At 39.7% G+C, this 115,343-nt stretch carries 95 protein-coding genes and 2 pseudogenes (2 of these 97 only partly in view); 47 read left to right on the top strand and 50 right to left on the bottom strand.

Annotation, left to right across the window (positions count from 1 at the left end; genetic code table 11):
- The 3 genes from ATE92_RS13100 to ATE92_RS13090 all read left to right on the top strand — a co-directional run.
- Positions 1-264, top strand: partial view of a hypothetical protein gene (locus ATE92_RS13100; protein WP_100804141.1) — the 3' end only. It extends 348 nt beyond the left edge of the window; only the last 264 of its 612 coding nucleotides appear in the window; the start codon falls outside the window, past its left edge; its stop codon occupies positions 262-264.
- Between the two features lie 4 nt (positions 265-268).
- Entirely contained in the window at positions 269-1,120 is an 852-nt protein-coding gene (locus ATE92_RS13095) for a hypothetical protein (protein ID WP_100804140.1), read from the top strand.
- Between the two features lie 74 nt (positions 1,121-1,194).
- Complete coding sequence (locus tag ATE92_RS13090) at positions 1,195-2,160, top strand: hypothetical protein (protein WP_100804139.1); 966 nt, start codon at positions 1,195-1,197, stop codon at positions 2,158-2,160.
- On the opposite strand, the gene ribB is transcribed toward ATE92_RS13090, so the two are convergent.
- The 8 genes from ribB to nhaC all read right to left on the bottom strand — a co-directional run bounded on the left by ribB (position 2,157) and on the right by nhaC (position 11,246).
- Positions 2,157-3,284 carry a 3,4-dihydroxy-2-butanone-4-phosphate synthase gene (ribB, locus tag ATE92_RS13085; RefSeq protein ID WP_232729163.1) on the bottom strand — a complete coding sequence of 376 codons (1,128 nt, stop codon included), beginning with the start codon at positions 3,282-3,284 and terminating at the stop codon, positions 2,157-2,159. The genes ATE92_RS13090 and ribB overlap by 4 nt on opposite strands.
- A gap of 72 nt (positions 3,285-3,356) precedes the next feature.
- Entirely contained in the window at positions 3,357-4,787 is a 1,431-nt protein-coding gene (locus tag ATE92_RS13080; protein WP_100804137.1) for an LptF/LptG family permease, read from the bottom strand.
- A gap of 8 nt (positions 4,788-4,795) precedes the next feature.
- Positions 4,796-5,437 (bottom strand): outer membrane lipoprotein carrier protein LolA, encoded by a 642-nt coding sequence (locus ATE92_RS13075; protein ID WP_100804136.1) that lies wholly within the window; start codon positions 5,435-5,437, stop codon positions 4,796-4,798.
- Position 5,438: 1 nt separating this feature from the next.
- Entirely contained in the window at positions 5,439-7,823 is a 2,385-nt protein-coding gene (locus tag ATE92_RS13070; RefSeq protein ID WP_100804135.1) for a DNA translocase FtsK, read from the bottom strand.
- A 203-nt stretch (positions 7,824-8,026) separates the two neighbouring features.
- Positions 8,027-8,386: a diacylglycerol kinase family protein gene (locus tag ATE92_RS13065; RefSeq protein WP_100804134.1), complete on the bottom strand. Its 360-nt coding sequence runs from the start codon at positions 8,384-8,386 to the stop codon at positions 8,027-8,029.
- Positions 8,386-8,886 (bottom strand): thiol peroxidase, encoded by a 501-nt coding sequence (gene tpx, locus ATE92_RS13060; protein ID WP_100804133.1) that lies wholly within the window; start codon positions 8,884-8,886, stop codon positions 8,386-8,388. Before tpx ends, ATE92_RS13065 begins: the two co-directional genes overlap by 1 nt.
- Before the next feature lie 131 nt (positions 8,887-9,017).
- Positions 9,018-9,662, bottom strand: coding sequence for a peroxiredoxin (locus tag ATE92_RS13055; protein WP_100804132.1), 645 nt, complete (start codon positions 9,660-9,662; stop codon positions 9,018-9,020).
- A gap of 108 nt (positions 9,663-9,770) precedes the next feature.
- Entirely contained in the window at positions 9,771-11,246 is a 1,476-nt protein-coding gene (gene nhaC / locus ATE92_RS13050) for a Na+/H+ antiporter NhaC (protein WP_100804442.1), read from the bottom strand.
- Positions 11,247-11,454: 208 nt separating this feature from the next.
- Between nhaC and ATE92_RS13045 the strand changes: the two genes are divergently transcribed.
- The 5 genes from ATE92_RS13045 to ATE92_RS13025 all read left to right on the top strand — a co-directional run bounded on the left by ATE92_RS13045 (position 11,455) and on the right by ATE92_RS13025 (position 19,975).
- Positions 11,455-13,464, top strand: coding sequence for a tetratricopeptide repeat protein (locus ATE92_RS13045; protein ID WP_100804131.1), 2,010 nt, complete (start codon positions 11,455-11,457; stop codon positions 13,462-13,464).
- A gap of 78 nt (positions 13,465-13,542) precedes the next feature.
- Positions 13,543-14,175, top strand: coding sequence for a response regulator transcription factor (locus ATE92_RS13040; protein WP_100804130.1), 633 nt, complete (start codon positions 13,543-13,545; stop codon positions 14,173-14,175).
- 195 nt (positions 14,176-14,370) lie between these two features.
- On the top strand, positions 14,371-16,152 hold the full coding sequence (locus ATE92_RS13035) for a thiol-activated cytolysin family protein (RefSeq protein WP_100804129.1): 1,782 nt from the start codon (positions 14,371-14,373) through the stop codon (positions 16,150-16,152).
- A 195-nt stretch (positions 16,153-16,347) separates the two neighbouring features.
- Positions 16,348-16,761 (top strand): hypothetical protein, encoded by a 414-nt coding sequence (locus tag ATE92_RS13030; protein WP_157809639.1) that lies wholly within the window; start codon positions 16,348-16,350, stop codon positions 16,759-16,761.
- Positions 16,762-16,918: 157 nt separating this feature from the next.
- Positions 16,919-19,975: a tail fiber domain-containing protein gene (locus tag ATE92_RS13025; RefSeq protein WP_100804127.1), complete on the top strand. Its 3,057-nt coding sequence runs from the start codon at positions 16,919-16,921 to the stop codon at positions 19,973-19,975.
- Here ATE92_RS13025 and ATE92_RS13020 read toward each other — a convergent pair whose 3' ends face one another.
- Positions 19,976-21,190, bottom strand: coding sequence for an aminotransferase class I/II-fold pyridoxal phosphate-dependent enzyme (locus tag ATE92_RS13020; RefSeq protein ID WP_100804126.1), 1,215 nt, complete (start codon positions 21,188-21,190; stop codon positions 19,976-19,978). It abuts the gene before it with no gap.
- A gap of 157 nt (positions 21,191-21,347) precedes the next feature.
- Between ATE92_RS13020 and ATE92_RS13015 the strand changes: the two genes are divergently transcribed.
- A complete protein-coding gene (locus tag ATE92_RS13015; protein ID WP_100804125.1) occupies positions 21,348-21,806 on the top strand; it encodes an Lrp/AsnC family transcriptional regulator in 459 nt (152 codons plus the stop codon).
- A 114-nt stretch (positions 21,807-21,920) separates the two neighbouring features.
- A complete protein-coding gene (gene lpdA, locus ATE92_RS13010) occupies positions 21,921-23,321 on the top strand; it encodes a dihydrolipoyl dehydrogenase (RefSeq protein WP_100804124.1) in 1,401 nt (466 codons plus the stop codon).
- A gap of 101 nt (positions 23,322-23,422) precedes the next feature.
- Here the strand turns inward: lpdA and ATE92_RS13005 are convergent, their stop codons facing one another.
- Both ATE92_RS13005 and ATE92_RS13000 read right to left on the bottom strand, forming a co-directional pair.
- Entirely contained in the window at positions 23,423-24,619 is a 1,197-nt protein-coding gene (locus tag ATE92_RS13005) for a hypothetical protein (RefSeq protein WP_157809638.1), read from the bottom strand.
- 29 nt (positions 24,620-24,648) lie between these two features.
- Positions 24,649-25,857, bottom strand: a complete 1,209-nt coding sequence (locus ATE92_RS13000) for a hypothetical protein (RefSeq protein WP_157809637.1) — start codon at positions 25,855-25,857, stop codon at positions 24,649-24,651.
- Positions 25,858-26,070: 213 nt separating this feature from the next.
- Here ATE92_RS13000 and ATE92_RS12995 point away from each other — a divergent pair, with 213 nt between their 5' ends.
- The 20 genes and pseudogenes from ATE92_RS12995 (at position 26,071) to ATE92_RS12895 (ending at position 50,380) form a co-directional block, all read left to right on the top strand.
- Positions 26,071-26,613 carry an NADPH-dependent FMN reductase gene (locus ATE92_RS12995; protein ID WP_100804121.1) on the top strand — a complete coding sequence of 181 codons (543 nt, stop codon included), beginning with the start codon at positions 26,071-26,073 and terminating at the stop codon, positions 26,611-26,613.
- 2 nt (positions 26,614-26,615) lie between these two features.
- The gene (locus ATE92_RS12990; protein ID WP_100804120.1) at positions 26,616-27,917 is read left to right on the top strand and encodes an anthranilate synthase component I family protein; all 1,302 of its coding nucleotides are present in this window, start codon (positions 26,616-26,618) and stop codon (positions 27,915-27,917) included.
- 79 nt (positions 27,918-27,996) lie between these two features.
- Positions 27,997-29,307 (top strand): tRNA lysidine(34) synthetase TilS, encoded by a 1,311-nt coding sequence (tilS, locus tag ATE92_RS12985; protein WP_100804119.1) that lies wholly within the window; start codon positions 27,997-27,999, stop codon positions 29,305-29,307.
- A 7-nt stretch (positions 29,308-29,314) separates the two neighbouring features.
- Positions 29,315-31,306 (top strand): thioredoxin family protein, encoded by a 1,992-nt coding sequence (locus ATE92_RS12980; protein WP_100804118.1) that lies wholly within the window; start codon positions 29,315-29,317, stop codon positions 31,304-31,306.
- Between the two features lie 324 nt (positions 31,307-31,630).
- Positions 31,631-32,611, top strand: coding sequence for a 6-phosphofructokinase (pfkA, locus tag ATE92_RS12975; RefSeq protein WP_100804117.1), 981 nt, complete (start codon positions 31,631-31,633; stop codon positions 32,609-32,611).
- Positions 32,612-32,624: 13 nt separating this feature from the next.
- Positions 32,625-33,623, top strand: a complete 999-nt coding sequence (gene gap, locus ATE92_RS12970; RefSeq protein WP_100804116.1) for a type I glyceraldehyde-3-phosphate dehydrogenase — start codon at positions 32,625-32,627, stop codon at positions 33,621-33,623.
- Between the two features lie 3 nt (positions 33,624-33,626).
- Complete coding sequence (locus tag ATE92_RS12965) at positions 33,627-34,484, top strand: N-acetylglucosamine kinase (protein ID WP_100804115.1); 858 nt, start codon at positions 33,627-33,629, stop codon at positions 34,482-34,484.
- A complete protein-coding gene (pgi, locus tag ATE92_RS12960) occupies positions 34,484-36,043 on the top strand; it encodes a glucose-6-phosphate isomerase (protein WP_100804114.1) in 1,560 nt (519 codons plus the stop codon). Before ATE92_RS12965 ends, pgi begins: the two co-directional genes overlap by 1 nt.
- A 224-nt stretch (positions 36,044-36,267) precedes the next feature.
- Positions 36,268-38,730 (top strand): S8 family serine peptidase, encoded by a 2,463-nt coding sequence (locus ATE92_RS12955; protein ID WP_100804113.1) that lies wholly within the window; start codon positions 36,268-36,270, stop codon positions 38,728-38,730.
- 89 nt (positions 38,731-38,819) lie between these two features.
- On the top strand, positions 38,820-39,170 hold the full coding sequence (locus ATE92_RS12950; RefSeq protein WP_100804112.1) for a hypothetical protein: 351 nt from the start codon (positions 38,820-38,822) through the stop codon (positions 39,168-39,170).
- A 654-nt stretch (positions 39,171-39,824) separates the two neighbouring features.
- Positions 39,825-40,622 (top strand): sensor histidine kinase, encoded by a 798-nt coding sequence (locus tag ATE92_RS12940; protein WP_100804110.1) that lies wholly within the window; start codon positions 39,825-39,827, stop codon positions 40,620-40,622.
- A gap of 2 nt (positions 40,623-40,624) precedes the next feature.
- A complete protein-coding gene (locus ATE92_RS12935; protein ID WP_100804109.1) occupies positions 40,625-41,296 on the top strand; it encodes a response regulator transcription factor in 672 nt (223 codons plus the stop codon).
- A gap of 88 nt (positions 41,297-41,384) precedes the next feature.
- Complete coding sequence (locus ATE92_RS12930; protein WP_100804108.1) at positions 41,385-42,926, top strand: YifB family Mg chelatase-like AAA ATPase; 1,542 nt, start codon at positions 41,385-41,387, stop codon at positions 42,924-42,926.
- 129 nt (positions 42,927-43,055) lie between these two features.
- The gene (locus tag ATE92_RS12925) at positions 43,056-43,610 is read left to right on the top strand and encodes a transposase (protein ID WP_100804107.1); all 555 of its coding nucleotides are present in this window, start codon (positions 43,056-43,058) and stop codon (positions 43,608-43,610) included.
- Positions 43,611-43,662: 52 nt separating this feature from the next.
- Positions 43,663-43,752: pseudogene (locus ATE92_RS14275) on the top strand (ATP-binding protein); the annotation flags it as partial.
- 178 nt (positions 43,753-43,930) lie between these two features.
- A complete protein-coding gene (locus ATE92_RS12915; RefSeq protein WP_369819719.1) occupies positions 43,931-46,777 on the top strand; it encodes a M16 family metallopeptidase in 2,847 nt (948 codons plus the stop codon).
- An 82-nt stretch (positions 46,778-46,859) separates the two neighbouring features.
- Positions 46,860-48,086, top strand: a complete 1,227-nt coding sequence (locus ATE92_RS12910; protein WP_100804105.1) for an Nramp family divalent metal transporter — start codon at positions 46,860-46,862, stop codon at positions 48,084-48,086.
- Positions 48,083-48,817, top strand: a complete 735-nt coding sequence (locus ATE92_RS12905) for a LamB/YcsF family protein (RefSeq protein WP_157809636.1) — start codon at positions 48,083-48,085, stop codon at positions 48,815-48,817. The genes ATE92_RS12910 and ATE92_RS12905 overlap by 4 nt, the downstream gene beginning before the upstream one ends.
- Positions 48,814-49,542: a 5-oxoprolinase subunit PxpB gene (pxpB, locus tag ATE92_RS12900; protein WP_100804103.1), complete on the top strand. Its 729-nt coding sequence runs from the start codon at positions 48,814-48,816 to the stop codon at positions 49,540-49,542. Before ATE92_RS12905 ends, pxpB begins: the two co-directional genes overlap by 4 nt.
- Positions 49,535-50,380, top strand: coding sequence for a biotin-dependent carboxyltransferase family protein (locus ATE92_RS12895; protein ID WP_100804102.1), 846 nt, complete (start codon positions 49,535-49,537; stop codon positions 50,378-50,380). Before pxpB ends, ATE92_RS12895 begins: the two co-directional genes overlap by 8 nt.
- A gap of 9 nt (positions 50,381-50,389) precedes the next feature.
- Here ATE92_RS12895 and ATE92_RS12890 read toward each other — a convergent pair whose 3' ends face one another.
- On the bottom strand, positions 50,390-51,208 hold the full coding sequence (locus tag ATE92_RS12890; RefSeq protein ID WP_100804101.1) for a peptidoglycan-binding protein: 819 nt from the start codon (positions 51,206-51,208) through the stop codon (positions 50,390-50,392).
- Positions 51,209-51,470: 262 nt separating this feature from the next.
- Between ATE92_RS12890 and ATE92_RS12885 the strand changes: the two genes are divergently transcribed.
- The 3 genes from ATE92_RS12885 (at position 51,471) to ATE92_RS12870 (ending at position 53,938) form a co-directional block, all read left to right on the top strand.
- Entirely contained in the window at positions 51,471-51,818 is a 348-nt protein-coding gene (locus ATE92_RS12885; RefSeq protein WP_100804100.1) for a hypothetical protein, read from the top strand.
- Between the two features lie 691 nt (positions 51,819-52,509).
- Complete coding sequence (locus ATE92_RS12875) at positions 52,510-53,298, top strand: sensor histidine kinase (protein WP_100804098.1); 789 nt, start codon at positions 52,510-52,512, stop codon at positions 53,296-53,298.
- A complete protein-coding gene (locus tag ATE92_RS12870) occupies positions 53,276-53,938 on the top strand; it encodes a response regulator transcription factor (protein ID WP_100804097.1) in 663 nt (220 codons plus the stop codon). The genes ATE92_RS12875 and ATE92_RS12870 overlap by 23 nt, the downstream gene beginning before the upstream one ends.
- Here ATE92_RS12870 and ATE92_RS12865 read toward each other — a convergent pair.
- The gene (locus tag ATE92_RS12865; protein ID WP_100804096.1) at positions 53,935-54,627 is read right to left on the bottom strand and encodes an RluA family pseudouridine synthase; all 693 of its coding nucleotides are present in this window, start codon (positions 54,625-54,627) and stop codon (positions 53,935-53,937) included. The two genes, ATE92_RS12870 and ATE92_RS12865, sit on opposite strands and share 4 nt — an antisense overlap.
- 40 nt (positions 54,628-54,667) lie before the next feature.
- Complete coding sequence (gene panB, locus ATE92_RS12860) at positions 54,668-55,486, bottom strand: 3-methyl-2-oxobutanoate hydroxymethyltransferase (RefSeq protein ID WP_100804095.1); 819 nt, start codon at positions 55,484-55,486, stop codon at positions 54,668-54,670.
- A gap of 65 nt (positions 55,487-55,551) precedes the next feature.
- Between panB and ATE92_RS12855 the strand changes: the two genes are divergently transcribed.
- On the top strand, positions 55,552-56,010 hold the full coding sequence (locus tag ATE92_RS12855) for a nuclear transport factor 2 family protein (RefSeq protein WP_100804094.1): 459 nt from the start codon (positions 55,552-55,554) through the stop codon (positions 56,008-56,010).
- Here the strand turns inward: ATE92_RS12855 and ATE92_RS12850 are convergent, their stop codons facing one another.
- Positions 56,011-56,535, bottom strand: coding sequence for a hypothetical protein (locus ATE92_RS12850; RefSeq protein ID WP_100804093.1), 525 nt, complete (start codon positions 56,533-56,535; stop codon positions 56,011-56,013).
- A gap of 189 nt (positions 56,536-56,724) precedes the next feature.
- Positions 56,725-58,149, bottom strand: a complete 1,425-nt coding sequence (locus ATE92_RS12845; RefSeq protein ID WP_100804092.1) for an L-serine ammonia-lyase — start codon at positions 58,147-58,149, stop codon at positions 56,725-56,727.
- A gap of 117 nt (positions 58,150-58,266) precedes the next feature.
- Here ATE92_RS12845 and ATE92_RS12840 point away from each other — a divergent pair, with 117 nt between their 5' ends.
- Positions 58,267-59,034: an SOS response-associated peptidase gene (locus ATE92_RS12840; RefSeq protein WP_100804091.1), complete on the top strand. Its 768-nt coding sequence runs from the start codon at positions 58,267-58,269 to the stop codon at positions 59,032-59,034.
- A gap of 26 nt (positions 59,035-59,060) precedes the next feature.
- Here the strand turns inward: ATE92_RS12840 and dinB are convergent, their stop codons facing one another.
- From dinB to ATE92_RS12825, 3 genes are all read right to left on the bottom strand, one after another.
- Entirely contained in the window at positions 59,061-60,278 is a 1,218-nt protein-coding gene (gene dinB / locus ATE92_RS12835) for a DNA polymerase IV (RefSeq protein WP_100804090.1), read from the bottom strand.
- 128 nt (positions 60,279-60,406) lie between these two features.
- Positions 60,407-60,700 (bottom strand): GIY-YIG nuclease family protein, encoded by a 294-nt coding sequence (locus ATE92_RS12830; protein WP_100804089.1) that lies wholly within the window; start codon positions 60,698-60,700, stop codon positions 60,407-60,409.
- Positions 60,701-61,010: 310 nt separating this feature from the next.
- Positions 61,011-64,022: a DNA polymerase III subunit alpha gene (locus ATE92_RS12825; protein ID WP_100804088.1), complete on the bottom strand. Its 3,012-nt coding sequence runs from the start codon at positions 64,020-64,022 to the stop codon at positions 61,011-61,013.
- Between the two features lie 306 nt (positions 64,023-64,328).
- Between ATE92_RS12825 and dnaK the strand changes: the two are divergent.
- Positions 64,329-66,235: pseudogene (dnaK, locus tag ATE92_RS12820) on the top strand (molecular chaperone DnaK).
- Between the two features lie 203 nt (positions 66,236-66,438).
- On the opposite strand, the gene ATE92_RS12815 reads toward dnaK, so the two are convergent.
- Positions 66,439-67,017: a nuclear transport factor 2 family protein gene (locus ATE92_RS12815; protein ID WP_100804087.1), complete on the bottom strand. Its 579-nt coding sequence runs from the start codon at positions 67,015-67,017 to the stop codon at positions 66,439-66,441.
- Positions 67,018-67,415: 398 nt separating this feature from the next.
- On the opposite strand from ATE92_RS12815, the gene ATE92_RS12810 reads away from it, so the two are divergent.
- Positions 67,416-68,069, top strand: a complete 654-nt coding sequence (locus ATE92_RS12810; protein WP_100804086.1) for a putative metal-binding motif-containing protein — start codon at positions 67,416-67,418, stop codon at positions 68,067-68,069.
- A 76-nt stretch (positions 68,070-68,145) separates the two neighbouring features.
- Here ATE92_RS12810 and ATE92_RS12805 read toward each other — a convergent pair whose 3' ends face one another.
- From ATE92_RS12805 to ATE92_RS12745, 12 genes are all read right to left on the bottom strand, one after another.
- Positions 68,146-68,940 carry a CPBP family intramembrane glutamic endopeptidase gene (locus ATE92_RS12805; protein ID WP_100804085.1) on the bottom strand — a complete coding sequence of 265 codons (795 nt, stop codon included), beginning with the start codon at positions 68,938-68,940 and terminating at the stop codon, positions 68,146-68,148.
- Positions 68,941-69,170: 230 nt separating this feature from the next.
- Positions 69,171-71,105, bottom strand: coding sequence for an alpha/beta fold hydrolase (locus ATE92_RS12800; protein ID WP_100804084.1), 1,935 nt, complete (start codon positions 71,103-71,105; stop codon positions 69,171-69,173).
- A gap of 400 nt (positions 71,106-71,505) precedes the next feature.
- A complete protein-coding gene (locus tag ATE92_RS12795) occupies positions 71,506-71,997 on the bottom strand; it encodes an SgcJ/EcaC family oxidoreductase (protein WP_100804083.1) in 492 nt (163 codons plus the stop codon).
- A gap of 377 nt (positions 71,998-72,374) precedes the next feature.
- Positions 72,375-73,313, bottom strand: coding sequence for a DPP IV N-terminal domain-containing protein (locus tag ATE92_RS12790; protein WP_232729160.1), 939 nt, complete (start codon positions 73,311-73,313; stop codon positions 72,375-72,377).
- Positions 73,314-73,420: 107 nt separating this feature from the next.
- Entirely contained in the window at positions 73,421-74,278 is an 858-nt protein-coding gene (locus ATE92_RS12785; protein WP_100804082.1) for an amidohydrolase family protein, read from the bottom strand.
- Between the two features lie 29 nt (positions 74,279-74,307).
- Positions 74,308-74,766 (bottom strand): DUF4440 domain-containing protein, encoded by a 459-nt coding sequence (locus ATE92_RS12780; protein WP_100804081.1) that lies wholly within the window; start codon positions 74,764-74,766, stop codon positions 74,308-74,310.
- A 328-nt stretch (positions 74,767-75,094) separates the two neighbouring features.
- The gene (locus tag ATE92_RS12775; RefSeq protein WP_232729159.1) at positions 75,095-75,523 is read right to left on the bottom strand and encodes an aspartyl/asparaginyl beta-hydroxylase domain-containing protein; all 429 of its coding nucleotides are present in this window, start codon (positions 75,521-75,523) and stop codon (positions 75,095-75,097) included.
- Between the two features lie 112 nt (positions 75,524-75,635).
- Positions 75,636-76,154 carry a DUF4440 domain-containing protein gene (locus tag ATE92_RS12770; RefSeq protein WP_100804080.1) on the bottom strand — a complete coding sequence of 173 codons (519 nt, stop codon included), beginning with the start codon at positions 76,152-76,154 and terminating at the stop codon, positions 75,636-75,638.
- A gap of 24 nt (positions 76,155-76,178) precedes the next feature.
- On the bottom strand, positions 76,179-77,723 hold the full coding sequence (locus ATE92_RS12765; RefSeq protein ID WP_100804079.1) for a T9SS type A sorting domain-containing protein: 1,545 nt from the start codon (positions 77,721-77,723) through the stop codon (positions 76,179-76,181).
- 25 nt (positions 77,724-77,748) lie between these two features.
- Positions 77,749-79,410, bottom strand: a complete 1,662-nt coding sequence (locus tag ATE92_RS12760) for a T9SS type A sorting domain-containing protein (RefSeq protein ID WP_100804078.1) — start codon at positions 79,408-79,410, stop codon at positions 77,749-77,751.
- 798 nt (positions 79,411-80,208) lie between these two features.
- Positions 80,209-80,919 carry a leucine-rich repeat domain-containing protein gene (locus tag ATE92_RS12750; protein WP_100804076.1) on the bottom strand — a complete coding sequence of 237 codons (711 nt, stop codon included), beginning with the start codon at positions 80,917-80,919 and terminating at the stop codon, positions 80,209-80,211.
- Positions 80,920-81,012: 93 nt separating this feature from the next.
- Positions 81,013-81,660, bottom strand: coding sequence for an alpha/beta hydrolase (locus ATE92_RS12745; protein WP_100804075.1), 648 nt, complete (start codon positions 81,658-81,660; stop codon positions 81,013-81,015).
- 42 nt (positions 81,661-81,702) lie between these two features.
- Between ATE92_RS12745 and ATE92_RS12740 the strand changes: the two genes are divergently transcribed.
- From ATE92_RS12740 to menD, 3 genes are read left to right on the top strand one after another with little or no spacing between them, the layout of a single operon-like run.
- Positions 81,703-82,119, top strand: coding sequence for a PaaI family thioesterase (locus ATE92_RS12740; protein ID WP_100804074.1), 417 nt, complete (start codon positions 81,703-81,705; stop codon positions 82,117-82,119).
- Positions 82,120-82,124: 5 nt separating this feature from the next.
- Positions 82,125-83,192, top strand: a complete 1,068-nt coding sequence (locus ATE92_RS12735; protein WP_100804073.1) for an isochorismate synthase — start codon at positions 82,125-82,127, stop codon at positions 83,190-83,192.
- A 31-nt stretch (positions 83,193-83,223) separates the two neighbouring features.
- Positions 83,224-84,888 (top strand): 2-succinyl-5-enolpyruvyl-6-hydroxy-3-cyclohexene-1-carboxylic-acid synthase, encoded by a 1,665-nt coding sequence (gene menD, locus ATE92_RS12730; protein WP_100804072.1) that lies wholly within the window; start codon positions 83,224-83,226, stop codon positions 84,886-84,888.
- A gap of 1 nt (position 84,889) precedes the next feature.
- Here menD and ATE92_RS12725 read toward each other — a convergent pair whose 3' ends face one another.
- Positions 84,890-85,303 carry a hypothetical protein gene (locus ATE92_RS12725; protein ID WP_100804071.1) on the bottom strand — a complete coding sequence of 138 codons (414 nt, stop codon included), beginning with the start codon at positions 85,301-85,303 and terminating at the stop codon, positions 84,890-84,892.
- 85 nt (positions 85,304-85,388) lie between these two features.
- Between ATE92_RS12725 and ATE92_RS12720 the strand changes: the two genes are divergently transcribed.
- Positions 85,389-86,219 carry a S1 RNA-binding domain-containing protein gene (locus tag ATE92_RS12720; RefSeq protein WP_100804070.1) on the top strand — a complete coding sequence of 277 codons (831 nt, stop codon included), beginning with the start codon at positions 85,389-85,391 and terminating at the stop codon, positions 86,217-86,219.
- A gap of 8 nt (positions 86,220-86,227) precedes the next feature.
- Here the strand turns inward: ATE92_RS12720 and ATE92_RS12715 are convergent, their stop codons facing one another.
- The 5 genes from ATE92_RS12715 to ATE92_RS12695 all read right to left on the bottom strand — a co-directional run bounded on the left by ATE92_RS12715 (position 86,228) and on the right by ATE92_RS12695 (position 89,131).
- Positions 86,228-86,833 carry a MarR family winged helix-turn-helix transcriptional regulator gene (locus tag ATE92_RS12715; protein WP_100804069.1) on the bottom strand — a complete coding sequence of 202 codons (606 nt, stop codon included), beginning with the start codon at positions 86,831-86,833 and terminating at the stop codon, positions 86,228-86,230.
- 66 nt (positions 86,834-86,899) lie between these two features.
- Positions 86,900-87,160 (bottom strand): DUF2024 family protein, encoded by a 261-nt coding sequence (locus ATE92_RS12710; RefSeq protein ID WP_100804068.1) that lies wholly within the window; start codon positions 87,158-87,160, stop codon positions 86,900-86,902.
- Positions 87,160-87,393 carry a thioredoxin family protein gene (locus tag ATE92_RS12705; RefSeq protein ID WP_100804067.1) on the bottom strand — a complete coding sequence of 78 codons (234 nt, stop codon included), beginning with the start codon at positions 87,391-87,393 and terminating at the stop codon, positions 87,160-87,162. Before ATE92_RS12705 ends, ATE92_RS12710 begins: the two co-directional genes overlap by 1 nt.
- 122 nt (positions 87,394-87,515) lie before the next feature.
- Positions 87,516-87,965 carry a hypothetical protein gene (locus ATE92_RS12700; protein WP_100804066.1) on the bottom strand — a complete coding sequence of 150 codons (450 nt, stop codon included), beginning with the start codon at positions 87,963-87,965 and terminating at the stop codon, positions 87,516-87,518.
- A gap of 44 nt (positions 87,966-88,009) precedes the next feature.
- The gene (locus ATE92_RS12695) at positions 88,010-89,131 is read right to left on the bottom strand and encodes an aminopeptidase C (RefSeq protein WP_100804065.1); all 1,122 of its coding nucleotides are present in this window, start codon (positions 89,129-89,131) and stop codon (positions 88,010-88,012) included.
- A gap of 138 nt (positions 89,132-89,269) precedes the next feature.
- Here ATE92_RS12695 and ATE92_RS12690 point away from each other — a divergent pair, with 138 nt between their 5' ends.
- Positions 89,270-90,109: a 1,4-dihydroxy-2-naphthoyl-CoA synthase gene (locus ATE92_RS12690; protein ID WP_100804064.1), complete on the top strand. Its 840-nt coding sequence runs from the start codon at positions 89,270-89,272 to the stop codon at positions 90,107-90,109.
- Between the two features lie 226 nt (positions 90,110-90,335).
- Here the strand turns inward: ATE92_RS12690 and ATE92_RS12685 are convergent, their stop codons facing one another.
- The 9 genes from ATE92_RS12685 to ATE92_RS12640 all read right to left on the bottom strand — a co-directional run bounded on the left by ATE92_RS12685 (position 90,336) and on the right by ATE92_RS12640 (position 105,981).
- Entirely contained in the window at positions 90,336-90,974 is a 639-nt protein-coding gene (locus tag ATE92_RS12685; RefSeq protein WP_100804063.1) for an SDR family oxidoreductase, read from the bottom strand.
- A 205-nt stretch (positions 90,975-91,179) separates the two neighbouring features.
- Positions 91,180-92,850 (bottom strand): asparagine synthase B, encoded by a 1,671-nt coding sequence (asnB, locus tag ATE92_RS12680; protein ID WP_100804062.1) that lies wholly within the window; start codon positions 92,848-92,850, stop codon positions 91,180-91,182.
- A gap of 241 nt (positions 92,851-93,091) precedes the next feature.
- On the bottom strand, positions 93,092-95,506 hold the full coding sequence (locus tag ATE92_RS12675) for a thiamine pyrophosphate-dependent enzyme (protein ID WP_100804061.1): 2,415 nt from the start codon (positions 95,504-95,506) through the stop codon (positions 93,092-93,094).
- A 302-nt stretch (positions 95,507-95,808) separates the two neighbouring features.
- Positions 95,809-98,571, bottom strand: a complete 2,763-nt coding sequence (locus ATE92_RS12670) for a metalloprotease (protein ID WP_100804060.1) — start codon at positions 98,569-98,571, stop codon at positions 95,809-95,811.
- A gap of 88 nt (positions 98,572-98,659) precedes the next feature.
- On the bottom strand, positions 98,660-99,349 hold the full coding sequence (locus ATE92_RS12665; RefSeq protein WP_100804059.1) for a TIGR00730 family Rossman fold protein: 690 nt from the start codon (positions 99,347-99,349) through the stop codon (positions 98,660-98,662).
- 98 nt (positions 99,350-99,447) lie between these two features.
- Positions 99,448-102,300 carry an excinuclease ABC subunit UvrA gene (gene uvrA, locus ATE92_RS12660; RefSeq protein WP_100804058.1) on the bottom strand — a complete coding sequence of 951 codons (2,853 nt, stop codon included), beginning with the start codon at positions 102,298-102,300 and terminating at the stop codon, positions 99,448-99,450.
- A 99-nt stretch (positions 102,301-102,399) separates the two neighbouring features.
- On the bottom strand, positions 102,400-103,413 hold the full coding sequence (locus ATE92_RS12655) for a hypothetical protein (RefSeq protein WP_157809635.1): 1,014 nt from the start codon (positions 103,411-103,413) through the stop codon (positions 102,400-102,402).
- A gap of 283 nt (positions 103,414-103,696) precedes the next feature.
- A complete protein-coding gene (gene ggt, locus ATE92_RS12645; protein ID WP_100804055.1) occupies positions 103,697-105,400 on the bottom strand; it encodes a gamma-glutamyltransferase in 1,704 nt (567 codons plus the stop codon).
- A complete protein-coding gene (locus ATE92_RS12640; RefSeq protein ID WP_100804054.1) occupies positions 105,397-105,981 on the bottom strand; it encodes an ACP phosphodiesterase in 585 nt (194 codons plus the stop codon). Before ATE92_RS12640 ends, ggt begins: the two co-directional genes overlap by 4 nt.
- Positions 105,982-106,053: 72 nt before the next feature.
- Here ATE92_RS12640 and glmM point away from each other — a divergent pair, with 72 nt between their 5' ends.
- Positions 106,054-107,442, top strand: coding sequence for a phosphoglucosamine mutase (gene glmM / locus ATE92_RS12635; protein WP_100804053.1), 1,389 nt, complete (start codon positions 106,054-106,056; stop codon positions 107,440-107,442).
- On the opposite strand, the gene ATE92_RS12630 is transcribed toward glmM, so the two are convergent.
- Positions 107,443-108,333: a lysophospholipid acyltransferase family protein gene (locus ATE92_RS12630; protein ID WP_100804052.1), complete on the bottom strand. Its 891-nt coding sequence runs from the start codon at positions 108,331-108,333 to the stop codon at positions 107,443-107,445.
- 67 nt (positions 108,334-108,400) lie between these two features.
- On the opposite strand from ATE92_RS12630, the gene ATE92_RS12625 reads away from it, so the two are divergent.
- Both ATE92_RS12625 and ATE92_RS12620 read left to right on the top strand, forming a co-directional pair.
- Complete coding sequence (locus ATE92_RS12625) at positions 108,401-109,051, top strand: rhomboid family intramembrane serine protease (protein ID WP_100804051.1); 651 nt, start codon at positions 108,401-108,403, stop codon at positions 109,049-109,051.
- 11 nt (positions 109,052-109,062) lie between these two features.
- A complete protein-coding gene (locus tag ATE92_RS12620) occupies positions 109,063-109,743 on the top strand; it encodes an SIMPL domain-containing protein (RefSeq protein WP_100804050.1) in 681 nt (226 codons plus the stop codon).
- Here the strand turns inward: ATE92_RS12620 and ATE92_RS12615 are convergent, their stop codons facing one another.
- Positions 109,744-110,856, bottom strand: coding sequence for a TlpA disulfide reductase family protein (locus tag ATE92_RS12615; RefSeq protein ID WP_100804049.1), 1,113 nt, complete (start codon positions 110,854-110,856; stop codon positions 109,744-109,746).
- 140 nt (positions 110,857-110,996) lie between these two features.
- On the opposite strand from ATE92_RS12615, the gene ATE92_RS12610 reads away from it, so the two are divergent.
- Complete coding sequence (locus ATE92_RS12610; RefSeq protein WP_100804048.1) at positions 110,997-113,369, top strand: GAF domain-containing protein; 2,373 nt, start codon at positions 110,997-110,999, stop codon at positions 113,367-113,369.
- Here the strand turns inward: ATE92_RS12610 and ATE92_RS12605 are convergent.
- A complete protein-coding gene (locus ATE92_RS12605) occupies positions 113,366-114,595 on the bottom strand; it encodes a Pycsar system effector family protein (RefSeq protein ID WP_100804047.1) in 1,230 nt (409 codons plus the stop codon). The two genes, ATE92_RS12610 and ATE92_RS12605, sit on opposite strands and share 4 nt — an antisense overlap.
- A 148-nt stretch (positions 114,596-114,743) precedes the next feature.
- Here ATE92_RS12605 and ATE92_RS12600 point away from each other — a divergent pair, with 148 nt between their 5' ends.
- On the top strand, positions 114,744-115,343 hold the 5' portion of the coding sequence (locus ATE92_RS12600) for a metallophosphoesterase (protein ID WP_100804046.1). Its footprint extends 3,111 nt past the window's final position; only the first 600 of its 3,711 coding nucleotides appear in the window; its start codon is at positions 114,744-114,746; its stop codon lies off the right edge, out of view.

Here is a 115,343-nt window from a genome sequence, read left to right as displayed (position 1 = left end):
GAAAAAGGGGCTAGTGGGGTTGGTCCTTACCGTATGTCTAGCAAAATGGACTACGATTCTAAAGACGAGTGGGGCTCCACAAAAACCGTAGTAATTGATGGCATAAAAGCTAAAAAAAGCTATGTAAAAACAAGTGGGATGTACAGTCTTTCTATGTTTTATAACCATCGTTTTGCAATAGATATCGAAGCACATAATTTTTCAGAAGATAAATTGGCTGAAATAGTAAAAGAACTCAATTTGAGTGAACTGAAAAAATTCTAAAAAGATGAAACACTTTGTATTTTTATTTGTAATACTGCTATGTTTAAGTTGTAATGAAAAAACAAACTCTCAAACCAATGAAGCAACTTCTAATTCCAATGTTACTGAAACTTCAAAAATAACTGAAACGAAAGAAACTAGTGATACCAATGACCAAGACGACTGGTATTGGCAAAATACCCAAATGAGTGAGAACAACACATTTGAAAGTTGGGAACAGGGTGCTGTCGATTTGGTCATGTTGTACCGATACGGGAACAATCAAAACACGCCGAAAACCCTTGAAGTGGGAAGTATTGATGAAAATGGTAAAATAACCATCAATCTACCGGAGAATATCCAGACCGAAACCAAATTGGGAAATTTACAGAACTTAGTGTTTTACGATATTCAGGATATATCCAAATTCATTTATACCATTCCGGAAGCAGGATATTTTGGAAAGACCACGATAAATGTAATGAAAGATGGAGCTACAATTGGGACGCTAACCTTAGGTAATTCGGTTCGGGTTACGTACAACCTTACCAACCAGAGTACATTAAGCATGGGAGATGAAGGATATATTATCTCCTGGATCTATCTGGATAGCGCAGCGCGAATGCAAGGAACCGAAATAACCAACAATACAGTTCGTAGGGATGGAACAAAGCCTATTGAAACCGAAAATACCGTAGCGTATGACCTCGAATATAAACCCGGCTGGAACCTTGTTAAAACTGAAGTAATTGGAAAATATGACTTAAAACATGAACGTGGTCTTAATGCATCTTGGTTTAAAAAACATGAACATACTGTGATTTCAGAAATACCGAAGGACGCCAATTATTTCTTTAGAAAACAGAATGATTATTAATGAGGTTATTTTAAAATCTTATATTTATTATCATATTGAATGGCATAATTTAGAAACGTAAAACCACTAAATATATGAAAAGCATAAGTCTCCATTTATTTTTATTATCGATCTCTATAGCTGTGTTTTCAAGTTGTAAAAGCGATAAAAAGGCTGAACAATTTGAAGAAGCTGCAAGCGCGCTGGAAGAAGGTGTAAAAGAGCCTTCAAATGTTATTGATATTATCACACGCAGTATGGAGTTTCAAAGTGTAGATACCATCACGTCCGGTTGGAATACCTTTAAATACCAAAATCTATCAAACGAAACTCATTTTTTCTTAATGGATAAATATCCGGAAGGAAAAAACGTCACACATACCCTGGAGGAAGTGGCTCCTGTATTTGAAGAAGGGATGAAGCTTATTAACGAAGGGAAAAGCGAAGAGGGTTTTGCTGCATTTGGAAAGTTGCCAAAATGGTTTGGAGACATAGTTTTTTCAGGAGGCTCCGGACTCATTGGCCCAAAAAATACAGCGGTTACAACCATTCATTTAGAACCCGGCTATTATATTATGGAGTGTTATGTGAAAATGCCAAATGGCATGTTTCATACCTCTATGGGAATGGCTAAACCCATTATTGTAACTACTGAGGATAGCGGAAATACACCACCGGAGCCTACAATTAACATTACCGTTTCAAATGAAAATGGAATTGTTTACGACAAAGCAATTACCAAAGGAAAACACGTGTTCTCAGTTTTTTATAAAGAACAAAAACATCACGAAAATTTTATGCAGCACGATGTAAATTTAGTGAGATTGGAAGCGAATGCAAGTGTTGAGGAGCTCGAAAAATGGATGGATTGGTCAGACCCAAAAGGCTTAATAACACCCGTTCCTCAGGGTACAACTTTTTTAGGCGGAGTAAATGATATGCCGGCCGGGAGAACAGGTTATTTTTATGCCGATTTAAATCCCGGCAGATATGCATTCATCTCAGAAGTGCCTAATTCACGAATAAAAGGTCTTTTAAAAGAATTTGAAGTAAAAGATTAGTAAGCGACGTATTCCATAATCTCCAATCCGTAGCCAATCATTCCCACACGCTTGGTTTGCTCGCTGTTAGAAATGAGTCGAATTTTATGAATTCCGAGATCATGTAAAATTTGTGCTCCAATGCCAAAATCCTTGTTGTCCATTACAATTCGGGGTGCTTTTACAACCTCACCTTCGGTTTGAGATTCTTTGAGTTCTTTGAGACGTTTTAGTAAGTTCAAAGACTGACTCTGTTGATTGATAAAAACAATGGCGCCTTTCCCGTCCTCATTGATCACATTGAACATATCGTCCAATTTCTGTTCGGCATTGTTGGTGAGCGTTCCCAGAATGTCACCGTTTACGAGAGTGGCATTTACACGCACCAAAACGGGTTCGTTTTCCTTCCAGGTTCCTTTCGTTAAGGCAATATGTACCTGATCGTTGGTCGTTTGTTTGTAGGCTCTTAAGCGATAATTTCCAAACCTGGTATTTATATTGAAATCTTCTTCTTTTTTAATCAAGGAATCATGTTCCATTCGATAGGCAACCAGATCCTCGATAGAGATTATTTTTAAATCGAATTTCTTGGCAACCTTCATCAGTTGCGGCAATCTTGCCATGGTGCCGTCCTCGTTTAAGATTTCTACTAAAATTCCTGCAGGTTGCAATCCGGCCAACCGCGCCAGGTCGATTGTCGCTTCGGTATGTCCGGTACGGCGTAATACGCCCCCTGTTTTAGCTTTTAGCGGAAAAATATGTCCGGGTCTGCCCAAATCGCTTGGTTTGGTAGTGGGGTCAACCAGGGCTTGAATGGTTTTGGCTCTGTCGTGCACCGAAATACCCGTAGTACAACCATAACCAATTAAATCTACCGAAACCGTAAACTGAGTGTGATGTAAAACAGTATTGTTTTCAACCATCATATTCAAATCTAAGGCATTGCAGCGTTCTTCGGTAAGGGGTGCGCAAATCAAACCGCGGCCATTGGTTGCCATAAAGTTAATCATCTCGGGGGTCACACGTTCGGCGGCTGCAATAAAGTCACCCTCATTTTCGCGATTTTCATCGTCTACAACAATAATAATCTTACCATTCTTGATGTCTTCAATGGCTTCGGAAATAGTATTCAGTTGAATCGACATATTTTTTTCAGTAGTAATCATAGCAATATTTGAAAGTGCAAAGATATTGAAAACTAAACTCTTTGTCGATTGCTATTCCTTCTTTTTAAACAAACCGGTAATTCGTTGTAAGAATGTATCAATATCAAAAATTCCTTGATCGGTTGTGGCGCGATAGGTTAGCCAGATGCTTAGCGGTAACATAATTACCGTGCTTAACCAACTGGCGATAAACGGATGCATGGTTCCATCTTCGGCACTGTTTTTTGCAAAAATACCTATAAAGTGATAGGTTAAAAATAACAAGATCGCAACAACCATAGGAAGTCCCATTCCTCCTTTTCTAATAATCGCTCCCAGAGGTGCACCTACAAAAAAGAGGATGATACAGGCCAACGCCAACACATACTTTTCGTGCAGCGCAATCTCATGTTTATTAAGACGCTTGGTCTTAATTTGGAATTCGGTTTTTTTAGCCTTTACAGTTTGAAGCGTCCCTCGAACATTAGTGAGAGCCAAATCGAGAATTTCACTCTGTTGCTTTTCATTATAGAAATCTACAATAGTGGTAAACGGCCGGATAGTATCAGGTTTCACGGGTTGTGATATACCAAATTTTGTCGCTCCGGTACGAATATGCATATTTTCTGAAAAGACTGCAATATCTTTGGTATAGCTGTTGGAAAGGGAATCAATTTCTACAAACAACTCACTTATTTTGTACATATTGTGGTTGTTCACTTCGTTTTCCTTGTCTATATCGGTGTCGTTAAATTTGGTTAGGTCAATATTGATGGTATAGGTTTCAAAATAGCTCTTTGCAAATGGCTTTCGCATTTGTTTTTTAGGATCTTTTACCTGTACGTCGTCGTAATAATAACCATCGTTCAAAATCAAGGAAAGCGTATTACTGCCTTCTTCACTCGCAAGCTCGCCATTATCGGCAATAATGACTGTGTAGTTGCCATTGGGACGCATGCTGTTCTTTTTATGAATCACAATGTCATTGAGGAATTGATCGCGGTCTCCGCTTTTCTTTGATACTTTTATATTGAAATCGTCTCCTATCTGACTGAATTGCCCTTCCGATATAACCATCGACGGACTCACTTGGGCAATATTCCTACGAAGATTCTGCCATTTGTATTCCGAATAGGGAATCACATCGTTCGCAAAGAAAAAGGCAACTGCTGCCAATACCAAAATAAAGACAGTGAGACTTCGCATAGCGCGTTGCAACGAGATTCCGGTAGATTTCATGGCGGCGAATTCATACTTTTCAGAAAAGCTTCCAAATACCATTAATGACGTAACTAGAATCGTAAGCGGTAGTACCAATGGAATTAGTCTGGGAGATACATACCACAAAAATTTAAGTACTATCCATACATCCAGATCTTTTCCTGCAAGTTCACTTATATACAACCAAATAGTTTGCAATACGAAAATGAACATTAAAATAATGAAGACGCTAAAAAACGTCTTCAAATAGGTGACCAGTATGTAGCGATCTAAAATTTTCAAACCATTTGCTAGTCAAGCTTATTGATGTAGTAACCATCTTGCTTGAACTTCGCTTCATCAAAGGTAAAAAGAGTTTTGGACAAAGGCTGATTGGTTTTAAAAGAATTTACTGTAAGGGTGTATTTTGTTCCCTTAGCGTCTGTCTGAATTAATTTGTAGATGTGTTTCGTCTGTACATCAATCCCCAAAAGCACATCCTTCATTTCGGCTTTCGAATCGATAGGAATTAATTTAACGTACTGAATTTTTCTGCCCTTTACATTCTGAACGATGTCCATTTTGTAGGTATAGCCCTTTTCATAAAAGGTCAACAATTTTGAAGGCGTCACGTCTTTATCATCCTGCGGATTGTAAGTAGAAATAGTCACTTCTTCGTCTTCAGGGACAATCGTGTAAATATTCTTTCCGTCGAACATACGGGTAGTACCCATCATATTCAATACGTATTTATTCCCTGAAAGGGTAACATCTCCACGTGTATCCTGATTTACCTTTTCTTGGGTGTTGCTCAGGTTGTATTTAAAATCAATAAGAATATTATCGTAGCTTTTTGCTTTCGCTGAAACTTCGTTCAACAGCGTTTTTGCCTCCTGTGCAGAAGCAAATGACATTGTGAAAAGTGTAATGACTAATACGGCTAACTTTTTCATTTTAATAAGTATTACTTTCGTTTTCTAATAGTTGGTTTAATGCGTCGATGGTTGGAACGAGTACCTGTCTGGCTTTACTACCTTCAAATGGACCAACAATACCTGCGGCCTCTAATTGGTCGATAATTCGTCCGGCGCGGTTGTAGCCCAGTTTCAGCTTCCTTTGCAACAGGGAGGCGGAACCTTGTTGTGCAATTACAAGCACTTCGGCAGCTTCGCGAAACATTTTATCACGTTCCTCAATACTAATATCAAGATTTGTGCCACCTTCTTCTCCTTCGTATTCCGGTAAGAGATGTGCATCGGGATATGCTTTTTGAGACCCTATAAATTCGGTAATATCTGCTACTTCAGGAGTGTCTACAAAAGCGCATTGAAGTCGCGTAAGATCGTTTCCTTGTGTAAATAACATATCTCCACGTCCAATTAACTGGTCGGCCCCCGAACTATCCAAAATAGTACGGGAATCTATCTTACTGGTTACTCTAAAAGCAACTCGGGCAGGGAAATTCGCCTTAATGATACCCGTAATTACATTTACCGAAGGACGTTGTGTCGCAATAATCAAGTGAATTCCAATAGCACGAGCTAACTGCGCAAGACGTGCAATGGGTGTTTCCACCTCTTTTCCGGCAGTCATAATCAAATCGGCAAACTCATCTACTACCAAAACAATATAAGGTAAATAACGATGTCCTTCATGCGGATTCAATTTACGCGCCTTGAATTTGGTGTTGTATTCTTTTATATTCCGCACCATCGCCTCTTTTAGCAAGTCGTAACGGGCGTCCATTTCCATACACAACGAATTAAGGGTATAAACCACCTTGGTAGTGTCTGTAATAATGGCTTCTTCGGTGTCCGGTAGTTTTGCCAGGTAATGCCGTTCGATTTTATTGAAAAGGGTTAATTCTACCTTTTTGGGATCTACCAACACAAATTTTACTTCGGCGGGATGCTTTTTATAAAGGAGCGAGGTGAGAATGGCATTGAGTCCCACCGATTTCCCCTGTCCTGTTGCTCCGGCCATTAGCAGGTGAGGCATTTTTGCAAGATCCACTACAAATGTTTCGTTACTAATGGTTTTACCAAGTGCCAGCGGTAATTCCATTTCGGCATTTTGAAATTTAGGCGAAGCAATCACCGAACGCATAGAAACTATTTTTGGAGTTTTGTTGGGAACTTCAATCCCTATGGTCCCACGTCCCGGAATAGGAGCTATGATACGAATTCCCAAGGCCGAAAGTGATAGGGCAATATCGTCTTCCAGATTTTTAATTTTTGAAATTCTAATTCCTGCTTCAGGAACAATTTCATACAAGGTTACAGTAGGTCCAACCGTAGCTTTGATATTGGCGATTCCAATTTTGTAATTGCTGAGCGTATTTACAATTCGGTTTTTATTTTCTTCCAGTTCCTCCTGATTAATCGTAATTCCTTTGCCTCCTGTATAGTCCTTAAGCAATTCGATGGTTGGAAACTTAAAGTTACTGAGTTCTAAGGTGGGGTCGAATTCGCCAAAATCTTCGACTAATTTTTTACTGAGATTTGCTTCGACGGTCTCTTCTTCGGGGGCTTGAGCAATCTCCATTTCAACGTCAGATTCTTCTCTATTTGCTACTACCGGGGTAGTTGTTTTTAATGTAGGTTCTTCCGGTTCTTCCTCTTCTTCGGAAGTGGTTATCTCTAATTTTGAGTCGGGGACTAGGGCTTCGACAACGTCCTTTTCATAGTCTGTTTGCGCAATCGTTTCTTCTGAAGGTATTCCTGAAGAAAAGTCGGTTGCAATTTCCTTCTTTGTTTTTTTAAGAGCTGAAGTTACATGCTCGGGAGTCACCTTCAGTCGAACTACCAGATAGATAATCGCCAAAAATGTCATGAGTAGAATTGTACCTATAAGTCCCAGATAATCCTGTAAAAGGTCATTTGTTTCAAAACCAATGGTTCCGCTTAATAAGGTAGTTTTTTCCTTAAAAAATCCGAAAAAAACAGCAATCCAAATCATTAATAAAATTCCCCAGAACCAAAAGCGTTTGAGTTGTTTCTTGGCATAATCGAAAAAATAGTAAACTCCGGTAAGTGCAATAAGAAAAGCCGGGATAAAGGCTGCAATCCCGAAACCATCGTAGACAAAAAAGTTTCCAACGTGGGCGCCAAACTTGTTCAGCCAGTTTTTTGCTTCAGCTTCGCGATCTACTACGAGACCTATTTCACTTTGGTCGGTCTGCCAAGTGAAAAAATAGGATACGATAGAAAATAACAAAGCCAAGCCCAGTAAGAATAGAAAGCTACCCAATAAAATTTTTTGTTGCTTGGATAGCGTAAAAGAGATTTTTTTACGAGGTGTTGCAGGTTTTTTAGATGTAGCGGTTTTCTTTTTCGCCATGTAAGGTTGGGTTGACTTTGAGCAAAAATACAAATATCAAACGTTCCATACTACATAAAATTTTCTAAATGGTGAGAATCCTTTCAGCTCAACAGATTGTACATTACTAGCAGTTTATTATCACGTTTCCATTGTATTGACCTTTGCTTATTACTCACTGCTTAGGGAGCTGAAGACTGAGATTAAATACACAGAGTGGCGCATTAAAACTTAGGAATATAAATAATACATGCAATCACAACTGCGGCAACTGCGGCAAAAAAGACGGCTCCGGCAGCGACATCTTTTATATATCCAATCTTATTGTGAAAGTCGGGGTGTACAAAATCGGCCATCTCTTCGGCGGCAGTATTAAGTCCTTCCACACTCATAACCAGCCCAATTGCTAAAATCTGAAACATCCACTCAATCTCTGAAATTTCAAAGTAAAAACCGGCAATAGTTACCCCCACTACAATAAAGGCCTGTACTTGGATACTGGGTTCATTTTTAAGCAGCATCCATGCTCCTTTAGTTGCGTACCCAAATCCTTTAAGGCGTTTGCCTAAATAAGTATTCCACATTATTTCAATGCATTTAGCGCAGCTTCATAATCCGGTTCCTGGGCAATATCGGGAACCAGCTGCGAATAGATCACGGTATTGTTTTCATCGAGTACTAATACGGCTCTGGCCAATAAACCGGTAAAAGCACTTTTCACAATCAAAACGCCATAGTCATTTCCGAAATCTTCATTTTTGAAATCGGACAGCATTTCTACGTTTTCAAGCCCTTCGGCAGCACAAAATTGGGACTGTGCAAAGGGTAAATCTTTTGAAATACACAGTACTTTGGTGTTTTGTAGTTGAGAACTTTTCTCATTAAATTTCCGCAAAGCAGCAGCACAAACACCTGTTCCCACACTTGGGAAAATGTTTACTATTTTTCGGGCTTTGTCGTAATCGTGCAACGACTTTTCAGATAAATTAGTTGCCGTAAGTGTAAAGTTAGGGGCTGTCGAGTCTACTGCGGGTAAATTCCCGTTTGTAGCAGCCGGATTTCCGTCGAGCGTGATAGATGCCATATAAATCTAAATTTATTTCAAAGATAAAAATAGACATTCTTACTTAGTATTTTTCAGAATTGTACATAAAAAAACCCTTCCGGAATGGAAAGGGTTTTAAATTGAAACCAACCGTAATTTAAAAATTAAACTTAGTTTAATTGTTGTGTTAAATATTCTGCAACACCTTTTCTATCGGCATTCATGGCAGTAGCTCCTTCTTGCCAGTTGGCCGGACATACTTCCCCATTTTGCTGCACGTGGGTGTAAGCATCGATAAGACGTAAAAATTCGGACACGTTTCTGCCCAATGGCATGTGATTAATACTCTCGTGGAAAACGGTTCCTTCTTCGTCGATAAGATATGTAGCGCGATACGTTACATTATCTCCATCCACCAAAACGTTTCCGGTTTCTTCATCGTAACGTTCGTTGGTAATGTCGAGAATATCCAGTTGTGATGCCAGATTACGATTGCTGTCCGCAAGAAGCGGATAGGTAATTCCTTCGATTCCTCCATGATTTTTTGGGGTGTTTAACCAAGCGAAATGCACTTCGGCAGTGTCGCAAGAAGCGCCAATTACCAGCGTATTTCTTTTTTCGAACTCACCTATAGCCGCCTGAAAAGCATGTAATTCGGTTGGACAAACAAAGGTAAAGTCTTTTGGATACCAGAAAAGAATTACTTTTTTTCCTTCGGTTTTTGCTTTTGAAAGAATATTTATTTTTTGTGTAATTCCGGATCTATCGGTTGCGTTTACTTCAAGATTCGGGAACTTTTTTCCTACTAATGCCATTGATTTTATTTTGAATTTTAGTACTTATTTTGAGGCTGCAAAAGTACAAATTCAAAAGCCGAATAAAAAGTGAATGACACTTAAAGTTTTGTGAATATTTGCTGCAATTTAGCGAGGTAAATTTCCTCCTGAAAGTTGTTTTATTTTAATTCTGAATGCGGCAAAAAGCAAGGTCATAAACGGACTTAACCAGTTGAAAACCGCGTAAAAGAAATACTCTGCTACCCCAACTCCTAACACCGTGCTTTGATAAGCTCCACAGGTATTCCACGGAATTAATACCGAAGTTACCGTACCACTATCCTCTAACGTTCTTGAAAGATTTTCCGGGGCTAAACCTCGATCGTCGTATGCTTTTTTAAACATTTTTCCCGGAATTACAATGGCTAAGTATTGGTCGCTTGCAATGACGTTAAGTCCTAAGCAACTTACCACAGTACTCGCGAAGAGTCCAAATACTGATGAAGCCATTTTCAATAATTGATCGGTAATTCTTGCCAAGGCACCAATTCCGTCCATTACACCTCCAAACACCATAGCACAGATTATAATAAGAATAGTCCATAGCATTCCAAGCATACCTCCGGAAGAGAACAAATCATTCAGTTTTTCATTGTCCGTTTCAATCGCAGTATCTGTAAAAACTGCTTGAACAATTGTTCCAATGTTAGAATCTGAAATTTGCGCTAAAACGTCCCCTTGAAAAATTACAGCAAAAATCGCAGCTGAAACAACTCCGACAGATAAGGCGATAAGAGGCTTTGTTTTTGTTACAATTAGTACGATTACAATTGCAGGAACCACAAATAACCAAGGCGTGGTGTTGAAGGTGGAATCAATTGTTGTGAGCAGGCCGGATATATCTGCGTCCCCTGTAACGTCTACTGTAAAACTTAAAATTGCAAAAACAATAATTGTGATTAAAATAGTGGGTACAGTGGTCAATGCCATATAACGAATGTGGGTAAACAAATCGGTGCCTGCCATCGCCGGTGCAAGATTCGTTGTATCACTAAGGGGGGACATTTTATCCCCAAAGTAAGCTCCGGAAATTACAGCCCCTGCTATCATACCTGAATTTATTCCCAATGCAGAACCTATTCCAACCAATGCAATTCCAACGGTAGCGGAAGTTGTCCAGGAGCTTCCCGTGGCCACAGAAATAATTGCTGCAATAACTACTGATGCCGGGAGGAATATTTCCGGACTAAGCACTTGTAAACCATAGTACACCATTGCAGGGATTACCCCACTTATTAGCCAAGTACCTGCCAAAGCCCCAACGAGTAATAAAATTATGATAGGGACTAAAATACTTCTCCAGTTTTCCCAAACTTCTTCGGCCATTGTAGTGATCGATGTCTTATTGAAAAAACCAACAACAGCAGCTACTACTGCACCCATTAATAAAATAATTTGATTACTGTATTCGCCCATCCATTCCCCATCGGCAAAGAATATATTATAAGCCAAGAGACCCATTAAAATAACGACGGGAATTAAAGCTTCCCAAATATTGAGCTCTTTGTTCTCTACTATATGTTCGTCTTGAGGTCCTCCTGGTTTAATATCTTGACTTTGCATGGTTGGATTTTTTAGAATTGTAATGTTACGATTTTGTAAAAAGGTATGCAAGTACTTCAATGCAATAGCGGTTCTGCTATTAGTAAATAGCAATTCTTGCGAAGCGCATTAGGTTGTAAAGAACTTATCTCCTTATGGAATAAATAATGAAGGGTACATTCAAATTTGTATTAAGTTTTGTACTTTCATATTAGAAAATCAAGTAATTATGTCTATCAAGAGCTCCTTTTTTGGAATTTGTTGTTTGGTTTGCTTTAGTGTGTCTGCACAACAATCGAAGATAGATAGCTTAGAAATTGTTATAGCAAAAAATAATAGTGATTTAGAAACCGTAAATGCAATAAACCTTATCGCCGTCGAGTGGATTAGAAAGGATGTAAATAAAGCTAAAACATATTTATGGCGGGCTAAAACAATTATAAAGACGTTCCCCAATGATGAAGCGTTAAGCAGTACCTATTCAAATTTGGTAAGTCTGTATAAAAATACTGCTCAATTGGATAGTTCTGAATTTTACCTGAACCGACTAAGAGTTCTTTCAGAAAATCCAAAGTATAGGGTTAATTCTAAAATACAAGCGAACTACGCATCCACGGCCGGATTGTATTATAAAAAGAGTGGAAAATATAAAGAAGCCTTAGTCTTTTTTAAAAGATCTTACGACGTAGCTATTGCCAAGGGTGATCTTCTCTCTGCCTCCGGGCAGGCAATTAATATTGGAAATTGTTATTTGGGGATGTCCGATTATAATGAGGGTCTCAAATATTACATTATTGCATTAAACGGATTTGAGAAACTTGATAATAAGGCGGGGCAGTCCTTTTGTTTTAATAATATCTCGGAATGTTATACCGAATTAAAACGATATAGTGAAGCACTTGTCTATCTCAACAAATCGATTAAACTTAAGAAAGAACTTGGTGATAAGCGAGGTTTAGCTAATGCAGAACAGAATTTGGGAAATGTGTATAAGGGACTTAAAGAGTATGACAAAGCACTAGCTCATTATAACACGGCACTTACTATAAATACTGAAATGGAAGTGTTTACCGAAGTTACTGACAACTATTTTGCAATAGGACAATTGTACGCCGAAATGGGGCGATCACAAGAGGCAATTTCAAATCTTGAAAAAAGCAAAGCAGTTGCAATAAAAATTGATGATAGCGTTCAGATTATTTCTGCCGAGCTTGAAATATTGGCCATCAAAAAAAGTAGCGAACAACAAATTGTATCCGAAAATGATGCTATCCTCAATCTTAAATCATTACAGGAAGCGGGGAGAAAAAATCAAGAAGCAGCAGGATATAAAAATATGGCCGAATATTACACTAATCGCAAGCAATACGATAAAGCTCTGGAATACACAAACTTATATCACGCCCTAACCGACAGCATTAAAAACTATGCAATTCAAGCGCAGTTTAAAAGCATTGAGGAACAGTACAACAAAACAAATAATGAAAAACAAATTGAATTGCTTCAAAAAGATAAGCTACTAATCGATGAGAAATTAAAACAACAGCGATTTCTTGTGATTTTATCGGGGGTGATATTTCTTTTTACCGGAATTGGTATTTGGATGTTTATTAATAGAAATAAATTACGCCAAAAAATGAAAGAGGTGGAACTGCGAAATCAAATAGCGGCCGATTTACATGATGAAGTAGGCAGTTCTCTCAGCAGTATTTTTATGTTAAGCAAAATGGCAGCGAATACTACTCCCAAAAATCAGCAAACTATTCTATCTAAAGTAAGTGACAACGCACATGAGACCATGGATAAAATGAATGATATTGTTTGGATGCTAAAGCCTTCCGAAAATTATGGAATTGGATTAAAAGAACGAATGGAGCGGTTTATGCATGACCTTTGCACAATTCGTAATATTTATTATTCATTTCAAGCGAATGAATTAGGGAATCTCAGACTTACCCCTACACAAAGTAAAAACGTCTATTTAATTTTTAAAGAAGCTGTTAATAATGCCATTAAGTATTCTAATACAAAATCGCTCGACGTTACAATAGAAATTACAAACAAAAAGCTAAACATGGTTATTTGTGATGAAGGATCCGGTTTCGATTTAAAAACTATTGAAAAAGGAAATGGACTAAACAATATGACTAGCAGGGCAATCGAATTGCAAGGAAAATTATTGATAGATACATCACCCCACATGGGTACCCGAGTAGCATTAAGTTTTCCGATGGGTTAAGAATCTCGAGTCCCCCACATTGGGTATTTTATATTTTAAAAAGAAGGAATACTATTGTAGTTAATTCAAGATTGACTTATGAACGTATGCATTTTTGAAGACAACAAGCACTTACGCGAAAGCCTTCAACTACTATTAGAGACTACTGAAGGTTTTGATTGTGTGGGCGCTTTTGCAAATTGCAATCAACTCGTAGAGAGATTAGAGGAAATAGATTGTGATATCTGCTTAATGGACATTCAGATGCCCGGTATCTCGGGTATTGACGCCACAAAAATTATAAAAGAACACTTTCCTCAAATTCACGTATTGATTCAGACTGTATTTTCAGATGACGATTCCATTTTCCGAGCCATTTGCGCCGGTGCTTCAGGATATATTTTAAAGTCAAGCGATCCTTTGCAATATATAGAGGCGCTTAAAGATGCTGAGAGTGGCGGTGCTCCCATGTCTCCAACTATTGCGCGCCGAATGTTGCAACTCTTTAAATTGAATTTTCTTCCCTTTTCACAAATTGAATACAATCTAACCGATAAAGAAAAAATGGTTTTACAGCAATTAACACTTGGTAAAAGTTATAAAATGATTGCAGACGAGTTGACGGTTTCAATAGAAACGGTTAAAACTCATATGAAAAACATCTACACCAAATTACATGTACATTCCAGTACCGAAGCCGTAGCTAAAGCTATTCAGGAAAAATTGGTTTAAACAGATGTATTTGTTGTCACCTCCATCTTAGCATTACAATTTCTTCCCCTATTTTCGGTATTGCGCTGTTGTATAATATGTTACAATTTTACCACATTAGAAAACTGTTTATTAACCAAACATAAAACGGTTTTTTCATGAAACTCTCCAAATTAATTAGATGCATTAATTATTAATAATCTAATACTTACTATCATGGCAAAAAAACTTTTAAGTCAATCGGTAAAAGTTGGCACTCTTCGAAAACAAAAAACTGAAAAGGATGCTAAAAATGTAGCACAAAAATCCAAAACAGTAGCAAAAAAGGTTATCGCTAAGAAACCGGCTATTTCAGTTTCAAAAGCATCGAATCTTTCGAAATTGGGCATTTCTAAAAAGGTTCGTCCGGCAGTGAAATTTAATTTTTCCATTCCCAAAAAAACCATCCTGCAAAGTACAACCGTAGGTTTACGCGGAGGCGGGCAAATTAAAATGGAATATGCTCGAAAATTGAATGACTTTGGCAAAATTGTTCCTATCTCCGGAACCGCTAAAAAGGAAGCAACTTCAAATTGGACCTGTCAAATTCAACAATGGGACGCCGAAATTGTAAATAAAGATACCGCTATTTTAAATCCGCAATTCACTAAAATTTATGTAGGTGGCGTTTACGATTTTAAAAGTATTGCAAATGGGGAATACAACACAGTCCCTTTTGCGCGTAAACCCATTACAATTGTATCCGATAATAATCATGCCAAAAAGGCTCAGGTATTAATTAATGATCCTTCTTCGGGCAATGTACAAGCCGGGGTGTTGGAATTAATAGGTGGCGCCAAGCCGGGAGGTTCAAGAACCGTAGGGACTAAATTCGAAATGCTCTCGGAAGAAGACTTTTTTATGAGAACCGGAGGTAGTGGATATTATTTAGGATTCGGCGGAAGTCATAATTTCAGTTTTACCGATGAAAAAAAATCGCATAAATATGTGGTAGAAATTTTTCAAGCATACTACACTATTTTTGTGGATAGCTCTGTACATGAGCCTAGTGATTTCTTTTTTCTGAAAGGAGAATCTAACAATCCTAAAGCGATCGATAAGAGTGAAATAGATCCAAATTGGGTGTATGTAGACAGTATTACCTATGGCCGAATGCTTTATATCGTCTATGAGTCCGATTATTCACTTTCAGCACATGGTATTGATGTCGATGCGTATGCTAATTTCGGATTTGCAGGAGGAGAAGCTTCATTGAATGAAAAGCAAAAAAGTATTCTTAAAACTACCAAGGTCACTGTAGGTGCTATAGGAGGTAATCCTATATACTCAAGTCTTTTGGTGAATGCAGGCTCTTTTAAAGAACTTCAAAAAAGGATAGACGACTATTTTAAGCAAACCAACGATGAGGTTAAAATAGCCTTTACATTGGCAACATTGGATCAGGCAACTGTAGGCACAAGGATGATAACTAAGTATACCTCCAGACAATGTGCTCCAAGAGCTTCTAAATATCGAATAGTTTGGGATATGGTAGTTAATTCAGTAAATGATGATGCGGGAAGCGCTTCCGAAATAAAAGCATTCGTACGGATAATTGCCTTTGACGGTAAAGGAAAATCTATTATGGACGTTAACAAAAAGAATAAAGCAATTGCCAATTGGGAAAATATACCCAAGGCACTTCGATCTACAGTACCAAAACCTTGGACATTTACGGAAGGAAGTTCTCAAAACCCTCTGGAATTAAAAGAAGGAGAGCCATGGAGTGTCAATAAACAGATCGACTTTAATGTACCGTTAAATGATCCAAATGCAAAAATAGGTATTCGTGTGGATGTTGTGGAATTTGATGATTTTGACGATGATAATTTTCAGGATAACCTGTGGGAGAGCAAAATTAATGATCTCTCCGACCTAACTTCGGTTAATTTAGTTTCACGACATGAAGGCAGTAGGGTTACGTTTATGTTTCGGGTAATCCCAATATTTGAAGGATAGTAATTTTTAATTTCCTTAGAAAGGTATAAGAGCCGATTATTTGGGGATAACCGGCTTTTATATTTTTTTGAGCACTACTATGCATATCTCTTATGAACGATTTTGCTGGTTGAATTATTTGTAAGAATTTTATTCGGAATTAATAACTTTTCAATCCGGAATTGATCAAAAGCACTAACAACTAACAAAGAAAGAATGATACTAATTTATATCGTTATCTTACTTCTGGCTTCTTTGCCAACCTTCATTACGCTGTTTCGGATTAATAAATATCGTAGTATCAGAAGAAATGGCATCAATACAAAGGCCAGAATTACACAGATTAGCATGCAAAACTTCTTCAGGGGACAACACTTACTCAAACTAAGCCTGGAATATAAAGATTACAAAAGCGGACTATTGGTATATGGAGAGGCAATTTCAGCAAACAGTAAACATCAGGTAGGTGATTTGGTAGATATCGCCTATAAGCCGAATACATCCAAAATCTATATTAAGGGAGAAGAAAAAAACTACCGCCCAATGCTGGTGTTTGCGATTATCCTCTTAATTTTTATGGTTTTTGCTGTCTATAAAATTGATGAGATGGTAATCAATGGTTATGTATAACCAAGTAACATTTGCTCTGTCTCACTAGCAATTTCTCTGTATTTGTTATTCAAAATAATTTCTCTCCCCCGTTTTCGGTATTGTATTATTAGTGAGATGATTGCAACTTTGTTTCAGTATTTACCGAGACTTAACCTACTTTTTAAATATTACGATTATGAAAAAGATACTAAGTATTTTAGGTTTTTGTATTCTATACAGTGTAAGTTTTTCTCAAGTAGGGATAGGCACCGTTACACCGGATGCTTCTTCAGTTTTGGATATTTCGGCATCGAATAAAGGAATTTTAATGCCGCAAGTTTCTCTGGGAGATGTAGCAGATACAATGATCGACGGTACAAATACAGCAGCCACAGGTTTACTAATTTATAATACTAATGCCACCACCACGGGGGGCAGTGGGGTTGGATTTTATTATTTTAACGGTACAACATGGGAACGTCTTAGTACTTCTCTTACGGCTACAGACGACATTGATTGGTATGAGGAAGGGACAACAGTTGCGCCTAATAATATCACCGATGATATGTACACAATGGGAAATGTTGCCATAGGGAAAAACACTGCAGATTGGTCTTTGGACGTATTATCCACCGATGGGGGACGAGGTGTTTCCGTATTGATTGATGGAGCTGCAAATGTGGCTAGCTATGGATTGATGTCAGAAATCACTAATACCGGCGATGGTGACCAAAGAGGAATGAATGCTGTGCTTAGTGGATCAGGAAATGGTACTCATACCGGATCCTATGTCACATTAAATGGCAATGGAAGTGGTGAAACAAGAGGTTTTGTAGCTTCCATAGGAGGAAATGCCACTGGAATTCAAAGAGGAACTTATACTAATAATGCCAATACGGGAGATGGGGATCATTTTGGCGGATTGAATGTCCTTAGTGGCAACGGTGCAGGAAATCGGTATGGGCTCTACAATTGGCTAACCGGAAATGGAGACGGGACACAGGCGGGAATATACAATGTGCTATCAGGAACCGGTACCACGGTCCATTATGGAGTAAGAAGTGACCTAATCGGAGCCGGAGATGCACCACAAGTGGGAAGTAGAAATATTATTACAAATACCGGTTTGGGAACGCATTGGGGAGTATACAATTCGTTAGGAGGCACTGGAGACGGAGTGCAATATGGAACGCAAAATTTTATTTCCAACACGGGTAATGGGAATCATTATGGCGATGACAATACCTTTTCAGGTAGTGGCTCGGGCTACCATACCGGAATGATAAATAGATTTTCGAATGGAAGCGGTAATTTAACAGGTGCCTGGAATGAGTTTACAGGAACCGTGGGAGATGGAAATCAATTAGGAGTATTCAATAGTTATTTTGCGGGCGGAAATGGAATCTTGGCAGGTTCTTATACCGATATACGAAATACTGTAAATGGGACGGGGGCTCAATACGGTGTGTATTTCTCCAATGCTAGTCCCGGAGGCGGCAGTCATTACGGTGTGTCAAATAGACTTTCAGGAACCGGAGTGGGAACGCAATACGGACTTGAAAACATAATAAGCAACTCCGGTGACGGGATTCATTTGGGGGTAGATAACACCTTTTCAGGATCAGGAGCCGGTTATCATACCGGAATGATAAATCGATTTTCCAATGGAAGCGGTAACTTAACGGGTGCATGGAATGAATTTTCGGGCAGTATTGGTAATGGAAATCAATTGGGGGCATTCAATATTTATTTTGCCGGAGGAAATGGAACCTTAGCAGGAGCTTATACAGATATTAGAAATAGCGTAACTGGGACAGGACCTCAATATGGTTCTTATTCGATAAATGCCAGTCCCGGAGCTGGAAACCATTTTGGAATATCAAATAGATTATTGGGTACAGGTACAGGAATACAATATGGCGTTGAAAATATTATTTCCAATTCAGCCAATAACAGTCATTGGGGTGTACATAATACATTTTCAGGAACCGGTTCGGGGTCGCATACAGGAATGTATAGCAACTTTGCCGAAGGTACAGGTAATTTAACCGGAGCATGGAACGAATTTTCAGGAAATATAGGCAATGGAAACCAAATAGGAGCTTATAACAATTATTTGATTGGAGGCAATGGAGTTTTAGCCGGGGTTTATTCTATAATTCAAGGTACCGTAAATGGAACAGGGCCACAATATGGGTCTTATTTAACCAATGATAGTCCCGGAGGAGGAATTCACTATGGAACCTATAACTCTTTGGCTGGTGCTGGCAATGGAGCCCATTATGGTACTTATAACTCATTAACTGGAAGCGGTTCGGGAACGCATACCGGTTATAATGCCTCACTGGTGGGAAGTGGAAGTGGTGAAACACGCGGTTTTGTAGCTTCACTAGGTGGGATTGCGACTGGTGTTCAACAAGGTGTGTATGTTAATATTAACAATAGTGGAAATAGTATTCATCATGGAATTAGAAATATATTGAATGGCTCCGGAACGGGATCCCATTTTGGTGTGCAGAATGACTTGGTGGCAAATGGTAATGGAAGCCAGTATGGTGTTTATAACATTTTAAGCGGTTCTGGAACAGGTTTTAAATCCGGTTGTTATAATCACATTTCTGCCGCTACCGGTGGTGTTCATTACGGAGTGTATTCAAATGTGCAAAAAGCAGGCAGTTTTGCCGGGTTTTTTGTTGGGGATGTTTATACATCCGGAAATATGGGAATTGAAATTGCTCCTAGCTACGATCTACATATTAAACAATCAGTAGTTACTGCTGCCGGAGAAGGGGGCATTGCTTTGGAAAATTCAACAACATCAGATATTTGGAAGATGTACCATTCCGGGGCATTTCTGTCTTTTGCAGAAAATGGAATACGAAGAGCATACATAACTAATGGTTCGGGGGCTTATGTTGCCACATCGGATAGAAGGCTTAAAAAGCATATTATTCCAATAAAAGATGTTCTTTCAAATTTGAGAAAACTCACAGTTTATAATTACTTATATTCAGATCAAAGTGATACTGCAAAAGAAACAATTGGTTTTATGGCACAGGATGTAAAACCGTTATTTCCCGAATTAGTTGAAACAGATGAAAATGGTTATTTAGGCTTAAATTATTCAGGATTTGGGATTATTGCCGTAAAAGCTATACAAGAACAACAACAACAAATTGAAGACTTGCAAGCTAAATTGGAGTCACAACAAAGAGAAATTGATGCTATTAAAGCCCTTTTACAAAGACAATAATTAGTTTTTTACAGCTTCTAAAATACCTAATTGGATCATACAGTCATGCATCATTTCGTAAGTACGCTCAATATCGTTGTCCAATCCTATAGAGAAACGTATCAAGCCGTCGGTAAGCCCCATCTCTGCCTGTTCTTCTTCAGGTATTTCTGAAGAAGTTGAGGTGCCAGGAGCACTGAACAAGGTTTTGTAAAACCCTAAACTCACAGCCAGATAGCCCAGGTTTTGTTTTTGCATCAGTTCCATCAGTTCGTTTGCCTTGTCTAAGCTTCCTACATCCAAAGTAAGCATGCCTCCAAAGCCGTATTCTTCGTTCATCATTCGTTTGTACAATTCGTGACCCGGATGCGATTTTAAACCCGGATAGACCGTTTTTAATCCGGCTGCTTCAAACTTTTCGGCGAGATATAAGGCATTGTAACTGTGTTGCTTCATTCGTATATGCAACGTTCGCATATTTTTCAGAATAGAGGCGGCACGTAAACTGTCCATAGAGGCTCCAAGTAACATGCAGGCACCGTCGTTTACATTTCGTAAGGAATCTATTAACTCCTGACTCCCACATACAACACCTCCCATGGTGTCACTGCTTCCGTTGATAAATTTGGTCAAACTATGTAAGACTACATCCGCTCCCAATTTAGCTGGAGATATTGTCAAAGGGGAAAAGGTGTTATCCACCAATAATTGCAAACCATGCTTTTTGGCAATTTTTGCTAATCCTTCAATATCTGCAATCTCCAACAAGGGATTACTTACACACTCACAAAAGATAATCTTGGTTGTTTCGGTAATGGCAGCTTCAACCGCTTCCAGTTTGGTAATATCAACAAAGGAGGTTGCAAGCGCCATTCTGGGCGCAAAATTCTTTAAAAAAGCATAGGTTCCTCCGTAAATTGTACGGCTTGAGATTATATGATCGCCGGCTTCACAGAATTGAAGGATAGCTGGCGTTATTGCGCCCATACCGCTCGCAGTTACATTGGCAGTTTCGGTCCCCTCCATGGCTGCCAGTGCTTCCCCCAAATACAAATTTGAGGGAGTAGTATGACGGGAATATAAATAACAGCCTTCGGCATTTCCTTCAAAGGTATCGAACATGGTTTTTGCCGAAAGAAAAGTATATGTAGAAGAATCTGAAATTGAAGGATTCACGCCTCCAAATTCGCCAAAATATTGTAAGTCCTGAATGTTATCTGCGGGTTTGAATTTCATGGTAAAGGTTTAATGTGTATGGTAAAACTAAGACTATTCAGTTAAAAAATCAATCAGTTTGCTGTTTGACAGAAAATAAAACTATAAAAGCCAAAAAATATAGTTTTAAAGTATCACATAACGGATTAATTAAATATATTTCGGAAAAATATTCAGAATGAAATTAGATGTAATTGATACATTACTACTGAAACATTTGCAAGAGGACTGTAAGCAAACTAACAAAGAGCTTTCTCATAAGCTTAATCTTTCGGTTACCGCGGTATATGAACGTATCAAAAAACTTGAACGAAGTGGAGTCATTAGAAAATATGTAACCCTAGTGGACAGAGAGAAAGTCAATTTGGGTTTTTCTGTTTTTTGTCAGATAAAGCTTGCGCAACATTCCAAAGAATATCTAACCAAATTTGAAGCTGAAGTTATTCAGTTGGATGAGGTACTTGAATGCTTTCATGTGAGTGGGGAGTACGATTATTTATTAAAAGTAATAGTAACCGATATGACACATTTTCGGAACTTTATGGTTACCAAACTCACCACCTTACAGCACATTGGAAGCACCCAAAGTTCGTTTACAATCAGTGAGGTAAAAAACACCACTGCAATGTCACTCTAATAAGTCGATTTTCATATGGAACTCACCTTGTCCAACCGCAAAACATTTGTACTTTTGCAACTTCAAACGCCAAAGTAAAACTGAGGTGTCTTCGTTCAATTTAAAACACATTTTATGAGTACTTATGATGTTGCAATAATAGGTTCAGGTCCGGGAGGATATGTAGCAGCTATTCGCTGTGCACAACTTGGAATGAAAACCGCACTCATTGAAAAATATAATACTTTAGGTGGCACTTGCTTAAATGTAGGTTGTATCCCAAGTAAGGCTCTGTTGGATTCTTCACACCATTATGAGGATGCCATGAAGCATTTTGAAGAACACGGAATTGAAATTCCCGGAGAAGTGAAGCTTAATTTTAAAAAAATGATTGAGCGGAAACAATCGGTTGTAGATCAAACTACAAAAGGGATTGAATTCTTAATGAATAAAAACAAAGTGGATGTTTTTACAGGAACAGGCGCTTTTAAAGACGCAACTCATATTGAGATTACAGGAAAGAAAACCGAAACAATTGAGGCGAAAAATACAATTATTGCCACAGGAAGCAAGCCTTCAACACTCCCTTTTATAAAAATTGACAAGGAACGAATCATTACATCAACCGAGGCTTTAACCCTAAAAGAAGTTCCCAAACATTTAATTGTAATCGGCGGAGGAGTAATTGGATTGGAATTAGGTCAGGTGTATCGCAGACTGGGCGCTGAAGTTTCAGTGGTTGAATATATGGATCGTATTATCCCAACCATGGACAGTGCTCAAAGCAAGGAGCTTACCAAAGTGATGAAAAAGCAAGGCGTTAAGTTTTATCTTTCTCATAAGGTTTCGGCTGTTGCCAGAAAGAAAAATGAAATCACAGTCACAGCAACCGATAAGAAAGATACCGAGGTTACCTTTACGGGAGATTATTGTTTGGTTTCAGTGGGTCGCCGACCTTTTACCGACGGATTGAAAGCTGAAAAAGCAGGAGTGAAAATTACCGAACGCGGAATGATTGATGTAAACGATCATTTACAAACCAATATTAAGAATATCTACGCAATAGGTGATGTTATTCGAGGCGCTATGTTGGCACATAAGGCCGAAGAGGAAGGTGTTTTTGTTGCAGAAACGATTGCCGGTCAGAAACCACATATTGACTATAATTTAATTCCCGGGGTGGTATACACCTGGCCTGAAGTTGCTTCAGTTGGAAAAACCGAAGAACAATTGCAGGAAGCCGGCGTTGCTTACAAAGCAGGTATGTTTCCAATGAGAGCCCTGGGACGTTCCAGAGCCAGTGGGGATACCGATGGCTTTGTAAAAATCTTGGCAGATAAAACCACCGATGAGGTATTGGGAGTACACATGGTAGGAGCAAGGGTAGCCGATTTAATAGCCGAAGCCGTTACTGCTATGGAATTCAGGGCAAGTGCCGAAGACATCGCTCGAATGAGTCATGCACATCCTACTTATGCGGAAGCTGTAAAGGAAGCGGCTTTAGCTGCAACTGCAGACAGAGCGTTGCATATTTAAGTTATATAAATTTTGCATAGAATAAAAAACCATCCGCAAAAACGGATGGCTTTTTTTTGTCACCGGTCAAGACTGCAGGGGGGACCGGTGATACTTCTAATTTATTCTATTACCGTTACTTTCCAACTTCTGTTTACGGGGTCTATTAAACCTGAAGTGATGTTTGACAATCTAATTGTCACTATATTGGCCGAATTCACATAACAACTCCATTGTAAACCCGTTTCGATGGCTCCGGAAGGAGCGCACTCACACACGCTTCCTGTAGTTGCACCCGGGACGGGAAGAGTAAGTTCGCTTGTAACTCCATTTAATATCAATGGAAAGTTTAAAGTTACTGTGTTGGTCAATCCTTTTAGTAGAATTGTTCTTTTGGTGTTTGGTGTAAAGTAAAGGTGTGTTCCATCAAACTCAAAGGCTCCGTTTTCGGGCGTCGTAAGATTGCTGCCTGCCTTGAATTTCATTGGAGCCGAATTCCCGCCGGCAGAACCTGCTTTTAGGTGTAAGACAGCAGTTGGATTATCAATTCCAATGCCAACTTTTCCTGTAGCTTTTATGGTAAGTTCATTACCATTCTGACTTTCGGAAGTATTCCCACTTGCCGTTGTCGAAAGCGTAAATTTTGTAGGAAGGTTTCCGCTACTATGCGATCCATCGGCAAGAGAACTAATTTGAGCTACCTTTCCAGAGGCTCCACCACCGGTCCATACTTTTCCTGTAATTTCACCAATGGGATTATTATTATTTAAGAATGCGCCCGATGCAAATGTTCCATTTTTAGTGTAATAAATTAGATTGGGTGCGTTTGGGGGCGACGCACTCACAACTTGAATATCATTGTCACCGGGGAGTTTAATTTCAAGACTAGCAACAGGATTGTCGGTTCCCATTCCAATTCTTCCGTTGTCAAGGACTACGACCGAAACACCATTAGCATTCGCCTGATTGGCGTATGACAAATCTTTCAATTCACCGTTATAACTATCAAGCCAATCACCACCATAAGGGATCCATTTTTTAGGAGAATTGTCCCAATAGTGAAGTCCTTTTTTTAAGTTTCCAAGCGGAGATGCTAAAAAGATAAGCATTCCATCCTGCTCGGCTCCGGGGTCAACATCGGATAAATCGGTTACTCGGGGAATTAATATTCCATCTGTATTTAAAGGATTTGCCTGACTTGAAGCCTGTATGTCGAGGATACTTCCGGGAGTTGGATTATTAACCCCAACTTGTGCATGACTAATTAAACCGGTAGTAACCGACATTAATATTATCGATAGGAGAGTATGAGTTTTCATAACTAAATTTTTAGGGGCTTGTAGTAGATTTATTCAATAACCGATACTTTCCAACTTTTATTAGCAGGATTAACGGACGCGGTGCTGACGTTGGTTAGTCGAACAGTCACGGTATTGGCGCCACTTACATAGCAACTCCATTGTAAATTTGATTCAATTGAACTATTGGGGGCGCACGAACAAGAACTACCTACGGCTGCTCCTGCAACGGTCATGGTCAATTCGGATGTTCCTCGACTCCCAATATTTGGAAAATCAAGGTTTCCGGTATTTGTTAGCCCCTTCAATAATAATTTTCGTGATGTACCGGGTGTAAAATAAAGATTGGTACCGTCGTATTCTATGGCTCCTGTTTCAGCAGTTGACAGATTTGGTCCTGAAGATAATTTTAAGGGGGCTGTATTAGCTATAGAAGTTCCGGCTTTAATTTCCAGAACAGCAGATGGATTATTTAATCCAATACCCATATTTCCTTTACTGCTAATTACCATTTCGGGATCATATTCGTTAATATTAGTACTTCCGGGTCCGGTAACATTAAATTCTATTTTTGTGGGATAACTCCCTGCGGAATGATTCCCGTCCGACTTAATCTGAATATTGGCAACGTCACCCGATTTTCCCGTACCGGTCCAAACCTTACCGGTGATATATCCAATAGGTTCGTCGTTGTTCATAAATTGTGGGGAGGCGAAGGAGCCATTAGTAGTATAAAATACTAATTGAGGTGCATCCGGGGGCGATGCACTGGAAATTTGAATATCGTTATCTCCGGCCAATTTTAGCTCTAAGCTTTCCTCCAAATTACTTGTTCCCATTCCTATTTGACCCGAATCCAGTATCACAACATCTACACCTCCATCGGAAGCTTGTTGTGCATAGATGAGGTTACTGTTGAAGTCACCACGGGATTGGGGCACATTTCCATCGGACCATTCGCCATTGTATGCAATCCATTTTTTAGGAGTATCGTCCCAATAATGAAATCCTTTTTTGTAAGTTCCGGTTGCAGTAGTTAGAAAAACTAACATACCATCTTGACTGCTTCCCGGATTAACCGAAGGAAAGGCATTGATTCTTGGTATTAAAATTCCGTCTTTATTAGAAGGGGATGCGGGGTTCGATGCCGGGATATCCAACATGCTTTTAGGAGAGGAAGTTCCTATTCCAACTTGTGCAATTGCGGGGGCATATATACACAGTAATACTGCAAAAATTGCATAAGTAATATTTTTCATAAGTAGCGATAATTTGGGGTTATCTTGGGTCAATATTACTTCGGAATTCGATTCCCTCCAAATGTAAACGCCTCAATTTCAAAACTATTCGTTGAGATGAATTCTTTGTTCGACGAACGACACAAAATATGTAGGAATTAACTTTATAATTAAGATAAATTAGTAGGAAAATGCGACAAAACTGATTTGTTTTTAATTGAATATCTTTGAAAAATGAAACAAATCTTAGCCTTTGCAGGAAGTAATAGCAGCACCTCAATTAATCATGAATTTGTATCCTTTGCAGCTTCAAAAATTGACGGTCATAAAGTAAAATTAATACGTTTAACCGATTTTGACATCCCTCTTTTTAGTGAAGATTTAGAGAAAAAGGAAGGATATTCTGTAGCGCTAAGAATGCTCAATAATGAGATTAAAGAGGCAGATGCCTTACTAATTTCTGTAAATGAACACAACCGGAATGTTTCTGCATTTTTCAAAAACATTCTCGATTGGCTTTCACGATTGGAATACAAGTTTTTAGAAGGTAAAAAAGTTTTGCTTATGAGCACTTCTAATGGGGCGAGAGGTGGCATTGCCGCTTTAGAATACAGCAAACTTGTAGTCCCTCGTTTCAACGGGGAAATTGTTGACAGTTTTGCATTTCCTTCTTTTTCTGAAAACTTTTCGGTAGAGAAAAAGGAAATTTCCAATGAGCTATTGTATCTGGGGTTTATGGATGTCCTCCAAAATTTTCTGCATCAAATTGAAAAATAAGCATGCGTACGCATAAGAAATACCCTGTCACACTTACTGAAAACTTCAAGTCCAAATTGCTCCATTGGGCACAGCAGTTTGAAGAAGTGGTTTGGCTGGATTCCAATGAGCACACACAGGCACATTCCAAGTACAAAGCAATCCTTGCCGTGGATGCACTAACTTCGATAAAAACAGATGCCCACAACGCATTTTCTAAACTTGAAGAATATCAAACCCTATCCAAAGACTGGTTGTTCGGCTATTTAACCTACGATCTTAAAAACGATATTGAAGCGCTGTCTTCCAAAAACAGTGACTTTCTGGATTTTCCCGATCTGTATTTTTTTCAACCAAAAAAGATCTTTTTATTTTCTGAACACGAAGCTGAAATCCGATATCTAAATATGGTAGACGATGAAATTGCGACCGATTGGGAAACAATATCAGCAATAGACGAATCATCTAATCATAGTAGTGAAACTCAAAATCCGGAAATTAAAATTAGTTTACGTACCTCCAAAGATTCGTATTTCGAGAAAGTGCATAGAATGTTATCGCATATCGAACGCGGGGATATTTATGAAGCCAATTTTTGTCAGGAATTTTTTTCTGAAGGGGCAGTTCTAAATCCTGTTAAAAGCTATTTACACCTTAATGAAATTTCAAAAGCCCCTTTTGCTACCTTCTTTAAACTACAGGATCACTATTTGCTTTCCGCCTCTCCCGAACGTTATTTACAACGAATAGGAAAAAAGGTGATTTCTCAACCCATTAAAGGAACTGCCAAACGAATGATAGATGCAGATGCCGATACAAAAATGATAGAAGCATTGATGGAAGATCCTAAGGAACGCAGCGAAAATATTATGATAACCGATTTGGTGCGTAACGACCTTTCTAAAATTGCCGAAAAAGGAAGTGTTACTGTAGAAGAATTGTGTAAAGTATATACTTTCGAGCAGGTACATCAATTAATTTCTACCATTTCCTGCCGTGTTGCTCCTTCAATATCAAATATCGAGATTATTAAAAACACCTTTCCAATGGGGAGTATGACAGGAGCTCCGAAGATTTCGGCGATGAAAATTATTGAAGCTTTAGAAGACGCCAAACGCGGTTTGTACAGTGGAGCAGTCGGCTATTTTGCCCCGAATGGAGACTTCGATTTTAATGTAATTATTCGCAGCATCTTGTACAACGCAGCAAACAACTATGTAAGTTTTTCGGTGGGAGGGGCGATCACGGCAAAGTCGATTCCCGAAAACGAATACGAAGAATGTTTATTGAAGGCAAAAGCCATGCGGGAAGTTCTTGAAAACTAAACTTATGTATTATAAAATTCTCTTCACACACATTGTGGCTTCTTTGTGTAACTTTGTGAAAAACCTTTAAGCACTCTTTGTGATTCAAAAATTTCGGAAACATATTGACAAAAACCATACACTTCTGAAGGGTAAAAAAATCCTTGTTGCCTGCAGTGGGGGATTGGACAGTGTGGTGCTTACACATTTATTGAAACTTTCAGATTACGATATATCTTTAGCGCATTGTAATTTTTCGCTTCGCGGAAAGGAAAGCGACGAGGACGAACAATTTGTAGTGCATTTGGCCGATAAGTTTTCAATTCCGGTTTTTACCGAAACATTTGACACTAAAAAATACGGTTCCGAAAATAAGCTTTCCACTCAAATGGCGGCTCGCGAACTACGCTATCGCTGGTTTGATGAAATTAAGAGAGATTTTAAACTCGACTATATTGTAACAGCACATCACGCCGATGACGACCTAGAAACTTTTTTAATTAACATCTCACGAGGCACCGGCTTACGAGGATTAACGGGAATTCCGGCAGTCAACGAGTCTGTTGTGCGTCCGTTGCTTCCCTTTTCCAGAAATGAAATTCTGAAGCATGCAAAAGAGAATCACTTACACTGGCGTGAAGACAGTAGTAATAAAAAGTCAGATTATTGGCGCAATGCCTTGCGGCTGGAGGTAATCCCGAAGTATAAGGAGGCGAGCAACAACTTGTTGCAAAGTTTTCAGAAAACGCAAGAACATCTTCAGGAGAGTCAGTTATTAATCGACGACTATATGGCGTTAATTTATAATTTGGTCGTTACCGAAATGTCCGATGGATATCGAATTGACAGCAAAAGACTTCAGGAATTGCCAAACACCAATGCTGTGTTATACGAACTGCTTGTTGGCTTCGGATTTACGGCCTGGGAGGATATTTCGGAATTGGTGAAGGCACAAAGCGGGAAACAAATTGTTTCAAAAACGCATCGGTTATTAAAGGACAGAGACACGCTTTTACTCACTCAAATCACTTCCGAAGCAAAAAAAACAGAATATTTTATTGAGGAAAATGATGAAGAAATTGACAATCCAATTCATATTACATTAAAATCCACCAAAAAGATAGGAAATAGTACCCCCACTGAGGTATACGTGGATAAAGACAAAATAAGCTTTCCATTACAACTTCGAAAATGGCGTGAAGGCGATGTATTTCAACCCTTTGGTATGCAAGGAAAAAAGAAATTGAGTAAGTTTTTTAAAGATGAAAAGTTATCTTTGGTGGCGAAAGAAAAAATTTGGTTGCTATGTACAAATCACAAAATTGTTTGGATAGTTGGAATGCGTTTGGACGATAGATTTAAAGTAACCCCGGATACAAAGCATATTTTAAAAATAACAAACACTCCCTAAATTAATTATGAAGAAACTAACCTTACTTTTTGTTTTAATGAGTTTGTGCTGTGCCACAATAACGGCACAGGAATTTTTAGATCCGGTGGAATGGGATGTGAAGGTGGAACAAGAATCCGGAGATCTTTACAATATCATCATTACCGCTCAACTAGAGGATAAATGGCATTTATACAGTCAGGTGGAAGCCGATGTTGAATTAGGTCCTATTCCTACCGAATTCACCTATAATGCATCTCCTGAAACGTTCCAATTGGTTGGAAAAACAAAGGAGCCTGATGTGAAACCTTTTTGGGACCCTGTATTTGAAGCCGAAATTGTCTTTTTTGAAAAGAAGGCGGTTTTTATTCAAGCCATTAAAGTAATAAACCCCGACAAGCTGAAGATAAACGTCGAGGTGTATTATTCGGTATGCGACGATGAAAAATGTTTACCTCCCGAGACGAAAACCTTTGAACTAGGTCTGGACGATGGCAAAGCGACAGTAACATCGGCCGAACTTACCGAAGCCGACCTTGAAAAAACAGCGGCATTATCTGTAGATATTAAAGGAAAAGAAACCTTCGAACCCGTGGAAGAAGATTCTGAAAAAGGATTTTTGACCATCTTTTTACTGGGCTTTGTGGGCGGACTAATTGCGTTGTTAACACCATGTGTGTTCCCAATGATTCCTCTCACAGTATCCTTCTTTACCAAAAGTGCTAAAAACAGACAAAACGGTTTGGCCAACGCCATACTCTATGGCCTGTTTATATTTATAATTTATGTGTTGTTAAGTCTACCGTTCCATTTATTGGACTCGGTCGACCCCGAAATTTTAAATAATATTTCGACCAATGTTACGCTCAACATCATATTCTTTATCATTTTTATTGTCTTTGCATTTTCTTTCTTCGGCTTTTACGAAATAACCTTACCGAGTTCATGGAGTTCGAAAATGGACAATAAGGCGACGAGCGTTGGCGGATTTATTGGAATCTTTTTTATGGCCTTGACCTTGGCGATAGTATCTTTTTCATGTACAGGTCCAATCTTAGGATCTCTATTGGGAGGTTCACTTTCCAGCGATGGAGGAGCCATGCAGCTTACCATGGGAATGGGAGGCTTTGGTTTGGCGTTGGCATTGCCTTTTGCATTATTCGCTATGTTCCCGAATTGGTTGAACAATCTACCAAAAAGCGGCGGCTGGCTAAACACGGTTAAGGTAGTACTTGGTTTTATAGAATTAGGACTTGCCTTTAAATTCCTTTCGAACGCCGACTTGGTAGAGCATTGGGGTTTGTTGAAACGTGAAATATTTATAGCCATCTGGATTCTATGTGCCTTAGGAATGGCGCTGTATTTATTCGGAGTAATTCGCTTTCCGCACGACGGACCTAAAAAGAAGCGTCCGGGATTAGGAAATATCTTTGTAGGGACATTGAGTTTTGCCTTTATGTTGTATTTAATACCCGGGTTGACAAATTCCAGTTATGCGAATTTGAAACTGTTAAGCGGATTCCCGCCACCTTTATTTTACAGCCTGTACGACAAGGGCACTGAAGCTCCGTTAGGATTGGAAGCTTACAAGGATTTCGAAACTGGAGTTGCTGCCGCGAAAGCTTCGGGGAAACCTATCATGATCGATTTTACCGGTTGGGCATGTGTGAATTGTCGAAAAATGGAAGAGCAGGTGTGGAGTCGTGAAGATATATTCGATGTGATAAACAAAGAGTATGTATTAATTTCATTGTATGTCGATGATCGAAAAGAATTGGAGGAAGAAGAAAAATTCAGTTACCTCAAACCGAAGGGTGGCGTTAAGAAGATAAAGACGATAGGTGATAAGTGGGCTACCTTTCAAACCGTAAATTTTAAGAACAATTCGCAACCCTATTATGTGTTGATGGATTCAGATTTTAATCTGCTGAATAAACCAACCGCATATACTCCTAATGCCGACGAATACCTGTATTGGTTAAAGGAAGGTCTTCGACATTTTAACGAAGCAAAAAAATAAACAACGTATCACCATTTATATCCCTAAATACGTTAGAAAAGCTATAAAAAAAAGCGTCCGGACTTTCGTTCGGACGCTATAACAAACCTAACTTAGTAAATTTTAAAAAGTATATTAAAATAACCTCTTAAATGCTGTATCAAAAAGATTTTCTATCCCCACAAAAAATATTTTGACACTGATTCACTAATTCAATCTCAAAGATAAATTTCAAAGGCACACCAATCCATACGTACTAACACGTATTTTGTCGAGAATATTAAAGCAGATAGAGTTCAATTAAATTAAAAATACCATTTACCTTTATGGTCAAGCTTTGCCAGTATGAAAATTAAGAAAGTAGCAGTACTTACAAGTGGCGGGGATTCTCCCGGTATGAACGCCGGCCTGCGAGCAGTAGTAAGGGCATGCGCATATCACAACTTGAAATGTGTAGGTGTTTTTAGAGGTTTTGAAGGACTTATAGAAGGTGATTTCAAAGATTTGGATGCGCGTTCGGTTAAGAATATCATCAACCGAGGCGGTACCTTTTTAAAATCGGCAAGATCGAAAGGCTTCTTCACAAAAGAAGGAAGACAGCAGGCGTTCAATAATTTAAAGAAATTTGAAGTAGACGCTCTGGTTGTAATTGGGGGTGACGGAACTTTTGCAGGAGCATCGGTCTTCAACAAGGAACACGATTTTCCAATTGTTGGATTACCCGGAACAATAGACAACGACATTAACGGAACCGATTATACCATCGGCTATGATACAGCTTTGAATACGGTAGTTGAAGCCATCGATAAAATTCGTGATACGGCCAATTCTCACAACCGATTGTTTTTAGTTGAAGTAATGGGTAGGAATGCAGGAGATATCGCTTTAAACGCCGGAATAGGGGCAGGAGCCGAAGAGATTCTAATTCCTGAAGAGAATTTAGGGAAAGACAGATTGTTAGAATCCCTGAAACGCAGTAAAAAATCGGGAAAAACTTCCAGTATCGTTGTGGTTGCTGAAGGAGATCAAATTGGAAAAAACATTTTTGAACTCGCAAAATACATAGAAGAAAACCTAAAGGAATACGAAGTGAGAGTCACAGTTTTGGGGCATATTCAACGTGGAGGAGCACCCAGTTGTTTCGACAGAGTCTTGGCAAGCAGATTGGGCGTAGGAGCTATCGATGCATTGCTTCGGGGCGAGCGGGATGTGATGATTGGTATCGTTCATAACAAAGTGACTTCGGTACCTTTTGATGAAGCCATACAGGGAGAAAACGAATTGGATACCGAATTAATACGAGTTGCAGATATTACCTCTGTATAATTTCAGAAAATATATGATTACAAAAATTGGAATAAATGGTTTTGGCCGCATTGGGAGAATTGCCTTCCGCATTGCAGCTAAAAATAAGAATGTAGAAATTGTTGCCGTAAACGACCTGCTGGATGTAGATCACTTAGCCTATTTGTTGGAATTCGATTCGGTTCATGGAAAATATCCCGGAACTGTCGATGTGAAGGATGGAAATTTAATTGTGGATGGAAAAACCATTCGGGTGACCGCCGAAAAAGATCCCACCAACTTAAAATGGGATGCCGTAGGTGCAGAAATTATTATCGATTGCACCGGAATATTTAAAGAGATCAAATCGGCTACCGCACATCTAAAAGCCGGAGCTAAAAAAGTAGTGATTTCGGCACCTTCCAAAACAGCCCCTATGTTTGTTATGGGTGTAAATCATTTGGATGTAAAACCGGAAGATACCATTGTATCTAACGCATCCTGCACCACCAACTGTCTGGCTCCCATGGCAAAAATTATAGATGATCATTTGGAAATAGTAGAAGGGCTTATGACGACCGTACATTCTGCCACGGCCTCACAGCTAACAGTTGATGGCCCCTCAAGCAAAAATTATCGACTTGGTAGGAGTGCATTGCGAAACATAATTCCTACCACAACTGGTGCAGCAGTTGCTGTGACCAAAGTAATTCCGAAACTGGAAGGAAAATTAACCGGGATGGCGTTTAGAGTACCTACAGCCGATGTTTCAGTGGTAGATCTTACCGTTCGGACTAAAAAACCGGCAACCTACAATGATCTGAAACTACTTTTTAAGAAAGCTTCAGAAGGCGATTACAAGGGCATTGTTTCTTATACCGAAAAAGCTGTGGTCTCACAGGATTTTGTGGGGAACGCTTTTACCTGTAATTTTGACGCGGAAGCCGGAATTGCGCTTAATGATAATTTCTTTAAGTTAGTGGCCTGGTATGATAATGAATATGCCTATTCGGCTAAACTCATCGACTTAACCGCTTACATTGCAACAGTTTAACGTATGACTTTAATTACTGACGGAGGATCTACCAAATGCGACTGGATTTTACTGAATTCTTCAGGCGAAATTCTGTTTAAAACTCGAACCGAAGGCTTGAATCCGGCTGTAATTCCGCAGGAAGAATTGTACAATCGAATTGTTGCCAATTCTCAATTACAAAATGTTTTTAAAGAAGTTACACAACTCGATTTTTACGGCGCGGGATGTGGCACCGAAACTCCCAAGAAATTATTAGCGGAAATTCTACAGGAACTATTTGAAAGCGCAACTGTTGTGGTACAGGAAGATTTAACAGCCGCAGTATATGCGGCCACAACCCAACCGGGGATTGTCTGCATTCTGGGAACAGGGTCTAACAGTTGCTATTTCGACGGAAGTAAGATTCACACGCCAATTCCGGCGCTTGGTTATTCGCTAATGGACGAGGCCAGCGGGAATTACTTCGGAAAAAAATTGATAACCGATTATTACTACGGTAGAATGCCGAAGCAGATTGCAACACAGTTCGAGCAGGAATTTAATCTGAATGCAGACGAAATTAAGCTGAATATTTACAAGAAACCGAATCCCAATGCCTATCTGGCATCTTTTGCCCAATTTATTTTTAGCGCTTCAGAATTAAACGACTATTTTTACCAACTGATAAAAAAGGGAATCGAAGAATTTATTGAATGCCGAATTCTAACATTTCCGGAAGCGACAAAAGTTCCTATTCATTTTATAGGTTCCATTGCGCATTTTTCAGAAACAATTATTCGCGATTGCTTTCGCACTCACAATTTGGAACTGGGGAATATCGTTAGAAGACCCATTGATGGATTGATAAATTATTACAAAGAAAACAAACTGAATCACTAATGCCGTTACCTTCTGTTAATCCAACAACCACCAAAGCTTGGAAAAAACTCACGCAACATTTTTCTGCAATAAAAAATGTAAAAATGCAGGAGTTGTTTGAAAAAGATGGTGCCAGGGCCACTCGAATGGCCATTACATGGGACGATTTCTATGTGGATTTTTCAAAAAACAGAATTACAGATGAAACCTTATCGCTATTGCTTCGGTTAGCTAATGAAGTAAATTTAAAGGACGCGATTGCACAACAGTTTCAAGGAGAAAAAATTAATGAAACCGAAGGCAGGGCTGTGCTACACACCGCGCTCAGGGATTTTAAAAATTTAAAACCTGAGGTTGCAAAAACACTTCAGCAAATGAAATCTTTTTCAGAATCTATCAGCAATGGAGATTGGAAAGGATACACCGGAAAACCAATAAAATCCATTGTGAATATTGGAGTTGGTGGGAGCCACTTGGGTCCCGATATGGTAAATGAGGCGCTTCAATTTTACAGGAATCATTTGGAAGTACACTACATTTCGAATGTGGATGGCGACCATGTACAGGAAACCTTGAAAAAGCTGGATAGAGAAACAACTTTGTTTATAGTGGTCTCCAAAAGCTTTACTACTTTGGAAACCTTAACCAATGCCACTACGGTTAGAAATTGGTTTTTGGAAACAACAACTGAAGAATCCATTTCAAAACATTTTGTTGCTGTTTCTGCAAATGAGACTGCAGTTACAAATTTTGGGATCACCACCACAAATTTATTCCCTATGTGGGACTGGGTTGGGGGTAGGTTTTCATTGTGGAGTACCGTTGGACTGTCGATTTGCTGCGCGATTGGATATAAAAATTTTGAAGCTCTTTTAAAAGGGGCTCACAGTATGGATATTCACTTTAAAGAAACCAAATTTGAAGGAAATATACCCGTGATATTGGCATTGCTTTCTGTGTGGTATACCAACTTCTTTGAATCTGAAACCGAAGCTGTCATCCCGTATTCTCACTATTTGGAGAAATTAATTCCGTATTTGCAACAGGCTGTTATGGAAAGTAACGGAAAAAGTATTGATAGAAACGGAAACCCAATCGACTATCAAACCTCAGCAATTATTTGGGGCAGTACCGGAACAAACGGGCAGCATGCATTTTTTCAACTATTGCATCAGGGAACGAAATTAATTCCAACCGATTTTATAGCTTTTGCAGCATCACTTCACGGAAACAAAACACATCAGGACAAATTATCGGCGAACTGTCTGGCACAGACAGAGGCTTTATTGATGGGAACTTTTGGCGATACAGTTGAAAACTCATTTAAAAGATTTGATGGCAATAAGCCGAGTAACACCATACTAATCAAAAAATTAACGCCAAGATCGTTAGGAAGCCTTATCGCAATGTATGAGCACAAACTATTTGTACAAGGAATTGTGTGGAATATATTCAGTTATGATCAATGGGGTGTGGAATTAGGAAAAACCTTGGCAAAGAATACACTTTCTGCTCTAGAACAAAAAAATACAAGCGTCATAAAAAATTCTTCTACACAGCGCTTACTTGATCGATATTAAGAAATTCTATGGTTATTTTATAAAGTTTCAATTTTTTCATTTTTCGTTTAATCGGTACTCACTGAGAACTGTTTTTATCGAAAGAAGTTATGTGAACTAGTCAATTGACAAAAGCGAACGGCTTTTCAGTTAAAATAATGGCGCAATCCGTTGTTAAAAATTTTAAACCTCAACTTTTTTTGATACTTTCGGCATTCTTATAAAACTTTTAATAAAAATACATTATGAAAAAAAGTACTTGGTTGTTCTTGTTTTCTGTTTTTTTCACTTCAAGTGTGCTGTTTGCACAAACTTTGGCTGAAAGAGAGCAGATAATAAGTAATTATGATTTGGAATTGCTGTCACAAATGGAAGCGCAATACGCTTTAGAATTTGCACGTGATAAGCAACAGGCGCTGGAATTAGCAGCTATTAACGGATGGGAAGAAGTAATTGAAATGCCGAATGGAGGTATCGCGGTGCTTATTGGAGTTTTCGAAAACGGAAAACCAAAATATTATGTGACACATAACAGAGAAGGTGGAATTACCACACGGACCGACAGAGTTCATACAGGTGGTAGTGCGGGTCTAAATCTCAATGGTGAAAATATGGTCTTGGGAGTATGGGACGGAGGTCGTGTGCGGGGAACTCACCCTCTTTTGGGAAATAGAGTAACGCAGATGGATAATCCGGCTTCTTTTAGTGATCACTCTACGCACGTGGCCGGGACCATGATAGGTAATGGCACCGAGCAGGGAGGAGCTGCCAAAGGAATGGCACATTTAGGAAGTTTGCAAGCATGGGATTTTGGAAGTGATAATTCGGAAATGACAGGTGCTGCTGCAGGAGGAATGTTAGTGTCGAATCACTCATACGGATTTGATATTAACAATTTAGATTTGTGGCAATTGGGTTTTTATGACTCAACTTCGAGGTTGGTAGATGTTTTAACCTACAGTGCCCCTTATTATCTACCTGTTTTTTCGGCGGGAAATGACCGTCAGTCGGGTGTAAACCCGGGAGATGGGGGTTACGACTATTTAACCGACAGAGGTTTGGCAAAAAACAATTTGGTAGTAGCAGCTGTAAATGAGGTGCTTGTTTACGTAGGACCAAATAGTGTTATCATGTCCTCTTTTAGTAGCTGGGGACCTGCCGATGACGGAAGAATTAAGCCGGATATTTCGGCTAAAGGAGTTAATATGTTTTCATCTGTTGGGGCAACAACTTACGCTAACTTTAGTGGTACTTCAATGGCCACTCCAAATACATCGGGTAGTTTAATCCTTTTACAGCAACATTATAATAATATCAACAGTACGTATATGTTAAGCTCTTCGCTAAGAGGTTTGGCATTGCATACTGCAGACGAAGCCGGCACAACGGCAGGTCCCGACTATAGATTTGGATGGGGATTGCTCAATATAGAAAGAGCGGCTGAGGTTATTACCAACAATGGTACTTCTTCAGTGATAATGGAAGAAGAACTTCAAAACGGGGAAGTATTTACTTTCTCGGTACAGGCCGATGGTGTTAATCCCTTGGTTGCGTCCTTAACATGGACCGACGTGCAAGGAGAACTCTTGCCTTTTGGTGTAAACGATGACAGCACGCCGTCTTTGATAAACGATTTAGACCTAAGAGTTTCACAAGATGGAGGAGCTACTTTTATGCCATGGAAGTTGGATCCCGCTAATTTTTCGGCGGCTGCTACAACAGGCGACAATATTGTAGATAATATTGAAAAAATCGAAATTGCAGGTGCTTCCGGTGAGTACATTATTCAAGTGTCTCACAAGAAAAGTGTATTGGTAAACGACAGTCAGGTATTTTCATTAATTGTAACGGGAATTGATAAAGAAGCCATGACGGTTTCAAGTCACGAAGGAATCAAAGAGGCATGCGCCGGTGATGGAAGTGCCACATTTAATATAGACCTCGGGTTTAACGACGGGTTTTCAGAAACGGTTAATTTTACTGTTTCCGATTTACCGGCCGGAACTACTGGAAGCGTTGCTCCTAGTTCCTTAAATTCCCCCGGGACTGCCGTGCTTACCGTAAACGGAATAGGTGCTCTCACCCCGGGCGATTATCAAATAAAAGTAACCGGTACAGCTACCACCGAAACAGCGAACGTATATGTGATTTTGAGAGTATTAGGAACAACAGTACCCGATGTGGGGTTGATTTACCCTCCGGATAATGCTGTGGATTTACCTGTGGTGATAGAATTTTCATGGGAGTTAGGAGATGAGACGATCGATAATTACGATTTCGAATTGGCAAGAGATGAAGCGTTCACAAATATTCAGTTTTCTGAAAATGTTTCAGTACCTAATGTGCTGATTCTTGGAGTAACTGAAGGCGCTGAGTATTTCTGGAGAGTAAAGCCAAATACCGTTTGTGCCGATGGAGATTATTCGGAAGTGTTTAGCTTTACGGTTGAAGGGGTATTGGGAATAAATGACCTTTCCATTGAAGGCTTGGTAGTATATCCAAACCCTGCGCAAGATATTCTTAATGTGGAAGCGGCAGTGCCAATTTCTTCGATTGAAGTAATGAATGTATTAGGACAGGTAGTACTTTCTGAAACGTCAACATCCAATAAGACACAATTGAATATTTCGAGACTAAGTGCCGGAACCTATTTCGCACGAGTTACTGCCGAAAATAATACATCGGTAGTACAAATAGTGAAAAAATAAGGCACTTTATACATACTTACTAAAAACCTTTGCCAATGAGCAAAGGTTTTTTTTATATTTTTAGAAACGAATAACTAACCTATATAAAAATGAGCAATACAGACAATAAAATAACATTACAACAGGCAATTAATTGGACTACTAATTGGAGAAGTTCTCCTTCCACTAGTGCAAGGGCTTTTTTAATTCCTATCGAAGATTTAGAAGGTGTGGTTGCCGAAATTAAATCGCAGGGTGCCGGAGCAAATGCAAGGGCCTATTTGGCTATTGACAATGGCGTTGAAAAACTTATTATTGTTGGCACCAAGAAAAACGCGAGTGGCGTATATGTCGATTTACTTCCAGCAAACTCCGATGATGTGAGTGGAACCGGAAACAGCATTTGGGATTTTACAGAACCATGCCCTCCTCAATGTGATCCGAACAGTCCGTTAAATTAATTGTATGGATAAGTATATTGGTATTTTTTCTGAGATAACCTTATATTTTTCAATTTTTTATCCGATACTTTATATAAGAGGCTTTGTTGCTAACAACAAAGCGTTTAAAATTTTCACGATTTATTTGATTGCTATTGCTATTGTTCAATTTTCAATGCGATATCATAATCTTGTATTGGAGAGCTCGAGTAATTTGCACCTGTTTGTGTATTATTTTGTCTCTCAGTTTGTTTTATTATCCTTATTCTACAAAGAGTTACTTTCCTATAAATGGATTTATATAGTCACAATTATAGTGTTAGTATTTATAGTGTATCAATATATTGCAAATCCCGAAATGTACAATCGCTACAACCCAATTGGCTCAAGCATTACCCAAATCATAATTGTCGTTTACGCGATACTTTATTTCTATAAATCACTCGCCGAAAAGAAGCAATTTCAATTTGTAAATATTGGAATATTTTTCTACCTCCTTTCGAGCGTATTGATATTCGCTTCAGGAAATTTAGTCTTTATTTCGAACTATACAGAATCAATTTCTAATCAGCTCGCAAACATTAATAAGGTACTGTTCTTATTTTTTCAAATACTAATTATAATTGAATGGTGGAAAAACTATTCCGTTAAGGAGAACAACAAGAACCTCGAATAATGGAAAAATTAATTACCGGTGAGGATCAAATATTAAGCATAATTACAGGAGCAATTTGTTTGCTGATTCTTATGGCTTTAGCAATAATTATTTTTTTCTATTTCTCTCGCAAAAAAATAATTAAAACGCAACTTGAGAAGGCCAATATGGAAATTGCACATCAAAAGGAAGTGCTTCAGTCCACGTTGATAACCCAGGAAGAAGAACGCAAACGCATTGCACAGGACTTACACGATGCCATTAGCTCCAAACTCAATATTGTTTCGCTCAACGCCAATTTTTTAACTGAAGATAACATTACACCACCTGAAGCAAATACCATAGGAAAGCACATCTCAAATATTACCGCGACCATTCTTGAAAGCTCGAGAAAAATTGCGCATGATTTACTTCCACCTACTTTGGAAAAGTTTGGACTGGAAGCAGCATTGGAAGAACTCTGTGAAGAAGTAGGGGATACTAAAAAATTTGAAGTACACCATGATTTGTCGTATTCCGAAGCATTTTTAGACAGTGACAGGGAACTTCATTTATTTCGTATTGTACAAGAGCTTATCAACAATTCAATAAAACATTCTAACGCCACACAGATTAATTTGGTTATGAAAACCGGCGAAAACCAGCTATATTTACAGTACCGGGATAACGGAAAAGGGTTTGATGTTGTAAAGGCCCAACAGGCAAAAGGACTGGGAATGAGCGGTATAAAAAATAGAGCCGATATACTCTCCGGAATATTACATATGGAATCAAGCCCTGGAAATGGCATTAATATTACGGTGAAAATACAACGTTAAACATGCAAATAAATGTAGTTTTAGCCGATGATGAAGAACTTTTCAGAGTAGGCATGTCTTATATTCTCTCACGAGACCCCGAAATACGTATAGCTTATGAAGCATCTAACGGGAAAGAACTTCTTACTTATCTGGAAAATGCTACTGACTTGCCACATATTATTATTATGGACATTAAAATGCCCGAATTAAACGGAGTGGAAGCGACCAAAATAATTCACAGGCAATTTCCTTCCGTAAATATAATAGCATTAACAACTTACAATACAAAACCTTTTATTAGAAATATGATCGCCGTGGGTGCCAGCGCATATCTGGTAAAGAATTCTCCCCCCGATAAAGTTATACACACCATAAAACAGGTATACTATAAAGGATTTTATTATGACAGTTATGTGATGCAGATTGTTAACGACAGGTATTCTTCCGTAAATGAGGCCTCAGAGCGATCCATTTTTGATGAAAGTTTTATTACTCCACGTGAAAAAGAAGTACTTGAGTATATCTGTAAACAACATACCACACAAGAAATTGCGGAAGCCTTATTTATAAGTCCGAGAACTGTGGAAGTACATCGAAAAAACCTTCTGGAAAAGACGGGGGTTAAGAACATAGCCGGCCTTGTTATTTTTGCTATTAACAATACTCTGGTGTCGCCAGAGATTATCGATTAAAAGCATTGGGCAAAATTAGCCTGAAAGCTATTTTTTGATTAATTTAGTACATCAAAAACTCTTGAACTCCCTGTTTTAGACAGAAACAATGCTTACAAAAGTATATGGGAGTGCCGTGTTTGGCGTTGATGCCACCACAATTACCGTCGAAGTTAATGTAGATAAAGGAATAGGCTATCATTTGGTGGGCCTGCCGGACAATGCTATCAGAGAAAGTAATTTCAGGATAGCAGCTTCGCTTCAAAACAACGGATATAAAATCCCGGGAAAGAAACTCATTTTAAACATGTCACCGGCCGATATGCGGAAGGAAGGCTCAGCCTACGATTTAACGTTGGCCATGGGAATTCTGGTCGCCACGGGACAAATTGAAGAAAAGCATCCGCTAGCACAGTATATTATCATGGGAGAGTTGTCATTGGATGGGAGTTTACAACCTATTCGCGGGGCATTGCCCATTTCCATTAATGCAAAGAAGGAAGGATTTAAAGGATTTATCCTTCCGAAGCAAAACGCCAAAGAAGCTGCGATTGTTGAAGGAATTGAAGTGTTTGGTGCCGAAAGTATTGAAGAAGTGATTCGCTTTTTTGACCAAGGAGTTCCTATGGAACCTACAATTGTAGACATGGAAGCCGAATTCTACGAACATCTCGAAAATCCCGAATTCGACTTTGCCGATGTTAAAGGTCAGGAGTCTATAAAACGCTGTATGGAAATCGCAGCTGCGGGAGGACATAATATCATTTTAATTGGACCACCGGGCTCAGGTAAAACCATGCTCGCCAAACGATTACCCAGTATTTTGCCCCCGCTTTCTTTGTCCGAAGCGCTTGAAACCACCAAAATTCATAGTGTGGCAGGACGTACTTTAGAAAAAGGAGGGGTAATGACCTCTCGTCCGTTTAGGAGTCCGCATCATACAATAAGCGACGTCGCACTGGTAGGCGGCGGACAATACCCACAACCCGGAGAGATATCGTTGGCACACAACGGCGTACTGTTTTTGGACGAATTACCCGAATTTAAACGCAGTGTCCTCGAGGTAATGCGACAACCGCTGGAAGATAGAGATGTCACCATTTCGAGAGCGAAATTCACTGTTACTTATCCGTCCAGTTTTATGTTGGTGGCAAGTATGAATCCAAGTCCGGGTGGTTACTTTAACGACCCAGATGCTCCTGTTACTTCTTCACCCTTGGAAATGCAACGCTATTTGAGTAAGATTTCCGGTCCTTTGTTAGACAGAATCGATATTCATATTGAAGTAACACCCGTTCCCTTTGATAAACTTAGTGATGAGCGTAAAGGAGAAGCCAGTATTGTAATTAGAGAACGTGTTACAAACGCTCGAAAACTTCAGACTGAGAGATTTACAACGTACGATTCTATTCACTATAACGCACAGATGGGCGTGAAACAAATTAGGAAGTACTGCAAGCTCGATGTAGCTTCGCTCGATTTATTAAAAACAGCCATGGAGCGACTTAATCTTTCAGCAAGAGCCTATGACAGAATTTTGAAAGTTGCGAGAACGATTGCCGATTTGGAAACTTCGGAAGCTATTACGGGAAATCATATTTCAGAAGCCATTCAGTATAGAAGTTTGGATAGAGATGGGTGGTTTGGGTAGTTTGCTGAAACCGGCTCGAAAACTAGGGCGCTTTTGCAAAGCGTGCCTATCTATTCGTTACTAGCGCGCTTTTATAAAGCGTGCATATCTATAGCTAGTATTTGCAATACTTTTAAATTCAATTACGTTATGTCGCATAAATACAAGGTACTCGATCAAACACAGCCAACCTTTATTACAATCACAGTTGTAGATTGGGTAGATTTATTTATTCGTTCTAAATATGCTAAAATTCTTGACGACTCACTAAACTATTGTATTCAGAATAAAGGAGTGCGAGTACATGCGTATGTTTACATGACCAGTCATATACATTTGATAGTTACTTCAAAAGAGGAAGCGTTACAAGATATCATTAGGGATTTTAAAAAATTTACATCTAAACGAATTATTGAAACAATAAAAGAATACCCCGAAAGCCGACGTGTATGGTTGTTAAAGAAATTCAGTTTTGCCGCTAAGCGAATTAAAAGAGGTGTTAACTATAAATTTTGGAAAGACGGGTTTCATCCGGTTTTATTGGATACATGCATAAAAGTAGAACAAAGAGTGAATTATATTCATTACAACCCTGTTGCCGCCCGATTTGTTTATCATGAAAGGGATTGGATTAACAGTAGTTATGCTAGTTATGAAGATGGAAATATGGAAAAGCCCGGGGTGCTAGTAACTCCCCTATGGTAATGGCATTACAAATACCGGCAAGATGGGCACGCTTTGCAAAAGCGCGCCAGAGGATTTGGAAGCTTCGGAAGCGATACCGGGAAATCATATTTCAGAAGCCATTCAGTATAGAAGTTTGGATAGAGATGGGTGGTTTGGGTAGTTTGCTAAAAACCGGCTCGAAAACTAGCGCGCTTTTTAAAAGAAAAGGCTATTTGCTTTTATAGCAGTATATTTCAGATGCTTTTAACACATTTTTAAGAATTCGCTCTAGTCGGGGATTGTATCTTTAAACTCTTTTTAAAAACAATCAAAAAATGACTTCAAAAAATCTTTTAAAAATGCTTGCTATCCCTTTGATGGCAATGGTATTAATGAGTACTTCGTGTCATAATGAAAATGCCCAAAAGGCCGAAGAAACCGCGAAACTATCACTCGATTTCGAAAAATACGAACTAGCCAATGGTTTGGATGTAGTCTTGCATCAGGATAAAAGTGATCCAATTGTATCACTTGCCATTCAGTATGGCGTAGGATCCAACCGAGAAAAAACCGGAAGAACAGGATTTGCTCACCTCTTTGAGCATATGTTATTTCAGGAATCTGAAAACGTAGGACAGGACCAATTCTTTAAAAAGATACAAGATGCCGGAGGAACACTCAATGGTGGAACCTGGAAAGACGGCACTATTTATTACGAAATAGTACCCAAAAATGCCATGGAGATGATTATGTGGCTGGAAAGTGACCGTATGGGATATCTTATTAATACCGTAACCGAATCTGCTTTTAACAATCAACAGGAAGTAGTGCAAAACGAAAAGAGACAACGTGTGGATAACAATCCCTACGGACATACCAATTGGGTGCTTGACAAAAACCTATATCCCGAAGGACATCCTTACAACTGGCAGGTAATTGGAGAGTTAGTCGACTTACAAAGCGCTACCGTAGAGGATGTTCGTGAATTTTACGATAAATTTTATGGCCCCAATAATGCAACTTTGGTTCTAGCCGGTGACTTCGAAACCGACGAAGCTAAGGCAATGATCGAAAAGTACTTTGGCGAGATAAAGCGTCGTCAGGAGGTAGAGCCTTTAAAACCTCAAAATATCACTTTGGCCGAAACCAAACGATTCTTCCATGAAGATAATTTTGCCACGGCTCCTCAATTGAATATGGTTTGGCCGACGCCTGAACAATATACAGAAGATGCCTATGCCTTAGATTTCTTAGCCGAAATTTTATCAAGCGGAAAAAAAGCGGCTATGTATAAAGTATTGGTGAAGGAAAAAGACCTAACCTCTCAAACCAATGCCTATAACAATGCACAGCAATTGGCGGGAGAATTTCATATTCGGATTACGGCGAATAATGATAAAAACCTGAAAGATGTTGAAGCGGCAATATTTGAATCTTTTGCCCTTTTTGAAAAAGAAGGTGTAACCGATCGGGATATTGAACGGATTAAAGCAGGACTGGAAACACAGTTTTACAATGGGATAAGCAGTGTATTAGGAAAATCATTCCAACTGGCACAATACAACGTTTTTGCGGGGGATCCCGGCTTTATAGAGCAGGATATCGAGAATATCAAAAAGGTGACCAAGGAAGACGTTATCCGTGTGTATAACAAGTACATCAAAGACAAGCCTTATGTGATGACGAGTTTTGTTCCCAAAGGTAAAATGGAACTTATTGCCGATAATTCGACCAAGGCAGCGGTTGTAGAAGAGGAAATCAAAGAAAATGTTACAAAGACGGTTGAAGACAAGCAGGAAGAAATTGCCAAGACGCCTTCTAATTTTGACCGAACCGTGGAGCCTGATCAAGGAGAAGCTCCTCAATTGAGTATTCCGGACACCTGGACAGCCAAGTTAGCTAACGGGATTGAAGTATACGGTATAGAACAGAATGAAATTCCAACTGTTAACTTTAGTTTGGTTATTGAAGGCGGACATCTTTTGGATGATAAAGCTAAAAATGGAGTTGCCAACTTGATGACGGACATCATGATGGAAGGAACCGCTAACAAAACTCCCGAAATGTTAGAAGAAGAGATTGAATTGTTGGGCGCCTCTATCAATATGTATACAACTAACGAATCGATTGTGATTCGCGGAAATACGCTCACGCGTAATTTCGACAAGACCATGAAATTAATTGAAGAAATTTTATTGGAACCTCGTTGGGATGAAGAAGAATTCGCGCGTATTAAAACGAAAACTATCAACGAGATTAAGCGATCTGAAGCCAATCCTAATGCAGTAGCCGGAAGAGTATATAACAAACTCCTGTACGGTGAAGACCATATCTTTAGTTACCCTATTTCAGGGACCGAAGCTTCAGTGGAAGCGCTTACCATTAATGACTTGAAAGAATATTACACCAAAAACTTCTCGCCTTCCATTAGTACTTTCCACGTAGTTGGAAAAATTGACAAGGACAATGCGATGCAAAATTTAAAGGGACTGGAAGAAAGATGGGCAGCCAAAGAGGTTACAATTCCCGAGTATCCTGTTGCCAATAATCGCGACAAGGCATCTTTATACTTTGTGGATATTCCAAATGCCAAGCAATCGGTTATCAATATTGGTTACATCGCCCTTCCAAGAACCGATAAGGAATTTTATCCTGCTGAGGTAATGAATTACAAACTCGGAGGATCTTTTTCAGGAAATGTAAACCTCATACTTCGTGAGGAAAAAGGGTATACCTACGGTGCACGTACAGGCTTTAGCGGTAGTAAAATACCGGGAACCTTTACAGCCTCCTCAAGTGTTCGTACCAATACTACCGGAGAGTCAGTTCAAATTTTTAAGGAACAAATTGCCAAGTATAAGGATGGTATTTCGGAAGAGGACTTACTATTTACCAAGAACGCTTTAATTAAATCGAATGCACGTCGTTTTGAAACACAATTCAATCTACTGGGAATGCTACAGGAAATGAGTAGTTACGATCTTCCGGCAAATTATATTGAAGGTGAAGAAAGCGTAATTAAAGGAATGACACTGGAACAGCACAAAGCCCTTGCTAACAAATACCTGGATGAGTCTAAAATGGCCTATCTGGTTGTTGGAGATGCTGCTACCCAATTTGCGCAGTTTAAGAAAATGGGCTTCGATGAAGTGAAATTAGTAGATAAAGATGGGAATGAAGTTAAACTGAAAGATGTAAAATTGTAAATTTCCGTTTTATTACAATATGAAAAGGATGCCTTTAGGCATCCTTTTTTTTTGATACCTTTAAGCTGAAATCTACATATAATTGAAAAACTTTTTTCAAAATATAGGCCCCGGGACCTTAGTTGCTGCTGCCTTTATTGGCCCCGGAACTGTGACAGTTTGCACTTTGGCAGGAGTGCATTTTGGATTTACTCTTTTGTGGGCAATGGTCTTGTCTATTGTTGCCACCATCGTGCTTCAGGAAATGGCAGCACGCCTGGGACTGGTGCACGGACAAGGATTGGCAGAAACGGTTAAGCATGAGATTAAAAGTCCGTTGCTCAAACTATTTGCCATTCTATTGATGCTTTCGGCGATTGGAATTGGGAATGCAGCTTATGAGGCCGGAAACATTAGCGGAGGAGTTTTAGGGCTTCAAACCCTGTTTACGGAAACCACGTGGCTTATAGCCGGTCTTGAAATTAATCTCCTCAGTCTGGCAATTGGAATTATTGCCTTTGTAATTCTGTACATAGGAAATTATAAATTCATCGAACGCTGTCTTATTTTTCTGGTCGTATTAATGAGCTTGGCTTTTGTAGTTACAGCATTTCTCACCCAACCCGATATTGGCGCGGTACTAAAAGGAATGTTTATACCTACTATTCCGGAAGAAGGCTGGCTTACCATCATTGCACTGATTGGGACCACCGTGGTACCCTACAACCTGTTTTTGCACGCCGCCTTGGTAAAGGAAAAATGGAGTGGTGTAAAAGATCTAAAAGCGGCGAGAACCGATTTGTATGTTTCAATTCTCCTGGGCGGAATTGTTTCGATGGCGATTATCATTTCGGCAGCTGCGATACAGAGCACACAAATCACGAATGCTTCCGATTTGGCACAAAGCATCGAACCGTTATTTGGGAGTTTTTCGAAATACTTTTTAAGCATAGGTTTGTTTGCGGCAGGAATCACTTCAGCCATTACCGCACCTTTGGCAGCAGCCTATGTAGCTCGTGGTTGTTTCGGTTGGGAAATCGGACTTAAAACAAAAAAATTCAGAGCAGTTTGGATGGGAGTGCTGTTTTTAGGGATTGTTTTTTCTTCCTTAGGAGTACAGCCCATAGAAATAATAAAATTTGCGCAGGTGGCTAACGGATTGTTACTACCTATTATTGCCGGATTTTTACTTTGGGTGGTCAATAGAAATTCGGTGATGGGTGCCTATAAAAATACAAGCTTTCAAAACGCTTTGGGATTTTTGATATTGGCCATAACTATTGTTTTAAGTGGAAAAACCTTGTTTAAAATTATTTCGACTACATTTTGAATGTAACTATCGATATAAACGCCGATGTAGGCGAAGGGAAAGGAAATGATGCCGTGTTAATGCCTATGCTGTCCTCTTGTAGTATTGCGTGTGGGGGTCACTTTGGCACAGACGAAACCATGCGGGAAACAGTTCAATTGGCAAAGAAATTCCATGTTAAAATTGGGGCACATCCGTCTTTTCCCGATAGAGATAATTTTGGACGAAAAGTACTCACTCTTACTAAAAGCGAATTGTCTGAAGCCGTATTTAATCAATTGTTACATTTTTATGCGGTTTGTGAAACTGAAGAAATCCCGGTACATCATATAAAACTACACGGGGCCTTGTACAATTATGCCGCGAAGGACGCACCTACTGCCGATGCAATTGTTGAAGCAATCGTGGCTACAAAGGTAAGACCAAAGCTCTATGTTCCGTACGAATCGATTTTGGCAAAGAAAGCCGAAAATCTGCTTCCTTTGGTATTCGAAGCCTTTATTGACCGTCGCTATAACGACAATCTTTCTCTGGTGGATAGAACTTTGGAAAATGCCATCATTCACGACCCGGAAGCAGCCTGGCTTCAGCTGAAAGAGATGGTGCAAAAAGGATTGGTGACGACGGTTAACAACACTAAGAACGCCATAACGGCTTCTACATTTTGTATTCATGGGGATCATAAAAACGCATTGGCAATTCTAACCTTTATTACAAGTAAATTGAAGGAACATTCAATAGTTGTAAAATGACAGCATCACCCACATTTCAACTAGTTGGTAAACATACAATTCTCGTAAGTTGGGAGCCAATTATTAGTGAAGAAATTCATAGTAAAGTTCTTCAGTTGGAACAATATGTGACCGCTTTTTTTTCTGAAGAAATAATTGAAACGGTTATTGCCTATCATTCGGTTGCTATATATTTACACGAAAAGACTTCGGCTGAAGTGTTTTTGAACAAATTGGAAAAAAGTGAATGGGATAAGAAGCAACAAGTTTCCAATAAAAAATATATAATTACCATCCCGGTTTGTTATTCCGAAGCATTTGGCACAGACCTTTCTGAAGTGGCAAAATTGCACAAACTCACAATTCCGGAAGTAATTGCCCTGCATATACAACCCTACTACAAGGTTTACTTTTTAGGCTTCTTACCCGGCTTTCCTTATTTGGGTGGTTTGGACAAACAATTGCACACGCCCAGAAGACAGACACCACGTCCTTACATCGATAAAGGGTCGGTTGGAGTTGGAGGAGCACAAACCGGAATTTATACTTTAGATTCCCCCGGTGGATGGAATATATTAGGCAGAACTCCTTTGCATTTCTTTTCAGCAATAAAAAATCCTCCTGTTTTAGTACAGCCGGGAGATTACGTGCGTTTTCAGGCAATTTCAAGAAAGAAATACGACGATATTTCATCTCAAATTGACCTCGGAACTTACAAACTACAGAAGGAGGTGTATCATGATTGAAGTTGTTTCAGGCGGATTGTACACCTCACTCCAGGATTTGGGACGCTATGGATATCGTAAGTACGGCGTTCCATTAAGCGGTGCAATGGACAGCTTTTCGGCCGAATTGGCAAACAGGTTGGTTGGTAATGCTCCTTCCGAAGCCGTTATGGAAATCACCTATATAGGTCCGGTGCTACGTTTTCTTTGTCATACACAAATCGCCATAGCCGGTGCGGGTTTTTCTCCAACGGTAAACAACATTGAAATTCCGTTAAATACAAGAATTGACATTGCGAAGGACAGCCTCTTAAAATTCGGACTTCCAGATTACGGAATGCGGGCTTATTTGTCGGTTGCAAAGGGATTTCAGTCTGAAAAAGTGTTTGACAGTTATAGTTATTACGAAGGTATTACTTCAAAGCAAACCATAGCAACCGGAGATTTTTTAGAGATTTCTCCGAGTGTTGAATTTCATGATAACGCAACTGCTTCCGTTAAAGTGAGAAAGATCTATTTTTCTTCTGAAGCAATTGAAGTAACTCCGGGACCCGAATTTCATCATTTTACGAAATCGTTTCAGCAAAAATTAATTCAAACAAGAGGACCCATTCTAGCCGAAAGCAATAGGATGGCATATTTGCTAAACGGATTTGAAAGTTATTCGGCACCCGAAATGATTACAGCACCGGTACAACCCGGAACGGTTCAATTAACGCCTTCCGGAAAATGTGTAATTCTTATGCGTGATGCACAGACTACTGGAGGTTACGCCCGAATTTTACAACTTACGGAAGCGAGCATCAACATTCTGGCTCAGAAGAGGGCAGGAGAGATAATACAATTCAAACTTATTTAGTGAACTCCATTACACCAAAGGTTCAATTGAAAAAACGTCCAGTTTCGATTGCTGAAAATTGCGCGTTCGTTTCATTACAGCAATTCCGTTTCGGGAGCCTGCTAAGTTGGTATTACCTTCTATAGTTTCTATTACGTCGTTGCGAACTGCCGTGATGATACCCGTATGAATCCAGTCTAATGTAGATTTCTGTAAAAGAAAAATATCACCCGGTTTTATAATCGAAGGAGTGGCTCTAATTTTTTGATAGCGGGTAAGTAACCCTTTTTCGAGTCCGACAGTACCAACCGTATCGCAACTATAGGTTAAAGGAAACAATGTCTTGAAATTTTTGCCTTGTGCACTCGCGGCCTGATCGATAATGGTTTGCACGAAGCCCATACACCAATACCAAACGGAGCCTTCGTTACCGTCCATATATGCCCGAACCCATGGACCACTGTTAGAGGCACCTTTAATTTGCAGTTCGTAGGCATAATTTGCCAGATGATTTTCGGCAGCTTCCACGACCAATTCTCTAAGCTCGGTGGATATAAGCGGTTTTTCGAATGCATCGGTCATTGGAGCGCACAAATGAACAAACAGGTTCTGTGTAACAACACCTGAAACAGGAAGACTCATAGCCTCTTGAAAGTTTCTCACTGCCTTTTCGGTGGCAGGTCCAAAGTCCCCGTCGATTGCTGTCGAGGTGCCGGCGCTGGGATTTTGGATAGCATACAATGAGAGCCAGGCTTGAATTTTCATGATATCCTTTTTATTGTTGTCCGGGCCATTGCGCTTTTGCGTGGCTTTAATCGATAATTCTTTTTTATAGGAGTTCTTTTTCATGAGTATGGTGTTAGCTGTTCAGTATGCTTTTTGCACAATTCAGAGAGGCTTTAGACGCATCAAATTGTTGTAAGTGTCTAAGATACAGCAGCTCATTAAAACCGACAACAGGATTTTTCTATTACCGGCAGACATTTCTCCTGGAAAGGAACAGGAAAAACCCTATTTGCAATTGCAGTATTTTCCCCTTTTTCCTATGGAATGAGAGGGATAGAGGTATAATTTTTCTATTTTTAGAGTATAAACAACTAAACCAAAAAAGATGGCAACTAAACCACAAAATTGTATTTCTGAATCTGAAGCAAGAACGATGTATAATAATTGGACTTCACGTGCCATGTCCCGAAGTGGTGGCATGGGTCTTGGAGATGCAAGGGATGTTATTTTTAGTATCGAAGAATTGGAAGAATATATTAAATATGTAAAGGATAATCATACAGGATTAGCAAAGCCAGGAATTCGAATATATTTTGCAGCCAATGGCCCGCAACCCGACGCATCTACAGTGTTCCTTACGCCAACACTAGGAGTAAATACAAATTCGCCTAATAACTATGCAATCGATTCGTATAACAGAGGAGGCACAGGCTGGCCACCCAATATTTTTTAGGATTGGAACTGAATGATTTTTTAACATATGCCGTACCGGTATATATTTTGGAACTACTTGCTGCGATAGCAGGCAGTTATTACCTTATCAAAGTCCCCAATCATAATAAGTTTACAAAGTATTTTGTCTGCTATTTATGGCTGACTTTTGTTGTTGAAATTATTTGCACCTATGCACCTATTGGATATTTCTCTGGTTACGAATATTTTTCATTTGTGAAGGATACTCGGTTTGAAAGAAATAATTGGTTATATAATTGCTATTTTGCAGTTGCATACACATTCTACGCTTATTTCTTTGGCCATTATTTACGGGACAAACTATTGCAAAAGTCTCTTTATTTGTTGGCTGGAATCTTTTTTATTTGTTCGCTCATCAGTCTAATAACCGGAGATTATTTATTTGTTCAGGATTCTAAATTTATTAATCTGGGAGGTACATTACTTTTATTTTTGAGTGTGATTTTATTCTATTTTGAATTATTGAAAAGTAATATTATTCTAAATCTAAAACGATTTTTACCCATATACCTGTCGGTTGGTCTGATAGTTTTTTATTTGTGTACCACTCCTTTGACCATATTTTCCCAGTATTTTAATGCCGAAAATAATATCTTCGTAAACTTACAAGTACAACTAATCTTATATTGTAACATTTTTATGTATTCAACATTTATTGTTGGATTTATTGTATGCTCGGGAAAGAAGACGTCTTATTAATCACCTATTTTATTGCGGTAATATTCTTATTGGTGTTATTCGTAGTTCTTTTCTTTATAGCTTTTCAAAAGAAAAAGAATAAGTTCTTGCTGGAGAGGTTAGAAGCCGAAAAGAAGTTTGAAAAAGAAATTGCCAATTCCCGTTTAGAGATTCAGGAACAGACATTGAAAAATATTGCGTGGGAACTCCACGACAATGTGGGGCAGTTGCTTTCGGTGGCAAATATTCAACTTAATATGTTGATGAATTCTTCGCCAACCCAATATCACAATCAGATAAAGGAAACTAAGGAGGTGATAGCTTCTTCCGTTACCGAAATACGATCTCTTTCTAAAATTTTAAACAGCGATGTGATTCAATCTAACGGATTGGTATCCTCCTTACGGGTTGAATTAGAGCGCTTTAACCGATTAAATTTTTTACAAGCCGAGCTTATTGTTGATGGAGAAGAAGTGGCTATAAATAGTGGAAACGAAATAATTATATTTAGGATTTTACAAGAATTTTTCTCCAATGTAATGAAGCACGCCAAAGCCAATAAATTATTCGTACATTTAAAATATCTTGAGAGTACACTTGAAATAACTGCGCAAGATGATGGGGTAGGATATGATTCCGGCAAAGTGCATGGCAATAGTGGAATGCACACTATGACAAGCAGAGCAGAGTTGTTGCGGGCAGATTTCAAAATAACATCTCAACTTGGAAAAGGAACAAACCTATATATAAAATATCCCTATGCCCACGACAAAATTCACTAAGGAGCATACAATTGCCATTGTAGACGACCACTTGCTTTTTGCAGGTTCTTTAGAAAAATTAATTGATTCATTTGATGGGTTTAAGGTATTGTACCATGTAAAAAATGGTGTCGAGCTCCAACAAAAGATAAAAAGCAATTCACAACTCCCGGATATTGTACTTCTAGACATAAATATGCCGGTTATGGATGGTTTTGAAACAGTGGAATGGCTCACTGAAAATCAACCTAGCATAATGGTGTTGGCACTTTCCATGGACGATGACGAACGGACCATCTTAAAAATGTTGAGAAGAGGAGCGAAGGGTTATTTGCTGAAAGACATTCACCCCGATAATTTGCAGGAAGCCTTACATGAAGTTATGGAAAAAGGGTACTACCATTCCGAAAAGGTTGCCAATACTTTATTACATTCTTTACAACCAGGTCTGTTAAATAATGAACTTGTATTAAAGGAGAATGAAATAACATTCTTGCAACTGGCCTGTAGCGAAATGACCTATAAGGAAATTGCCGGAATCATGAATTTAAGCCCGAAAACCATCGACGGCTATCGTCAGGATCTGTTTCAAAAGTTAAGTGTAAAAAACAGAGTAGGGCTTGTAATTTATGCTTTAAAAAACAACATTATCTCTATTTAAATACAGGCATTCCAAATAGGGTCGCTAGGAGGAGGTGCTATAATTGTTATTTCTTCTTTTTGTACAGGATGTACAAATTGTAATTTTCTTGCATGCAGGTGAATACTTCCGTCTTTATTACTTCTGTCGAATCCGTATTTTAAATCCCCTTTTACGGGACTGCCAATAGCTGTCAACTGACTCCGAATTTGGTGATGTCTACCCGTTTCCAGATTAATTTCAAGGAGAAAGTAAGAGTTTAATTCTTTGGTGACAGTATAACTTAAGATTGCCTTTTTGCTGTCCGGGACTTCTTTTGTATGGGCGTACGATTTGTTTTGCTTTGTATTGCGTTTCAGAAAATGGACCAGTTTATCTGTGACTTTGGGAGGGACATTTTTGACAACGGCCCAATAGGTTTTTTGCGTTTCCCTTTCTGAAAACAATTTATTTAATCTTGTAAGTGCTTTCGAAGTCCTTGCAAACATAACAATACCACTCGTAGGTCGATCAAGCCTGTGTACCACTCCTAAAAAAACGGCACCGGGCTTGTCGTATTTTTCGGCGATGTAAAGTTTTACAATTTCTGAAAGGGGATTGTCCCCGGTTTTATCACCCTGTACAATATCTCCCGGGCGTTTGTTGATGACAATCAAGTGATTGTCCTCATACAATACCTGAAGATTTTTGGAAGTACTTAGTGTTTTAATTATGAGTTAGTTTTCAGATTAAAAATTCCAATGCGGAAAATCAATATTGTTCCTTATCGGTTGGGAAATCCCCACTTTTAACATCGCTAATATATTGCTGAAAGGCAGTTGTCATTTCTGAATACAAATCCAAATAGCGTCTTAAGAACCGCGGATTAAACTCGTAAGTCATTCCCAGCATATCGTGCGTCACGAGAACCTGACCGTCTACACCGTTTCCTGCACCAATTCCAATGATAGGGATGGAGACACTTTGGGCGACTTCTTTAGCCAATTTAGCAGGGACTTTTTCCAAAACAATCCCAAAACAACCCGCTCTTTCTAATAATAAAGCATCTTCTTTTAGCGTCTCAGCTTCTTCTTCTTCTTTGGCACGAACAGTATAGGTTCCAAATTTATAGATGGACTGCGGGGTCAATCCCAAGTGGCCCATTACCGGAATTCCGGCATTTAATATACGTTTAATGGATTCTTTTATTTCTTTTCCGCCTTCCAATTTTACCGCATGAGCACCACTTTCTTTCATGATTCTGATGGCGGATCGCAAAGCTTCCTTAGGGTCACTTTGGTAACTTCCGAAGGGAAGATCCACAACCACCAGGCTGCGTTCGATGGCACGAATTACAGAAGCGGCATGGTAAATCATTTGATCCAATGTAATTGGGAGTGTAGTTTCGTGTCCGGCCATCACATTGGAAGCCGAATCACCTACTAGTATCACATCTACTCCGGCGCTGTCCACAATCTTCGCCATCGTAAAATCGTAAGCAGTAAGCATGGATATTTTTTCGCCTTTATTTTTCATATCGACCAAGGTCTTGGTGGTGATACGCTTGTATTCTTTTTTAGCTACCGACATATATTTTGTAACAATATGAGCCGTAAAAGTACTAATTTTGAAAATCAATCCTTATACATTCCGTTATGAAGTTCTATTTGTCTGTTTTCACGTTATTTTTATCTCTTGTCTCTTTTTCTCAAAATGGATTTACTGCAGTCGATGCCCGAAAGGTGGTCGATACATTCTTTGAAGGTTTTCACGAAGGGGATACCTTAAAAATGCGATCGGTTATGGTCACAAATGTTGCCATGCAGACGGCGTTTACTGATACCAATGGGAATGCAAAAATTAACGATGGGTCTGCATCAGACTTGCTTATGGCAATCGCAAAACGCCCGGCTACTCAAAAATGGGAGGAGCGAGTGTTAGATTATAACGTACAAATAGACGGAAATTTGGCGCATGTATGGACACCTTATCAGTTTTGGTTTAATGATGCTTTAAGTCATTGTGGCGCAAACGCTTTTACATTGGCCAAGACAGATGACGGATGGAAAATTGTGCATCTTATCGATTCCAGGCGAAAATCGGATTGTCAATAATTAGTCCGGTAACGGATACGATTCGGCAATTGTAGAATTGGAACCTTCATTATTCTTAAGAAATACAGGGGATTGTTCAAATAGAATTTTCACCTGATTCTCCCAGTCGTTAGCGATATCGAAATAACTCGAATTCACGACAGACATGATAATACCGCAGTCATTGCAGACATGTGTATTGTATTCCAAAAAGTAATGTCCGAATTCATGAAATGCGATAATTTTTAGGATTTGGGGATCGAGCATTGCCATCCAGTGAATAGCAATATTTTTCACAGTTCCGTTCGCATCACGTCTTAGCATGCCCAACGTAGCAGACTCATCTTCTGTATGCAAATCGTTAACAATATCAATTGTTTCAAGTTGGTCGAGTTTTTCTTGGTATTCGATGTTATGCGATTTACACAATGCAAAAAATTCAATAAGTAGCGGTTGTAGCCTTCCGTCTATATGAACTTCCTGAGCAGAAGCATTAAAACCATAAGCGAATACCAAAACACATAATAGAAATAGGGGCCTTTTCATACTATAGGAATTTATCTCGAAATGCTACATATAATAAATATGCATTTCAACGATAAATAAACGCACTTTATCGTTAATAAATACAATTTAATGTGTTAAAATGTTGATTTAGTTGAAAATACCTACAAAAAATAAAGAATAAGTTCGACTTATGGAGTTATACTAAAATTGAAAGATAGTTGGGAAGATTTAGCAATCACTCATATTAACCTGCACGGCAAGACCGCCTTCGCTGGTTTCTTTGTATTTGCTGGTCATGTCTTTTGCGGTTTCCCACATGGTGGCAATTACCTTGTCTAATGGTACTTTCGCCATACTTGGGTCCCCATCCAGAGCCATTTCGCAAGCATTGATCGCTTTGATAGCTCCCATGGCATTGCGTTCTATACAGGGTATTTGTACCAATCCTCCAATAGGATCGCAGGTAAGTCCTAAATGATGTTCCATCGCAATTTCACTGGCCATTTGTACCTGTGCAGGAGTACCGCCCATCAATTCGGTTAGTGCACCGGCCGCCATGGCTGAGGATACACCTATTTCGGCCTGACAACCGCCCATTGCGGCAGAAATGGTAGCTCCTTTTTTAAACAAACTGCCTATTTCGCCTGCCACGAGCATAAACTTGCGTACATCTTCAAAATTGGCATCGTGGTTTTCGATGACCATATAATACATCATCACTGACGGAATTACTCCTGCGCTACCGTTGGTAGGAGCAGTCACGACGCGCCCCAGTGAGGCATTCACTTCATTTACGGCAAGCGCAAAACACGAAACCCATTTTAAAATTTGGCGGAACTTCACTTCGGTACCGCGAATGGCTTCAACCCATTCTTCGGCATTTGTGTATTTGGCGTCACCAATAAGGTTTTTGTGCATATCGAATGCGCGCCGCTGTACATTAAGTCCGCCCGGAAGTTTGCCTTCGGTATGACACCCAACATACATAGAATCCAACATAATGTCCCAAATGGCTTTCAGGCCGTTGTTAATTTCGGCCTCACTGCGCAGGGAAAGTTCATTTTCTAATACAATTTCTGAAATGCTTTTCCCTTCCGCAGCACAATGCACCAGCAGATCGGTTGCTTTTTCGACCGGAAAGGGAAATTGAGCAAACTTTTCGAGCTTTTTCCTGGCACGTTTCCGTTCTTGTTGCACTACAAATCCGCCGCCAATAGAGTAATAAGTTTCTGAGACTTTTTTTCCGTCCAGAAGTGTTGCCCGAAAGGTGATTCCGTTGGGGTGGAATTCTAAGAATTTGCGATTGAATTTTATATGTTCCTTGGGTATAAAAGGCACTTCCAATTCGCTGTTCAGCTTCAATTTATTTTCTCCAGTTATAAAAGCAACTTCCTTGTCGATATTTTCTATAGGAAATGTAACGGGGTCGAATCCGCAAAGCCCCAACATTACAGCTACATCGGTTGCGTGTCCTTTACCTGTAAGGGATAAGGATCCGTACAAATCTATCGAAACCTCAGTAACAGAATTAAAATGACCTTTGTCTTTTAGCGCTTCAATCCAACGTCCTGCTGCGCGCCACGGTCCTAATGTGTGTGAACTGGACGGGCCCACACCAATTTTCAGCATATCGAAAACACTTATACTTTCCATAGAATTCTATCTGGAACAAATATAGGCTTCTATTTTTTCAACTTAAAAAATAGTTTCAATATTCGTATTTTTATCGGTATCGATATTAGTTTTACCTTATTATACAGAATTTGACAAATGTGTTACGATATCAAAGCAAGTCTGGAGGCTCAATTAAACAGGGCCAGAAGGAATAACGATTTGCAGGCAATTGCCGAGATTATGGAAAAATTGGTGCCGTTAACCGATTTGCCTATCTATCATACATCCGGATTTAGTCATCCCGAACTCCTTATTTATACCGACCGATCTCCCGATTTCCCTGAAGTGGCCACCTGGGGTCTTGTTCCGGAATGGATAAGGGATTCGGAACAACAAAAAAAAATCTGGAACAACACTTTAAATGCCAGAGGGGAAACAATTTTTGAAAAGCCGGCATTTCGCACTTCAGCCAAACACCATCGTTGCATTGTCTATATTGATGGTTTTTATGAACATCATCATTACGATGGGAAGACATATCCGTTTTATATTTTTCAAAAATCGGGAAAACCAATGGCATTGGCGGGGTTGTGGAGCGAATGGCACGATGAGGAAACGGGGGGTACGCTTACCACTTTTTCAATTGTAACTACGACAGGAAATCCGATGATGGGTAAAATTCATAATAATCTGAAATTAAAGGAACCGAGAATGCCGGTGATTCTTCCTGAAGCAATGGAAGATCCTTGGTTACAGCCGGTTCAAGACGAATTAGCTATACAAAGTATTAAAAATTTAATTCAGGAGTTACCTGAAGATGAATTGAAGGCCTATACGGTTGCCCGATTAAGAGGCAAGGAATACTTAGGTAATGTGGAAGAAATTTCCGAAAAAGTTGAGTACGCCGAATTACCTGAATTATAATACACTTACCGGTTTTATTGCAGTAGCTATTGTCTTCTATTCGCTAACAATGGAGGAGGTTCTCCTGTAAAAGGATTCCAACGGCTAATACTTTTAGCACCCATCCCCGATGCTTTGATAACGGCGCGGTCTCCGTAGCGTTCCCGCATCTTGTCCATGGCCTGATACAGATTAATAATTTTATCATTGTCGGCAAAGAGATCGATTTGCTGACCTCCTGCTACCAAATGACTAAAACGCACTCCTACGAGGCGTACCAATAATCTTCGCTGATATAATTTTTTATAGATTTCCATCACTACCGGCAGGATTTTATGATCGGCCGCACTATACGGAATTTGTTTTTGCTGGGTATAGGTTTGGAAATCGGAATACCGAATTTTTACGGTAACACATGCTGTAAGTTTATCGGCACGTCGTAGCTGATAAATAAGGTTTTCGGTCATGGCGGTGATAATACCTTCGAGTTTCCGAACATCGGTAGTGTCTTTTTCGAAGGTGCGCTCGGTGGAAATGGATTTTCGTTCGGTGTACTGTACTACCGGAGAATTGTCTATTCCGCTGGCTTTTTTCCAGATGGTTTCTCCGTTTTTGCCAAAGACGCGTTGCATCATTTCCAAAGGCATTTCCTGTATCGTTTTTATCTGTTTGATACCCAAATCGCATAATGAGCGGTAAGTGACTTCGCCCACCATTGGTATTTTTCGCACCGAAAGCGGAGAGAGGAAGGGTTTTTCGGTGCCTTTCAGTATTTGTATCTGGTTGTTGGGTTTGGCTTCGCCTGTCGCTATTTTCGATACTGTTTTGTTAGCCGAAAGTCCGAATGAGATTGGCAAGCCGGTTTCTTTAATAATGCGTGTACGTAGATTGGTGGCAAGTTGATGGCAGCCAAAAAATTTATCCATTCCGGTGAGGTCGATATAGAATTCATCTACCGACGTCTTTTCGTACAGGGGTACACTTTCCTTGATCACATCCGTAACCGTTTTTGAAAACTTGCTGTAGATTCCCGAGTTTCCTCTTAGCACAATGGCTTCGGGACATAATTGCTTTGCCAGTCGCATAGGCATGGCCGAATGTATCCCAAAGGCTCTGGCTTCGTAGCTACAGGAAGCCACTACACCGCGGTCACTGGTACCTCCAATTAGTATGGGTTTTCCATTGAGTTTGCTGTCCAATAAGCGTTCGCAGGACACAAAAAAGGTGTCCAGATCCATGTGGACAATGTGGCGGTTGTTGTTCATTGATTTGTAATTGTTCTCGATACAAATTTGAAGTTTGCTGTCGCACTTCAAATTCACTCGAACCGACATTGGGTTTTTTATATGGGCTGCGTAAAAATGTATTGAGAAAACTCAGGTTAACAGCTTTATTATTTAAAAATTTTCTTTTTAGATAGGTTTTGAAGCTTTTCATATTCGTTATTAATTAATGCTTCTTTTTTTGCCTGTGACCATTTTTTAATTTGTTTTTCAGCTTGTATTGCAATTGAAACCACAGTAAATTCAGCATAGAATACAATATACACAGGTCTTCGGGTAAATGTATATGAGTCTTTGTATTTCCCAACTTCATGTTCCTCAATTCTTTTACTTAGGTTAGATGTAATGCCTGTATAATAAGTGTCGTCTGAACATTTTAAGATGTATACATAATAGATTTTCATTATATGAGTTTTCTGTCACTTCGAGTGGTTTTTTACGCGGGATGCGTAAAAAATTGTATCGAGAAGCGACTGTTTTTTTTTATATCTGTTCTCGATACAAATTTGAAGCTTGCTGTCGCACTTCAAATTCACTCGAACTGACATTGGGTTTTTAATTGTTTTTCTATGTGTCTCTACTTTTCTGTCACTTCGAGTGGTTTTTTACGCGGGATGCGTAAAAAATTGTATCGAGAAGCGACTGTTTGTGTATATCTGTTCTCGATACAAATTTGAAGCTTGCTGTCGCACTTCAAATTCACTCGAACTAACATTATGCTCTGTGGCTAATAGGGACCCGGCGGTTAAAATTCTTAACTGAATTTGTCTGCAATCGCTTGTCGCTGTATCTGGGATCTTCAATAATAGGGTAGCGTATCATTTTCGTCACTTCAATAGAGATACAATCAAACTCTTCGATAACCTTTCCCGTTATTTTATAAATTCCCTTTCCTCTAAACCTGTATTTTTCGGCTACAGGAGGGAAGTGCACCGTATCTATAAAGTCGCCATCCCTGTCTATAAAGGTTCCAAAATACATCCTTTTCCCGTTGGAAGTAGCTGTGTTTTTAATTGTCACCAAATAGCCTTCTATTTCTACAATTGCACCTGCAAAATTGGATAAGTGTTTGGCACGCATCCTGCATCTGGAGGGAGCCAGTAGTAATTTAAAGGGGTTGCACAAAGGGAAACTGAGTAGTTCCATTTCATCAAATGCATCTTCAGCACGAGTGCTGGGAAGATCGGGAGTTTTGTAATTCATCTTTTCAGCTTTAAAAAGGGTTCGTATATGTTCGTCGAAACTCACTTTGTTAATCTTCATATAAGCTTCCCAAAGGAGTTCACGTTTGTTTCTTTCGGTACACCGAAAGGCATTGATCTTTATTAAAATATTAATCTGTTCTATAGAGATAGGCACCCGGTCTATAAAATCGTCCAGACTTAGGTAATACCCGTTTTTAGTACGTTCGTTTACAATGCGTTTTATTACTCTTGATTCCAAAGAATGCAAAAAACCAAACCCCAGATAGATAGCAGTTCCTTCAATAATTGTTTCGCCCCGGCTGTGGTTAATACAGGGCGCAAGAATTGCAGCACCATGCATACGCGCTTCGTGTACATAGAATTCGATACTGTAAAACCCACCGCCATTGTTAAGGGTAGCAACCATATATTCCAGTGGATAGTAGGCTTTTAAAAAAAGACTTTGGTAGCTTTCCACAGCATAGGATGCCGAGTGTCCTTTGGCAAAGGCATAGCCGGCAAAACTCTCTATTTGTCGCCAAACTTCTTTGGTGAGTTCTTCTCCTTTTCCGCTACTGTGACAATTGTCGAAAAATTGCTGCTTTACCTTTAAAAACTCTTCCCGGGAACGAAATTTTCCCGACATCCCTCTGCGTAGCATATCGGCCTCGCCCAAAGTGAGACCACCAAAATAATGTGCTACTTTAATCACATCTTCCTGATAGACCATTACCCCATAAGTTTCGGGCATAATATCCTGCATAACGGGGTGAGCATCTTTTCTTCTTTCGGGGAAGCGGTAGCGTAAAATATATTCCCGCATCATTCCCGACTTGGCCACTCCGGGACGAATAACCGAACTGGCCGCAACCAAACCCAGATAATCGTCTACCTGTAGTTTGCGCAATAGCATTCGCATGGCGGGAGATTCTACATAAAAGCAACCAATTGCCTTGGCATTCCGCAGCAGGTCTTTAATGCGCTCGTCCTGTTTAAATCGTTTGATGTCGTGAATATCGATAGGAGGTAGTTGAGGATGATTGTACCGAATTACCTCCACAGCGTCTTTGATTTTTCCCAGCCCACGCTGACTTAAAATATCGAATTTGTACAGTCCGATGTCTTCTGCAGCTACCATATCGAAATGAGTGGTTGGGAAGCCTTTGGGAGGCATAAAGGTGGCGGTGTAATAATGGATGGGCTTTTCGGAAATAAGGATACCGCCGGCATGAATCCCCAGATAGTTGGGAAACCCTTGAATATACTGGCCATACACCACAACCAATCGCGACAATTTGTCCAGAGTTTTAAAATTGTATTCCCCTTTGGAGAGCACATCTATTTCGGCTTTTGGCAATCCAAACACTTTTCCCAATTCCCGAACCGAAGCCTTGTATTTAAAGGTATTGTAAACGGTAAGCAGCGCTGTATTTTTAAACCTTCGGAACATAAACTGAGTGATATCATCCCGATCCTTCCATGAGAAGTCGATATCGAAGTCGGGCGGATTTTTGCGATACAGATTGATAAAACGTTCGAAGTAGAGATCGAGCTCGATAGGATCTACATCGGTGATGCGAAGCAGATAGGCGACCACGCTATTAGCACCACTTCCGCGACCTACATAAAAATAACCTTTGCTACGGGCGTATTTTAAAATTTTCCAATTGATTAAAAAGTAGGAAACAAACCCCTTCTCCTTGATAATTCCCAGTTCTTTCTGAATGCGATCCAAAACTGCATCGGAAGGAATACCGTACCGATAGGGGAGACCGGCGTAGGTGAGTTTTTTCAGCAAGCGAAAATCGAGCGTTTCACTATTTGTGTAGGAATGCTGATTGTTGGGAATTTCTTTACTAAAGTCGAAAGCAATCGTACAGCGTTCCAATAAGGCCTCTGTATTTTGAATAAGTTCCGGAAATTCCTGAAAGGTTTCTTTAAGTATTGCTGAAGAAATTAAAAGATCGGTTTCGCGTCCTTGTTCCGAAGGTGGAAGTTTACTCAGTAAAGTATTGTTATCGACCGCCCGAAGCAGACGATGGGTATTGAAATCTTTTTTGTTCTTAAAGGAAACAGTATGCAATACCACCAGCTTCTCTAAGTGATTGCGCCAGGGCGAGAATTTGAGTCGGTTAAGATCTTCGGCTCTCACTCCCAGAAATTCGTTTTCGGAAAGCGTTTCTCCTTTAAAGGCTGCAAAGGGATAGATAACAAAAGTATTGTGAAACGGTTGTGCCCTTTCCGGTATTTTTATTCCTGAATATAAAAAAGAAGACAGGTAGGTGTTTATCTGTAGAAATCCCTCATTGTTTTTCGCCAATAGAATGAACTGTTGTTGAGCCCCGTTGCGGAAATCGACACCCAGCACCGGGCGAATGTTGTGCTGTGGCGCCAGGCGTACAAAGTCCAGGCATGCCGAGGTATTGTTGATATCGGTAAGCGCCATACAAGGAATTTTTAAACCTTGTGCCAACTCCAGCAGGTCACGGGGTTTTATGGTGCCGTAGCGAAGACTGAAATAGGTATGTACATTGATAAACATAGTAACTTGGAAATAATCCAAATTTATGGAATATTTCCATACTAACAAAACCATGTGTTAAGAAATTATCAGATTTTTTAGGGGCCTGAAGAAAAGTGACCAGTGAAGGGTAAAGGGGAAGAGTGAAGCGTGAGATGATCAACCTATCCAACAACCCGCCCGTACCGAACGGTACGTTCGGGCGGGTCCTACAATCTAATACTCCAGATTCTGACAGTATGGCAGAATCATTTCACTGGCACAATCCTTGTCATATACACTTCGTAAATTAAAAATTGAATTAGTAAAACATATAATTATAACACTATGAGTAAAATAATTGGAATCGACTTAGGAACTACCAACTCGTGTGTCGCCGTAATGGAAGGTAGCGAGCCGACAGTAATTCCTAATGCCGAAGGAAAAAGAACAACACCTTCAGTAATTGCCTTTGTAGAAGGAGGTGAAATTAAAGTAGGGGATCCCGCCAAAAGACAGGCGGTAACCAATCCTACCAAAACCATTTCTTCTATTAAGCGTTTTATGGGGAATAAGTTCAGCGAATCTAAAAATGAAGCCGACCGTGCTGCCTTTAAAGTTGTAAAGGGAGATAACGATACACCACGTGTGGATATCGACGGACGTTTATATACACCACAGGAATTGAGTGCGATGGTACTTCAGAAAATGAAGAAGACCGCCGAAGATTACCTGGGACACGATGTTACCGAAGCGGTAATTACCGTTCCTGCTTATTTTAACGACAGTCAGAGACAGGCAACCAAAGAAGCCGGTGAGATTGCAGGTTTAAAAGTAAGACGTATCATCAATGAGCCTACTGCGGCTGCATTGGCATACGGAATGGATAAAAAAGGAACAGACCAAAAAATCGTAGTATTCGATTTTGGTGGAGGAACACATGACGTTTCTATCCTTGAATTGGGTGACGGTGTTTTTGAAGTACTGTCTACCGACGGAGATACACACTTAGGTGGGGACGATGTAGATCAGAAGATTATCAACTGGTTGGCGGACGAATTTGAAAAGGAAGAGTCTATGGATCTTAGAAAAGACCCAATGGCCTTACAACGTTTAAAAGAAGCTGCCGAAAAAGCGAAGATCGAATTGTCTTCAGCTGCACAAACCGAAATCAATTTGCCTTATGTTACGGCTACCGCTAGCGGACCAAAGCACTTGGTAAAAACATTGACCAAAGCAAAGTTTGAACAATTGATCGACGATTTGGTAAAACGCACCATCAAGCCATGTGAAACTGCCTTAAAAGCAGCAGGTCTTAAGAAAACCGATATCGATGAGATTATCTTAGTAGGAGGTTCAACACGTATTCCTGCAGTTCAGGAAGCGGTAGAGAAATTCTTCGGAAAAGCACCTAACAAAGGAGTAAATCCCGATGAGGTTGTAGCCGTTGGTGCTGCAATTCAAGGGGAGTATTGACCGGAGATGTAAAAGATGTATTGTTATTGGACGTTACACCACTTTCTCTTGGGATTGAAACCATGGGAAGTGTGATGACCAGATTGATTGATGCCAATACGACCATCCCAACAAAGAAATCGCAGATATTTTCCACTGCGGCCGACAATCAGCCGAGTGTTGAAATTCACGTATTGCAGGGAGAGCGTCCTATGGCGACCGACAATAAGACAATTGGTCGTTTCCACTTAGACGGAATTCCACCTGCACGAAGAGGAACACCTCAAATTGAAGTGACTTTCGATATCGATGCGAATGGTATTATTAAGGTAAGCGCTACGGACAAGGCTACAAACAAGTCGCAAGACATTCGTATTGAAGCTTCTTCAGGTTTGACCGAAGAAGAAATCAAGAAGATGAAAGCCGAAGCTGAAGCAAATGCCGAAGCCGATAAGTTGGTGAAGGAAAAAGCCGATAAGCTAAACGAAGCCGATGCGATGATCTTCCAGACGGAGAGTCAGTTGAAGGAATTTGGTGAAAAACTATCTGCCGATAAGAAGAAGCCTATCGAAGATGCTTTGGAAGAGCTGAAGAAAGCTTACGAAACCAAAGAAGTAGCGACCATACAACCTGCGTTAGATAAGATTAACGAGGCGTGGAAAACTGCTTCCGAAGAAATGTATAAGGCGCAAGCTGAATCACAACAAGGAGCTCCCGAGGGAGATGCAGGAAATGCATCCAGCAACGGACAAGAAGAAAACTCTGATGTTGAAGACGTAGATTTTGAAGAAGTGAAGTAAATTGTCACTTCGAGTGATTCGCCTTTGGCGAATTGTATCGAGAAGAGATATGCTGAGCGGTTGCTTCGGGATCTTTACGATGAGAAATAAAAAAGAATGCCCTGCATAAGCGGGGCATTTTTCGTTTTTGTTACAGATCGAGTTTCTAATTTCGAAACTACCCTTCGACTGCGCTCAGGGAGACATTTCGGGATCGTTACTGCTTATTTTGCCACTTGTGCCACAATTCCATTTACATCGAAATAGGCTGTATACATAGCAATTTTACCAGCTTCGTTCATCCAAAACAATCCGAACCACTTCACACCGATTTCTTTTTTAGTGGCGGTATGTGTGGCTGTCCAAGTACCATAAACACGAATAGCATCGGGGCTAATGGAAGCAGTAGCTTCCGGATATACCGAGCCGGACCACATCCCACCACCAAGGGTGTCGGCAAGCGTAATGCCCTCAGTGAATTTGATGTTGTCAAAATCTTTATGGTAATTTTTTAGTCCTTCCAATAGTTCTGCCTTTCCAACCCACTGATTGCCGTTGTATTCCGCCGGACTATATTTAAGGGTGTCGGCCATAAGTGCAGATAGCTGTTCCATATCCTCTGCACCATGGGCTGCAGTGAAGGCACGAATAGTAGCAACTTTCGAATCGAAGGCGGCATAATCCGGGGCATCGACAGTTTCGGTTTCGACTTCTTCTACAACTGGTTCTTTCTCGGCAGCCTCTTTACAGGCGCCAAGTGTAATAAATATCATTACCAATACTAAAATGCTTACTTTTTTCATTCGTTGGGTGATTAATAGACTTAGTTGTCTGGTTAGTAGTTTCCTAAAGGTACACTATTAACGACCGCTTATTGCAATTTCCTACAGTATTATTTTGAGAGTCAACTTGTTTGCAAGGAATCAATTTGAAGGAATTCGGTTAAAAATTTAATAGTATTGATGATTTTTCCGATGAATGGCAGGTGATGTTGTGCTTTCGTTTAAAAGAGTGCAGTCTCTTGGGATCCGCTCAGTGACCACAGATGTAATAAACAAGAATCAAGATAAAACCCCCAACTGAGAGGTTGGGGTTTTTAGTTTTAAACCAATAAGTAAGATTTTACTTCGAATACAAACATCTGATATTTAAAGTATTATGTTTAATTTTAGTATAAGACTAATTCTTAAACTAACTAACCATGAAAAAACTACTCTTACTCTCTGTAAGTGTCTTGTTTATTGCTGCATGCACACAAGACGCCGGTGTATCTACCGAAGAAAATTCTAAAGATTATCTACAAGAAAATCAAGAACGTGCCAATAATAAAGTTGATGTATGTCACAACGGACATATTATTAATGTGAATGTAAAGGCAATCCCTGCGCATCAAGCCCATGGAGATGCTATGGATCTTGATGGTGACGGATATTTTAACGCTCCTAATTCATGTAGCGATCTAGTTGAAGATTGTGATGATGATGCTTCCATAAACCCCGGGATGGAAGAAATTTGCGATGATGGTATCGACAATAACTGTGATGGACAAGTTGATGAAGGCTGTTGTCCTGATCCGGAAACCTATTGCGGATTTATAACCTATTTTGATGTGGAAGTATTTTTTAATGGAGACTGTACTGTCGACGTGGTTTTCAATAACACACCATGTGATCCCGGTGCTACTTGGACGCTATTAACAGCTCAGGGCAATGTTTATACCTACATAGAAACTGACCCATGTGGTATTTCCGGTTGTATCGTAACCGTTACCGATAATGGGGGCTCATTAGATGTTAGCTATGAGTGCGATCCACAAGGAAATGTTGCTTCGGGAACTGTTGTTGTTTGTAATTAACGATTACAAAAACTATAATAAAAAACCCAACCGAAAGGTTGGGTTTTTGTTCTTATGCAAAAATTTTTAAAGTCAATTATTCAAGTATCACGTCTCGCTTTTTCATCCAAATAGTGCTTTTATTGATTTCCAGTTTTTTCCGATTTTGCTTTTTGTACACGACAGTTAGGGTGATAATTAAAAAGATACAAATTCCCCTAAATACATTTGCGTAAACGCCTCCAAGGGCCGTATCGCTAACCGAAAACAGCTCCCATGCCAGATTCATGAGCATATGCAGGAAAACCGGAACCCAGATGTTATAGTTCCATTCGGCATATACCCAGGAGAATAGAATTCCGCCCAAAAAAGTGATAGCGAAAATACCAATGAGTTCGGCTACATCGGTGCTTTGGTATAAATGAATCAGGCCAAAAAAAAGTGCCCCAAAAAACACCGAAGGAATAAATCCGAATCGCGAATTTTTAAAAAGTTGTCCGAATAAGAACCCTCTAAAAAATAGCTCTTCAAAGAACCCTGCTGCAATCACCGAAACAAGAATGGTGTTTAGATTAATTTCAGCATTGAAATCGAACACAAAGCTAAAACCAATAAACAAGGGCAACGTGCACAGCAACGCAAATAGTAAGGCCTTTGTAACCGATTTACTGAGCCCCAAACTTTTAAAAACGGAAGTGTTTTTGTTGAGCAAAAAAGTCCCCAGATAGAGCGGAATTCCGGAAATTATATAGGTTATTATATGACTCAAGCCAAATTGTCCGGTTGCGTCAAACAACACTTTACGAACAGATTTAAAGTATAATTCGTCGAGTAGGTAGTAAACAGCAAATGCCATAAAAACAATAAGGGCGACTTTGATTGTATTTTTCATTTCAGACCAAATTAAAAAGTTTCTTATGTAGAGATGCTATTTTTTTGAAAATAGTTGCCTGAGTATAAATTAGTCCTTGGGTGATGTCAAATAAATTGGTGACACCGGGATCGCTAAGGTTTAACAAACTATAATCTGATCAGTAATTTTTCCCCTTTGAAGGAGAAGGTTAATTAATTTGCTTTTCTATCGTCCAATCCTTCAATTCCGGTTTAGCGTCTTAAACAAAATTATTCTTTCAACCCGGTAATAAAGAAATTAATCATCTGTGGTAACCATTCCCGATTCCTCATTATTATATGGTCTGCGCCATCATATACAACCAATTCATAATTACTGTAGTTAGAAGATTTTAATGCGCTTACCAAGCCGTATGCATCGTCAATGGGTACATCGTCATCGTTAGAACCATGAACAATCATTAGCGGGGCTTTTAGACGGTCTAACTTATCGGTTAACATCGACATTTTATAATTTTCCGGGCATTCCTTAGGCAAACATCCCATAAACGGCTCAATTGCAATTCTAAAATTATGGGGATCGATTGCTGCGGCGTTAATATGACCTGCTTTGTAGAACTCCGGTGCTTCCAATAAGGCCCGAAGGGCAAAATGACCTCCCCAACTATGCCCGAAGATTCCAACCCTGTTAAGGTCCATATAGGGTCGTTTTTTGCCCACTTGTTGGATGGCGCTTATATGATCTTCCAATTCTACCTGCCCAAATTTTCCATAACTAAAATCTCGGAATTCTTTGCCTCTGTCTGCAGTACCTCTTCCATCTACAAAGACCACAATAAAGCCTGCCTGTGCCAGCCGGTTCATATCCCAAAGCCAGTTATCGAGAAGATCTCTAACCACTACATTGTCGAAAGGAGCTCCATAGATATACTCCACCACCGGATAACGCAAATTAGGATCGAAATCGGTTGGCTTTAAGATAAAGGTTTGTAAAGGTGTAATTCCGTCGTTCGCGGTCACCCACTCGTATTCATGACGGATAGGATTTTTGGCTGTTAGGGAAGGATTGGCTTGCCATGGAGTATCTATATAGTTGCCGTTGACACTGTAGCGGTCAAGCCGGAGTGTTTCAGGAAGTTGAGATCGAAATACCCATAGGGTATCCTTGCTCTCCTGAAAAAAAGCATCCAGGATTCCCGGTGTATCGGTTACTTTTTCAATAAGTGGCTTGTCTATATGCGTTCGGAACAATTGTACTTCATAGGGTTTTGCAGGGTCTGCATTGGCCTTAAAATAAATCCATCCGTTTTGATAGTCGATCTCGTGTATGGAAAGTACGATCCCGTTTTCAGAAAAATTTGTAAGCGGTCTAACCAGACTACCTGCTTCATTGTACAAATAAATTTGGTTGAACCCGCTGCGGTCACTCATCCATGAAAATTGGCTGCGACCTTCAAAAAAGACAACTTGCTTGCTTTCGATAAGCCTGTTGCTATAGCCTTGCAATAAATTAAGGCCGATAAGATAGGTGTCTGATGTTTCCGTTAACAAGACGGTTTCCTTGTCGTTTCCAATATCCATGGTTTTTAAGTACACTTCCTTAAGCAAGCGATCTGCCATCAAGAAATACAGTTTATTACTATCACTGCTCCAATGCAACAGATGGACGTAGGGAAGATGCTTATCTACGCTAATGGGAGTATTCTCTCCCGATTCTATATTTAAAATATAAAAGCGGTGTATTGGTATTGCTTCCCCGGCGCGGCTGTATTTTCTCTTTGATGTTGCTTTTGCCTTAGGCCCCTGTAGTTCAATTTCGGCTACGTCGCTGTCGTTTACCTGTTTAGCTACAAGATACTTCCCATTGGGAGACCACAGCGCATTATCCATAGACCAATAATTGTTTGGAGCCGGCTCACCTATAAAAAGCAGAGAATCTGTGCCTTGCTTACGGAGATACAATCTTCCGTCTAGTGTACCCGCAAACTGCTTGTTTGTTGCACTGTATTTCTCAGTGAGGGGAGCGACATGGGTAAAGAGTCCGTTGCCAACAATTCTGGCATCGGGATGCGGACCTTTAAATTTATCATTGATCCATTGCGGAAAATCCTGCATTAATTGACCGGTAACATTCTGACCGTTGCTTTTAAATAAAAAGACCGCGATAAAGAAAAGAAATAAACAAAATTGGGCTTGAGATTTCATTGTGAGTTGGCTTTACGCGAAAGGCACATCTCCGGGAACAGCTGTGCGTTTAGGCCTTCCCGAACACAGGCAGGAAAGGTTTGAGTCGCTTTGGTGGTTGTTTAGTTTGTTAAATGTAATGAAAAGGTACAATTTTTAGACTTCTTAACCTATAGGGTATATCGCAATTAACTAATTATGAATGTAAAGTGATTAATCTGAGATGATAAAGCATAAGCGGGCCAATCTTGTATATCATGTAATTTTGACATTACTGTATTGAGAGACGATCCATATTAAAGTTCAGCGGGTTTATTAGTTTTTAAATTCCAAAAGACAAATTTAATTAGGATAAGTTGGTATAAAGGCACTTATTTTTAATAAGCTTTTTCACAATCAACTAAAGACATTCTAAAGCCTATTAATGTCTTACATCTCCCAAAATTCCGTTTTTTCTGCCTTCTTCAATTTCCTTAATACGGTTGTTCATGTTATGGAACATCACAATTTTCCATTCGCCCTCAATTTTTTGGACTACCGCGACAGGTAAAGTATGGGCTTCTTCCGGTAACTCTTTACCCGGTTCAATGATACTTGCATCCAGATGCACAACGGCAATTTCCGGACTGAGATACTTTTCATTTGTTATGGTGAATTCATAACGGGTGTTTGGATAGACTGTATCGAATACCCATTGGTGTCCATCGGCTATTTCCCTTCGGCCTTTAAGGTGTAATCCAAACCAAACTGTAAAATCGGCATCGTCTGAAAAATAATTTCCCCACGCGTTCCCGTCTGCCTGTTCCCAGGCATCGGAGAGGCCTTCAAAAATTTTTTTAACGTCATTGTTCGTTTCCTGAGCTATTAAAACCGACCCTAATAGCATCGCTATACTTAGTAGTGCATTTTTCATAACCTGTTACTTTATAGTAGAAATAAACTTAAAATTGCAAGTCGCGGCATTGTTTAATACGTTTAGCAATTGAAAAATTCGATTTGGCAAATCACATTATGTTCCCACAAACCCATGCCTGCAGTTTTGAAGTATATTGTACCACATTGTACCCAATAAATATAATTAATTTTTAAGACTTTTAATGTTAGGGCCGCTTCAAGTGCCACTATATCAGGCGGTAATAAAATTGACTTTTGATATTTATGTTCAACGAAAGTATGCTACTTGAATGTTTTCCATCAGAGAAGTACAGCTGTCATATGCGATGAATAGTTACATCCTCAGCTTAATGCCTTTAGCGATAGACTTTTCCCTTTCTCCAACAAGTTAGCGGCTCAATTAATCGGCCGCCAAACCGGGTTTTGGTTGCGCTTGGGAGTGTCTGTGAGTCGAATCTTGTTTTTGGTATCCAAATTGATGATCCAAACATCGTACTGTTCGCTCGTTCCCGAAGTATACGCCAACCATTTGCCGTCCGGAGACCAGGTAGGGGAGTAGTCCTCGATCGCATCGTTGGTGATGTTTTCGAGATTGCCTCCATCGGCATCCATGATAAAAATGTCCCAGTTATCGGTTTCCGATACCCCGTAAAAAGCAATTTGCTTGCCATCGGGGGAGAAAAAAGCACCGGAGTCGAAGCCTTTTTTATGAGTCAAACGCCGTACGTTTTTGCCTTCCAAATCCATGACAAAAATTTCTCCATTGGCAGCATGTGTTGTATCCTGCAACTCTCGCAGTTGCCGTGTGAATAGTATATGCTGCATATTGGGCGACCATGACGGCCCTTCATTGTAATCCTCATCGAAGGTGAGGCGTTGTACGTTACTGCCGTCGCTATCCATCACGTAGATTTCCTTGCCGGGGTGATCCTTGTCTGATGTAAAGATTATTTTCGTACCATCCGGAGACCACTGCGGCAATTGTTCATGGGCCGGACTGTTCGAAATGTTAACGGGATTGCTACCATCGGCATTCATACGGTAAATTTCGTTATTGCCGTCGCGTTCCGTTTGAAAAATCAATTGCATTCCGTCCGGAGACCAGGAACTCCAATAATCGATCGAATCGTTATTGGTTAGGTTGGTGAGATTTTTACCCTCTGCCGTCACGGTATAAATTTCGAAATTACCATCACGGGTAGATATAAAAGAAATGATTCCTTCCGGGGTTTCATCTTGAGCTTCTTGTTCCTGTTTTTCCGATTTCTGTTTACAGGCGAGTACACTTAATATTAGCAAGGAAGAACAAATTAAAAGAAGGGTCGGCATTTTCATAATTCGTGATTTTGGAGGTTATTCAGTTTGTTTAAAGATACATATTTCGACTTAAAGCCATCCGTAATTCATACTACCGGTAATAAGTATTCTATCAACCAATACCATTATTTGTTCTCTCTCGAGAAAAATACTTCGGCATTTCTATAAAAAATCTTCTCCTTTTGTAATGATGAAATAAAATCGATTTGTTCCACATTTTCAATCGCCAAATTAATTGGTCCGTTATCGGATCCGAACATGATTCTATCTTCAAATCCGCCATCAATAAACCGTTTTATGATGGCTTGAAAATCTGCCTTCGGAAATATATATGGATTGTTAACTGCCGAAATGTCCAAATAGACATTGGGGTAATATTTCAGAATGGCAAGGGTGTCTTCCAAGAAAGGTGCCCCGGCATGCATGATCCAGACTTTCAATTTCGGAAAGCGTTGTAACATATCTTCTAACAACAAAGGAGTGCCCAAACTTACTTTAAAATTAGGTGCACCGTGATCCGGCCCTGCCAACCCCGAATGAATTCCCACGGGAATACCGTATTTTTCGGCCAGCGCATAATAGGGAATTAACCTTTCGTCTGAAGATGAGATGCCGTAATACTGGCTTAACACTTCACCTATAAAATGGATTTTGTGCTCTTTTATAAGCTGTTCTACCCATGTGACATCCGGAAAATCACCTTGGTCGGCAAAGCAATATTGGTTACTATAAGGAACTTTGCCGTTAGGACAGGCCAACATTAATCCCTGAAGCACTTTGATCCCATTGGTATCCTTATATAAGGTCTGTGCGTCCCACGATGTACTTAGTGCTACTTCATAAACCCCTGCCAATGCCAATGTCTGTAATTGTTGAATGGGATCTGCTGTGCCATGAATATGAGTGTCGAAAATTTTCTGTGCCGTAGCATTCAATGCCAGCAACACTACTAACGTCCTTAGTAAAGAATATTTAAATTTCATATTGGATTGATATTGCTGGTCAACTAAAACTATTTAGGATCCGCTGCACTCGCTTCCAGCACATTTTTCCAATTTCCAAGACTGTCTTTTTTCCAAATAGTAACCACTCTGTTTGTGGTAGTAACAGGATTCCCAAGGGTATCGTTTACTGTGACTGAATTATTTTCAATCAAATATGCCATATCTCCGCTTTCGGAAACGGAAACGCTTTCTGGTTCCCAGCTAATTTTAAATCCCGGAATTTTCGACATGTCCTCCACCATGGCTCTTAAATTTTCCTTCCCTCGAAGTGTAGGTTGTCCGGAGGCTATAAAAACCGCATCATCAGACCAGTAACTAACGGTTTTGTCGACATCACCTGTAGCCGCAACATCGGACCATTCTCTACTTAATTGCATGAGTTCCTGACCTTCCTTTTCGACATCCGGTTTTTCCTGAGCACAAGCGAATACTAAAATTAAAACAAAGAATTGAGCTATTTTTTTCATGGTTTTAGATATTAAAGTTGGTTAAAATCAAAAGTGTTTGGTGACTTCAGTGCATTTTTTATAAGAAATTCAGATTAAAAAATACCCCTAAGCCGGATCCAGACCGAAAATTAGGGGGTAATCATTGTACTATTAAAAATACAACTTTTATTGATTCTTAGCTACTTGTCCGGTCCCAAAATTCCAGCACTCATAATTCGTACTTTGTAAATAGTAACTCCGGAGCGGTGAACAGTGAACAGGATAGTTTAGTTTTACTTTTAACTTCCAAATCCCAAATCCCAAATCCCAAATCCCAAATCCCAATACCCATGACCATATTCTCAGCCTACCTCTTAAATAATGTTTTCAACCAATCGTTGACAATACAATCCATAATTAAATGCACTCTTGGTTCTTTGCTATTATTGCGGATCTCATGGGTGATATGAAAATTACAATTCCAACATTCGCCCGCTTTCATTTTTACAGGATTATTGTTGAGTAATAATTGCACACCGTCGTCTGTCTTTACTGGAATATGAAGTCGCACTTTGCGGTCTTCCAAACGACAACCTAGATCTCTATACGGTCTAATATGTGCACCCGGATCCAGAATGTGAATTCGGAAGGTTTCCTTGTTGCATTCAAAAGTGTTCAGAATAGACAAGAGGTATGGGCATTTTTGTAGTGCTTCATAGGGCAAAAAATCTGGCACTTCGTCCGGTGTGCCAATGGGTTCTATCAGGTGTTTGGACCAAAGGGTTTCCGGCTTCACATAGGTGTTGTAGATATCGTAATAATCTTCTTTAGAAAATTGTGCAATTTCTTCCTATATCAACGAAGTATCAAATGTGAAAGGCAATTTTATTGCGTCCGTGCAAGGCAAACTAGTGGGTTAGATCCAACAATTCCGCCTTTTCAAAAAACACAGCATCCACAGGCATCTCGTTTACAATGGCGGTATCGAAATCCTGTGCGATTTTCCAAATGCCATCCGCCTTTTTTAACACCACATGAAACTGTCCGAAATAGGTTTCAGGCGCTCCGTCTTTTTTCTTAAAAGTGACTCTGTAATAGCCTATCTGATACGCCAACTCTTCTCGTACATTCGAATTCTCCATGGCAAAATCGATGGTAATCTCATTACCATCAGGCAGTGCTTTCCAAGAATCTATATTTTCCTTGTACTCGGGCCCGGTTAGAATACCCTGGTCTGTAATTCGTAGCATATCGTCTGTATGAATACTTTTAAATGCTTCTGCATTTCGTGCCTCATAGGAGTTTTTAAAGGGTTTCCAGATTTGCTCGATGATTTCCTGTTCGATTGCCTTGGCTTCTTGCTGCGCAAACCCTGTCGTAGAAATAATGCAAGACGCAATGAAAAAATAAAATGGGATCACTTTCATAAATGTAGTTTCTTAATGTGTGCTTTATTCTATAAGTAGCTTAAAGGTATAAATTCCTTCGGTATCCTGAATGCGTAAAAAATAGACACCTCTGTCTAATCCATTTTCGATTGAAATGCTTTCCGTAGGATTGGTTGCAGAATGCGTAAACATTTTTTGCCCTGCTACTGAATACACTTCAATAGTGATATCGCTATAAGCAAACGCAGCGTTTAACTGAAATTGGATACTTCCTGAAGCCGGGTTTTCAACCAATACATATTTGGGCTGTTTATTTATATCCTGAATCCCTAAAACCCCTTTTGAAATATGTATTTGATACGGGTACAATTGCTCAACATCGGTAAAGACCTCGGGCATGGATGCCACAATAAAATACAGGGTGGTGTCTTCTGGTGTAACTGCAATACTGAAGGATCCATCCTGGGCATTGCTCATGTTCAGGTCGTAAAAACTAGTTCCGGTTGTGGTATTTTGCACCAAGACCTTGCCTTGAAAATAAGATGGTGAGCCATTGGTTCCAAACTCGTTTCCTTCCATATGAAAAGTATAGGTATCTGCACTTGCGTTGTTAATTTTATAGGTATTATACGCCCAGCCTGCAGTCGTTACCCATGGATCAGGGCTAAACCAACCGTTGGTGCCTTCATCCGTAAATTCGGCTACATATTCATAGCTGTCGGCAGGATCGGCATAGGTGTCCCATTCCTGTTCAAAACGGGCAATCTGATTGGCAGGTAAAAAATCGAAATGATTGGTCATATGTGCCGCCCAATCTATAAAGTGCCCTCTAAAGACTGCTCCTCCCATCTGATTGAAAAAATACTCCTGGGGTAAATCGCTTGTCCCGGCATAGAGTCCTTCGGTGATAATCTCATCGGGTACTGTGGTTTCTTCACTTAAATAATACAGCAACAATGCCAATGCATACTGATGCACATATCGCTGCCAGTTTTGTGGGTAGGTAGCAGGGAAATTATCGTAACTCAGCCAAAGCGCCACATGCGGCAATCGCACCAGAGATTCGGCTTCTACAAAGGCTTCGTCCACGTCGGCATTTTGCCGGGCAGCGAACCAATTTGCGGAGGCTTCAATGTACCACTGACTGTCACCGGCATATGCAAAACCAGGCGAATTAGCACTGTACTGAAAAACATGAAAGGTTTCATGTGCCACGTTTACCCAATCGTTATGAGCTCCAATGGGAAGCGTTAGGTAGGGATATCCATTGCTGTCGGTTCCCTGTCCGTTGCTCCACCAGGCAGGAAATAAATCGTCCGGACGATGCAGGTACACATTGTAGTAATAACCATCCACGGGATTGGGCGGATCTTGAAGTTCCAGATCGTTTAAACACACATCGCGATAGGCTTCCATATGATCTAAAAGCGCTTGCGCATCTGCCGAATAGTCCCAATTATTATCCCACCAGACTATGTAAATTCCCGAAGTGAGTGTATCGCAATCGACAAGATTGCCATATTCACTGTTAATGGTGTATTGAGAATGCCCAATGGTACTTAGCGCTAAGAATAAGAAAACCGGAATATGAAAAATGACACGTTTCATCGCATTCAGATTTGTGGTTAAAAATTTACTGTACCGCCAATTTTAAAGTATACACTCCCTTCGCATCCCGGATGTTTAAAAAGTAGATGCCTGTTTCCAATGTATTTTCTATTGAAATGGTTTCCTTCGGATTTATTTCTGAAAGTGAAAACACATTTTGTCCGGTCACGGAATACGCTTCAACAGTCACTTCGCCGTAAGAAAAAGAAGGATTCAATTGTATTTTAATTGTTTCTGAAGCAGGATTTTTCGCCAGAAAGTATCTTGTCTCTATGCTGAAATCACCAAAACCCAAAACCGGATTTCTAATTTCATTCAGTGCAAATTCGGCACTTGCAGCGGTTACAGTAACATGCGGTTCGTTTTCGGAAGGAATATAGGTATTTACAAATGGAGAAGAATGTATTCCACCAATATCGGGTGTTGCAAACCAATCGTCTTCGTTTTCGATAGCAAGACTGCTAATCACCGGGATAAACGAATAATCATCCTGATCCAAGGCCGCAATAAACGCTACGATCACGGGGTTGGTTGAGCCGCCACCGCCCAAGGCCGCCGAAATATTGGCTGTCCCCCCGGGAGCGCTGTCCACACCGTCACTAAAGCCAAAGGCTTCGGCATCGGCATCGAAACTGTCGAGTGGTATTCCGAAAAAAAAGGAATCGAAACTTGTCGCATTATTGGTTGTCCCGGCTTCAGGCGTAAAATGTAAAATCACATCGGCTGTCAAGCCGCTGCCCAAATCCAGCGTAGTATCTACCACCTGCATTCCGGCAGTGCCTGTTGTGGTTCCTTGAGCACTTCCGTTTACCATGGCTACATTTCTTACGTTTTGCGGAAAACCAAGCGTATTTAATTCAGCTTGAAAGGCATCCCTGAAATTTGGTGCGCCAATAGGTAACAACAATGTTGGATCCTGTTCGTAAGCAGAACCTGAAAGTAAATGCCCTAATAAATGATCGTAGAGCATTTCTTTGGCAGCAGGGGAGTTGAGTACATTGTCAACGATGGCAACAGCATCGGCGTCACCCAGTTCCTGCGCCAGATAATTGATAAGATATTGCAGACTAATTGGGATATTCGCGCCCAAATGAGGCGAGTCGAACGAAATGTACAGTCGGGTCTCGGCGTCCATACTATTTTGTTCCATATAAGCCAGGCCATATCGAGCTATTAAACCTCCCATACTTGGTCCCAGCACTACCAATTCTTCATCACCAACCTTTTGTGTGTTCAGTAAATTGATTAGTTCGATTAACACCATGGCGTTTCGTTGAATATAATCGGCACCGCCGTCTATGTCTTTTCCGCCGGTTGTGTATTGAGGTGCATTTAGGATCACAATATCGAAGCCTTCATCCCGTAAGATATCAGCCATATTTTGTCCGCCGAAGCTCAAACTATTGTAAAGACCGGTAATATCTCGCCCGTCACCGGGATCGAAACCATCTAAAACGATAATGGGGTTATCAAGAATGCCATCCACATTGTCTATAAATATTTCGTATTCTCCTTCCCCAAAATATTCCTGTGTTTCCTCATACCCTTGGTACCCAATAGAGGCTATAATGGGCGCAACAACGCTTCGATTTTCGATGGGTTTGTTGGCCCCTTGCTTCATAAAAGCGCTTTGAGAGTAGGAGATAATTGTTAAAAAGGAAAGGAAAAGGGTACAAATAAATTTCATTGTCTAGGGTTTAGTAATTTAGGTTGTGGTAAGGTACTAAAACTGAACCATAAAATTTACAATACTCATTATAGGTGTTTAAAATTACTTCGTTTGGCTTGTAAGTAGTGAGCAGTGAGCAGTGAGCAGTGAGCAGTGAGTGGTAAGCTAAACTAAAATCTAATCCCTTTCTAAAATAACTCCCTTTTTGACAGAATAGGTGCGGCAAAGCTTCGAGATTCAGTCCGCCTGTGGCGGACGCGGAGATTGCAAACCGGTTTTGCGAAGCAAAAATTCCTTCAAAAGGAGTCTTTTTCTTCCCGCCCGAACGTACCGTGCGGTACGGGCAGGTGGTTCGTTTCTTTTGGACTAGCAAAAGAAATGAACTGATAGTATATAAATAATTTACAGCCACACTTTTAACCAAAAATTTCCTTGAGACATGTTAAATGATTTATTTGTGTGAAGATACTTTTCTAGTGAGCAGTGAGTATTGAGTTTACCTACCGTAGGTAGGCGGTGAGCGGCAAAGGGCCCTGATGTCTAGACAATTGACATAAAATAAAGCGGCTCCCGAGGGAGCCGCTACTAACCAAAATATAAGACTATTAATTAACCAATATTAATCCTTACATCTGATTATTTGTTGATTTCGTCGACAATATAATATTTTTTTGTAAAAATTTACTTATTGCGTCTGCCAATATTTTGTGAATATACATAAAAAATGAAACGAAAATGTTATTTCCACAAAATGACATTAAAAAAAGCGGCCTTTGTAAGCCGCAGTGTATATATTGAGGATTAGAAAGTTGCTGTTTAGTTTTCGTCGTCGCTGGTTTCGGTTGCAATTACCGTTTTGGCACCTGGAGTTAAGACCGGTTTATTGACATCTATTTTAGCACCTGAATTAGATAACAGTACAGCCGAAAAGTTGGCGGTTGATACTAAATTATTTTCGGCAACCATTAATTCTCTTAAGCTTCTATGGTTTGCAAGTCCGGAAGGGATATCACCAACCAGGTTGTTGTCAAAAACATTAAATACTTCCAGATTGTCTAAATCACCAAGTGTATTTGGGATTGTTCCGCTTAATTTATTACTACTAAGGTGTAGTTGTTTTAAATTTTTCAGATTTTCAAAACTTTCGGGAATGGAACCTTTCAGGTTGTTACCATTAAAGGCAAGAATTTCTAAATTACTTAGATTTCCCAATGAAGCCGGTAGCTTACCGGATAGTTTATTGAATGACATTTCCAATACAGTTAAGGCCTCTAAATCTCCAAGTGAAGCCGGGATCGTTCCTTCCATGTTGTTAAACAGCAAACTGATGCTTACCACTTTATTATTTTCAACAATAATTCCTTGCCAATCTGAAACGGGTGTGTTGGTATCCCATGAATGAGTCCAATTTTCACCGTTGGTGGCAACAAATAAATCTAAAAGCGCTTGCTTCTCTTTTGCACTTACTTGTGCAAGCAATGCTACTGTACATAGCATCAATCCAAAAGTTAGTAGTGTGTTTTTCATAAGTCGGGGGTGTGAAAATTCTTACATTACAATGTAAATAAATATCATTTACAGATATAATGCAAATAAATTCGACGAACTACACAAAAATAATTATTTGCTTGTTGCTAACTTTGTAAGAAAAGCAGTGTTAACCTCGTGTATGCCTGAGAAAACCTCGATTTTTAGTTTGGTGCCAAAAAGAGCGCTTCCTCTCAATGCTTCCTCGGTTTTTCTGGCTTCTGTAATGTAATGATCCTTATCTCCATAGAGGTAGGTTACCTGAGTTCCCTCGTTGAAATAGGAAAAATCGTCTGGAGTTAACTCTTTTGGGATTCCTCCCGAATGCAGTAAAAGATGGTCACATTGTATTTTTCTGCTCGCCAGCCATCGTGTAGCAATGGATACACCCTGCGAGTATCCCAATATGATAAAATTACAGTTTTCGGGTATTTTTTCGGCGTCAAAAACACTGTCCACATAAGTCAGGACATTTTGTGTCTCTTCAGCTGTATTTTCCTTTGTTAACCAGGATGCTCCCACATGTTTAAAATCTGTGCCCTGGTAGTATTTCGACGGCGCCTGTGGTGCAATAATGTAATTTTCTTCCTCATTAAGATTTTTAAAATACTGAATAAAGTACCTGCTCAAGTAACCCATGCCATGAAAAACAAACCAGACGTTTTTAGTTTTTGATGTTAGGGCATTATATGTTGAATATGTGTTAGTGACGGTAAAAGAAACCTGCTTTTCTAGCTGCATAATTAGTGGTATTTCGTATTTTTACAAAGGTAAATTAATCTTATGGAGTATTCTAAAAAAGAAACCTTGGCAAAACTGAATGCGATGTGTAAAAATAACTTGCTGGAAACGCTCGAGATTGAATTTACGGATGTGACTGAAGATACTGTAATTGCAAGAATGCCGGTAACAACAAAAGTACATCAGCCGGATGGAATATTGCATGGAGGCGCTTCGGTTGCATTGGCTGAAAGTGTTGGAAGTGCCGGAGCCTATATCTTCTTGGGAAAGGATGCGCAAATTAGAGGCATAGAAATAGCGGCAAATCATGTGAAAAGCATCCGTGACGGATATGTTTACGCCAAGGCGAAAATACTTCATAAAGGAAGAACAACACAATTGTGGCACATCCCTATAGTAAATGAAGACGATCAATTAATATCACTTGTAAAACTTACTACCCTAACTTTACGTACTTAGTGAAAATGGACCTACAACTACTCACTGAAAATTTGAATACCCATTTTAAGAAAGAACTCCCTTTTGTGGTTTTTTCTTTACCGGATAGTGATTCGCTTGTAGCATTGCTTCAAAACGATTCGCAATTACACACCACCGACACCTTTATAGAGCGATCGGTCGTGATGGCGCCATTTAATTTTACTGAAAGTGCCTATTGTATTCCGTATGCATTGAGCACGATTCTGGAAGCAAAAATTGAAAAGACAACCCCTGTAAGAAAAGAAATAATTCCGCAGGAAGATAATACAGAAAAAGATAGGTATACCAAATTGGTTCAAGAGGCCATACACGTAATTACAATAAAGAACGCAAATAAAATTGTACTGTCCCGTAAGTATCATATGAAATTGAAAAAATTTCAGATTTCAACCCTATGTAACAGAATATTCAACTTGTATCCGGGCGCTTTCCGATATATTTGGTTTCATCCCGATACCGGTCTATGGTGCGGTGCGACTCCCGAAATTCTGGTAAAAACCGAAAACACCTCTTTTACTTCTATGGCGCTGGCGGGAACACAGCCATACAACGAAAAGGCCCCTATCTACTGGAACGACAAAGAAATTGAAGAACAACGATTTGTTACGGATGCTATCACAAATAGTCTTCAAAAAGTAACCGATGTTTTAAAAATCTCAAAAACCTATACTCACAAAGCGGGAACCTTGGCACATTTGCGCACAGATATTACGGGTATTTTGCGGAATGGAAAGGCCACCTTAAAAACAATTACTACAGTTTTACATCCCACTCCCGCCGTTTGCGGTACTCCAAAAAAGGAGGCCAAGAAATTTATAACCGAAAAAGAGGGATACGATAGGGAGTTTTATACAGGTTTTGTAGGGCCTATCTGTGGAAATGACCGTTGTTCCAATCTGTATGTCAATCTTCGATGTATGAAAATCACCGGTAACACGGCAATACTTTATACAGGCGGAGGTATTACCGGGGCTTCAAAACCCTTTGAGGAATGGCAGGAAACACAAAATAAATTGCAAACAATGTTACAGGTATTGCAACCAATGCTGTAATATTGCAGGCTACTTTGTACCTTTGTTGTTAATGAATTTTTCACAGAAAATCCTTTCGCAAACCATCACCCAATTATGCCTTGTCAAAGGAATTGATCATATTGTAATTTCTCCCGGTTCCCGCAATGCGCCGTTAACCATTGGTTTTACCGAGCACCCCGATTTTAAAAATTTCAGTATAGTAGATGAGCGCTGCGCCGCTTTTTTTGCATTGGGACTTGCACAGCAGCTTCAAAAACCTGTCGCCTTGGTGTGTACTTCGGGATCGGCAGTTCTGAATTACTATCCTGCAATTGCGGAAGCCTTTTACAGCGATATCCCTTTGGTGGTGATATCGGCCGACCGCCCTTCCGAATTATTGGAAATGGGGGATGGGCAGACCATCTTACAGGAAAACGTGTTTTCCAATCATATTCTATACAGCGCCAATTGCGTTGAAGGAGAAGCACATCAGACTTTTAATGAAACGGAAATTAATATCGCCCTTAATACAGCCTTCGAATTGCAAGGGCCGGTTCATATCAATGTTCCTTTTTCGGAACCACTATATCTTACAGTACCCGATTTGCAAGTGCGGCCGCAACATGTGCCGGTTAGAAGGTCAACAAACGTACTGACGGAGGATCTCCAGCCTTTTATTAAAGAGTGGAATACCAGCTCCCGAAAAATTATACTTGCAGGAGTGTTATCTCCCAACAGTTTGGAGGAAAAAATGCTCGCAACATTGGCGCAAGATGAGAGCGTGGTGGTTTTTACAGAAACTACTTCCAATCTACATCACACAAATTTTATTCATGCCATCGATCAATTGATAGCGCCGTTGGATGCTAACGGATTTACAGCGCTCCAACCGGATATATTATTGACGTTCGGCGGGATGGTGGTTTCAAAGAAAGTAAAAGCCTTTTTAAGGAGCTATCCTCCAAAGACTCATTGGCATGTCGACCCTAAGAAAGCGTACGACACCTATTTTGTATTAAAACATCACTTTAAGACCACTCCTTCAACTTTTTTAAAGGCATTTTTACCTGAAGCTCAAGTAGTTTCAAGTACTTTTCAGAAAGAGTGGCTAACTGTGAAAAGTTACAGATTGTCACGACATGAGGCCTATCTCGATGAGGTTGCTTTTTCAGATTTTAAGGTGTTTGCCGGACTCTGCGAAGCCCTTCCCAAGAAAAGTATTTTACAATTGGCCAATAGCGCAACCATTCGCTATACGCAGCTTTTTAAAATAGATGCATCCATTGAAGTATTCTGTAACAGAGGAACAAGTGGCATCGATGGCAGTACGAGTACGGCGATAGGAGCTGCCTTTGCTTCAGATAAGCAGGTAGTTTTTGTCACCGGCGATTTGGCTTTTTTCTATGACAGTAATGCGTTGTGGAATAATTATATTCCTAACAATTTCAGAATCATTGTTGTAAATAATAGTGGAGGAGGTATTTTCAGAATTCTTCCCGGGGCTAAGAATACAGCGCATTTTGACACCTATTTTGAAACGAAACACCATCTTTCAGCCAAACATTTAAGCGAGATGTATGGGTTCGAATATCTTTCGGCAAAAAATGAAAAGGAAGTTGAAAATGAATTGAATGAATTTTTTAAAGCTTCGGAAACGCCTAAAGTATTGGAGGTTTTTACACCTTCAGAAGTTAACGACGCTGTTCTAACAGCATATTTTCAATATTTGAAGTAATTTATAGTTCCCCTAAAATTTCCCGGGCCCAATAATATGCCGTCGGTAAATCGTCTACGACCGTAAAGTTTTTATTGTAGAAATTGGCCTCGAGTGCAGCGTTCTTCTTCCCGATTTCGGAAGGTGTTACTATGGCAATTCCTTTTAAAGTCGGAATCTTTTCCAGGTATTTATAGTCATTTGGATTTACCGAATAGGAATTAATTCGGTTGGCAATATAAATCCATGATTTTGCACCTAAATATTGAAGTCCTTTTACCAAAATTGAAAACCCTGTTGCATAAGATAGAGTTACACCTTCATGCGCTTCTACAACTACGAGGTTATCGTAAAAATAGATGTTGCCAATTTCGGTTTCCATCACCTTTTGTAAGGCAAGTGGTTCAGGGAAAAGGTGAGGATTGTGAGGATTCATCGGTTGTGAAAATACTAAAATTGTTCTGAACTTTGCAACGTTTTTTTAGCAATTTTTTCAATTCTGAAATCGTATCTTTGCCGCTATGATTCAACTAGGTGAATACAATACACTTACAATTTTAAGAGAGACAGATCCAGGATTGTATTTAGGCGATAATGAAGAAAATGAACTGTTGCTGCCGCATAAATACAAACCCGAAACTTATGAAATTGGAGATGAAATTCGGGTCTTCTGCTATTTAGACAACGAAGAGCGTCCCATTGCGACTACTTTGGAGCCTTTTGTTATGCTAAATACCTATGGCTATTTACATTGCAGTGACGTTAACGAATTTGGGGCTTTTATGGATTGGGGCTTGGAGAAGCAATTGTTTGTTCCTTTTAAAGAACAAGCGCGCCCTATGAAAGTGGGCAGCTGGTATATTGTTTATATGTATTTGGATGAAAAAACCGATCGCTTGGTGGGTTCGAGCAAGACCGATAAGTTTTTGAATAATGACGTGGTAACTCTCGAAAAATTTGATGAAGTTGATGTTTTGGTTACACACCTCACCGAAAAAGGTGCGAATGTAATTATCAACGGAATGCACAAAGGTCTTATTTATATCGATGATATTTTTGAAGACATCCGCACCGGTGATCGTCTGAAAGCTTTTATAAAAAAGGTACGCGATGACAATAAAATAGACGTTGTATTGCAGCCGCCCGGCTATAGAAGTATTGAGCCCAATGCCAATTTTATTTTGGAAGAGTTAAAAGCAGCCGGCGGATTTCTACCTGTTCATGACAAATCGGATCCCGAAACCATTAAAACAGAGTTGGGGATGAGTAAAAAAAGTTTTAAGAAGGCAATAGGGACGCTTTATAAGGATAAGCAAATTCTTATAAAGGAGGACGGAATTGAGTTGGTATAATACTACTATTACGCTTTTGTTTCAAACTCCGGGCAATCCAAACGAATGTCCTTTGTTAACAGGGGTTTATTCAGCAAATTACAAAAATCACCTTCGCCGTTTTCGGAATGAAACGTACATGCAAAGCACGTTCTTTGTACACTAATTACTCCGCTTTTGTGTAATCCGTAAATTAATTTACTCACCATGGCGTAAAGAGCTTCCAAATTTGTGTTCTCAAGATTGTCCAGACTGTTTTTTATGGGATTCGCAAAATGTGAGGTGGCATTTACCACTGCTTTGCCTTCTTCAGATAACAAAATGGAATAGCTCCTACTATCTTTTGTGGATGGAACCTTTTCAATTAACCTTTTGGCGACAAGGGCTTTTACTGCATCGCTTATGGTAGGCTTTGTTACGTCAAACTCCTTTGAAAGGTAGCTTACGTTACAGTACTCTTCTTTGTGAAAAGCAATAAAAAGCAGGATTTGTATTTGCATGGGGCTAACACCAATTGTTTTTGCGTGCTCCCATAAAAGTGTTCTGAACGCTTCAGAAATACGCTCTAAACCAATTACAATTTTACCGGAAACACTATCCTGTTGGGTGTTGGTATTAAATATACTTTGTTGCATAAAAAAGCCTGCCGCGAGTTAGTCGGAGCAGGCAAAGTTAGATATCCTAATTACTTTTTCAAATTATTACGTACAATTTTCCATTTCAATGATATAGAAACCATTCGCTTCTATAGCATTAACTATGGGTTGCGTTGCTTGTTCCATATGACAGAAGGTACATGCCTTACTATCAAGTCCGTTTGTTTTAAACGCCTTTCCATCTAAATAGTTTCGTCCATATTCAAAAACATTTTCTGAAGGAGTCTCAAACGGAACCAGAATGTCGAAATGCATGGTTATACCATCCTCTCGGCCTACATAGGTGTCCCAAACAGCTACCCTCATTAGTTTTTCAAAGCGTCCAATGAAGCCCCAAAATTTATATGAAGCACATTTCCATTTGGGGTTAATAGAGCAGGGACAGAGTTTACGCCTGCGCTTTCTGCTTCTTTGATTCTTGCTTTGTTTTCTCCCAGATGAACAACTTCAACATTGTTGGGATTTACTAGGTTTAAAATGTCGTTTTCGGCACTTACGCAAACCGGACAACCTGCGTGGTAAAAAATGGATTTAGCCATGATGTTATTTTTTAATTAGAGCATTATTGCTTTTACAAATATAGTAAGGAATCCTAACTAAACAAATTTTTTGCAAATTATTTATGTACAACATTCATGTGTAAGCAAATGTTAAGTGAGAATTAATAGCCTCTCCCAACTCGATAGTGAGCGCAGCGTGAGCAGATGCCATAGGGCGGACAAGGATCCATTAGATTTAAACCGCGAACTTCCTTATAGGCGATATTTTTGACGGTAGTAGTACCGTCTGTTTGATACCCGGGTTTTACTCCAACACTACCTAACAATTTTTGTTGCAGCGGGCCAACATCAACATTCCTTTGAATGTATTTGTCGCCGTCATTAACAGCCGTAGCCATATCGACCGGCTGCCGGTAGTTATCAACATTCATCTGAAAGGTTTTCAACTTGGTTGAAAATGTGGGGCCTTTTTCTAAGGAAAACGAAGGAGCGGTCAAATCTTCTATTTCGGGGAGGGACTCGGCTGTAATGGTAAAATAACGTGTGTCAAAATCGTATTGCGCCATGGCGAATACCGGTAAGAAAAGTAAAAGCAGCACACTTTTTTTCATACAAACAAAGCTATCAATAATGATTCCACAACCTATTTTAATTCTTAAAAGTTTAACTTTTTTGCAGTGGCCTTTGGAACAGCATCCTTATGGACCATAACGCTAATGGTCTTGAGTTTCATATAAGCCTCACTAAAATAGACATACCCACCATTCGCGTTACGGGTTTCGTCGGTGCCCCAACTGTTTTTAACCTTGTAGTACTTTGTGCCATTCTGGTCGCGTAACAGTCCTGTAATATGCATCAAATGATCATCGGTGGTGGTAAAGTTTTCAAATTCATCCTGACGAAACTCCTGGGTGATATTCATTTCTTGATATACGCCTTGCAATGCTTTTATATTATTTTCTGAATCCTTCGGAATTACAGCCACACCGTCTTTGGAAGAGAATGTACGCTCACTTACATCACAATCCAATTCGACTGTAAACCCATTCTGAAGCGCATTATCTACCGTCGAAATTAGTTCCTCTAGCGGAACATTATACATATTGCCGTAGCTCCAGTTATCGGGAATATTCAAAATAAATTGCTCGTAGTAAGGCGCGTGTGAAAAAGAGGTGATGGTCACATAATCATCAGGAACAATCTTCGTCATTTGTAAAAACGACTGTGGTGTGTATTGCTTGCCTTCAAACGTAAAAGTCGCGGGATTTTTACCCAAATACACATCTAAAACGGCTTCAACCGACTTTTTCCAATGCTTGCTGAGTTTTTTTCCGGGATTATCAACGTAGGTCTTTAACATGGCTTCCAATACCGCAACCAGTTCAGCATGATTATGCGTATCTTCCGAAGGAAACAACCCGCTATAGGCTTCATTGGTTACAAGACCATATTCTCTAATCGAATTGATCACATCATGCGCCAATCCGCCCTCACTAAATTGGGCCTTTCCTTGTCGCATTACAAAATTATCGGCTTTTTTAGGATAGGTATTCCTCACCGTGTACATTTCTGAAAGGTCTATTTGCTTTCCGGTAAGGCGAATAATTTCAGATTCCAAAAATGAAGAAGTAGAAAAGCTCCAACAAGTTCCTGTGCGCCCCTGACTAATAACCGGAGTCGCTTCCAGATCTGTTACTGTTGTAAATTGATAGGGTTCTTGTGCAGAAAGGTGAAATGAAATGAATAGAATTCCAAAGAAAGTAAGTAATGTACGCATTGTTGTTATTGAATTAATAAGTCCTTTTTAACGTAGCTTTAAAGCACGGCTTTATTTTTTAACGTATAAAGCATTTCGACTGCGTTCGATGGGACATTGTGAAAATAGTATTTTATCTTTGGGGTAAATTTAATAATTATGAGCACACCCAACTGGAAAACGGTCAAAGAATATTCAGATATCACCTATAAAAAATGTGACGGGGTGGCTCGGGTTGCTTTTAACAGACCCGATGTTCGCAATGCTTTTCGTCCAAAAACAACTTCCGAATTACTGGATGCCTTTCACGATGCCCAGGAAGACACAAGTATTGGCGTAGTGTTGTTATCTGCCGAAGGCCCTTCTGGTAAGGATGGGGTGTATAGTTTTTGCAGTGGAGGCGACCAGAAGGCAAGGGGACACCAGGGCTATGTGGGAGACGATGGGTACCATCGATTAAATATTCTGGATCTACAGCGAATGATTCGCTTTATGCCCAAAGCTGTAATATGCGTGGTTCCCGGATGGGCGGTAGGAGGCGGACACAGTTTACACGTGGTGTGCGATTTGACTTTGGCGAGTAAAGAACATGCAATCTTTAAACAAACCGATGCCGATGTCACCAGTTTCGACGGTGGCTACGGAAGTGCGTATCTGGCGAAAATGGTAGGACAGAAGCGGGCTCGCGAGATCTTTTTCCTCGGAAGAAATTACAGCGCGCAAGAAGCTTTTGAGATGGGAATGGTAAACGCGGTTGTACCACATGATCAATTGGAGCAAACTGCCTTTGATTGGGCGCAGGAAATATTAGCAAAATCGCCCACCTCTATAAAAATGCTGAAATTTGCTATGAACCTAACGGATGACGGCATGGTGGGACAGCAGGTCTTTGCCGGTGAAGCCACAAGACTTGCCTATATGACTGATGAGGCAAAGGAGGGGAGAGATGCTTTCTTAGAAAAACGCAAGCCTAATTTCGATAAGAAGTGGTTGCCGTAGGATGGTGAAGGGTGAAGGGTGAAGGGTGAGCAGTGAAGAGTGAGTGGTGTAGAGTGAGTGGTGAATAGACAACAGAAGTTAGAAAAAAGAAAATAGACTAACTAGACTCCTAAAATCATCATAGTAAATCGTAAATGGTCAATCGTAAATCTTCAATCCAAAATCGTCCTTTTGTCACACCGAAAGGTGAGGAGTAAAAGCTCTTTTAGTTCTCAGGCTATATTCCTTAAGACAATACTTGAAACGACGTTACGGCATCTTCAATTTTGGTCTCTCCTGTTACTATTTCAAATGCTTGGTTTTTGGCGACTTCTGTGTCCAGACTTTTCACCAAGGTTCTTGCTACATCCCAGCGTGGTATTTCACCGGCTTCATTCAGCTTGTGGGCCAGTTTAATCTTCCCTAGACCTTCATTGTTAGTCAATGTTCCCGGGCGAACGATTGTAAAAGTAAGACCGCTAATATCCAGATACTGGTCGGCGTTGTGTTTTGCTTTTAAATAGTCTTCCAGTTCGGTTGCTTGTTCCGGTTTATCGGCGCCCATCGAACTAAGCATCACGAATTTCTTTACACGATGCTTCTTGGAGGCATCAATGAGCTTTATCGCCCCATCCTGATCGACGTTCATAACGTCCTTTCCTCCGGATCCGGCTGCGAAAATCACCCGGTCTATTCCTTCGGTGGTACGCGAAACATCGTTTGTTAAATCACCAAGAACAGTTTCAATGTTCTGCTGTTGAAATTCGTGTTGCTGCTTTTCGTTTCGCACCATAGCCACGGGTTGAAACTTTTCAGAATCCTTTAAAAGAGAAACAATTTTTTTTCCTGTGGCGCCTGTTGCACCGGCTACTAATATCTTTTCCATAATAGGAAGATACAAACTATATCGACTATCGCAGTACAGATTTGGTATGTTTAACGAGCTTTTAGGAGCTTTTTAGTATATATTAACAAGGTCTTGGTGCGTAAAAGTAAAAGAGAAGAAAATGGGGCAACATTTAATTTTGCTCAAAACTCGTTATTCACAAATCTAAAATCCCAAATCCCAAATCCCAAATCGACAATACTTCCTACTTCTTATAGGCATCGGCATGCACCTTGGCAACAGCTCTTCCACTGGGATCGTTCATATTCTTAAAACTTTCGTCCCATTCCAACGCTATCGGGCTGCTACAAGCCACCGAAGGCACTGATGGCACACTTAATGCCGCAGTATCGCTGGGAAAATGTTCTGCAAAAATAGAACGGTAGTAAAACTCTTCCTTGCTGCTTGGCGGCTGAATAGGAAACTTATAATGTGCGTTTTTCAATTGTTCGTCACTCACCTCTTCATTCACCATTTCTTTCAACGTGTCAATCCAGCTATAACCTACACCATCACTAAACTGCTCCTTTTGACGCCAGGCCACGCTCTCTGGCAACATGTCTTCAAAAGCCTTCCGCAATACCCATTTTTCCATACGCTCGCCATTAATCATTTTGTCCTGCGGATTGATGCGCATAGCCACATCCATAAATTCCTTGTCTAGAAATGGCACACGTCCTTCAATGCCCCATGAAGCCAGCGATTTATTCGCTCTTAGGCAATCGTACATATGCAGTTTGTCCAGTTTACGAACGTTCTCCTCGTGAAAATCCTTGGCAGTTGGCGCTTTGTGGAAATAGAGATATCCACCAAAAATCTCATCTGCACCTTCACCTGAAAGCACCATTTTTATACCCATAGCTTTAATTGCCCTGGCCATAAGGTACATAGGGGTAGAAGCACGTATGGTGGTGATGTCATAGGTTTCTAAGTGATAAATCACATCGCGGATGGCGTCAATTCCTTCCTGAATGGTAAATTTTATCTCATGATGCACTGTGTCGAGATGTTTGGCTACCTTTTGTGCAGCTGCCAAATCGGGGGAACCTTCCAAACCAATGGCAAAGGAATGCAGTTGCGGCCACCAGGCCTTATCACGGTCGTCACTTTCAATACGTTTTTCGGCATATTTTTTCGCAATTGCTGAAGTTATGGAAGAGTCCAATCCGCCGGAAAGTAACACGCCATAAGGAACATCACTCATTAACTGACGATGAACAGCTTCTTCCAAAGCCTTACGAAGTGCGGCAATATTGGTTTCATTGTCCTTTACCGCATCGAATTCCATCCAGTCACGGCTGTACCAGCGTTTTAATTCTCCTTCGGTGCTATCTAAATAATGTCCCGGAGGGAAGAGCTCAATTTTTGTACAAACTCCTTCCAACGCCTTTAATTCGGATGCAACATAAAACGTTCCGTTCTGGTCCCAACCCATGTACAAGGGAATAATACCCATATGGTCTCGTGCAATAAGGTATGCGTCTCGTTCAACATCGTAAAGCGCAAATCCGAATATGCCATTCAATTCGTCCAAAAATTTGCTTCCTTTTTCTTTGTAAAGCGCGAGGATCACCTCACAATCACTTTTTGTCTGAAAATTATAACGCCCGTCAAACTGCTTCCGAAGTTGCTGATGGTTGTAAATCTCGCCATTTGCTGCCAGTACGAGGTTCTTATCTTCCGAAAACAAAGGTTGTTTCCCTGAAGTAGGATCCACAATCGCCAGACGTTCGTGCGCCATAATGGTTTTCTCATTACTGAAAATACCACTCCAATCCGGCCCGCGATGCCGTATACATTTAGACATTGCCAAGAGCTGAGGTCGCAAAGCTTCAGAAGGTTCTTTTAAACGAAAGGCACATACAATTCCACACATACTATTTTTATTTTATTTGGTTAGTTTGCTTTTTGAAATCACCCAGCATACTTATAGTAGGTTCGAAGCAAAAAAAAGCCTGTCAAATTTAAAAACTTGACAGGCTCATATATCTCGACAAGTTTTGTTAAGGCATCCGATTATTATTATTTACTGATGAGTTATACATTGACTTGTTTATTGCTTGTTTAGAATTCAAATATCGAATAATTTATTTAATTACCAATTTTTTTCTGAAAAATTATCGCAACTTCGGAAAATTGGAAGGATCAGATTCGCGCATCATTTCGTATACTTTTTCAAAAATATCTTCAGCTGAAGGTTTCGAGAAATAATCGCCGTCTGTGCCGTAGGCGGGGCGATGCGGTTGCGCCGAAAGTGTTTGGGGTTTGCTGTCTAAATATTGATACGCGTTTTGTGTGTCAACAATGTGCTGCATAATGTAAGCCGAAGCTCCTCCGGGAACGTCTTCATCAATCACTAATAACCGATTAGTTTTGGCAACACTTTTACTCAAGTCATGGTTTAAATCGAGCGGCAAAAGTGATTGTATATCAACTACTTCTGCATCAATTCCAACCTGTTGTAGTTCTTTGGCTGCTTCTTCAACAATACGCAGTGTACTTCCGTAGGAAACCAATGTGATATCATTTCCTTCCTTCACGGTTTCAACCACTCCAATAGGGGTTCTAAATTCCCCCATATTGGTTGGCATTTTCTCTTTTAAACGATAGCCGTTTAAACACTCAACTACGAGTGCGGGTTCGTCGGTTTCCAATAAGGTGTTGTAAAAACCGGCTGCTTTTGTCATACTTCGAGGCACCAGAATATACATTCCGCGAAGCAAATGCACCAAGCCACCCATTTGAGAGCCGCTATGCCATATTCCTTCCAAGCGATGGCCACGGGTTCGTACAATAAGGGGTGCTTTTTGTTTCCCTTTAGTGCGATACTGAACAGTTACCAAATCGTCACTCATTATCTGAAGACAATACAGGATATAATCCAGATACTGAATTTCGGCAATAGGGCGTAGTCCTCGCATAGCAAGTCCAATACCTTGTCCCAGAATAGTAGCCTCTCTAATACCAACGTCACTAACCCTTATTTCGCCATACTTCTCTTGCATTCCTTCCAGACCCTGATTTACATCACCAATTTTTCCTGCATCTTCTCCAAAAATCACAACTTCGGGATGTTTTGCAAAGATGGCATCGAAGTTATCACGAAGTACCAATCGGGCGTCTACCTCTTCGGCAGCTTCGTTGTAGGTGGGTTTTATTTCTGAAATGGTTGTAGCGTTTTCTTTTGCTTCGGAATAGAGGTGAGAGCTGTATTTTGGTTGAATGGTTTCAAAATAATTCGAAATCCAGTCCAGTAATTGTCGCTTTTCCGAAGAATCTTCACCTACGACATACCGAAGCGCTTTTCGGGTTGCCGCTGCAATGTCTCTGCGTTGCGCCTCTTTTTCAGAAGCCAAATCGTTTTTAATTTTTTCAATAAAATTCTTATTCGAAGAACTTTCAGCCAGATTTCCTAACAAGGTAATCGCTTCTTGCTGTTCTTCCCGTTGTGGTGCTAAAAACGCATCCCAGGCGGCTTTTTTTCCGTCCCGAACTTCTTTTTTGATATTTTTTTCGAGTTCCGAAAGATCTTCATCGGTCGCAATATTATTAGCAATCATCCACTCCCGCATCTTCACATTGCAATCGAAATCACGCTCCCACTGCAATCTTTCTTCACTTTTATAGCGTTCATGTGATCCGCTGGTAGAATGTCCTTGCGGCTGTGTGAGTTCTTGTACATGAATAAGCACAGGTACATGTTCTTCTCGAGCAATCTTCCCGGCTTTTTCGTAGGTTTCAATAAGTGCGCCGTAATCCCAACCGTTTACACGGAAAATCTCGTAACCATCTTCCTCGTCGTTTCTTTGAAAGCCTTTTAATATTTCTGAAATGTTTTCTTTGGTAGTTTGATGTTTTGCATGTACCGAAATCCCATAGGCATCGTCCCAAACGCTCATCACCATGGGCACTTGCAGTACTCCGGCGGCATTGATGGTCTCCCAAAACAAGCCTTCACTGGTACTTGCATTTCCAATGGTTCCCCATGCAACTTCATTTCCTTTAATCGAAAACTGAGTCATTTTGGAAGCACCTTTGTCGTTTCTAAAGATTTTAGAGGCCTGTGCCAATCCTAACAATCTCGGCATTTGTCCGGCAGTAGGAGAGATGTCTGCACTACTGTTGTATTGTTCGGTTACATTTTTCCAACTCCCGTCTTCATTTAAACTATGTGTGGCAAAGTGACCACCCATTTGCCTTCCGGCGCTCATAGGATCTGCTTCAATATCTGTATGGGCATATAAGCCCGCGAAAAATTGTTGGATATTTAATAGGCCCAAAGCCATCATTAGCGTTTGATCGCGATAGTAACCACTGCGCCAATCACCTTTTTTAAATGACTTGGCCCATGCCAGTTGCGGCACTTCTTTCCCGTCACCAAAAATTCCGAATTTTGCTTTTCCGGTCAAAACTTCACGACGTCCCAACAAACTGCATTCCCGACTTGTAACAGCAATTTTATAGTCGTTGAGTACTTCGGCTTTAAAATCGTTGAAAGAAAGTTCGCTATTTGTCTTAGGGTTTGTCTGCATCTTCAGTGAAATTAGGGATTACAAAAGTAACGAAAAAGCGGTAAAGTTAAAGGCTTAGGTTTTACTTTTCGGCAAAAATCTGAGAATCAATAACCTAGTTAAAGGGAATAGGGAAAAGGGAATAGCGAATAGGGAAAAGGGAAAATGATTTTTTTTAATTTACATTACTGCTTACTGCTTACTGCTTACTGCTTACTGCTTACTGCTTACTGCTTACTGCTTACTGCTTACTGCATACTGCTTACCGCTTACCGCTTACTGCTCACTGCCTACCTACGGTAGGTAAACTCACTGCTCACAAATCAATACCATTCCCTCGTAAACAGGCCTAACAAGGTTTTAAGATCTAAAGTAACTATAAAACGTACTTTTTCGTCGTAATGGGGCAGATTGGGTTCGAAGCCTAAATTAGAATAAATTGGAAAGTACAATTCGAAGTAATCGGCTACTAAACTGGCTCTTATTCCGGCATCGTACACGAATGTGGTTCCTTGATTTTTGTTGTGTACCAAACCTATATCCCCGTAGGCAAAAATCCATTTCCAGATATTGGTACTGGCGTTTAAGGTTGTAATCCAGCTATTGGCAAAGGCAGGTTCTAATTGTGATTTAAAACCGCCTTCGGCGATAATAAGCTGCTGACTAAATAACCCTTGGTCTTCACTTCTTCCGTAGTAGTTATAGTCCAGCATATAGTCTGTTGGGCGATCTAGGGCAAAGCTGAAGAAATCTTCATTCTCCCGGGTATCGTTAAACACAAAGGCGCCGGCAAATAGACGCAGGTTTAATTGTCGGTTATTCAAAAATAATTTTCGGAATTCTAACGTTGCAGAAATTTTACTGAATTTGTCCGATATCTGATAATCGGCTGCGCCTTTAAAAAAGTTTATCAGATTGCGATTCGAATACACATATTGTGCATTAAAAACACTGTAATTAGGCGCTTCGTTGGGCTGTTCGGGATTTTCATCTCTGTAAACATTTACACTTCGCAAGTTGATAAACTCTTTCTCATTATCCCGCAAATCTTTGTTTCTGAAGGCAAAGGTCATAAAGGAGGTGAAGCGTTTGTAGAAAAGATCTTTGTCGTAGGAAAAATAACTTCCCGCAACACCATAGCGCATGGCGTATAAACGATTGTTCTGAAACTGTTGTGTATAAATAAGCGAGCCGCTCCCAATCAAAGTATTGGAGCGAAATCCGTATTGTGGAGACAGATTATAGTGAAATGCTTTTGGAAGCACGGTTTTGTTATACAACTTAGGTCCCAAACTAAAGCCGTCATACAGGTTGTATTCAAACACAGGCATTACGAACAACTGATTGTATTTTGAGTCTCCCACGTCCTGAAATAGCCTGAATTGAACAGGCCTGTTAAGCAAGCCAGATACATTTTTATAATTGTTCCGCTGATTGTATTCGGGGATTATTTCCTCGTAGTTTAGTGCAAGTTTTCGCACGTCTTTAGCAGCTACCGTTACGGTAGTTGTTGAGTCAATAGGAGGAAGCCACTGTTTAAAGATAATTTGATCTTTGTTAAGCCCGTAAAGCGAAATAGGCATGGTGTTATTTCGCAGGTTTTTCACTGTAACTTCCAGAGAATCTCCTTTTTTACGCACCTTATTTATTTTGAAATCAATGGTAACTTCCGAATTGACAAAATCTTCAAAGAACCAATCTACCGGCAGGTCTGTGTTCTGTGAGAGTATGGTTTCAAAATCGGATGTAGTCACCGCTTTCAGTTTCTTTTCTGAATAGAGTTGTTTGATGCTTTTCTCGAGAGCTTCTTTTCCCAGATAATCCGACAAATATTTAAGACCGTCACCTGCATAGTAGTCGTTCGCAATGTTCTTATTGAATTTCACCAAAGAATCTTTGGGTGTGGAGAGTGACTGATTCAAGTTATTACGCGCCATGTTCAAATACAATAGCGGGTATTGGTCATTAAACTCCAGTTTTGAAGCATGGGACCACTTAATTATCCAGAAATCGCTTAGTTTCCCCAGAATTTTCATCTTTGGATAATGAGTATCTACATACTCCATCATCAAATAAATCTGAATCGCACCTGTAAGCCAGTAATCGTTTCGTGGATGCAGCGGAAGTGTGTTCTCTATATAATTTCGAGTGATGGTTTTTAGCTGCTCCATGTCGTATTCGAAGCCATCAGGAAACGGACTTATAAAGTCGGGCAACTGATTTAAACCATAGACCGGACTGTTGCGATACTCTTCTTCGCTGCTAATCATTTTCTCGAACGGATAGGGTCCCAGTTTGTCGTCCAAAAAGTGAGTAATGCGATCGATAACCAGCGCACGGATGGGCGGTGTTACCTTTTCTTCAGGGATGTTTGTTATCACTTCCAGCTTGTCGGTCACAATGGTTTCAAAGTTGGAAACCTGTTCCAAATAAATTACAGCCTGTACGCGATTTTCTCCTGAAAGTGTTGTGATTTTATCGTTTTCTGAAATTACTTCAGAAACGACATCGAGTTCAGACACTAAAGAATATTGCTTCGGCGCTTTAAAAGTCACCAAAAAGTTGGATGGCAGCAGATAAAGGTCTTCCGTATTTTTGTTACTATAGGCCTGCCATTGTCCGTTGAAAACCGCAGGCGACATATACCAATACTGAAGCTTATAATCATTGTTTTTATTTACGCCGAAACGTGTAAATCGGTCATTGGGAACTTTTACCTTGTACAACAACTTTAGTGTGAATTCCGCTCCCGGTTGTAGTGGAGTATCCAGTATTACCTTGATAATATCGACTTCGTCACCACGCTGCCATTCTAGAGGTTTGGAAGACGCATTGGTGATACTGAATACAGTAGTTTTGCCTCTATACTTATCTTTTTCAAAATGAAACGAGCTATCGTAATTTTCAGCAAAACGTTTGGCGAGAGGCGTGGTTTTATTTGAGAAACTGTTGGCCCAATCGTTTAAATAAATTTCTGTGAGTACTTCCTTGGAAGTATTGGCGTATACAATTTGTTGTGAGATATTAATTTCCTTGGTTTCAGGCAATAATTGTGCATTTATCGAAATGTCATGCTGCGCCAACATGGATGCCGTACAACAACAAAACAGTACTAAAATGAAACCGATTATTCTCAAGAAATTCTTATGTATTTAATAGCAGATGCAAGTTTTGCTAAAAGTTGGGGCTTAAATTAAATTTATCGTAGAAATCGTTCAAAATCTCAAGGACTTCGTCTTCGGTGTCCACAATATGCACCAAATCCAAATCTTCCTTACTAATATTGTTGTTCTGCTCAAGAAGTGTTCCTTTAATCCAATCCATCAGTCCGGTCCAAAATTCGGTACCAACAAGAATAAGGGGAAACTTGTCAATTTTATGTGTTTGTATTAATGTAAAAGCTTCAAAAAATTCATCCAAGGTTCCAAATCCGCCGGGCATTACTACAAAGCCCTGTGAATATTTAACGAACATCACCTTTCTAACAAAAAAGTAATCGAAATCGATACTCTTGTCGCTGTCTATATACGGATTGTCATGCTGTTCGAATGGTAAGGTGATATTTAGTCCTACTGAAGTTCCTCCGGCCAAATGGGCTCCTTTATTTCCGGCTTCCATGATTCCCGGGCCTCCACCTGTTATCACGCCATAACCGTTTTCGGTAATTTTTTTGGCAATACTTTCGGCCAACTTATAGTATTTATGGTCCGGTTTGGTTCGTGCCGACCCGAATATTGATACGCAGGGGCCAATCCGACTCATTTTTTCATATCCGTTCACAAACTCGCCCATGATCTTAAAAATAGCCCAGGAGTCGTTTGTTTTTACTTCATTCCAGTTTTTTGAGTTGCCTTCTATTCTCATTTAATTTACTTCAAACTTCATTCAACAATTATTTTTGCAATATACTACTACAACAATTAAGTTTCAACAAGCCCTATTTTTACTAGAGTTTTCAGGGACTAATGTAATTCTTTTTTAAGGAACTGTGCCGTATAGCTTTTTTTATGTGTAATCAATTCTTCGGGCGTGCCTAAGGCCATTATCTCTCCGCCTTTTTTACCACCTTCCGGTCCAATATCTATTATATAGTCGACCGTTTTTATTACTTCCAGGTTGTGCTCGATAATTACTACAGTATTTCCTTTGTCCACCAATTTATTCAGCACAATTAGTAAAACCCTTATATCTTCAAAATGCAGTCCGGTTGTAGGTTCGTCCAGAATATAGAAGGTGTTACCCGTATCTCGTTTCGACAATTCCGTGGCTAGTTTTATACGCTGCGCCTCACCGCCCGAAAGGGTTGTGGATTGTTGTCCAAGCGTAATGTAACCTAAACCTACATCTTTTATGGTTTTTAATTTTCTGAAAATCTTCGGAATGGATTCAAAAAAGTCACAGGACTCGTTGATGGTCATTTCCAGCACATCGTAAATCGATTTCCCTTTAAATCTAATTTCCAGTGTTTCCCTGTTAAAACGTTTCCCCTGGCAGGTTTCGCATTCAACATACACATCGGGCAAAAAGTTCATTTCGATAACACGTAAACCCCCGCCTTTACAGGTTTCACATCTTCCTCCGGCCACATTAAAACTGAAACGTCCCGGTTTATAACCACGAATCATTGCTTCGGGAACCTTTGCAAAGAGGTTTCGTATTTCAGAAAATACGCCGGTATAGGTTGCCGGATTGGAGCGCGGTGTTCTTCCAATGGGCGACTGATTGATATCGATAACCTTGTCAATATTTTTTAAGCCGACAATCTTTTTATAGGGCATGGGCTTTTTCACCCCGTTAAAAAAGTGTGCGTTTAAGATAGGATACAGCGTTTCATTTATTAAGGTAGATTTTCCACTACCCGAAACGCCCGTAACACCAATCATGGTGGCCAGCGGGAAGGTAACCGATACATTTTTTAGATTATTTCCGGTCGCTCCGCTAAGTGAGAGGGTTTTGCCATTTCCCTTTCTGCGTTGTTTCGGAATGGCAATTTCTCGGGTTCCGTTGAGATAATCGGCCGTAAGGGTGTGATGTTTTTTTGTTTCTGAAGGGGTTCCTATTGAAACTATTTCGCCGCCATGTCTTCCTGCCGCCGGACCAATGTCTATCACATAATCGGCGTGTTCTATCATGTCTTTGTCGTGTTCCACTACGATCACCGAATTTCCAATATCCCGCAACTGAAGCAGGGACTGAATAAGTTTAGCATTGTCGCGTTGATGTAAGCCAATACTGGGTTCATCCAAAATATACAGAACACCCACCAATTGCGATCCAATTTGAGTTGCAAGTCGAATCCGCTGTGCCTCTCCTCCTGAAAGCGACTTCGAACTTCTGTCCAAAGCCAGATAGGTCAACCCCACATTTACCAAAAACTGAAGTCGGGCGCGCACTTCTTTTATAATTTCGGATGCGATGATACGCTGTGTTTCGGATAGATTTTTTTCCAATTTTGAAAACCAATCGGCCAGTTCGACCACATCCATATGCGCCAGTTCGGCAATGTTTTTGCCATTCACTTTAAAGTATAGGGATTCTTTTCGCAAGCGGCTTCCGCCGCATTCGGGACAGGAAATTTTGTCCATATATTCCTTGGCCCATCTGCGTAACGATTTAGAATCGTTGGCCGCAAAGGTGTTTTGAAGAAAGGTCGCCACTCCTTCAAAATCTATTTTGTAGCTTCGGGTGATACCCAGTGTTTTCGATTCGATGTCGAACTTTTCATTGCCCCCATGAAAAATAACGTCTTTCGCTTCCTGCGGAATTTTTTCAAACGGGTCGCTTAATTTAAACTGATAGCGTTCAGCAATAAGCTCCAATTGCTTAAATACCCAATTGCTTTTTTGAGGTCCGTGTGGCGCTAACGCTCCTTGTTTGATAGACAGACCGGGATTGGGAACTATTTTATTGATATTGACTTCGTATAATTTCCCTAAGCCCTTGCAATGAGGACACATCCCTTTGGGAGAGTTGAAGGAAAAATTGTTGGGCTCGGGATTCGGATAAGAAATTCCGCTTGACGGACACATAAGGGATCTACTGAAATAACGCACCTCGTTAGTTTCATTGTCCAACACCATAAGCACGTCATCGCCGTGATACATAGCCGTAATAATAGTTTCTGAAAGGCGTTTGTCGGTATCACTTTGATCGGTTCCATCTTCAGAGGGTGCTGAAATTTTTAATCGATCTACAACAATTTCTATATCGTGATTTTTATATCTGTCGACCTTCATGCCCTTAACGAGGTCCATTACATCGCCGTCAACGCGCACTTTTAAAAAGCCCTGTTTTGCAACCTGCTCGAATAATTCGCGATAATGACCCTTTCGGGAACGCACGACCGGGGCGAGGACACTTACCTTTTTACCGGCAAAGTCGTCTATGATAAGCTGTTTTATTTGATCGTCACTATAACTCACCATCTTCTGGCCGGTATTATAGCTATAGGCATCACTGGCGCGGGCGTAGAAAAGACGAAGGAAATCGTAAATTTCAGTGATGGTACCCACTGTAGATCTTGGGCTCTTGCTGGTTGTTTTTTGTTCTATGGCAATTACGGGTGAAAGTCCGTCGATCTTATCTACATCGGGTCGTTCTAAACTTCCAAGGAATTGTCTGGCGTATGCCGAAAAGGTTTCAATATAGCGTCGCTGTCCTTCAGCATAAATAGTATCAAAGGCTAATGAAGATTTTCCGCTGCCCGAAAGGCCTGTAATTACTACTAATTTTTCCCTTGGGATACGTACATCTATGTCCTTTAAATTATGAACTCTTGCCCCAAGAACTTCAATAAAATCTTCATTTTTTGCCATAGTTTGCAAAGGTACTCAATTGGAATGAAAATCTATAGTGGATATGAATCTGAAGTTAATAATTTTAAGAGGCATATTTTCTGAAGTGTATGGCATCATTTACCCGTTGATTTCTTTAGATAAAAAGGGATAGAAACTAATGGTAATAAAGAAAATAACGCTTATCACAAAAGCGAAACTCACAATAAGAGTAAGTATTGAAAGGTTGAAAAGCAAGAAGAATATTGGAAGCAGGACTCCAAACAATACTAAAAACAGGAACAGACCATACATATACCGAAAGAAGCCCGGCATTTTCCTGTTAGACTCATCCTGAAACTGATACAATTGCGGAATCACTTCCTTGGTCATATATTCTCCTAGTTTCGACAAGAAGATTTCATTAAATGAAGAATCTTCAAACGCCTCACTGTCAATGGTATTGGCCAACGACATTATTTTGTCTTGATGCCGTTCAAAAACCGCATTTAAGTCCAGTGCTTCTTTAAACACCGCGTATTTATATCCGAAGTAATACCACAATCCCGATCCGCATTTATGTTCTAACCACTTGGCGACAATGTCTTTGCTGTACATTTTCGGGAAGGCAATGTCTTCAGGGACGTTTTTTTCCTTCGGACCGGTAAGCAGCAGCGATTTCATCTCGAGGTACAAATTCTCCGTATCAGCATAATTATGGTTTTCCTGAAGGAATTCAATCGCCAACTTGGATTTTCCTTTGTAAAATTCCTTTACTTCAAAAAAGGTAAGTCCGGCAAATTCATCATCTATGTATTCCTTTAAACCCGGAAGCCAAATTTTGGAACGAAAGAGCAATTCCACTATAGAACGAAAGGTGTGCATTTTTTGGGTAAACTTGCCCAAATTGTCTACTACATTGGCTTTGGTGTTTTTTAAATTCATTGCAGCCACAGCGAGATAGACCATGATTACGGCACTTAAGAAGCCGCTAATTCCTATAAAAATTGTAGTGAGTTGTGTAAGCGTTTCGGTAAAAGTAGGAGTAGAAGATACCTTTTGCCATAGAAGAAATATTAATCCAATGCAGAGAAGCCCACTAATAAGTAATGGGATGAAGGCAAACAAATCCTTAAAGACAGATTTATTTCTCATAATGGAGGTCACGAACAAGAAGCTATGAAAAGCGGGGGCTTGATAGAAATAGAGAATGGTCGGACAATAGGCCTGATAAATTACCCGGATTACCTCTTATTTTGTTTTAAAAAATTACAGCCCCAAGCGCTAACAATTGCGTACTTTCACGTGAATATTCCTACAATTTATAGTTATTAACTTCAAATTTAGCTTTTTTAATAGCAATTTGTAGTAAAATACCTACAATTCGATGTAAGGTTGAAGATGTCCGATAAAGCGCTTAAAATTCCGGATTTCCATCTCAAAACCCAACGGCAGTATCATCACCCCGACGATCGGCTCCTCCTTCCAATTTTCCATCGGGACGCATATAGATAGCATCCACTCGTCCAATAATTGGATCTGCTTCCAAATTTTGAGGATATCCTTTGTCTTTAAGCTGCTGAATTAAATCGGCAGGAAACATTCCAAATTCATACCGAATTGCATCTGGAAGCCATTGATGGTGGAACCGCGGCGCATCTACTGCCTGCTGCATATTCATGTTAAACTCGTATACATTGAGGATAGTTTGCAAAACCGAGGTGATAATAGTGGCACCTCCGGGTGTTCCTACCACCATCGAAAGTTTTCCATCTTTCTCGATGATGGTTGGTGTCATGGAGCTCAACATTCGTTTATGAGGAGCAATTGCATTGGCTTCACCCCCAACAAGGCCATAAATATTGGGTTCTCCCGGCTTGGCGCTAAAATCGTCCATTTCGTTATTCAGAAAGAAACCGAGCTCTTTTACATATAATTTTGAACCGTAGCCCGAATTGAGGGTAGAGGTAACAGCTACGGCATTGCCAAATTGATCTACGATAGAATAGTGGGTAGTTTCATCACTTTCATAACCGGTTATACTTCCGTGGCTGATGCTATTTGAAGGTGTAGCAGCTTCAAAAGAGAAGCTTTTCATACGATCTTTTAAATACGAATCACTTATCATGGAATCCACCGGATTGTCAACAAAATCCGGATCTCCCAGAAAATAACTTCTGTCGGCGTAGGCACGTCTTTCGGCTTCTGCGATCACCTGAATTGCTTTTACACTATTATGTCCGTATTCTGCAAGCGGAAAAGGTTCCACCATCTTCAGAATTTGTGCCAAACAAACCCCGCCACTGGAGGGAGGAGCCATCGAGATTACTTTTAAATCTTTGTACTTAAAAACCACCGGGTCTCTCCATTCGGCTTCATAGGCTTCGAGATCTTCCATAGACAAAATACCGCCTCTTGTTTTTAAGAAAGCAACCAATTTTTCTGCAGTCTCTCCCTGATAAAATTCGGCTAAGCCATTGTCTGAAATTCGTTGCAGAGTCGCCGCCAATGCAGTATTCTTTATAGTGTCTCCGGTTTTTTGATTTGCTGTATATAACGAACTTTCTCCATTTACCATTTCAAACACAGGGCCTACAATTGCCAGCTCCTCGGCTTGTAACTTGGTAACGACATATCCTCTGTTTGCCAGAGCGATAACCGGTGCTAAAATTTCTTCCATCGGTAAAGACCCTAATTTTTCGTGGGCCGCAAAGATACCGGCAACGGTTCCCGGAACACCCACTGCCAAAGCTCCTACCTTGCTGTTCTCAGAAACATAATTTCCTTCGGCATCCAGATACATGTTTTTGGTAGCCGCCGAGGGCGCCTTTTCTCTGTAGTCCAAGGTACCTAATTCACCGTATTGAGTGCGATACACCATAAATCCGCCACCACCCAGATTTCCCGCAACGGGGTAGGTGAGTGCCAAAGCCATTTCGGTGGCAACCATGGCGTCGAAGGCATTTCCTCCTTTTTGCAAAATTTCGACACCTATTTTAGAAGCTTCAGCCCGTGCCGAAACCACCATTGCTTTTTCGGTTACAACAGCTTGTTTAACGGGAGCTTCCACTGCCTGGGTTTTTACTTCCTCCTTGCAAGAAAGCAGTAATATAGGGACACACAGATAATAAAGTAGTTTCATAATTCGGTTAGTTTATTTTCGCAATACTGTATTAATTCATCAAAAAAAGAAGTGAATTCTTCTTCAAATTCACTGTAATAAGTCTCCAGTTCTACTACCGCCAAATTCATTTTGGAAATACGTTTGGTGCGTACGTTCATTTGGGCTAAAATTTTACTTATTCCCGGAATGGTTGCATAACTCAGTAACCAATTATCGGTGATCATATAGGGCATCATTCGCTGGATTCGAGCAGGTAAAATTTGAAAATTTTTCCGAAGCATTTCATAAAAATCTTCGACGTAACTCTCCAGAGGTTGTGCGTGATATTTTTTCCAGTTTTTGGCTAAAAAATGGTCGTATAAAATATCGACAATCACTCCGCTGTAGTGCGAATAATTTTCATGCAATCGGGCTGTGCTTTGCTTTACGATAGGGTGTTGGTCTGTATAGCTGTCGATGGCGCGATGCAATAATATTCCCTTCTTAATCTGATCGGGATATTTTTCGTAGCGTCTTCCTTTTATTCCGTCGGCAATAAAATTGCCAATAGTAATGCCTTCATCCGGTCCCGAAAGATAAATATGTGCGAGAAAATTCATTCGGTACAATTTACAAAAAGCAGTCAAAGAATTGTGTTTTTAAAAAAGTATCTTTGTTGAAAAATTGAGCGGATGACATTAATAAAATCCATATCGGGAATTAGAGGTACTATTGGAGGTTTTCAAGGAGATAATTTGACCCCTATCGACGCTGTAAAATATGCTGCAGCCTATGGAAGTTGGGTGAAACAACAACGCAATAAGGAGCAGCACAGCGTTGTTGTAGGCAGGGATGCCCGAATTTCGGGAGAAATGGTGCAGCAGTTGGTGATGAACACGCTTGTAGGGATGGGAATTCATGTAATCGATCTTGGATTGTCAACCACGCCAACAGTCGAAATGGCAGTTGTTATGGAACATGCCGACGGCGGAATTATTTTAACGGCCAGTCATAATCCCAAACAATGGAATGCATTAAAACTTCTAAATAATAAAGGTGAATTTTTAAACGCCGCTGCTGGACAGGAAATTCTCAACCTTGCTGAAGGAAATACCATCGAATTTGCCGATGTGGACAGTCTGGGTAGAATCACTATTAACGATGCCTATATCGATATGCATATCGATGAAATTTTGGAACTTCCTCTCGTGAATGTTGAGGCTATTAAAAAGGCAAAACTCAAGGTAGTTGTAGACGGTGTTAATTCTACCGGAGGGATTGCAGTGCCCTTGCTTTTGGAAGCCCTGGATGTAGATCCTATAAAATTATTCTGTGAACCTACAGGACACTTTCCACATAACCCGGAACCTTTAAAAGAGCATTTAACCGATTTGATGGCACGCGTAGTGGAAGAACATGCCGATTTTGGTATTGTGGTAGATCCCGATGTGGACCGACTTGCGTTTGTAGATGAAAACGGGGAAATGTTTGGGGAAGAATATACATTAGTTGCTGTTGCAGATTATATTTTAAAGCATACTCCCGGGAATACGGTTTCCAACATGTCTTCTTCCAGAGCCTTGCGGGACGTCACCGAAAAGCACGGAGGAACTTATACTGCCAGCGCGGTTGGAGAGGTGAACGTGGTCGAAAAGATGAAGGAAACAAAGGCCGTAATAGGAGGTGAGGGCAACGGTGGTATTATTTATCCCGAATTGCATTACGGACGCGACAGTTTGGTTGGAATTGCTTTATTTTTAAGTCATTTGGCCGAAACCAATCTTTCTGTAAGTGCGCTTCGGAAGGAGTATACTTCCTATTTTATGAGTAAAAAGAAGATAGAGTTGACCCCTCAATTAAATGTGGATGCTATTCTTAAAACCATGGCCGAAACATATGCTTCCGAAGAAATAAATACTATAGATGGTGTAAAAATAGATTTTGCGGAAAACTGGGTGCATTTGAGAAAATCGAATACCGAACCTATCATTAGAATCTACACCGAAGCCAAATCTCAGGAAGAAGCAGATCAACTTGCAAATAGATTTATTAAAGAAATCGAAGCCGTAGCAAAACAATAATTATTTAATATCTTCCGGCACTTTGTCGCGGTGTTTCCAACGTTTGTGTGTCCAAAGGTAGTATTCGGGAGCCTCTCTAATTTGTGCTTCCACAAGTTTTAAAAAGATATCGGTAATCTCGTAATTTTCGTATTCTTTTGGGTTGAGTGTAATGGTTTTGAAAGTTGCTGCATAATAGCCTCGTTTTACCCTGCTAACTGCACAAAATACAACTGCCATGTCCAGTCTTTTTGCCATGAGTTCGGCTCCGGTGAAAACAGGAACCTTAATATTCATAAATTCATTCCAGTGATAAATATTCGTGACTTTCGGTGATTGATCTGAAACAAATCCGTTGAGGGTAAGTTCTCCTTTTGCTTTGGAGCGCATCAACGTAGGAATGGCTTCTTTGGTAGTAATTAAGTAGCTTTTGTATTTGGCTCTGCTACGCTTTATAAGGGCGTCGAAGTATTTGTTTCGCAATCGTTTGTAAATGGCATGGGTCTTATAGCCTACATACTTTTGTAGTACAAAAATCCACTCCCAGCTCCCATAGTGTGCGAGCATTAGGATAATACTTTTATTTTGGGCTTCAACGGCATGCACTTCCTCTATATTGGTTGGAACAAAGCGTTTAGACAATTCACTTTCTGAAATAGAAAGCGATTTGATGGCTTCAACGATCATATCACATAAATGATGGTAGAACTTTTTTTCGATGCTTTTTTTTTCGGCTTTAGATTTTTCAGGAAACACCAAATTCAAATTTTCACGAACGGTTTTTTTTCGGTATCCAACGATATAGTACAGCAATAGAAACAATAAATCGGATGTGATATAAAGCATTCTCATTGGAAATAAGGAAATTATCCAGAGTACGGGAAAAATGAGAAGATAAAGTAACCGTTGCATAGGTAAATTTACCGCAAAACTAACTAAATTTATTGCATTACAAATACTACTTCATAACACATCTTCTATGCAAGACATCAATATAGCCACCTTGGTAATTATTTTAGCGAATGCCGCAATATCGATCAAGGGGTTTAACGATTTCAATTTTTTTGAAAAATACAAGTTCAATATTGCCGGAATTCGGAGAGGTGAACAAATTAGAATGATAACCTCAGGCTTTTTGCATGTAGATTTTACCCATTTGCTTTTTAATATGCTAACCTTGTATTTTTTTGCCGATGTGGTGATTAGTTCGGTGGGAGTAACAAAGTTTGTATTAATCTATCTGGCCAGCTTACTTGTTGGAAATTTACTGTCATTTTATTTTCATAAAGAAGAATATCATTACAGTGCCGTAGGGGCAAGTGGAGCAGTCACCGGAGTCTTGTATTCGGCAATTTTGTTTTACCCCGATATGGGCTTGTATTTATTTTTTATCCCTATTGCAATACCGGCATGGATTTTCGGTTTACTATATTTATTATATTCTATATACGGAATGAAAAGTAGAATGGGAAACATTGGTCATGATGCGCATTTTGGTGGCGCCATTGCCGGATATGTACTTACACTTGCCTTTGTCCCAAGCCTTTTAGAAACCTCCTGGTGGATTGTGGCTGTACTTGCCGTTCCTATTATCTTATTATTTATTTTACACAAACTTGGAAAAATTTAAACGCTATTATTATGAAAAAGATTTGCACACTATTAATTTTATTTACGACACTAATTATGACCGGACAAACCAAACCTGAAGCAACTGTCGATGTTACCGGAGAAGGAATTGTATATGTGGTCCCCGATGAGGTAAACATTACGGTTCGAGTAGAAAATACGGGGAAAAATCCGAAGGAGTTAAAGCAGGAAAATGACCGGGTAGTAAACAGTGTATTTGCCTTTATTAAATCGATGGGAATTGACAACAAATACGTTAAGACCGAGTATATTCAGTTAAATAAAAATTACGAATACAACACCAAGACGTATACCTACGCTGCCAATCAGTCAATTTCAATTAAGCTTAAAGATCTTTCCAAATATGAAAGTCTGATGAATGGTTTATTGGAGACCGGTATAAATCGAATTGACGGAATTTCTTTTGAAAGCTCCAAAAAGGCTTCACTCGAATCGGAAGCACGTAAAAAAGCTGTTGCCAATGCCAAAATGAAGGCCGAAGAATACGCCTCGGTATTAAATCAGTCCATAGGTAAAGCAGTTTCCATAAGTGAATTTCAGGCCTCTACTTTTCCACAACCCATGTATAAATCGGCTATGATGGCACAAGAAAGCAGTGGAGATCAACAAACAATTGCTCCCGGTGAAATGGAAATTCGATTGACGGTTAATGTAAGCTTTCTGTTGAATTAATTATTGTCCTAACAAGGAAGCAATTTTCGCCCCTAAGGCCGGTCCGCGTAAATCTTTAGCGATGATGGTTCCGTTTTCGTCTAACAGGAATGTTGCCGGAATGGCACGAATATTATACATTCTGGCAATAGGATCGTTCCAGAATTTAAGATTTGAAACGTGATACCAATCCATTTTGTCGTCTTTTATAGCTTTTATCCAACGATCTTTTTGATCGTCCTTATCTAAGGAAACACTTATAATATTAAGTCCTTTATCGTGGTATTGGTTATAGACATTTACCACATTCGGGTTTTCCATTCGACATGGTTTACACCAGGATGCCCAGAAGTCTATGATGGTGTATTTTCCTAAGACATCAGTAAGCGCCAATATTTCACCTGTGGGTGTAGGCGCAGAAAAATCGGGAGCCACCGATCCTACTTCTGCTTTTTTGGCATTGGTAATCATTGCTTGCAGATTCGAAGAAACTGCGAGCGCCGCGACTTTTGGACTCAGCGATTTCACAAATACATCGGCATCGTCAAAGCTAATTTCTTTTCTTCCCAGCATTTCACTCATTAACATCACCGAGAAGAGAGAGTTGTTGTTGTCGAGTGCAAATTGCTTTTTATAATTTGTCTCTTCCTGCACGATTGCCATGTTCTCTTTCTGAATTTGAGTAACCAGCATATTGTCCTGTTCATTTCTCGCCGCATTAAAGCGTTCCATATTGGTCTGCTTTACTGCATTAAAATATCTGATTTTCTTCGAAAAAGCAGTGTAGGCATCGTTTTGCTTGCTTCCCGAAACATAAGAACTTGCAAGGCTGTCTTTGTATAGGGTAACTTTTAAATCTTCGTTTTCGGGGAAATAGACAATAGATGAGTTGTTTTCGCCTATTCGAAGGTAATTGATGCTTAGTACCTCACTTTTTGGATACATGGCTTCAAATTTTTCTTCAGTTATGGTTAGTGTGTCTATTACTTGCGGCTGACTGTCGGTTACTTCATATACATAAATTGGAGTACCGTCTGCGAATCCTTCGGCAACACCTGTTACAGAAAAGGAATTTGAGTCTTTCTGACAAGAAATTATTAAAAGTGTAATAAAAACAGGAAATAGGCGTCTCATAACTGGGATTTTAATGGAAACAAAAATAGGAACAATTTTTTCTGAAAAAAAAATACTCTCCTCAAATTATTGTTAAATCCTTTTTATATGGGACTTTCATTATTATAATTGATTAAATTTATACTTCCAAATCGTTGAAAATGAAAATTGAACAGGGAGATTTTCCATTACTGATTAAAATAAGTTTTTCGAAATTATTTGAAAAATACGAAGTGAATCTTTCTTCCAAAAATGAATTGGTGAAGCAAAGAGCTAATCGTGTTTTGGACATTGCTAAAAAGAATCCGAAGCTTTCAGAAGGCTTTTTAAACGAAAAAGAGTTGCTTAAGCATCAAGCTGAAATAGATTTGGTTCTGGAAGACCTGTTTTCAATTGTTTTACAAGAAAATGAAATTAAAGTAGCAACCATTCCTTATCAGTATTTTGTTTTTAAATCTACTAATCGTTTTAAAAAGATAACAGCCGAAGCAGGATTTGATTTTAAGTTAGAGTTTTCAGATTTCGATGAAGAGCAGGCCTATATCATGGGATGTAGTATAATTTTAAATGCCTATTACGGATATCGGGTAGATTTCAGAAGACCGTTTTATTACAACATTCCCGATGCCCAAGGAATTGTTAGACATTATAAAATTTTATACAACGCCGATTTTGTTGAAATTGAAAAGACCTCGAGGGCTAAGGAAATTACCCCTGAAGACCTATCGGAGTTGTTGGAAAACTTCAATAATATAAACGTTTGGAGAGAGAAATTTCCACCCGAAAGTTGGATATTTAAAGGGTTTGTAATAGCAAATATGTATGATGCCACCACCGATGTCGCGCTGTCCAATTTTAAAGCCAACCTTTTAAAAGAGGACGAAAAGGATGAACATTTTGTAAACGACTTTCAGGCTATTATTAGGGCTATTTTTAATTTACCCGACTTAAATGTAGGCTACACACTGTTTAACGATGAAGAATCAACTTTAGAGCAAGTACCACAACTTTTTCAAGCAAAAAGCTACATTTTAAACGGAAAGGCCGTTGAGATGAGCAACGGGGCTTTGTGCAATCGTTCCTATAATTATTTATTCAAAAAGCATGAATTTTATTGCATTACCGATATAGCAAAATACCACAAACTGTACCCTACAAATGTATTGTATAAATCGCTGTTCGAGCAGGGTATAGAGAGTGCTATCATAAGTTCAATAGTGGCCGATGGCAAAGTGATGGGGATAATTGAAATTGTATCTCCCAATCCTAATGATTTAAATACCATTAATGCAAATAAGTTGCACGATATCATGCCATTTTTAGTGGATTCGGTAAAACGCTCCAAAGAAAAAGCAGAAAATGAAATTGAATTATTAATTCAGAGCGAGTGCACCTCTATTCACCCCAGTGTGCATTGGAAATTTAAGAAAGAAGCCGAGCGGGTGCTACGAGCACAACAGAACGGTCAGACGCTGGCATTTAGAGAAATAGTCTTTCAGGATGTATATCCTTTATATGGTCAAATAGATATAAACGGTTCTTCGGATGCCAGAAATTTGGCTACTCAAAAAGATTTAATGCTACAATTGAAGCATGTACAGAAAATAATACGCCGTATCTATAAATTGGAACCCCTTCCAATCTATGAGCAAATAGATTTCAGAATTAAAAATTATTTAAAAGAAGTGGACGATCATCTGCAGGTAGACAGCGAACGCTCAGTCCTAGATTTTTTACGAAAAGACATCCTGCCTGTATACGCGCACCTAAAGACAAAAAATAAAAAGTTGGAAGCTTTGGTAGATGAGTATTACGAATTAGTAGACGATACCAAAGGATTTATATACAAACACCGTAAAGACTATGACGAATCGGTGATGTTGATTAACCGGCGAATGGCTTCAATATTAGATAGCAAACAAGCTGATGCTCAGTGGATGTATCCTCATTATTTTGAGCGTTTTAAAACCGATGGTGTAGAACATAATTTATATATCGGAGAGTCGATTACCAAGAATAATACCTTCAACAAAGTGTATTTGTACAACCTCAGGTTATGGCAACTACAGGTAATGTGTGAAATGGAGAATAGTTTTTACAAGCTGAAAGAACAACTCCCAATCCCTTTAGACGTATCATCAATGATTTTGGCTTTTAGCTCGTCATTGTCATTGCGATTTAGGATGGATGAAAAGCGTTTTGATGTTGACGGCACCTATAACGCACGTTATGAGGTTATTAAAAAACGAGTTGACAAGGCCTTCGTAAAAGGAACCGAAGAGCGTATTACCCAACCTGGGAAAATTACAATCGTGTACTCGCAAAAAGAAGATGAGAAGGAATACATGAAATATATTGGTTTCTTACAATCGAAAAGACAATTGGTAGACGATGCCGAAATAGTTAAGGTCGAAGATCTCCAAGGCGTAACAGGTCTTAAAGCCATACGAGTTAGCGTCTTGTACACCAAAGAGAAAGACGACGCTAAGGAATATTACACCTACGATGATTTATTGAAACAGATTAGCTCCTAAGCAGTTGGGTCGGCTATTGTTTTAGTTACCTCTTCAATCGTTTGCTCGGTCATTCCAAATGAAATAGCGAATGCAATAATTGAAACAATGATCCCAATTACAAATATGGTATAGGTTAAACGTAGAATTCTGTATTTTCTATCCAACACCTTCCCTAAAAAGTAAAGATCTTTCGTCAACGAAGAATACACATAATCTCTGTCTTTTAACAATTCGGTAATAGCCCATTGAAATTGGGAAAGTTCCATTTTGTGAAAGTTCCCGAAGAAAGTAAGATTCACACTCTTGTTTTCTACATCTTCCTTTGTAAACTCTCCTCTGGTAACATTAGGGCGTGTAGCAATAACTGCCAATATCATAGTTACCGTACTCGAAACTACAAAAACCGCAGAAGGAATTATTAAAAACGGGTTGGTATCCAATTTCGATAATAGGTTGGCAAGTACCAAGGAGATGATAATGGCATTCACCGAAAGCAAAATATTAGCCTTTGTATCGGCAATATCACTTAGTTTTATATGATTTCTAAGGGCTACACGGTAAAAAGTTTGAATACCGCGTTCGGGGCTGCTGTTTTTGGCATCTGCTTTATATTGTGCCTTTAGCTGTTCGGTTTTTAGCTTTTTCCTATCCTTTTTCTTGCCTTTCATAAGCTTTGCAAGATTCTTTTCCTTAACCGGTTGCCAATTCTTTAAAGCGTAATCACTGTAATACTGGTGTTGTTCTATAAGCACATTAATGTTTTCGTTTCTCCAATCCCTGGCCGAATAATTATGAATATTCTGTAATTGGTATTCTTGACGCAAAAACTCGCTGGCTTCTTCAAAATAATCCTTGCCGAAATGTGAAGCATCGGCATCTCTTATTATTTCCTCTAATTTATTATTAGGGGTACCTTTAAACTTGGTAGCCATAATACATTTCTCAACACCATCCACAATCTCTTTATCTACTTTCTGAGACTCCAAAAACTCACGAGCAATTTTTACACCCTCTTCTTCATGACCTTCACGTGTGACAGTATATCCGGAATCGTGCAAAAGTGCCGCAAGTTGTAAAATTTGGGCTTCTTTTTCTGAAACGTTGGAAGCATCTTTTATAATTTCATTGATACTCTTAAAAACACGTTTTGTATGTGTGTAATTATGGTAAACAAATGTGTGGGGAAGCTTCTCTTTAAATAGGGTAAGTATAAAATTATCGGTTGCTTTTATAATATCGCTCATGTCTCTTTAATTATGCAACCAAATTACTAAAAATTAAATCTCCAAAGATTCAGTTCTATAGAAAATTAACAGCATTATAACTTTTTGTGACAATAGGTTATCATTTATAATCTTTAAATTGTTAACTTCTTACGACAACGTTTATTTTATGCATAAAAAGAGAATATACGCTTTACTTTTTTCAATTTTTTTATACTCCTGCGCTTCCGTCGATACTCAATATTTCGAACGGGGTCTCATTACCATAAAACCTTCCGATAGAGAAGTTGAAAAAACTTTTTATCTCGTTGGAGATGCAGGATATTCTGAAATTGGGGGGATGAGCGACGGATTAAAAGCGCTTCAAAATTATTTAAAAACTGAAAACACCGTTGGGAACTACGCCTTGTTTTTAGGAGATAATATTTATCCGTCCGGAATGCCACCCGAAGGTCATCCCGACCGCATAGCATCCGAGTATCGCCTGGACGCTCAATACAATGCTGTTAAGGATTATGACGGACAAGTATTTTTTATTCCCGGGAATCACGACTGGTACAGCGAAGGCTTAATAGGATTAAAACGTGAGGAGCAGTATTTCGAATTGAAACTTAAGGATCGCCAGGTATTTCAGCCTACCAATGGCTGTCCGTTGAAAAGTATTTCGGTCACAGATAATATTCAACTTATTATGATTGATACTCAGTGGTATCTTGAAAACTGGGATGTTCACCCTACCATCAATGAATCTTGTGAAATTAAGTCCAGA

Origin of the sequence: Ulvibacter sp. MAR_2010_11, from assembly GCF_002813135.1 — a bacterium.
Lineage (GTDB): Bacteria > Bacteroidota > Bacteroidia > Flavobacteriales > Flavobacteriaceae > Altibacter.
This window is presented reverse-complemented; position numbering and strand designations above follow the sequence as displayed.

Bases quoted from the DNA above. Each gene is read 5' to 3' on its own strand.
- ATE92_RS12850 (WP_100804093.1), bottom strand. From the start codon at position 56,535: ATGAAAAGGCCCCTATTTCTATTATGTGTTTTGGTATTCGCTTATGGT.
- ATE92_RS13065 (WP_100804134.1), bottom strand. From the start codon at position 8,386: ATGTGGAATACTTATTTAGGCAAACGCCTTAAAGGATTTGGGTACGCA.
- ATE92_RS13035 (WP_100804129.1), top strand. From the start codon at position 14,371: ATGGCAAAAAAACTTTTAAGTCAATCGGTAAAAGTTGGCACTCTTCGA.
- ATE92_RS12875 (WP_100804098.1), top strand. From the start codon at position 52,510: ATGCTCGGGAAAGAAGACGTCTTATTAATCACCTATTTTATTGCGGTA.
- ATE92_RS12710 (WP_100804068.1), bottom strand. From the start codon at position 87,160: ATGAGGGTAGCTGTTTGGGACACCTATGTAGGCCGAGAGGATGGTATA.
- ATE92_RS12815 (WP_100804087.1), bottom strand. From the start codon at position 67,017: ATGAAAAAAGTAAGCATTTTAGTATTGGTAATGATATTTATTACACTT.
- nhaC (WP_100804442.1), bottom strand. From the start codon at position 11,246: ATGCAAAGTCAAGATATTAAACCAGGAGGACCTCAAGACGAACATATA.
- ATE92_RS12695 (WP_100804065.1), bottom strand. From the start codon at position 89,131: ATGCGTACATTACTTACTTTCTTTGGAATTCTATTCATTTCATTTCAC.
- ATE92_RS12750 (WP_100804076.1), bottom strand. From the start codon at position 80,919: ATGAAAAACACACTACTAACTTTTGGATTGATGCTATGTACAGTAGCA.
- dinB (WP_100804090.1), bottom strand. From the start codon at position 60,278: ATGAACAACAACCGCCACATTGTCCACATGGATCTGGACACCTTTTTT.
- menD (WP_100804072.1), top strand. From the start codon at position 83,224: ATGAATTTTTCACAGAAAATCCTTTCGCAAACCATCACCCAATTATGC.
- ATE92_RS12630 (WP_100804052.1), bottom strand. From the start codon at position 108,333: ATGCAACGGTTACTTTATCTTCTCATTTTTCCCGTACTCTGGATAATT.
- ATE92_RS12745 (WP_100804075.1), bottom strand. From the start codon at position 81,660: ATGCAGCTAGAAAAGCAGGTTTCTTTTACCGTCACTAACACATATTCA.
- ATE92_RS12765 (WP_100804079.1), bottom strand. From the start codon at position 77,723: ATGAAACGTGTCATTTTTCATATTCCGGTTTTCTTATTCTTAGCGCTA.
- ATE92_RS12995 (WP_100804121.1), top strand. From the start codon at position 26,071: ATGAAACAAATCTTAGCCTTTGCAGGAAGTAATAGCAGCACCTCAATT.
- ATE92_RS12605 (WP_100804047.1), bottom strand. From the start codon at position 114,595: ATGAGCGATATTATAAAAGCAACCGATAATTTTATACTTACCCTATTT.
- ATE92_RS13095 (WP_100804140.1), top strand. From the start codon at position 269: ATGAAACACTTTGTATTTTTATTTGTAATACTGCTATGTTTAAGTTGT.
- uvrA (WP_100804058.1), bottom strand. From the start codon at position 102,300: ATGGCAAAAAATGAAGATTTTATTGAAGTTCTTGGGGCAAGAGTTCAT.
- ATE92_RS12915 (WP_369819719.1), top strand. From the start codon at position 43,931: ATGCTTGCTATCCCTTTGATGGCAATGGTATTAATGAGTACTTCGTGT.
- ATE92_RS12805 (WP_100804085.1), bottom strand. From the start codon at position 68,940: ATGAAAAATACAATCAAAGTCGCCCTTATTGTTTTTATGGCATTTGCT.
- ATE92_RS12615 (WP_100804049.1), bottom strand. From the start codon at position 110,856: ATGAGACGCCTATTTCCTGTTTTTATTACACTTTTAATAATTTCTTGT.
- ATE92_RS12810 (WP_100804086.1), top strand. From the start codon at position 67,416: ATGAAAAAACTACTCTTACTCTCTGTAAGTGTCTTGTTTATTGCTGCA.
- panB (WP_100804095.1), bottom strand. From the start codon at position 55,486: ATGTCGGTAGCTAAAAAAGAATACAAGCGTATCACCACCAAGACCTTG.
- glmM (WP_100804053.1), top strand. From the start codon at position 106,054: ATGACATTAATAAAATCCATATCGGGAATTAGAGGTACTATTGGAGGT.
- ribB (WP_232729163.1), bottom strand. From the start codon at position 3,284: ATGTCGATTCAACTGAATACTATTTCCGAAGCCATTGAAGACATCAAG.
- ATE92_RS12690 (WP_100804064.1), top strand. From the start codon at position 89,270: ATGAGCACACCCAACTGGAAAACGGTCAAAGAATATTCAGATATCACC.
- ATE92_RS12705 (WP_100804067.1), bottom strand. From the start codon at position 87,393: ATGGCTAAATCCATTTTTTACCACGCAGGTTGTCCGGTTTGCGTAAGT.
- ATE92_RS12895 (WP_100804102.1), top strand. From the start codon at position 49,535: ATGATTGAAGTTGTTTCAGGCGGATTGTACACCTCACTCCAGGATTTG.
- ATE92_RS13055 (WP_100804132.1), bottom strand. From the start codon at position 9,662: ATGGCATTAGTAGGAAAAAAGTTCCCGAATCTTGAAGTAAACGCAACC.
- ATE92_RS12800 (WP_100804084.1), bottom strand. From the start codon at position 71,105: ATGAAATCTCAAGCCCAATTTTGTTTATTTCTTTTCTTTATCGCGGTC.
- ATE92_RS12935 (WP_100804109.1), top strand. From the start codon at position 40,625: ATGCAAATAAATGTAGTTTTAGCCGATGATGAAGAACTTTTCAGAGTA.
- ATE92_RS12790 (WP_232729160.1), bottom strand. From the start codon at position 73,313: ATGAAAATGCCGACCCTTCTTTTAATTTGTTCTTCCTTGCTAATATTA.
- ATE92_RS12885 (WP_100804100.1), top strand. From the start codon at position 51,471: ATGGCAACTAAACCACAAAATTGTATTTCTGAATCTGAAGCAAGAACG.
- ATE92_RS13040 (WP_100804130.1), top strand. From the start codon at position 13,543: ATGAACGTATGCATTTTTGAAGACAACAAGCACTTACGCGAAAGCCTT.
- ATE92_RS12700 (WP_100804066.1), bottom strand. From the start codon at position 87,965: ATGAAAAAAAGTGTGCTGCTTTTACTTTTCTTACCGGTATTCGCCATG.
- ATE92_RS13090 (WP_100804139.1), top strand. From the start codon at position 1,195: ATGAAAAGCATAAGTCTCCATTTATTTTTATTATCGATCTCTATAGCT.
- ATE92_RS12825 (WP_100804088.1), bottom strand. From the start codon at position 64,022: ATGTTTATCAATGTACATACCTATTTCAGTCTTCGCTACGGCACCATA.
- ATE92_RS12980 (WP_100804118.1), top strand. From the start codon at position 29,315: ATGAAGAAACTAACCTTACTTTTTGTTTTAATGAGTTTGTGCTGTGCC.
- ATE92_RS12735 (WP_100804073.1), top strand. From the start codon at position 82,125: ATGGACCTACAACTACTCACTGAAAATTTGAATACCCATTTTAAGAAA.
- ATE92_RS12665 (WP_100804059.1), bottom strand. From the start codon at position 99,349: ATGAGAATAGAAGGCAACTCAAAAAACTGGAATGAAGTAAAAACAAAC.
- ATE92_RS13005 (WP_157809638.1), bottom strand. From the start codon at position 24,619: ATGAAAACTCATACTCTCCTATCGATAATATTAATGTCGGTTACTACC.
- asnB (WP_100804062.1), bottom strand. From the start codon at position 92,850: ATGTGTGGAATTGTATGTGCCTTTCGTTTAAAAGAACCTTCTGAAGCT.
- ATE92_RS12685 (WP_100804063.1), bottom strand. From the start codon at position 90,974: ATGGAAAAGATATTAGTAGCCGGTGCAACAGGCGCCACAGGAAAAAAA.
- pgi (WP_100804114.1), top strand. From the start codon at position 34,484: ATGCCGTTACCTTCTGTTAATCCAACAACCACCAAAGCTTGGAAAAAA.
- ATE92_RS12925 (WP_100804107.1), top strand. From the start codon at position 43,056: ATGTCGCATAAATACAAGGTACTCGATCAAACACAGCCAACCTTTATT.
- ATE92_RS12930 (WP_100804108.1), top strand. From the start codon at position 41,385: ATGCTTACAAAAGTATATGGGAGTGCCGTGTTTGGCGTTGATGCCACC.
- ATE92_RS12670 (WP_100804060.1), bottom strand. From the start codon at position 98,571: ATGTTGGCGCAGCATGACATTTCGATAAATGCACAATTATTGCCTGAA.
- ATE92_RS12760 (WP_100804078.1), bottom strand. From the start codon at position 79,410: ATGAAATTTATTTGTACCCTTTTCCTTTCCTTTTTAACAATTATCTCC.
- pfkA (WP_100804117.1), top strand. From the start codon at position 31,631: ATGAAAATTAAGAAAGTAGCAGTACTTACAAGTGGCGGGGATTCTCCC.
- ATE92_RS12940 (WP_100804110.1), top strand. From the start codon at position 39,825: ATGGAAAAATTAATTACCGGTGAGGATCAAATATTAAGCATAATTACA.
- ATE92_RS12655 (WP_157809635.1), bottom strand. From the start codon at position 103,413: ATGAGAAATAAATCTGTCTTTAAGGATTTGTTTGCCTTCATCCCATTA.
- ATE92_RS12620 (WP_100804050.1), top strand. From the start codon at position 109,063: ATGAAAAAGATTTGCACACTATTAATTTTATTTACGACACTAATTATG.
- lpdA (WP_100804124.1), top strand. From the start codon at position 21,921: ATGAGTACTTATGATGTTGCAATAATAGGTTCAGGTCCGGGAGGATAT.
- ATE92_RS12870 (WP_100804097.1), top strand. From the start codon at position 53,276: ATGCCCACGACAAAATTCACTAAGGAGCATACAATTGCCATTGTAGAC.
- ATE92_RS13070 (WP_100804135.1), bottom strand. From the start codon at position 7,823: ATGGCGAAAAAGAAAACCGCTACATCTAAAAAACCTGCAACACCTCGT.
- ATE92_RS12890 (WP_100804101.1), bottom strand. From the start codon at position 51,208: ATGAAAAAGAACTCCTATAAAAAAGAATTATCGATTAAAGCCACGCAA.
- ATE92_RS13020 (WP_100804126.1), bottom strand. From the start codon at position 21,190: ATGAAATTCAAACCCGCAGATAACATTCAGGACTTACAATATTTTGGC.
- ATE92_RS13045 (WP_100804131.1), top strand. From the start codon at position 11,455: ATGTCTATCAAGAGCTCCTTTTTTGGAATTTGTTGTTTGGTTTGCTTT.
- ATE92_RS12840 (WP_100804091.1), top strand. From the start codon at position 58,267: ATGTGTTACGATATCAAAGCAAGTCTGGAGGCTCAATTAAACAGGGCC.
- ATE92_RS12770 (WP_100804080.1), bottom strand. From the start codon at position 76,154: ATGAAAGTGATCCCATTTTATTTTTTCATTGCGTCTTGCATTATTTCT.
- ATE92_RS12715 (WP_100804069.1), bottom strand. From the start codon at position 86,833: ATGCAACAAAGTATATTTAATACCAACACCCAACAGGATAGTGTTTCC.
- ATE92_RS13015 (WP_100804125.1), top strand. From the start codon at position 21,348: ATGAAATTAGATGTAATTGATACATTACTACTGAAACATTTGCAAGAG.
- ATE92_RS12795 (WP_100804083.1), bottom strand. From the start codon at position 71,997: ATGAAAAATGCACTACTAAGTATAGCGATGCTATTAGGGTCGGTTTTA.
- ATE92_RS12965 (WP_100804115.1), top strand. From the start codon at position 33,627: ATGACTTTAATTACTGACGGAGGATCTACCAAATGCGACTGGATTTTA.
- ATE92_RS12610 (WP_100804048.1), top strand. From the start codon at position 110,997: ATGAAAATTGAACAGGGAGATTTTCCATTACTGATTAAAATAAGTTTT.
- ATE92_RS12675 (WP_100804061.1), bottom strand. From the start codon at position 95,506: ATGCAGACAAACCCTAAGACAAATAGCGAACTTTCTTTCAACGATTTT.
- tpx (WP_100804133.1), bottom strand. From the start codon at position 8,886: ATGGCATCTATCACGCTCGACGGAAATCCGGCTGCTACAAACGGGAAT.
- ATE92_RS13075 (WP_100804136.1), bottom strand. From the start codon at position 5,437: ATGAAAAAGTTAGCCGTATTAGTCATTACACTTTTCACAATGTCATTT.
- ATE92_RS12640 (WP_100804054.1), bottom strand. From the start codon at position 105,981: ATGAATTTTCTCGCACATATTTATCTTTCGGGACCGGATGAAGGCATT.
- ATE92_RS12845 (WP_100804092.1), bottom strand. From the start codon at position 58,149: ATGGAAAGTATAAGTGTTTTCGATATGCTGAAAATTGGTGTGGGCCCG.
- ATE92_RS13025 (WP_100804127.1), top strand. From the start codon at position 16,919: ATGAAAAAGATACTAAGTATTTTAGGTTTTTGTATTCTATACAGTGTA.
- ATE92_RS12990 (WP_100804120.1), top strand. From the start codon at position 26,616: ATGCGTACGCATAAGAAATACCCTGTCACACTTACTGAAAACTTCAAG.
- ATE92_RS12740 (WP_100804074.1), top strand. From the start codon at position 81,703: ATGGAGTATTCTAAAAAAGAAACCTTGGCAAAACTGAATGCGATGTGT.
- gap (WP_100804116.1), top strand. From the start codon at position 32,625: ATGATTACAAAAATTGGAATAAATGGTTTTGGCCGCATTGGGAGAATT.
- ATE92_RS13000 (WP_157809637.1), bottom strand. From the start codon at position 25,857: ATGAAAAATATTACTTATGCAATTTTTGCAGTATTACTGTGTATATAT.
- ATE92_RS13030 (WP_157809639.1), top strand. From the start codon at position 16,348: ATGATACTAATTTATATCGTTATCTTACTTCTGGCTTCTTTGCCAACC.
- ATE92_RS12720 (WP_100804070.1), top strand. From the start codon at position 85,389: ATGATTCAACTAGGTGAATACAATACACTTACAATTTTAAGAGAGACA.
- ATE92_RS12785 (WP_100804082.1), bottom strand. From the start codon at position 74,278: ATGAAATTTAAATATTCTTTACTAAGGACGTTAGTAGTGTTGCTGGCA.
- ATE92_RS12725 (WP_100804071.1), bottom strand. From the start codon at position 85,303: ATGAATCCTCACAATCCTCACCTTTTCCCTGAACCACTTGCCTTACAA.
- ATE92_RS12955 (WP_100804113.1), top strand. From the start codon at position 36,268: ATGAAAAAAAGTACTTGGTTGTTCTTGTTTTCTGTTTTTTTCACTTCA.
- ATE92_RS12625 (WP_100804051.1), top strand. From the start codon at position 108,401: ATGCAAGACATCAATATAGCCACCTTGGTAATTATTTTAGCGAATGCC.
- ggt (WP_100804055.1), bottom strand. From the start codon at position 105,400: ATGAAACTACTTTATTATCTGTGTGTCCCTATATTACTGCTTTCTTGC.
- ATE92_RS12780 (WP_100804081.1), bottom strand. From the start codon at position 74,766: ATGAAAAAAATAGCTCAATTCTTTGTTTTAATTTTAGTATTCGCTTGT.
- ATE92_RS12830 (WP_100804089.1), bottom strand. From the start codon at position 60,700: ATGAAAATCTATTATGTATACATCTTAAAATGTTCAGACGACACTTAT.
- ATE92_RS12855 (WP_100804094.1), top strand. From the start codon at position 55,552: ATGAAGTTCTATTTGTCTGTTTTCACGTTATTTTTATCTCTTGTCTCT.
- pxpB (WP_100804103.1), top strand. From the start codon at position 48,814: ATGACAGCATCACCCACATTTCAACTAGTTGGTAAACATACAATTCTC.
- ATE92_RS12950 (WP_100804112.1), top strand. From the start codon at position 38,820: ATGAGCAATACAGACAATAAAATAACATTACAACAGGCAATTAATTGG.